Origin of the sequence: Sphingomonas aliaeris, from assembly GCF_016743815.1 — a bacterium.
Classification (GTDB): Bacteria; Pseudomonadota; Alphaproteobacteria; order Sphingomonadales; family Sphingomonadaceae; genus Sphingomonas; species Sphingomonas aliaeris.
Genome location: NZ_CP061035.1, coordinates 2986262 through 3098573, shown reverse-complemented (window position 1 = coordinate 3098573; position 112312 = coordinate 2986262). Strand labels below are relative to the sequence as shown.

Sequence of the window (112312 nt, the reverse complement as noted above, 5' to 3'; positions counted from 1 at the left end):
GAATGGAACGATCCCGCACTCGTCGCACGGATCGGCCGATTGCGGTCCGGCGGCGCGCGGTTTAGGTTGCTGTTCCACGACACGCATCACCGCGCGGTCAGCGATCCGGCGGCGATCCGGGCGTTCGACCTGTCCGGCTATGACGGCATATTGGCGTTCGGCGAGGCGCTGTCCGAGGTATATCGCCGCTGGGGCTGGCGCCACCGGGTCTGGACCTGGCACGAGGCGGCGGACACGCGGCTGTTCCATCCGCCTGCCGATGAATCGTCGCGCGACGGGCTGGTCTGGATCGGCAATTGGGGCGATGACGAGCGGGTCGCCGAGCTGGAGGATTTCCTGCTCGCCCCCGCCGCCGCGTGCGGCATACCCCTCGACATATACGGCGTACGTTATCCGCCGGGCGCGCGGGCGCTGCTGGATCGATTTGGCGCGCGGTATCACGGCTGGGCGCCGAATGCCGACGCGCCGGCGATCTTCGCACGGCATATGGCGACGGTGCATGTGCCGCGGCGATATTATGCGACGATCCTGCCGGGCATACCGACGATCCGCGTGTTCGAGGCGCTTGCCTGCGGCATTCCGCTCGTCTCGGCACCGTGGTCGGACAGCGAAGGCCTGTTCCGGCCGGGGCAGGATTATCTGGTCGCGCGAACCGGCGAAGAGATGGCGAGTGTGCTGCGCACGATCCGGGACGATCCCGATCTGCGAGCCGCTCTCGTCGCGTCGGGGTTGGAGACGATCCGCGCGCGCCACACCTGTGCGCACCGCGTGGACGAACTGCTCGACATCGTCGCCATGCTGGACGCCACGCCGCGAAGGAGTGCCGCATGAAGATCGCTTTCTACGGGTCGAGCCTGGTATCGTCCTACTGGAACGGGGCGGCGACCTATTATCGGGGAATCCTGCGCGATCTTGCGGCGCGGGGCTATGACATCACCTTCTACGAACCCGATGCGTTCGGGCGTCAGCAGCACCGGGATATCGACCCGCCCGATTATGCGCGATCGGTGGTCTATCCCGCGACCGAGGCGGCGATGCGCGGCGTGCTGGCCGAGGCGGCGGGGGCGGACATCGTCGTCAAGGCGAACGGCGTCGGCGTGTTCGATGCGGAACTGATCGCGGGGATCGTCGCGCGCGCCGCGCCGCATGCGATCACCGTGTTCTGGGACGTGGATGCGGCAGCAACGCTGGACGAGATGCGCGGCGATCCGTCGCACCCGGTGCTGCGCGCATTGCCCGATATCGACATGGTGCTGACCTATGGTGGCGGCGCGCCCGTGGTCGATGCCTATCGCGGATTCGGCGCGGCGCAGTGCGTGCCGATCTACAATGCGCTTGACCCCATGACGCATTTCCCGGTGCCGCCCGATCCGCGGTTCGAGTCCGATCTCGCATTCCTGGGGAACCGGCTGCCCGACCGCGAGGCGCGGGTGGAGGACTTCTTCCTGCGCCCCGCCGCCGCGCTGCCCGAACGGTCGTTCCTGATCGGCGGCAACGGGTGGGAGGACAAGGCGATGCCCGCCAATGTCCGGCACCGCGGACACGTCTATACGGCCGAACATAATGCGTTCAATTGCACGCCGAAAGCGGTGCTGAACGTCGCGCGGGATCTCGATGGCGCATATCGGCTTCTCACCCGCGACGCGCGTGTTCGAAGCCGCAGGGGCGGCGGCCTGCCTGATCACCGATGCATGGGAGGGGATCGAGCTGTTCCTGAAACCGGACGAGGAAGTGCTCGTCGCGCGGGACGGGCAGGACGTCGCCGATTACCTCGCGGCACTGACGCCGGAGCGGGCGCGGACGATCGGCCAGGCGGCGCTGCGGCGCGTGCTGGCGGATCACACCTATGCGCTGCGCGGGGCGCAGGTGGATGCTTTGTTCAAACGACAGGCGGCGCGTCGGCGGGTGGCGGCGTGAAGCTCGTCGTGCTGGGGCTCAGCCTGTCCTCATCCTGGGGCAACGGCCATGCGACGACCTATCGCGCACTGTTGCAGGCGTTTGCGGCGCGCGGGCATGACGTGCTGTTCCTCGAACGCGACGTGCCCTGGTATGCCGATCAGCGCGACCTGACCGATCCGGACTGGTGCACGCTGGAATTCTATCGCGAGATCGGGGACCTGGAGCGATACGGGGCGGCGATCACCAATGCCGATGCGGTGATCGTCGGGTCCTACGTGCCGGACGGCGTGGCGATCGGGACGTTCGTGCAGGAACGCGCGCGCGGCGTGGTCGGCTTCTACGACATCGACACGCCCGTAACGCTGGCGAAGCTGGCGCGCGGGGATTTCGAATATATCTCGCCGCGGTGCATTCCGGGATATGACGTCTATCTGTCCTTCACCGGTGGGCCGACGCTGGAGTATATCGAGGATCGCTACGGATGCCCCGCCGCGCGACCATTATATTGTTCGGTGGATCCGTCGCGGTATCGGCCGACCGGGGCAGCCGCGCGGTGGGACCTGTCGTATCTGGGGACGTATAGCGACGACCGTCAGCCGACGCTGGAGGCGCTGTTGCTGGAGCCTGCGCGCGCCTTGCCCAACCACCGTTTCGTGGTCGCGGGGCCGCTTTATCCCGACGGCATTGCGTGGCCGGACAATGTCGAACGCATCGCGCATCTGCCGCCGTCCGAGCATGCCGAGTTCTATTCCGCGTCGCGCTCCACGCTGAACGTGACGCGGGCGGACATGATCGCGGCCGGCTGGGCGCCGTCGGTGCGGTTGTTCGAGGCGGCGGCCTGTGCGACGCCGATCATCTCGGACGTGTGGCGCGGACTGGACGAGATATTCGCGGCGGATCGCGAGATCGTCATGGCGCGCACGACGGAACAGGTAATCGCGGCGTTGCAGCGCGACGATCTGGGGGCAATCGGCGCGGCCGGGCGCCGCCGCGTGCTCGGCGAACATACCGCCGAACACCGTGCCGCCGAACTGGAAGCCCATCTGGTCGAGGCCAACGGGGGCAACGCCCGGCGGAACGCGCGCGCAGGCTAGCCGGGGTCGGTCTCCGCCTGGTCCAGCGCGGCCTGGATCATGCGCAGCCACACCGCGACGTCGCCGACCCGTTCCATCTCCACATCGGGTTCGCGCAACGTCTTCAGGATCGCGATGGCGTCGTCGCGATAGCTCCGCCATGCCGCATCGACCGCATCGGCGGCGTGCGGATTGTCGCCATCCGCATTGTCGCTGAGCCGCCGCCCGGCGAGCACGCGTGCGATCCGTTCGATCGCGCCGGTCGTCGCTATGTCCATTGCCCGGTCCTTCCGATCACGCCGCGACAGGTTCGCGGACCGGGAATGTCTTTCCCGTCGTCCGGTCCAGCCCGCGCGCGACGATGACGTCCAGCACCGCTGCCCCGACGACGAAGGCGAGTGCCCCCCACACGGCCTTGTTGCGGGGCGCGGAGGCGGCCGCCGCGGACAAGGCGGTCAGGTCCATCGCGTCGCCGGCGACCCGGTTCCAAACCCCGCTGGCATTGGCGGGCGCGCCGAGCAGTCCGATCCCGGCGACGATCTCGCGCGCCCCGAAACCCCTGACCAACCCCTCATGTCCGTCCGCATCGAGCGCTCTGGTGATCCGTTTGGCGGCAAGGAGTTCAGTCACCCCGAGCGCGATCGAGAAGACGCCAAGCCCCAGTCCGAGTTTCTTGTAGATCATCGATTGCTCCTTCGACACGATCAGCTTTTCCCCGAACCCGGTTCGGAAAGCCCGCGGTGGATCTGCGCGGCGACGGCATCGGGCAGCAGGTCGGCGACCGCCCCCATCGCCTTGTTCTTCAGCGACGGGATCACCTTGTCCTTGTCGGCCATCATCGCGGCAAATGCGGCGCGGGCGACATCGGCGGGATCGTCCTTATTCTCCATCGTACCGGCGCGGGTGTCGTCCATGTCGGCGCGGTGGAAGAAGTTCGTGTCGGTGACGCTCGGCATCAGCACGGTGACGCCGACACCGGTATCCTTCAGTTCGTTGCGCAGCGCCTCGGCGAACCAGCGCAGGAAGACCTTGGTCGCGCCGTAAACCGCCTCGAACGGATCAGGCATCGTCGCTGCGATCGAGGAGGTGAACAGCATCCGGCCGCTGTCGCGCGCGACCATGTCCCGGCCGACGAGCTTGGCCAGCTGTACCGCGCCGCGCACGTTCAGGTCGATCATCCGCAATTCCGCCTGCAGATCGGTTTGCATGAACGCCCCGCCCAGCCCGACGCCGGCATTGATCGCCAGTACGTCGACCGGTCGATCGCCGATCGCGCGGTACAGGTTGTCGACGCCGTCTTCCCGGGAGAGGTCGGCGGCGTGCGTCAGCACCTGTACGGCGCTGTCCCCGGGCAAAGAGCGCGCCGCGTCCGCCAGGTGCGCTTCATCCTCCGCCGCGATCAGGACATCATAGCCGTGATCCAGAAGTTCACGCGCAAGCGCATAGCCTATTCCGTTCGATCCGCCCGTGACGACGGCAAAAAGCGGGGTATCGGTGTCAGGCACAACGCAACTCCATCAGGAGTCGATCAACGCCGGTTCTGTGACCGTGTTCCCGGACTTAAGGTAGTTAAAACAGAGGCTTAACGCAGGTTATCGAAAGAGTTCGAACGGCGATCGAACTCAGTCGCCCGACGACCCCGGTCCGTCTTACGAGATGCCGGTTATGACGACCGCATCCCTGAAAACCAACTGTTCCAGATAGCGCCCATCCGCGTCCGCGATCGCGATATAGGTGGACAGGCTGAGCCTGCCATGTTCGATATCGTGGGCCATGATCCCGCGCGCCGCCTGCAGGGCGGACGCTCGTGCGGCGGCGAGGTCCGGCAGATCGATGCCTTCGAAATCCTCGACGATCGATCCGTTTTCGTCGAGATGAAAGTAGAACCGGGCCATGCGCCTACCCCCTGCCGCAAGCGGCGGCAGGGGCGATGCCGGTTACAGCGCGGTGCCCGACCGGCACGTCAGAATGCGTTCGCAGACTGGGGCTCGTGCGCCAAACCGTGAAGATAGGCAGCGTCGAAGTCCGCCACCGCCTTCAACATCGGCCAGTCCGAAATCACCAACTCGCGACCTTCGTGCCGGAAGGCGCCTTCTTCGGACAGCAGCCGCAACATGCGATTGACGTGGACCGCCGTCAGCCCGGTCGCATCGCCGATCTGTTCCTGCGTCATTGGGAGCCGCATCGCCTCGACCGGGGAGATGCCCATCGCCTCGCGCCGCGCGACGAATTCGCACAGCATGTGCGCCACGCGCGTCTTCGCATCGCGGCCGCCGACGTTCAGCACCCATTCGCGGAAGATCGATGCGTCGATCAGCGCGTCCTTGGCGAATGCCTCGGCAATCCGGGGAAAGTCCCGGCAGACCGCCTTCATCGCCTTGATCGGAACCGTTCCGACCGTGCCGTCCGTTATCATCTGCAGATTGTGGTCCGCGCGCGACAGCAGCGCGTGTTGCAGATCCATCATGTCGCCGGCCATATGGAACGCCACGATCTGACGCTTGCCCGTCCGCGCCATCTTGTGGCGGCAGGCAAAGCCCCTGACGAGCAGCGAGCAATGCGTCACCTGACTGCCTTCGCGGATCAGCATGCGGTGCGCCGGCACGTTTTCGAGTTCGAACGGCAGGCCGGCGATCGCCGCCTGTTCCTGATCATCGAGCCGTTCGAGCAGCGCCAGCTTGCGCAACAAGAGATCTATGTGATGTGTCCGGTCCCGCATCCTACCTTCAACCGCCTTCGCCTGGGAGAGGGCGCGACCCGAACATCAGTCCGATCCGGTTGTGTCGGTCGATGATCGTCGTGCAGGCACCTGCTTCACGATCACACCACGACGAACCTCCGTCGTTCGAACAGATTCAAGTCGTACCCATAGCTCCGAACTGAAATAGCCCAGCCGCGGCACGACCTCGGAAGCGGCGGCATGCGACTGTTTTTGCTGTCATAATCGGCAGGAAAGCGGTGTCTATACCTAACTTATGTCCTCTAACATACATTAGCATTTGATAGTGAATAATGCGATTTTCGGGGTTTTGTGGACCGACTTCTCTGATTTTCGGGCGCCGAACCTGGCGGCGAAGGTGCAAGTCACTGCTTTTCGCAAGGCATATGCGGCGTCGACGCCCGCCGCCGCGCCGCGCGGGCTGGCACAGGGGTACGGGTCTTCGCGGCCGGACAGAAGAGGTCAGTGTCCGTCGAGACCGACCCGGGCTGTGACGGACAGGCCGGGACGAAGGCGGTCCACGTCCGGCTGGTTCGGATCGAAGCGGATGCGCACGCCGACGCGCTGCACGATCTTGGTGAAGTTGCCGGTGCCCGGTTCGAACGGCAATAAAGAGAAACTGGATCCCGAACCGGGGGGCCAGGCTGTCGACGACGCCCTTAAGTTCGCGGCCCGGCAAGGCGTCCGCATCGATCGAGACGGGCTGGCCCGGCCGCATCCGTGCGGTTTGCGTCTCCTTGAAGTTCGCGGTCACATACAGCGCGTGCAGCGGGACCAGCGTCAGCAGGCGCGTGCCGGGCTGCACATAGTCGCCGACGCGGACCTGCCGGTTGCCTATCGTGCCGGCGACGGGCGCCAGGATCACGGTATGGCGCCGATCCTGCACCGCCAGATCGTGCGCGGCCCGCGCCTGCGCGACCTTCGCCTGGGCGGTCTGCACCGCGGCAAGCAGCCCGGCCCGCTTCGCGCGCGTGACCCCCGCCGTCTCGCCCGAGACCGCGAGCAACGCCCGTGCGCGCGCCGCATCCTGTTCGGCGGTGACGGCCGCGGCGGCATAGGTATCGGCATCGCGGCGGGCAACCGCACCCCCTGCGACCAGTGCATCGAAGCGACGGCGATCGGCGACGGCGCGGACGGACTGCGCATCGGCCGATCGTATCGCGGTGCGGGCGGCGGCGGTCTGCGCCGTGGCGAGCCGTTGCTCCGCATCCAGGCTGACGAGAGCGGCACGCGCGGCGGCGACGCCAGCCTCGGCATCGGCGATCGCCGCTTCGGATTGCTGGACGCGCGCGTCGAATTCCTCGGGGTCGATCCGTGCGATCTTCTGTCCCGCCTTCACGAGCTGATTGTCCCGGACGAACACTTCGGCGACGAGCCCGCGGATTTTCGGGGCGACCGATGTGGCATCGGCCGCGACATAGGCATCGTCGGTCGTCTCGCTGCTTGGGGCGGCAGTGAACCACAGTGCGCCGCCGACCGCGACGAGGATCGCGACGCCGGACGCAGCCAGCGTGCGCGGCGACGCGAGGCGCGATGGGCGCGCACCGGCCGGCATTTCCGTCGTCACAGCATCCATATCCGGCCCCTTGCGCATTTCATATGATGACCGTAATATTATGATCGTAATCCTGCAAGGGCAAGTATGATCAGCACCGCCGCGCACATGCCGCCCAACCCGTTGGCCTTGCCACTGTCGCGCAAGTATCTGATCTTCGGCGTGCTCGCGTTCGGCCAGTTCATGGCATTGATCGATATCCAGATCGTCGCCGCATCGCTGAACGACGTGCAGGCGGGTCTGTCCGCCGGGCCGGACGAGATCAGCTGGGTGCAGACCGCCTATCTGATGGCCGAACTGGTGATGATCCCGTTCTCGGCATTCCTTGCGCAGGCGATGTCGACGCGGTGGCTGTTCGCCGCGTCCGCCGCCTTGTTCACGGTATCGAGCATCGCCTGTGGTCTCGCCTGGAACATCGAATCGATGATCGCCTTTCGCGCGATACAAGGCTTCGTCGGCGGCGCGATGGTGCCCAGCGTCTTCGCAGTCGGCTTCACTATCTTCGAGGGAAAACAGCGCGCCCTGATCCCCGCGATCCTCGGCATGGTCTCGGTGCTCGCGCCGACTTTGGGGCCCACTGTCGGCGGGATCATCACCGATACGATCGGCTGGCGCTGGATATTCTTCATCAACGTCGCGCCGGGCATCGCCGTCACCGTGCTGACGATCATGGTGGTGGATATCGACCGCGGCGATCGCAGCATGTTCGCGCGGATCGACTGGTCGCATCTCGTCGCGATGGCGGTCGCGCTGGGCGGGCTGCAATATGTGCTGGAGGAGGGGCCGAGGAAGGACTGGTTCGGCGACCCGCACATCGTGATGGTGGCGTGGATCGCGCTGGTGGCGTTCGGGCTGTTCCTCGAACGCTCCTTCTATTCGCGGAATCCGATCGTGCGATTGTCACCGTTCCGCAACCGCACCTTCGCCTTTGCCTGCCTGTTCAACCTGGTGATCGGGTTCGGCATCTATGCATCGACCTATCTGGTGCCCGTCTTCCTCGGCCGGGTGCGCGGGTTCGACAGCCTGGAGATCGGCACGACGGTGTTCGTGGTGGGCGCGGGGCAGCTGGTCAGCACCGTCATCGCCGCCTGGGCGTCGAACCGGATCGACCGGCGGATCGTCATCGCGGTCGGCCTGGTCGGGTTCGCATTCAGCCTGTGGCTGACGTCGTTCCTGGGATCGAACTGGGGGTTCGACGAACTGTTGGTGCCGCAACTGGTGCGCGGGCTGTTCGTGATGTTGTGCATCGTGCCCGCGGTGAACATGGCGCTGTCCGCTTTTCAGGGGCCGGAACTGCGATCGGCATCCGGATTGTTCAACCTGATGCGCAATTTGGGCGGCGCGATCGGCATCGCGACGGTCAATACGTGGCTCGGCGACAATGCGCGGATCCAGGCGGCGCGCTTCGGCGAGGCACTGGGTTCGGGCGGGCGTGGCGCGCAGGATGCGATCGCCGCGCTGGCGCAGCGTTTCGGCGCGATCACGCCCGATCCCGATCACGCGCTGTTGCTCGCACAGGCCGGCATCGCCCGAATCGTCGGGCGCGAGGCGCTGACGATCGCGTTCGACGACGTGTTCCGGTTGATGGCGTGGATGTTCGTCGCGGCGCTCGTGATGGTCCCGTTCTGCAAGGCGCTGCCCAACGAAGCGCCGGTTTCCCCCGCCGATGCCCATTGAAGGAAGCGCCATGCGCCTCACGTTACTCATCGCCACCACTGCACTCGCCGGATGTACGGTCGGGCCGGATCATGTCCGCCCGTCGCTGCCGCTGACCCCGGCGTTCATCGGTGCGTCGGCGATCGATGCCGCGGCGATCGATGCGGACTGGTGGGCCGGCTTCGGCGATCCCGTGCTGATGTCGCTGGTGCAACGGGCGCGGGTGTCGAATACCGATCTGGCACAGGCGCGCGCGCGGATCGACCGGTCGCGGGCGCTGGCGCGCGGGGCGGGGGCGGACCTGCTGCCGGTGCTGGACGGATCGGGCGGGGTCCAGACGGTCAGCCAGTCGCGCGAGACGCCGGTCGGTCGCGTGACCACGGCACTGGGCGTGCCTCGCGGCTATACGCAATATGATGTCGGGGCGCGTGCATCGTGGGAGATCGACCTGTTCGGCGGCGCGCGGCGCGTGCGCGAGGCGGCGCGTGCCGATCTCGCCGCGAGCGAGGCGGACGCCGGCGCGATCGGCGTCGCGGTCGCGGCGGAAACCGCGGATGCGTATCTGATGCTGCGGGCGTTGCAGGCGCGGTTGGCGGTGGCAGAAGGGCAGACGCGCAAGCAGGAGCAACTGGTCGATCTGGTCCGGCAGCGTTTCGATGCGGGGATCGCCGCCGAACTGGAACTGAACCGCGCGCGCGCCACGCTTGAGGGGGTACGTGGGGGCGCCGCGCCGCTGCGGGCGGGGATCGCGGCGCAACTCAACCGGATCGACGTGCTGGTTGGCGAACAACCCGGCGCCAATCGCGCGCTGCTGACCGGCACCGCGCCAATCCCCGCGGCGCCGGTCCCGGCGGGCAGCACCGCGCCGGGGGACCTGCTGCGTCGTCGCCCGGACATCGTCGCGGCGGAGCGGCGGGTGGCGGCGAACACGGCACGGATCGGGCAGGCGGTGGCGGACTATTATCCGCATCTTTCGCTGTCCGGACTGCTCGGCGTCGCGAGCCTGGGAACCAGCCGGCTGTTCACCGGTGGTGCGGTGGAGGCGTCGGGCGGGGCAGGGCTGCGCTGGCGCTTGTTCGATTTCGGCCGCGTCGACGCCGAAGTCGCCGCGGCGAGGGGGACGCAGGCGGAGTCGCTGGCGGCCTGGCGCGGTACCGTGCTGCGGGCGGCCGAGGATGTGGAGACCGCGCTGTCGCGACTGGCCGAGGCTTATGCCGAACGGGTCGCGCTGGAGCGGCAGGTGGCGGCGCTCACGCTGTCGCGCACGCAGGCGCAGCGGGCCTATGTCGGCGGCGTGACCGGACTGATCGACGTGACGGACGCGGACCGCGAACTGCTCGGCGCATCCGATCGGCTGGCTGCCGTCCGCGGAGACGAAGCGCGCGCAGCGGTCGCCGCCTATCGCGCGCTGGGCGGGGGATGGCGTGCGGAGGCGTCTTCCGCCTTGGCAACCGCATCCGGGGGCACATGTAACGGCGATGCGATATGGCAGCGAACACAAGGCGGAAACGCGCGAGCGGGTGTTGCGGGAAGCGGCAAAGGCGATCCGCCGCGACGGGGTCGAGCGGATCGGCGTCGCGCAGGTCATGGGCGCGGCGGGCCTCACCCACGGCGGATTCTACGCGCATTTCAGGTCGAAGGACGATCTCGTCGCGCAGGCGGTGAGCTATATGTTCGAGGATCGCTACACCGCGTTCTTCGAAGGATTGTCGGACACCGAACCGCACGTCGCACTCGCGCGGTTCGTCGATCACTATGTGTCCATGGGGCACCGTGCGGCCCTGCACACCGGATGCCCGATCCCCGCGCTCGCCGGGCAGGTGCCGCGCTTGCCCGATGCCGCGCGCGAGCGGTTCGTGCTGGCGGTCGACCGGCTGACGGGCGCCGTCGCGTCGTTGCTCCAGCGCATGGGCCGGGACGATGCGGAAAGCATGGCCGACGCGGCGATCGCCGAGATGGTCGGCGCGGTCGTCCTGTCGCGCATCCAGCCGGACGATGCGAAGGCGGAGGCGATGCTCGCAACGGTCCGGAATGCCGTAAAGGCCAAGCTGGGCGTCTGAAGCAATGCGGGACCTGAAAGCCCTATTCCGCGGCGATCGCCAGCAGCCCCGCCGCGTCGCGAACGCGGATTTCCCTGTATCCGAGCGCGATCAGCCCCGCCTGTTCGAACAGTCGGAGGTGGCGATTGACCGATTGCCGCGACACGCCGACCAAAGCTGCGAGTTCGTCCTGCCGCACCTGCAGATATCCGTCTGCACCGATCGTCGAATGCGCGAGCGAACTCGCAAGGCGGACGCGAACCGATTGGGACACGCTCTGCCCGAGGAAATCAAGCGCGCTGCGCTGATGCGCGCAGACGAGCAGCCCGAGATCGCGGTACAGCATCGGCTGGAGATCGACCGCGCGCCCGAATGCCGGCATGGCGATGTGAAGCAATCGTGTGTCGCCGAATGCCAGCGCGTCGTGCGGGCGCGGCCCACCGTCCAGCGTCGACAATTCGCCGAACCACTTGCCCGGGCGCAGCACGAGGACGAGCATCTCGACCCCGTTCGCCGAATAGCCTTTCAACCGCACCTGCCCCTCGAGCACGCACCATAAGCCGTTCGGTGGATCGCCGATGCCGTAGACGGATCCGCCCGTGGTCACGGCGCGGACGCGCCCCTCCGCAAGCAAGGCGGTCCGCCGCTCCGGCGGGATCGCCCCGAACCAGGGATCGCGGTCGAGCATCTTTGCGTCGATCTGCATCATGTCGGGAGTGTCGATTTATCGACCGAATTGTCAAGCATGCGACAAAGTCGGCTTCGAACCGGCCTATCCTTCGCCCAAAGCAGGAGAGATGACATGGCGACGGCATTGAAGATGGCGGACACGATCCGGGATCAAGTATCGGCCGCGGAGTGGGCGCTGCGCGTCGATCTCGCCGCCGCGTACCGGTTGGTCGCGCTGTACGGCTGGGACGATCTGATCTTCACCCATCTGTCCGCGCGGGTGCCGGGGCCGGAGCATCACTTCCTGATCAACCCGTACACGCAGATGTTCGAGGAGATCACCGCGTCGAGCCTCGTCAAGATCGACGTCGATGGTAACAAGGTAATGGATACGCCCGCGCCGGTGAACCGCGCCGGGTTCGTGATCCATTCCGCGATCCACAATGCGCGCGAGGATGCGGTGGCCGTGCTTCACCTGCACACGCCTTACGGGCAGGCGGTGTCGGCGATGGCGGAAGGACTGATGCCGCACACGCAGACCGCGATGATCGCGCATCACGACATCGCCTATCACGACTTCGAAGGTATCGCGACGGATCTGGAGGAACGCGAACGGCTGGTCGAGGATCTGGGTACGAAGAACGCGATGATCCTGCGGAACCACGGCACGCTGACCGTCGGCGCGACGGTGGCGGAGGCGTTCCTGCGAATGTATTTTCTGGAACGCGCGTGCGAGGCGCAGGTATTGATGCTGAGCGCAGGCCGGGATGGACTGAACAACCCGCCGCAGGGCGTGGCGGAAAAGGTCAAGAGCCAGTCGGGCCAGGGTGTCGGAATGCTTGCGAACGGGCTCGCCTGGCCGGCGCTGTTGCGAAAGCTCGACCGGATCGATCCTTCCTTCCGCGACTGAAGGCGGCGGCGGCGCGGTCCGGCCGGAATAAAGCCGGCGGCGTCTTTCGCTGGGGGCCTTTCGTCCTAAATACCGCGTCTTGGCTTTTCGAGGAGCGGACCGGGTGAAGACCAGCGGCAATACCATCCTGATCACGGGCGGCGGTTCGGGCATCGGCGAAGCGCTGGCGCACCGGTTCCACGATGCGGGCAACACCGTGATCGTGGCCGGCCGTCGCCGCGACGCGCTAGATCACGCGATCGCTGGCCGCGAGAACATGCATGCGATAGAACTTGACGTCGAAAGCGCCGCCGGTGTCGAGGATTTCGCCCGGCGCTTGCTGGCGGAGCATCCGGCGGTCAACATCCTGATCAACAATGCCGGCATCATGCGGTTCGAACGTCTGGACGCGCGCCGCGACCTGAACGATGCCGAGGCGACGATCACCACCAACCTGCTCGGCCCGATCCGGTTGACCAATGCGCTGATCGAGCACCTCGCGACGCAGCCCAACGCGGCGATCGTCAACGTGACGTCCGGTCTCGCCTTCGTGCCGATGACTGCCACGCCGACCTATAACGCGACCAAGGCGGCGATCCATTCTTACACGATCTCGTTGCGCGAAGTGTTGAAGGACCGGGTCGAGGTGATCGAGCTTGCCCCGCCGGCGGTCCAGACCGGCCTGACGCCGGGGCAGGAAAGCCGCCCCGGATATCAGCCGCTGGACGACTTCGCCGATGAAGTGATGGCCTTGTTCTCGCAGACGCCGACCCCGGCCGAAATCCTGGTCGAACGCGTCGGCTTCCTGCGTCGCGCAGAGGCGGAAGGGCGGTTCGACGAGACGCTGAAGCAGTTGAACGAATTCGCGACGAAGGCGCGTGGAGACTGATCGCGGGGCCGATTAATCTTGGCGGCGTGCTGCTCAAGCGGCGCGCTGACGATCGCGTATCTCCCCCATGGCGCCGGCGAAGCAGGCGATCGCGTGGTCAAGCGAGGGCAATAGCGCGCCTCGACGGCTGACGAGCGTTGCATCGACGGGGCGGCGGGCGGTCCAGCAGAGTTCGTCGCCGGGCACTGGGACGATCAATGCCGTATCCAGCGCACAGGCTGCCGCGATGCGCGTCGCGAAATCGCTCCAGCTGATCCCCGTATTGTTGGTCAGGTGCCACATGCCACGTTCTCCATCGATCGCGAGGTCGAGCACGGCGTCAGCCAGATGCGGGACGTAGGTCGGGGAAACGAAATGATCCGACGCCGCGTGGAATGGCTCGCCGCGCCGGAGCGTGTCCGCCACCGCCCAGGCGAAATTGTGCGGGTCGAACGGCGAGAAGAACGCTGCGGTGCGAACGATCAGGTGGCGACCGGGCAAGGCCGTGATGTCACGCTCCGCAGCGGCCTTGCTGCGGCCATAGGCGCTGAGCGGGTTCGGTGCGGACGCCTCGTCATACGCATCCGGATCGGTGCCGTCGAACACCAGATCGGTGGAAAAGTTCACGCTGGGAATACCAGCCGCATCGCAGGCGCGTGCGAAGTTCGTCGCTCCAACGGCATTGGCCGCGAAGCATGCATCCTCGGCAGTTTCTGCGTCGTCCACGCGAACCCACCCCGCCGCATTGATCGCCAGCCACGGCCGGTGCGCGTCCAGCGCCCGGCGGATGCTCGCGGGATCGTCCAGCGACAGCCCGGTGCGATCGGTCAGCACGCAATCGAGGCCGCGGTGACGGCAGGCCCTTTCCAGCGCCTGCCCCAACGTGCCCGTTGCACCGGCGATGAGGATCGGTGCGGCCGCCGGCGTCGGCACGGGCCGATGCGCGCGCGCGGAGGCGGGCCGGGCGACGGGCGCGTGAAGCAGGCGGATCGGCCGTTCCCACCAGCCGGGTTGGGCGGCCACCGGATGTGGTTCGCGCCCGGTGGACAGATCGCGCAGCACACCCGCCAGCGCGGTAGGACGAACGTCCCTCCCGCGGACGTCGAATGCGCCGGGCTCGTACACGCCCGGCGCAGTCAGCAGCGTGTTCCAACCGTCATTGCCGAACAGCGCCCAACTGGTCACCGCGCGGACGTCCACGTCGTCCCGTTCCAACCGCCGGGCGATCGACCAAGCGCGCGCCATCCAGCGTATCTGTTCGTCGCGCGTGCAGCCATTATGCACCTCCGTCACCGCGATCGGGATATGGTAGCGGTCCCACGCCTCGCGCAGGGCGCCCTCGAGGCCCTGGGGCGCGGGCTGCAACACCCGGATCGCCTCCACGTCCACGTAGCGCATCTGGCCATTTCCGCCCGGCTCGATCGCGGGATACAGTTCGGTGCGATGATCCAGGAAACGATCGCTGGTCAGATAGTGGTTCACGGCGATGATGTCCGGCGGACACGGATCGTCGGCGATCGCCCGCAGTCGATCCGAGAGCCCGAATGCGGCGATGCGATCGAACAAGGGATGGTGCGGCGTGACCTGTCCGCACAACAGGTCCCAGCCGGCCCAGCGCCGCATATTGTCGAACCCGGCCTGTTGCCGCAGCGGCGCGGTGGCGTAGCTGCGCCCGAGATCGTCGGTCTGGATAAGCCGCGCGTGGGGATTGATCCGGCGGACCTGCCGCATCGCCAGCCGGGTGGCGTCGATCTGGTTGAGCAACGCCGCCCAGAATGCTGCTTCTTCGCGGGCGTGCGGATACCATAGGCCATAGAGCGCGGAGAAGCGTGCGGTGGTGACGGGTTCGTTGACGGGGGTCCATTCCTCGATCCAGTCGAACCGCTCGGCCACGGCGCGTGCGTGGTCCGCAAGTCCGATGGGGAAGCCAGGATCGAGCAGGTCGGTATAGTGCGGCCCGCTGCCATGATGCACCAGCCCGGCGATGACGCGGCATCCGCTCGTCCTCAGCCGGTCCAGCCGCGGATCGACCCAGGACCAGTCGCGACGGTCGGAATGCTCCGGCGCGACGTCCTCCCACAGGATGGGATAGCGCAGCGCGGTCAGACCCAGCGACAGGATGGCATCCAGATCGGACATCCGGGTGCGATGCCCGGTCAAGGCCAGTTGATCGTTCCATCGGTTGCCGACGCGATTGACGGTGCATTCGATCCCGCCCCACAATTCCATCGCGCAGTCTCCGTCCCACGGGCACGAGTCCGGCCCCGCCCGAAGAACCGGCAGCGCGTCGGCAGGTTGCAGGAAAACTGTACAATCTAGTTTAAGATCAATGGTTTAGCCAGGAACCGCCGGGCCGGGGGCAGGTTGATTGATGATCCATCACCAAGGCTGGACCCCATGCAGCACACCCCGACCGGCGCTTCCTTCATCTCGATCAATTCGCCCGACGGCGGCGCGGTCATCTGTTTCAGCTATCTGCGATGGGCGTCCGGCGCCGATCGGCCGCAACAGATGATGCGTCGGTCGGCGGGGGCCCTGCCGGTCTATTTCTGGGAGGAGCCGCGCATCGTGGCGGGGCTGGACGCGGCGCGGCTGGACATCGCGACGGATGCCGAAAGCGGGGTACACATCGTCGTCCCGCAACTGCGCGAGGAAGACGATCTTGCCGGCGACGCGCAGACGCTTGCCCGCCTGCTGGATCGGCTGACGAGCGAGATCGCCGGTCCGGTCATCCACTGGTATTGCGATCCGGCGATGCTCGCTTTTTCGGATCACGTCCGGCCAGCCTGCATCGTCTATGATCGGCTGGACGATCCCGCCGATCGACCGCATCTGGAAGCCGTCGAGGCGCGGGTATCGACGCGTGCGGACCAGATCCTCACCGACGGCGAGGCCGGGAAAACCGCGCCTGCATCGGAAGCTGGTTGGGATACAGCATATGGGCTGATCGCGGCCCGGATTGAGGAATTCCTCCGCGAAAAGCGACGCGTGCAACCGATCGTCTCGCCGACGCGCGGTCCGTCCGAACCCCCCGCGCGCTACGACGTGATGGTCGTGGGCGCGGGCATCGCGGGCGCGGTGATGGCGGAGCGGCTGGCGTCGCAATCCGGCAAGTCGGTGCTTGTGGTCGATCGCCGCCCGCACGTCGCGGACAATGCTGACAACTTGCTCGACCATCCCGGAATCGATCTTCTGCTGGGCGTCGAGTATAAGGATGCGCGGTCGGCCTATCCGCACGATCACCTCGTCTTCACCGGGCCGATCGACGACTATTTCGATCATTGTCACGGGCGGCTGCAGGACCAGTCCTCTCGTGCCATCGACAGTCCGCCCGCCGGGGAGCTGGCCTTGTTCAAGCGATACGAAGCACTCGCGCTGGCAGAATCCGGCGTGACGTTCGTCGGTCGGCCCGCCGCGGATCTTCACCACGATAGGGATCGGGTCGTCGGTCAGGCACTCGCGACATACCGGCGGCTGGCGGCCAGTTGGGCACTGCCGGCCCCGGCGGAGTTCGAGGCGGCTCTGGCCTGAACGCTGCCGGACCTGCGGCGAACGCTGGCGGCCAGTGCAAACCATGCCACTGTACCAGGCGACGATATTTCCCGACAATCCGGCCGCACCGCTCGCCACGTTCCTGTTCTTGGCCGCGTCCGACCGGGAAGCGGCGGCGCGCATGCCGCGGATCGATCCGGGCGCGGCGGTCGAGATATGGCAGGACGATCGGCTCGCCGTAATCATCCGGGACGGGGTGACGACGGTCGCAGACGCGGATCTGGCCGATCTGGTCCGCGGCAAGCTCAAATGACGGGGGGCCGGTATGCGATCAGCCGGCCTGTCCCTCTTCATTCTTGGCATTGTCCTGCGGGTTCTTCTTTGCGCCGCGTGCCGTTGTGCCTCCGCCGCTGGTGCCGCCGCCGCGCCCGGTGCCGGTGCTGCCTTTCGCGTCGTCGCCGCCCTTTTTGGTGATCGCTCCGGGATTGCCGCCTGCGCCCTTGATTGCCATGACTACCTCCATTTCACGGCGATCAACCCGCCCGACGGCGACCCGTTCCGCGGCTTAACGCGTTGTTTGCAAAGCAAATAACCTCGATCAATGAATATCGCCCGGAACAGGCTGGGCGGTCGTGCGCTCTGTCCTCGACTATGCGGGAACCTTGATGATCGATCGACCGGACCAAATCGAACGCGGTGTACTCATCCAATGCGGCAGGCAGCGTTGATGGCGTCGCCGCGCTGGCCCGCCACGCTCTGGATCGTCCGCCACGGCGAGAGCACCGGCAATATCGCGCGGGACGAAGCGCATGCGCGCGGGGCGCAGCGGATCGAACTGACGATGCGCGATGTCGATGTCCCGCTTTCCCCGCTGGGCGAAACGCAGGCGCGGACGATGGGGCGGTGGTTCGCCGATCGCCCGGCGGAACAGCGCCCGGACGTGATCCTCGCCTCGCCCTATCTGCGCGCGCAACGCACGGCGCAGCTGTTCCTGGACTGCGGAGGCGGATCGCTGGACGGGCCGGTCGCGGTCGACGAGCGCCTGCGCGAGAAGGAATTCGGCATATTGGACGGGCTGACGACGGGTGGGATCGCGTCCGTCTTTCCCGATCAGGCGGAATTCCGCCGCATCCTCGGCAAATTCTATCACCGCCCGCCGGGTGGCGAGAGCTGGTGCGATGTCATCTTCCGGCTCCGGTCGCTGATGGACACGATCGCGCTGCATTATGCCGAACGCAGGGTCATGATCGTCGCGCATCAGGTCGTCGTGCTGTGCCTGCGCTACATTATCGAGAATATGGACGAGGCCACGATTCTGGCGATCGACCGGGAGGCGGAGGTCGGCAATTGCGCGGTCACCGAATATCGCTTCGATCCCGCGATGGGCACGGAAGGCGGTCTGGCGCTGGTCCACTACAACGATGTCTCGCATCTCGAGGAACGCAGTCCGTCGATCGTCACCGCGACGCCGGATGCCACGGGGGCGGTGCGCGGATGAGCTACGGCGCGACCCCAGTCGACAGCGCGTGGATCGCCGCCAATCCATTGCCCGTTCATGGCGGCGGCACGACGAAGAACAGCCGGGGTCGGGTGCTGGCGATCGGCGGATCCGGCCGCGTGCCGGGCGCCATCCGCTTGACCGGTGAGGCGGCGTTGCGGGTCGGCGCGGGAAAGCTCCAGATGGCGACGATCGCGTCGGCGGCGACCATGCTCGGCCTGTTCGTGCCCGAAGCCGCCGCGATCGCGCTGCCGGAAGACGATGATCGCGAGATTGGGGAGGGGGCGGGGCCGATCGTGGAGCAGGCGATGGCCCGATGCGATACGGTCGTGCTTGGCCCCGGCATCGCCCGTCCGGAGGTGGCCGCCCGGTTGCTCGGTCAGGTGATCTCGGCCGATCCGGGCGAGATGATCCTCGTCGTCGATGCGATGCCGATCGGGGCGTTGCGCGATCTCGAGTCCCAGGCAGCAGCGCTGAGCGGAAGACTAATCCTTACCCCGCATTATGGCGAGATGGCGGTTCTGGCCGGATGCGAGGAGGATGCGGTCGCCGATAATCCCGAACGGTTCGCGTGCGATGCCGCGGCGCGGTTCGGCGCGATCGTCGTGCTGAAGGGAAGCAGCACGGTGATCGCCGGCCCCGATGGCGCGATGTTGCACTATGGCGGGGGTGGAACGGGGCTGGCGACCGGCGGATCGGGCGATGTGCTGGCGGGTGCGATCGCCGGGCTGGTAGCGCGCGGCGCCTCGCCACGGGTCGCCGCGGGATGGGGCGTGTGGCTCCACGGCCAAAGCGGCCGGCGCGTCGCGACGATGAGCGGGCCGATCGGATTTCTCGCGCGCGAATTGCCGGTCGAATTCCCCCGCCTGCTGCCGCAGTAAGGCACGATGACCGTCACCGACATCGCCACGCGCACGTACAACCACAATTTCCGGCTCGATCCGATCGTCCGCAGTCTGCTGGATACCGATTTCTACAAGCTGCTGATGTTGCAGATGATCCGGCATCTGTACCCGCAGGTTCAGGCGACGTTCGGGCTGATCAACCGCAGCACGCACATCCGGCTGGCCGATACGATCGACGAGGATGAGTTGCGGGCGCAACTGGATCACGCGCGGACGGTGCGTTTTACCAAGAAGGAATTGATCTGGCTCGCGGGCAACAGCTTTGCCGGGCAGGAGCGGATGTTCGCGCCGGACTTCCTCGAATGGCTCGCGGATTTCCAGCTGCCCGAATATGAGTTGCGCCGGGTCGACGGGCAGTTCGACCTGCGCTTCGCCGGACCCTGGATGATGACCACGATGTGGGAAATCCCGGCGCTGAGCGTGATCAACGAGCTTCGTTCGCGCGCTGCGATGCGGGATATGGGCCGCTTCACGCTCGACATTCTATACGCGCGGGCGAAGTCGAAATTATGGGACAAGGTCGAACGGCTTCGCGCCTTGCCCGATCTCGCTCTGTCGGATTTCGGCACTCGGCGACGGCACGGCTTCCTGTGGCAGCGCTGGTGCGTCGAGGCGTTGAAGGAAGGGCTGGGCGACCGGTTCATCGGGACGTCCAATGTGCTGCTCGCGATGGACAGCGATCTGGAAGCGATCGGCACCAATGCGCACGAACTTCCGATGGTGCTGGCGGCGCTCGCCGATACGGACGAGGCGTTGCGCGCTGCGCCGTACCGCGTGCTGGAGGACTGGCGCCGGCACTATGCGGGCAATCTGCTGATCGCGCTGCCCGACGCATTCGGGACGAAGGCTTTTCTCGCCGGAGCGCCGGACTGGCTCGCGGACTGGACCGGCTTTAGGCCAGACAGCGCGCCACCAATCGAGGCGGGGGAGCAGATCATCCGCTGGTGGCAGCAACGGGGCCGCGACCCGCAGGGCAAGCTGCTGATCTTTTCCGATGGTATGGACGTGGAGTCGATCGAGGCGACCTACCGCCACTTTCACGGGCGGGTGCGCATGAGCTTCGGTTGGGGGACGAACCTGACCAACGATTTCGAAGGATGCGCACCCGGTGGTACGACCGGGCTCGATCCCATGTCCCTCGTCGTCAAGGTGATCGAGGCGAACGGCCGCCCGGCGGTCAAGCTGTCCGACAATCCCGCCAAAGCCACCGGCGATGCCGCCGAGATCGCGCGTTATCGCCGCGTGTTCGGGCAGGCGGGCGGGCGCGGCGCGAGCTAGCGGGAATATCCAACCGGCACATTCAACCGTTCGTCCTGAGCTTGTCGAAGGGCGGGCCACATGGGCAGGTGCTTCGACAGGCTCAGCACGAACGGGGCGTATTGAAGTCGTTGGTCTAGGACCCGCTGGCGTCCGTGCCGATCTTGTCCTGCGTCTTCGTGTCGAAGTCGCTGGCGTCGTGGCGTTCGTGCAATTGGCTTGCCGGATCGCCCATCACCCGATTGACCATCCGCCCGCGCTTTACCGCAGGACGTTCGGCGATCTGGTCGGTCCAGCGCTGCAGGTGCGTGTAATCCTCGACCTGCAGGAACGTGCCCGCATCGTAGACCAGACCCTTGGCGAGCGCACCGTACCACGGCCACACCGCCATATCGGCGATCGTATAGTCGCTGCCGCCCAGATACTCGCTTTCCGCCAATCGCCGGTCGAGCACATCAAGCTGCCGCTTCGTTTCCATCGCGAACCGGTCGATCGCATATTCGATCTTGGTGGGGGCATAGGCATAGAAGTGGCCGAAGCCACCGCCCAGATAGGGGCCGCTGCCCATCTGCCAGAACAGCCAGGACAGGCATTCGGCGCGGGCGGCGGGATCGGTCGGCACGAACGCCCCGAACTTCTCCGCGAGGTACAATAGGATCGAGCCGGATTCGAACACGCGCACCGGCGTCGTCCCGCTGTGGTCGAGCAATGCCGGGATCTTCGAATTGGGATTGATATCGACGAAACCGCTGGAGAACTGGTCACCTTCGTTGATGCGGATCAGCCACGCGTCATATTCCGCACCGTCATGTCCCGCGGCGAGCAGTTCCTCGAGCATGACCGTCACCTTCACGCCGTTCGGCGTGGCGAGCGAATAGAGCTGGAGCGGGTGCCGCCCGACGGGCAGGTCCTTGTCGTGCGTGGGGCCGGCGATCGGCCGGTTGATGTTGGCGAAGCGTCCGCCATTGTCCTTGTTCCAGACCCAGCGTTCGGGGGCGTATACGTCGCGTCGGTCATGACTTTTCTCTCCGGTTTTACCGTATGATACACCGTGGGTCTGGCATGCCCAACCGTTCGATCCGCTGACCGTCGTGCGACGTGCTTGCGCGCGTCGGATGCGGCGGGCACAGATAGGGTAACAAGACAGAGGAGAGCCTGAATGCCCATCAAAGTCATTGCGTTCGTCACCGTGAAGCCCGGACAGGCGGACGCATTCGAGGCTGCCGCGGCGCAGGCGGTTGCCGGATCGCGGGCCGAAACCGGCGTGCTGCACTATGACCTGTGGCGCGAGACTGACGGCGAGCGCCGGTACGTGTTCAACGAGCTGTACACGGACGAAGCCGCGATCGAGGCGCATCGCGGGTCGGATCATTACAAGGCGTTCGGGATGGCGGCACGCGATCTCGCGGCGGGTCGGCCGGAGATCCATGTCCTGAGCGCGATCGACGTCGCGGACTGACGCTTCCGGGATCAGCGGTTCGCGTCGTGATCCCCGTTCTCCGCGTCGATCGCCGCCTCGGCGCTGGCGACACCCGATGTTTCCTCGACTGCGATCCTGCGACCGTTGACGTCTTCGATCCGTTCGTCGCCGGAACCGCCGCCCGCGCGCGCCGCGCGTTCACCGCGCATGCCTTCGTTGGCAGGGGGCGTTGAGTCGCCGGGGTCGGAGGTTCCGTACAGGCGGATACCGAACAATTTCATCGCATGATCTCCTTCCGGGGTTAGCGGATGTTGCCCATCTGGGCGTTTCCACCCGCTTCCATCGCATTCTGCACGGCGCCGGCCGGATCGCTGCTGTTACCCGGCGCCGTGCCGGATGCGCGGATCGCATCGGCGCGATTTTCCAGTTCGGTCGCGGCGGCGGGATCGCTCTGGTCGGCGGCACGCTCCAGTTGGTCGGCCGCGTTCTCTGCCGGGCTGGGGCTTCCGCATCCAGCCAGCAGCAGCAGGATCGCGGTCGGAAGGCAGGCTTTGGTCATGACTGGTCCTTGCTTTTGTGGAGGGTCGCCGCGGTCATCGTGCAATGCCCCGCCCGCCGCGACCGGCGTCGTTTGCCAGATCGCCGACATCGCGCAGTTCGTCGTCGAGTTGGCGAGTGACGATCCGGCCCTCTGCGATCACGATCGCCGCGGCGAGGATGACCAACAGGAACCCGACGATCGACGCCGCCGTGCCCGCCGCCATGATGACCGGTGTCCGTGGTATCAGCACGTCCAGCGCGCCGAACACCAGAGCGGCGATCAACAGGATCGCGGCGACCAGACCGACCAAAGTCGCCCGGCCCATCAACTTGCAGCGGCTGCGATAGGTCAGGATCTGGTCCTTCAGATTCCCGGCGCGGTCGTCGTCGTGATCGTTCGCGCGAAAGTCGCCCACTGCCGAGCGGTAGCGGTCGATCGCGCTGTCATAGCGCTGTTGCAGGAAACCCATGAAGATCCACGCCGCGAAGACGATCGACGCATTCGGTCCGATCGCTTTGAGTACGTCTCCGAGTTCAGGCATCGCTCGCGTCTCCGGCTGTTCACCTTCCGGTCGATATGATCCAGAGAATGACGTGAAAGGGGGACGGTTCCGAAGATTCAACAGGCACTTATCTGCATCAGCCAGTTTGCCGCCAAGCTGGGACACGGGAACCCGCACGCCGCCGGCCAGTTTACTTCCGACCTCAAAAAAATGGCGTGAATACATGAACTTAACATCTATCATTGATTCATCGAAGGTGCGGACGTCGAAAGGATCGGGGCATGGCGAAGAGGGTCGCCAGACCGAACGAAGGACGGCGTTGAAGCAGTTGCTCGCGACGCTGCGAGCCGACGACTATCGCTTCGTCACCGCGACCCCGGCGACGCATCGGCGCGTCGTCGCGCGCGCCGATCGGACCCGCGCGAAGAATCTTCGCGATGTGCTTGGGTGGAGCCTCCCCTTCACGTCTGATGTGGTCCAGCCGGCGGTCCTCGAGCTGCTGCAGCGTGCGGGCGCGGTCGAGCAGCGGGACGACGGGCTGTTGGCGGCGACGATCCGCGTGTCCAGCGTGCGGGGCGCGCTGTTCCTCCATTCCGCCTACCCGACGTTGGCGGAGGATTCCGTCTTTCTCGGCCCGGACAGTTACCGTTTCGCCGACCTGATCGTCGCGCGGATGGGACGATTGCCGGAAGGCGCGCAGATTCTGGACTATGGCGCGGGCGCGGGTGTCGGCGGGATCACCGCCGCGCGCGGTCGGCCGGGATCGGTCCTGACGCTGGCGGACATAAACCCCAAGGCCCTGTTCCTCGCCTCGATCAACGCCGAATTCACCGGGGTGGACCACCGCACAGTCGAAGCGGGGCGTCCGGCCGACCTGACCGCGGAGTTCGACCTGATCGTAACGCATCCACCGTTCATGATGGACGATGGCGCGCGCGCATATCGCGACGGCGGTGACCTTTATGGCGGCCGATTGTCGCTCGACTGGGTATGCGACGGCATGCGGTTGTTGCGACCGGGCGGCAAGATCATCCTGCACACCGGCGTATCGATCGTCGACGGACGCGACGTCCTGCTCGACGCGCTGCGAGAGCGGATCCCGTCGGCCGGCTGGCGCTTCGATTATCACGAGCTGGACCCGGACATCTTCGGCGACGAACTCGACCAGCCCGCTTATGCCGAGGTCGAGCGGATCGCGGCGGTCGGGCTGGTGCTCACCCGCACGGATGGCGACGGCTGACGATCAGGCCGCGAGGCTTTCGTCAGCCGCCTCGCATCCCGACCGGCCCCGCTCCGCCATGACCGGCCGAACCAGCAGCTCCACGAAGTTCCGGATCTCGGTCCGTCGCAGGTCGACGTCGGACACCTGACGATCGAGACCGAGCCGCCATGCCAGATCGGCGCGTTCGGGCTCGCGATCGAAGTCGTCGATCGACGCCGCGATGCTATCGATATCCGCGAAACAGCGCGCCAACCCCTGCTCGATCAGGTCGTCAGACTGGCGGCGAAGCGCCGCGGCGATCTCGGCCAGCGACAGTTCGGGGTGATATTGCACGCCCCAGAATATGCTCTGGTCGTACCGGATCTCGGCCGCCTGGATCGCGGTAACCGTGTTCCCGGCCAGCAGGGTCGCGCCGGGCGGCAGTTCGGCAACCTCGTCGCCGTGGATCGCCGGCGCGTCGAATGCCGCCGGGCGTCCGCGGAGCAGCGGATGGTCGCGGCCGGCATCGGTCAGCGTGATGCGCCGCGCGAAGCCCGCCTCCTGCCGCTTCTCCATTTCCCGGACCTTTCCACCGGCCGCCGCCGCCGCGACCTGCAACCCGGCGCACGATCCAAACGACGGCGTTCCCGAGGCGAAGACCCGGCGCATGAAGTCGATCTCGCGCTCTGCCTCCGGTGTGGAATCGTAGATGTGCAGCGGCGATCCGGTCAGGAAGACGGCATCGTATCCGGCGATCGCCTCCACCGTCATCGGATCGGTATCTTCGTCGGCGGGCTTGGCGCGATCGCACGTTGCGCCGGGCGCAAGATCGTTGAGCATCTCGATATAGGTTTCGCCCGAACTCTTGCCGACACTGTTTCTCCGAGCCTCCCGGGCTTCCGGTGGCTCGCTTTCCGCAATCAAAAATCTCATTCAATCTCTCGAACCGTAACGTGTTGATTACGTAACGCCTGCGCCGCCTTTTCGGGTTCGAAACCTGGAAGATTGGTGGGGCCCGGCGCACAAAAGCCGGGGGCCAGGCGGTGCAGACCTATGAAGAGCATGGATCGGGCGCACGGCAACACCAGCGACATTCGCGCGCCCGGCATGCGCCGCGTCGTTTCGCGAGCACTAATCCGCGTGGTCGACGCTCCGTCCTGCCAGCCGCGCGACGGCGAGGTCGGCGGTGACGTTGCCCAGCGTGCGGAAGATATCGGGGATCGTCTCGACGGCGAGCAACAGCGGCAACAACGCGATCGGAACGCCCATCGCAAGGCAAACGGGCCCGATGATCGCGAAGAAGGACACCTGCGCAGGCAAGCCGACCGCGCCGACGCTGACCAGCGCAGCGACGGCGCAACCGATCAGCAGCGTGCCGATGCCGATATCGATGCCGTACAGGCGTGCCAGATAGACGGCGACCGTCACGTTCGCCGCCGCGCTCGCGGCCCGGAACACGGACACGGCGAGCGGCAATACGATCCCGGCTGCCTCCGCGCGAACATCCAGTCGCGGCGCCGCATCGATCATTGTCGGCAAGGATGCCAGCGACGACTGGGTGCTGACCGCCACCGCCTGTGCGGGCAGTGCGGCACGCGCGAAAGCGGCGGGGGATATCCGCCCGAACACCGCGACGACGGGATAGGCGAGCGCGGTGACCAGCAGGCACGTCGCGACGACCGCGGCGATATAATGGACGAGCAACCCCGCCGCCCCGGTCCCCGCCTGCATGCCGACCGCGAATGCCAGTGCGAACACGCCGACAGGCGCGACGAGCAGGACCCAGTGGACGATTCCCAGCATCGTCTCGACGATCGCCTTGAACAGCGTGCGGACACTGTTGCGCAGGTCCGGCGCGATGCGGCTGGCGGAGAAGCCGAAGAACAGCGCGAAGACCACGATCGGGACGATCGCTGTGTCCGCTGCCGCGCGGATGGGATTGGCGGGAATGATCGTGCCGATCCAGTCCGCTGCGCCGGCGACCGCCGGGGCGGGTGCCTCCCGCGCGAGCAAGGCCGCGGCCTCGCGCGGGACGGGCCAGAGATCGAGCGCGATGCTCGCAAAGCCGGCGGCGGCGGCGCAGGCGCAAAGCAGTAAACCGGCGAACCACGCCAGCGCCCGCGTCGCGGCGCGACCGCCACCGGCGCTTTCCGCCGTGCTCATGATCCCGTCGACGAGGAGAGAGAAGATCAGCGGCACGACCGTCATGGTCAGCGCATCCAGCCACAACCGGCCGATCGGGCGCGTCACCGGCAACAGCGAGTCTCCTACCGCCGTACCGGATAACGCCGCGCCCGATGCGAGTCCGAGGATCAGGCCCGCCAGGATGCGGGTCGATCGGCCGATCATCCGAACCGACCTGCGGCCCCGCGACCGGCTACCGGGCAAGCGTCAGGACGAACGATCGTGCGCCTGCCCGCCGATCTGGTCGATATCCTCGTTGCTGCCGAGGTCGGACTCCTTGTTCGATCCACCCCCGGCGCGTTCGGCGATTTCCTTCACCTTCTCCGCGTCTTTCTCGGTGGAACCGGCTTGTTCACCGTTCTTCCCGTCGGTTGCGTCCGTCATGGTTGCGCTCCTTGGCTTCGCTCGGGTCCGATCCGCACTGCTGTGCATTCGGCCAACCCATTTCAACTTCAGGCTATTTTCGGTGGCGGCGGAATTCAATCAGGCAGATCAATAGACTGGATCAAGGTTCGCCCCTTTGCCCTTTGTCAGATGCGACATGCGCGGCGAAACGAGTCATCGTTCCCGGTCGATATCACCGTGCTGGGAAGCTTCCCGGCGCATCGCGCGTTGATAGCCACGAAGGAGATGGACGATGGAAAACGAACCGATGGCGCCGGGGGATCAGGCCCCGGCCGGCACTCCGGGTACCGGGGAAAACGTCTGCCCGCAGTGCGAAGGGAGCGGCGAGGTGGACGGCAAGACGTGCCCGACCTGCGAAGGAAGCGGCACGGTGATCGAAGGTATCGGTGGCGGCTGAGCCCGGCATCGCGCCCGGCGCTTAAAATAAGTCAAATATCCGGTGCCCTTACGCGGTCACCATGCGTTGACCCCGCGATGGACGACCTACGTCCGATGAAGCGGGATCATTCTACATGGCAGACAAAGCGACGACCGCATCCGGCGGCGAGACCCATCAGCGTGCCGACGATGGCGGCGCAGTGTTGACGACGAACCACGGCGTTCCGATCAGCGACAACCAGAACAGCCTCAAAAGCGGCGCGCGCGGCCCGACCCTGCTGGAGGATTTCGTCCTTCGCGAAAAGATCTTCCACTTCGACCACGAGCGTATCCCGGAGCGTATCGTCCATGCCCGCGGCAGTGGCGCGCACGGCGTGTTCGAGGCGACCGACGACATCAGCGACCTGTCGCGCGCCGCGGTGTTCGCGAAAGGCGAAAAGACCGAGGTTTTCGTGCGCTTCTCGACCGTCGCGGGCGGGGCCGGTTCGGTCGATACGCCGCGCGACGTGCGCGGTTTCGCGGTGAAGTTCTATACCAAGGAGGGCAATTGGGATCTGGTCGGCAATAACATCCCGGTCTTCTTCATCCAGGATGCGATCAAGTTCCCCGATCTCGTCCACGCGGTGAAGATGGAGGCGGATCGCGGCTATCCGCAGGCCGGCAGCGCGCACGACACGTTCTGGGACTGGGCGTCGCTGATGCCCGAGACGACACACATGCTGATGTGGGCGATGTCGGATCGCACGTTGCCGCGATCGTTCCGCATGATGGAAGGCTTCGGCGTCCATACGTTCAAGCTGGTCAACGATGCGGGCAAGGTCAGCTTCGTCAAGTTTCACTGGAAGCCGAGGCTCGGGCTTCAGTCGACGATCTGGGACGAGGCGCTGAAGTTGCAGGCGGCGGACAATGACTATCAGCGCCGCGACCTGTTCGAGGCGATCGATAGCGGCGACTTCCCGCAATGGGATCTGGGCATCCAGGTGTTCGACGAGGATTTCGCCAACGCACAGCCGTACGACGTGCTCGACGCGACGAAGCTTATTCCGGAAGAGGACGTGCCGGTTCGTCTGATCGGCACGCTAACGCTGAACCGCAACGTCGATAACTTCTTCGCCGAGACGGAGCAGGTTGCGTTCCTGCCGACCAACATCGTGCCGGGGATCGATTTTTCGAACGATCCGCTGCTTCAGGGGCGACTGTTCAGCTATCTCGACACGCAGAAGTCGCGGCTGGGGACGACGAACTTCCACCAGATCCCGATCAACACCCCGCGCTGCCCGTTCGGCAATTTCCAGCGTGACGGAATGATGCAGACTATGGTGCCGAAGGGCCGCGCGAATTACGAGCCCAACAGCCTTTCCGCACATGGCGAGGAAGGCGGCCCGCGCGAAAGCGTCGATCGTGGCTTCGCGACGGTCAACGCCGCAACCGGGCCGGACGAGACGGGCGACAAGCTGCGCGTTCGGGCGGATACGTTCGCGGATCATTACAGCCAGGCGCGGCTGTTCTACCGGTCGCAGGACGCGCATGAGCAGGCGCATATCGCCTCCTCCTTCGTATTCGAACTGTCGAAGGTCGGCCTGCTGGAGCAGGTACCGCCGCGGATGGTCGCCAACCTGCGCAACGTGGACGAGGACCTGGCGCAGCGTGTCGCCGACGGCCTCGGCATCGCCTTGCCCGACAAGGCGAAGGCGGCGAAGGAGCCGGTCGACATGGCCCCGTCCGACGCGCTGTCGATCCACAAGAACATGAAGGCTACTTTGGAGGGCCGCGCGGTCGGTATCCTGATCGCGGACGGCACCGATGCCGGCGAACTAGACGCGGTGATCGACGCGGTGACCAAGGCCAAGGGCAAGGCGGTCATCGTCGCGCCCAAGGTCGGCGGGGCGAAGCTTTCCGACGGGTCGGTCAGGAAGGCGGACGGCCAGCTTGCCGGATCGCCGAGCCAGATCTTCGACGCGGTCGCGATCATTCTGTCCGACGCGGGCTGCAAGACGTTGCTGACCGAAGGCGCGGCGGTCGAGTTCGCGATGAATGCGTTCGCGCATCTGAAGGCGATCGGGGCGAGCGACGCGGCCAAGCCCTTGCTCGACAAGGCAGGAGTCGAAGCGGACGAGGGCGTAACCAAACTGGATGCTTCGTTCGTGAAGGCGGCATCGCGCCGCTTCTACGACCGGGAACCGAAAGTCCGCACGCTCGCTTGACGTTCGAGGCAAGGAAAGAGGTCGTATGCTGGAATATGTTCCCGCGTGGCTCGGTAAGGCGCTGAGCGGTCAACGCGCCGGGCACGGTAATCTGGTCGCCGCCGACCCGGCGGTCGGGTCCGATACGGGGCGTATCGACCTCGCCAGTCCGGCCTTTGCCGACGGCGCGCGCCTCCCCGTCCGCTTCACGGCGGACGGGGAGGGCGTGTCGCCACCTCTGGTCTGGACCGGCATTCCCGACGGCACGAAGAGTCTCGCGTTGATCGTCGAGGATCCCGACGCGCCCACGCCAAGCCCCTTGGTCCACGCGATCGTCTGGGGGCTGGAGGCGGATGACGGCCGACTGGCAGAAGGTGCGATCATGCCGGACGGAGATGGCGGCGCGAACGGAGACGTCGGCCGCAACAGCTATTTCCGCGAGGGCTGGCTTCCGCCCGATCCGCCCACCGGACATGGCGAGCACGATTACGTGTTCCAGCTGTTCGCCTTGTCCGGCGCGACGGCACCGGGCGCAACCCCCGGCCGCGGGGCGTTCGTCGAGGCGATTGCGGGGCATGTGCTGGCGGTCGGGATCCTACGCGGGACCTATTCGCGCGGCGAGCCGTCGGGAACGTCGTCCTTCGATCCCGGCACCGGGCCAGTCGCCGGCCTCGCCTGACGCAGCCTCTACCTTTGACCCGGCAGACCTACCTATGAACCCTTTGCGGATCGCGGTGATCGGACATCTGCGCCACCCGGTGGCTGCGCCGTTCATGGGCGGGATGGAATCGCATTGCCATCTGCTTGTCCGCGCGCTCGTGGCGCGGGGGCATGACGTGACCCTGTTCGCCAGCGGCGACAGCGATCCCGCGCTCCCGCTGCACGGGGTGACCGATCGGCATTACGAGGCGGTGCTGCCCTGGGCGCTGTGGCGCGACACGGACGAGTTGACCGAATTCCAGCAGGCGGCGTTCGGCCGCGCGTGGTCGGTCATCGCGGGCGGCGGTTTCGACGTCGTCCACAACAATGCGATGCACCCCGCCTTGCACGATTGGGCGCGACGCGACGGCCAGCCGATGGTGACGTCGCTGCACGTGCCGCCGTTCGGTGGCCTGGCCGATGCGGTCGCCCGGAACGCCGTGCCCTGGCTGCGACAGACGGCGACGTCGGAGAGCCATCTGGACAGTTGGTGGGCGGACGCGCCGGACACGGCCTCCGTCGTCTATAACGGGATCGATACGGACCGCTGGCATTTCCGAACGCAGGGCAATGGCCGCGCGGCGTGGTGCGGGCGCATCACGCCGAACAAGGGTACCGCGATCGCGATCCTCGCCGCACGCCGGGCCGGGGTCGCCATCGACCTGTACGGCCCGATCGATTGCATGGATTATTACGGGGAGAAGGTCGCGCCCTTGCTGGGCGACGACTGTATCCATCACGGGCATCTCGGCGGCGACGCGCTGATCGCCGCGATGGGCGAGGCGTCGGTGCTGCTATCGACACCGATGTGGGACGAACCGTTCGGCCTCGTCGCAGCGGAAGCGATGGCGTGCGGCGTTCCGGTGGCAGCCGTCGATCGCGGCGCGATGCGCGAAGTGGTGGGGGAAGCGGGTGCGCTGGCACCAGCCGATCCCGATATGCTGGCGGACGCCGTCCGCGCGGCGATGCTGGTGCCCCGCGCATCGTGCCGCGCGCGCGTCGAACGGCTGTTTTCGGTCGATGCGATGATCGCCGGCTATGAGGCTGCCTATGCCTCCGCCATCCGCGCCTCTAGCAAAGCGAGCACGGTCGCCGAACTGGCATAAGGCTGGTCCGACTGCTGCCGCGTCAGCGCGAGATCGTCCTCGCTCACCTCGCGCAGGCGAACATATTCGCCGTCCGTCAATCGCACCAGTCCCATCAGCGTGAACGCACGCAGCCAGTGCTCCATCGTGAAATGGCCCCATTTGTCGCGGAACCGCGCGGCATTGGCGATCACGCTGTCGACGTGATGGACGGGCGGCATGTGATGCGGATGATGCTGGTGGAAGACGCGCGCACCGCGGCACCACAGGATCGGGGTGCCGCCTTCCATCACGACGCGGCCAAAGTCCGTATCCTCGCCGCCATAGCCGACGAAGCGTTCGTCGAACCCGCCGGTGGCAAGGAAAGTCACCCGGCGCATCGCGAAGTTGAGCGACCAGAAACAGCGATAGTCGGTGCAATCGCCGATCCGGTCGACCGGCGGCCCGGCCCGCTCGCTATGCTTCACCGCGATCCGCTCAAACGCCGCGATATCGATCCCGTCGGCCGTCGCGCCGGACGGCAGATACAGCACCTCGCCCATGAACAAAGCATCGTGTTCGGCAAGCAGCGGCACATAGTCGGCGATGAAATCGGGATAGGGTATGCAATCCACGTCGAGGAAGACGAGCATGTCGCCCGATGCCGCGCGGGCGGCGGCGTTGCGCGCGGCGGCGAGCGGGATACCGCCCGCGCCGACCATCAATTGCCGCACCGGAAAATCGAGCGAGGGCAGGGCATAGGGTTCGGCCTGCATCACCGCGATCACCACTTCGCCCGGCAAAATGCTTTGCGCGTTCAGGCCGAGCAGCACGTTGGTCAGATGTTCGGCGCGCCCGGCGGCGAGCGTGCAGATGGTGACGGTCATGCCATCACCCGCGGCGTGCGTGCGACGATCTCGATCAACGGGTCTGCCCAGGCCGCCTCGGCCTGCGCCTCCAGCCACCCGGCCGTGTCGCGCGCAGCGTCCGGATCGACCAGCGCGCGTTGCAGGTTCAGGTCCAGCCCTGCGGCATCGTCCCACGCCTTCAGCCATGCACCCGCATGCGCCGGCCAGTGATCCAGCATCACCGCGACCCCGGCACAGGCGAGCGATCGTGCCTTCATCACCTGTTCGTCGAAATATCGCCATTCGGGCACGACGATCCACGGGCGTCCCGCCGCTGCGATCATGTGGACGGTGGTGTTCCCGGCGGAGGACACGATCCGGTCCGCCGCGGCGATGTAAATCTCGGGATCATCGACCCACCCGATATGCCGCAGGTTGCCGGGCGTGGTCGCATGCCATTCCTGTTTGACCGCCCCAATCGTGAGCCAGACGGACTCCGGTTCCGCCCGCGCGCCGATCGTCAGCGGCGTGCCGGGCGTGCCGGTTCCGCCACCGCCTGCCACGACGACGACGATATCCGCATCCTCCGGCAAGCCCAGCCTGCGCCGCGCCTCGGCTCGGTCGATCGGTGCGGGATCGATACCGACGCCCGGCGCATAATGCGTCTTCGCCGTCATCCAGTCGGGTCGACCGGATTGCTCCAGCGTCGCGGCATAGGGCGCGAGGATACCGATCGCGGATTCATAGGCCGCCATATGCCCGGCATCGTCGCGCTGCCCGTGCTGCAGCACGGTGACGCACGGTATCGAAGCGATCCGTGCGAGTTGCGCCAGTTCGGCCGAAACATCGGTCACGAAAAGCGCGGGCCGGGCCTGATCGAACCACTGCGTGATCGTCGCCACCGCCTTGGTGATGCTCGCCCAGCCAAGCGGGGCGCAGTGCAAGGTCGCCGGGGTTCGCGCGTTGGCGAGGGCCGGGGCGGCGTCGTCCGGCATTTCGAACAACGACGGTATTTTGACGATCGAGACGTTCGGGTTGAGTGCTGGAAAGATGTCGTCGCGCGCACTGAACAGCGTGACCGGCCGTGCGGCGGGCAATGCGTTGACGATCGACGCCGCGCGTTCCGCATGGCCGCGACCCTGATGATGGACGAAATAGCCGATCGGACGGTTCATGCGGCCTCTTTCATCGCAAAGGCGCGCATCCCCTCGACCACGCCCGCGGCATGCGGGCGGCGCGCGAGATAGATTGACGGGCGACCCAGCAGGGAATTTAGTTCGGCGCTGTGATTGGCGACGACGATGCCGTTGCGCACCGCGGCGAGCATGTCGAGATCGTTGCCGCTGTCGCCCGCGGCATAGACATGCTGTTCCGCAATGCCCAGCCGGTCGGCCACCCAGCGCATCGCTGCGCCCTTTCCGGCACGTTCGGGCAGGATGTCGAGGAGACGGCCGTGGCTGTGGATCACGCGCACCGGCAGCCCGGCGCACAACTGGCGGATACGCGCGATCGCGGCATGGTCCGATACGAAATAGCTCCGTTTGTGGCGGCGCTGCTCGACCGGCGGCTGCCGCTCCACATTCGGAACGGCGGAGACGAGCGTGTCGAAATCACCGGGCGCCCAGCCGGCATCGATCCACGCCGCAAAATCCCGGTCGGCAACGAGCCGCGCGCCGGATCGCCAATAGATCTCGCTGCCAACCGACGTGATCAGGACGCGCGGATCGGGCTGGCGCCATTCGCGCAGCAACCGCTCCGCTTCCTGCAACGACCGGCCGGTCGCGACGCCGAAGGCCAGGTCGGACTGGCTCGACAGGAACTGGACCATATTCTCCGCCCCGACGGTGCAGCCGGTCAGCGTGTTGTCGATATCGCACAGCAGCAGCCTGCGCGGGGCGTGTACCGCGGCGGGCTTGGGCCGAAGCGTCGCGACGATCCGCAGGAAGCGATCGGCATAGCCCGACCAATCGAGTTGCTTGCTCCTGATGCTGCCCTCGACCGATGCCCGCGCCCATTCCACGCGATTGTCGAGCAACCCGCGGATCGCGCCGGCAAAGCCCGCCGGATCGAACGGATCGGCGATCCGGCCGTGTCGCAGGGTCGCGACGATATCGGGCGGTCCGCCGTGGCATGTCGCCACCACGGGCAGGCCGTGAACCGCGGCTTCCGTCAGCGTCAGGCCGTAGGGTTCGGTCAGCGCGGGATTGACGAACACGCCGCTCGTCGCCTTCGCAAGCTGATACATCGATGCGACATCGGCGGCGCAATGGCGCTTCGGCAACGCGACGTGTCCATACAGGTCGTGCGCGTCGATCCGCGACAGCAACGATTGTATCACCTGCCGCTGCTCGGTCTCGCCGGACTCCGGCCCGTCACGTAGGCCTGCCAGTATCACCAGGTTCGCCTGCGCACGCAGGTCGGCATCGGACCCGAAAAGGTCGATCAGACCGGCCAGATTTTTCTTCGCCACCGGTCGTGCGATCGCAAGAACGATCGGCTTGTCGGTATCGCGCAGGAACGGCGCGATCAGCGCGCGGGCCGGCACCGGATCGGCACAAATATCCGCTTCGTTCATCCCGGCACCGGGCGGCAGGCAATGGATGCGCGTCGGGCACGCCGACGGGTACAGCATCAACTGGCGCTCGGCCTCGTCGCGCGAGGACGCGATGATCAGGTCGGCCGCCGCGATCGCGCGATCCTCTTCGGCCAGCCGCTCCCCGATATCGGCATCGGCCACACCGCTCGCCGCCTTGTCGATGCCGAGCGAGTGGGCGGTATAGACGAAGGGGATGCCGAACCGGTCGCGAACCGCCGCCGCAACCTCGGCGGCGTCGGCGAAATGCGCGTGGACGATGTCGGGCCGGCGGGGCATGTCCTCCAGCAGCGCGATCAGCGCCGAGGTGAAAGCCGCCCGGTCGCGAATGGCATCGCGCTTCGACAGATAGGCGCGGTTGTCGGTCGCGACGCGGCGTATCGCAAGTTTCGCATCGACGCGCTCGAACGGCGCGGCATAGGCCGGGCCGAGCCGCTCGTCCTCGATCAGGCGCGTGACGATCTCTACCCGGTCGACATCGTTCCGCTTTGCCAGCGCCATCGCCGCACCCAGAACGTATGTGATATGTCCACCGGTGTCTTCGGTCAGTCCGAATTCGACCGGCGGCCCCTTCAGGCAGCCGCCCAGCGCTATCGACAGGATATACAGAGAGCAATTCCCCTTACAGATCAAAAACCTATGATTGTTTTGCCAAGGGAACGTCCGCCGGGCGGCCGAAGTTTCGCGCGTCCTTGCGAAATATGATTGACCTGGATCAGTCGGCGCTTTCGCCAGTCCGCGAAATTCCGCCGACCTGATGAGCCGGAGGCTTCGTTCACGTCAGCAGCAACTGGTCTACTGTCTGCGGATATTGCGATAGCGCCGATAATCGACCTACATCCGGCTACGCATTCTTATACGGCCGCGGTGCGATCAAAGGACCTGCGACAGTCGGAACTTGGCGGAGCGGGAGGGATTCGAACCCTCGATACGCTTTTGGCGTATACTCACTTTCCAGGCGAGCGCCTTCGACCACTCGGCCACCGCTCCGCATGTCCTGGACGGAAGCGGCTGCCTAGTGGGAGTTCGGCCTGTGCGCAAGCGTGCGGTTGCGATTGCGTGATTATGACGGGTCGTGCACACTCTGCGCCATGCTGATCTCGCTCCTCGCGCTGGCAATCGCCGCGCAAGCCCCGCCCGTCATGCCGCCCGCGCCGGTGCTGCCCTCCGATGCGGCGGAGGGCGATTGGCGCGCGATTCCGGACGACGAGCTGCTGGTGATGACGCTGGCGACCGGCAAGACCGTCGTCATCCGTCTTGCCGCCCGGTTTGCGCCCGAGCATGTCGCCAACGTCCGCACGCTCGCCCGGGCGGGGTGGTGGAACGGGGAAAGCGTCTACCGCGTGCAGGAAAACTGGGTCGCGCAATGGGGTGATCCGTCCGAGAAGAAGGCGATGGCGCCGGGCGTCAAGGCGGTGCCTGCGGCCGAGTTCGAGATTGCCGCCTTCGACGCGGCGCAAATCCTGTCGCGCCCCGACAGCTATTCCGCGAGGTCCGGGATCACCGCCGATGGCTGGCCGATCGCCGGTGACGGCAAGGCCGCGTGGCTTACCCATTGCTACGGCATGGTCGGGGTCGCGCGCGATGCCTTGCCGTCGACCGGCTCGGGATCCGAGCTGTTCACCCCGATCGGCCAGTCCGCGCGCCGGCTGGATCGCAATTATACGGTGGTCGGGCGGATCATTGAGGGCATGCAATATCTGTCCGCCCTGCCGCGCAGCGATGCGACGATGGGGTTCTACGCGACGCCGGGCGAGCGGACGGGTATCGCCTCCGTGCGATTGGCGAGCGACATCCCCGCTGCGGAACGCCCGAAATTCCAGTATCGCAGCACGGACAATCCGCGCTTTGCCGCCTATCTCCGGTTGCGCGAGGTCGCCGCCCCGCCGACCGTTCCGACGGGTGCCAGCGTCTGCGACGTGCCGCTGGCGGTTCGGCGGGTCGCTGGGTAGCGGATTTCAACGCCAGCGGGTGAAGGTTCCCGCGGATGCCGGGGATGCCCAGCATAGGAACGACTGGATGTGTTGCGCATCGTTTTGGGCGGCTCCCATCACTCCGTTCGCTTCGAGCGAAGTCGAGAAGCCGAATGGCGCGCGCATCGTGATCTGTTTCTCGACTTCGCTCGAAACGAACGGGTGGAGGGTGGATGCGATGACCGAGTGAGGCTGTGACGGAGCAGAGTTGCAATCCGATGGTCGGGTGACTGGCTTACCGACCGGCAAAGCGAGGGAATAAGACTGCTCGCGCCCAAGCGAGCGTCTTGACGACCACCTTGTCCGCCGAATCCACTACCACTCGCCAAGTTTACCGCTGTTCGGCTATCATCCTGCGCACCGACTCCGGCCAATCCCCGGCCCCGTCAACCCAGCCGCGTGACATGCCCCATCTTCCGGCCTGGCCGTATGTCCTTCCCGTACAGATGCAGATGCGCACCCGGCTCGGCCAAGATCTCCGCCCAGCGCTCCGCATCCTCGCCGATCAAATTCTCCATCGCCACCCCCGGGGCGGTCAGCGCCGTGTCGCCCAGCGGCAGGCCACAGATGGCGCGGATGTGGTTCTCGAATTGCGAGGTCGTCGCACCCTCGATCGTCCAATGGCCTGAATTGTGCACCCGCGGTGCCATCTCGTTGAACACCGGTCCGTCCGCGCTCACGAAGAATTCGCACGCCAGCACGCCGACATAGTCCAGTGCTTCGGCGATACGCACGGTAAGCGCGGTCGCCTCCTCCGCCTGCGCCAGGATTTCAGCCGGGGCGGGGAGGGTGGACGTGCGCAGGACCGCATTCTCATGCACGTTGTGCGGCACCGGATAGCGCGCCACCAGTCCATCCTCGCGCCGGGCGATCAGCACGGAGAATTCGTGGCTGAAATCGATAAAGGCCTCCAGCACCGCCGGCCCGCCGATCGAGTCCCACGCGGCATCCGCATCGGCGGGCGTGCGGATCACCGCCTGGCCCTTGCCGTCATACCCGAAGCGCGCGGTCTTCAGCACCGCTGGGGTGCCGGTATGCAGGAGCCCGGCGTCGAGATCGGCGCGGCTGTTCACCGCCGCCCAGCGTGCCGGGCGTCCGCCCAGCCCCTCGACGAAGCTTTTCTCCGCGACCCGCTCCTGCGATACGCGCAGCGCCTGCGGGCCGGGATGGACCGGGACATGCTCGGCCAGCCATTCGACCGGCGCGACGTCGATATTCTCGAATTCGTACGTCACCACGTCGCACGCGGCGGCGAAGTCCTTCAGCACGATGCGGTTGTGGTAATCGGCCCGCGTCAGGCTGGACGAGGTCTGCGCGGCGACGCTTTCCCGGTCCGGCGCGAGCACATGCGTGCGATAGCCGAGTTCGGCGGCCGCACTGGCCAGCATCCGCCCCAGCTGGCCGCCGCCGAGGATGCCGATCGTGGAACCGGGCGGTAACGTCTTCATGCCGCTTCCCTCCTATCGCGGGTCGGTCGCCACGCCGTCGGTCTGCGCCGCGCGCCACGCTTTCAGCCGCTTGGCAAGCAGCGCGTCCGACGTGGCGAGGATCGCGGCGGCAAGCAGCCCGGCATTCTTCGCACCCGCATGGCCGATCGCCAGCGTACCCACGGGAATTCCGCCAGGCATCTGGACGATCGACAACAGGCTATCCATCCCGCTCAACGCCTTGGATTCGACCGGTACGCCAAGCACGGGCAGATGCGTCATCGCGGCGACCATTCCGGGAAGATGCGCCGCCCCGCCTGCGCCCGCGACGATCACCTTCAGCCCGCGCGCGTCCGCCTGTTCGGCATAGTCGACCAGCCGGTGCGGCGTGCGATGCGCCGACACGACCCGCGTTTCATAGACGACGCCCAGCGCATCCAGCGCGTCCGCGGCATGCTGCATCGTCGCCCAGTCGGACGTGCTGCCCATGATGATGCCGACCAGAGGGTGCGTCATGCCGGGATCACCGCTCGCTCAGGTAATAGCGATCGGTCGCGGTCAGGTCCGCGTCGAGTTCGTACACGATCGGCTGCCCGGTCGGAATTTCCAGCGACGTGATCTCGTCGTCCGGAATGTTCGACAGATGCTTCACCAGCGCACGCAGCGAGTTGCCGTGGGCGGAGATCAGCACGCGCTGGCCGTCCCGCAATGCGGGGGCGATGCGCCCGTCCCAATAGGGCAGGACGCGGGCGATCGTGTCCTTCAGGCTTTCGGTCTGCGGGATCGCGATCCCGGCATAGCGGCGATCCTGCGACAGATCATATTCGCTGCCCGCCTCCAGCACGGGCGGCGGGATATCGAAGCTGCGACGCCAGATATGCACCTGCTCGTCGCCATGTTTCGCCGCCGTCTCGGCCTTGTCCAGCCCGGTCAGCCCGCCATAATGCCGCTCGTTCAGGCGCCAGTCCTTTTCGACCGGCAGCCACAGCCGCCCCATTTCCTCCAGCGCAAGGTTGAGCGTCTTGATCGCGCGCGATTGCAGCGAGGTGAAGGTCTGGTCGAAATCCAGCCCCTTCGCCTTCATCAACTGCCCCGCGGCGCGCGCTTCGCCGACACCCTTTTCCGTCACGTCGACATCCCACCATCCGGTGAAACGGTTTTCGAGGTTCCAGGCCGACTGGCCGTGGCGGATCAGGACGAGTGTTGGCATCGGGACTCCCGGAGGCGGAGGGTGAGAAACTGGTTGTGCAGACTGGGGCGATAGTCGGCAAACGCGCCCGTGTCGATGAAGCCCGCGCTGCGATACAAGGCGACGGCGGGGGCATGCAGATCGGCCGTCCCGGTTTCGAGGCTCAGCCGGTCGTATCCGCGTGTCCTTGCCTCCGCGACGACGTGGTTCAGCAACGCGCGCCCGACGCCGGTGCCCCTGGCCTCCGGCGCGGCGCGCATCGACTTCACTTCGCCGTGACGGGGATCGAGTTGCTTCAGCGCCACGAACCCGACCAGACCGTCGTCGCGCCACGCGGTCCAGAACGTCACCCCCGGCGCGGACAATCCGGTCGCATCCAACGCGAACGCGAATTCCGCCATATGCCCGCGCAACTCCGTCAGATGATGCGCAAGTAGACCGGCGACATAAGGCGCGGCGGGGTCGTCGCGGCGGATCTCCATCAGATCTGGTCGATCACCTCGGCCAGCACTTCCAGGCACGAATGCGCCAGCGCCTTCGACCGCTCCGCGCCCCAGCCGAATTCGAGATCGGGATTGGCGTCGTGATCCTTGAACGGCATTTCCAGCGTGAACGAAACGGCGCCGAAGCGGTTGGCGACCTGATTGGTCGACATGCTCAGATTGGCCTTGCCCGGTGCGGACTTGCCATAGCCCATCTGCGTCTGGAAATCGGGCGTGTGCGCGGCGAGCCTGCGACCGAAATCGTAGAATTGCTCGCCCTTCGCATCCGACCAATTGGGGATGCCCTCGAATCCGGCGAAGAAATTGGCCGGGATCGCCTCGTCGCCATGCACGTCCATCGCGAAGGCGACGCCGGTCTCGTCCATCGCTTCGCGCACGCACAGGACTTCCGGGCTGCGTTCGGGCGAGGGTTCATGCCATTCGCGGTTCAAATTCACGCCCGCGGCATTGGTCCGCAGATTGCCGCGTCGCGTGCCATCCGGGTTCATGTTCGGCACGACATGGAACGTGGCTTTCTGCAACAGCGCCTGCGTCACCGGGTCGGACGTGTCGGTCAGGCGCTCCAGCGCGCCTTCCATCCACCATTCCGCCATCGATTCACCGGGATGCTGCCGCGCATAGAGCCAGACCGGCTTCGGTCCGCTGCCGATCGTCAGGCAATCGATCGCCTGCCCGTCCAGCGAGACGCCGAGTTCGCGGTGCGTGACGCCGGGCTGCCCGGCAATCCGTGCGATCAGCGCCTCGTGCTGCTCCATAGTATAGGGCGCGAAATAGGCGAACCAGGCCAGGTCGCCTTCGCCCGACCAGTCCCATTCCAGAATGCCGTCCGCATACCCCGTATCGGTCATCCGCCAGTTCACTCGGTCGGTCGATGCGCGCGTCTTGTAGTTCGGCCAGCCGTCCGGATACGCCGATTCTGCCCGCATTCAGGATTCGGAACTTCAACGGCGTCCCTGCCGCGCGATCGGACAGGCCGGCGACGCGGAAGTAGAACCACTGGAAGAATTCCGATCCCTTGTCCCGGCGGATCGTCAGGTTGACGGTATCGCCTTCGATCGAGACGAGTTCGATATTGCCGCCATCGAAGGCGGCGTTGACTGTGATGCTCATTTCACCGTGATAGTGCGGCCGGATTCGCCCGGAAAGCCCCGGAACAGCGCACTTGCGAGTTTCGATGCCGAATTTGCGGCAACCGCGGCGGGAGCCCGCACGTCGGCGACGGTCTGTGCGCGACCTTCCCAGATCACCGTGCCGTCGCTGCGCCGGCGGATCTGCACGCCCAGTTCGGTCGCGATCAGCTCGCGCGTTTTCGGCCGGCCGATCGGGAAGGAAATTCCGCCGCCAACGCCGACGCCGCCCCCGCGATACCCGCCGCCGCCGACTCCGCCGCCAAGGCCGATCGATACCGGCGACCGCTCAGGGCCGATGTCGCGCGACGTCCGCGTAAAGCTCACTACAGCAAGATATTGCGCCGGCGCGCCGATCGCCGGGGCCGTATAGCCGACCGACAGCAATTGCGTATCGACCGCCGCGGCATAGGTCTGGAATTCGATGCTGGCGGAGGCGCCGCCGGGCAAGGGTTCAACCTTGACGCTACCGCGCTCCAGCGGGGCGCCGAGATGGAAGCGCGTGACATCGACGGGGCCGTTCACCATCGGCGTCGTGCAACCGCTGAGCGCCGCACCGACGATCACCAATCCAAATGCTGCCTTGATCACGCTTCCGTCTCCGAACCATATTGTTGCGTATGGGTAACGCTGGACCACGAACGATGATCCGTGGCGGTTCCACGATGGCGTGCGCGGGTTGACTTGGGAAGCCCCCGAAGATAGGCGCAGCCCTCATTTTCCGAACACCAGAATCAAGAAGCGATTTTCGAACATGAAGATTCGTAACAGCCTCAAGTCCCTCAAGGACCGTCATCGCGACAACCGCGTGATCCGTCGTCGCGGCCGCACGTACGTGATCAACAAGACCAATCGTCGCTTCAAGGCACGCCAGGGCTGATTTTGCCCCGGCCGTCTGCCGTCGTTTTTGACGTCGGCAACGTCCTCTACGCGTGGAACCCCAGGGTTCTGTACGAGCGCCTGATCCCCGAGGATCGGGCGCTTGATGCTTTCCTGCGCGACATCGTCAGCCTCGACTGGCATTTCCAGCATGACGCCGGACGACCGTTCGCGGAAACCTCCGCCGAGCTGATCGCGGCACACCCCCATCACGCGGACAATATCCTGCGCTGGGGATCGCATTTCAGCGACAGCATCACCGGCATGATGCCAGGCATGTCGGCCCTGGTTGACGATCTGGATGCGGCCGGCGTGCCGCTCTACGCGATCACCAATTTTTCCGGCGAATTCTGGGCGCCGTTCCGCGAGCGAGAGGCGAAGATGTTCGACCGCTTCCGCGGCATCGTCGTTTCCGGTGACGAGAAGCTGCTGAAGCCGGAACCCGAAATCTACCGCCTCGCGCTTAGCCGGTTCGGTCTGGAAGCCGCCAATGCCGTGTTCGTCGACGACCGCGCCGATAACGTCGCCGGTGCGGAGGCTGTCGGCATGAAGGGACTGCTGTTCACCGATGCCGACACGTTGCGCGGCGACTTGAGGGAAATCGGCATCCTTGCCTGACCCGGCACCTGCGTGTACACCGCGTACACACAGGAGCCGCCATCATGGAAATGTCCGTCCGAGAAGCCCGCGCCAATTTCGCCCACGCCCTCGAAGCCGCGGAGCGAGGCGAGCGCGTTACGATCACGAAGAACGGCAAGCCCGTCGCTGAACTCGGGCCACCCAAAGTTTCAACGCTCCCCGACACGCCCGGTGGTCTGGATTGGGAGCGAATGGCGCGCGTGCGCAAGGAGTTGGGGCTGGACAAAGTCGAACTGGAGGACGGTTGGCAGGAACGCTTTGACGATCCCGCTTTCAGTCGCGCAGTGATGGGGCTGGACGACGATTGGGACCCAAATCGCTCGTGAAGATCCTGCTGGACACGCATTTCCTCGTTTGGTTGGCGACGCTGCCCGACAAGATTACCAAGCGCGAATTCCTTGCGCTGGAACGCCGGACCGAGCCGTTGATCGTCTCCGCCATCAGCATCTGGGAATTGCGGGTGAAGTGGCACGCCTACGACCCGAAGCGGCGCGAAAAGGAGAGTATCGATCCCGATACCGCATTGAGTTTTGCGATGGCGAACGACTTCGCGATGGCGCCGCTCGAACCGTCAGACTGCATCCTGCGCGTCGATCCGCCGATTCCGCACAAGGACCCGTTCGACGAGATGCTGCTCGTCCATGCGTATCGTCTCGGCGCACGATTGATGACCAGGGATCGTAAGCTCCTCGGCCACCCGCTGACGGTTCAGGTATAATCCTTCAATTCGTCGCCCAGCAGGCGGACGACGTGCAGCACGTTGGTCGATCCCGGCGTGCGGAACGGGACGCCGGCGATCACGATGATGCTGTCGCCCGCCTCGGCCAGCCGGTGACGCAGTGCCATGCGCTTGGCCTTGGCGACCATTTCCTCGAACGATTCCACGTCCTTCGTGTGCACCGCATGCGTGCCCCACAACAGCCCCAGCCGCCGCGCCGTCTCGATCTTCGGCGTCAGCACCATCAGCGGCACGCCGGGCCGTTCGCGCGCGACGCGCCGCGCGGTCGAACCGGACGTGGTGAAACACACGATCGCCTTCGCCCCGATCGTCGCCGCGATCGTCTTCGCGGCTTCGGCCAGCGCGTCGGACGTCGTCGGGTCGGCGCGCGTGATCGTGAAGTGCACGCGGTCGCCGTGCGTCGGATCGCTCTCCACCGCATTGCCGATCGAATTCATCATCGCGACCGATTCGATCGGCCACGCACCCGCGGCACTTTCCGCCGACAGCATGATCGCATCCGCCCCGTCATAGATCGCCGTCGCCACGTCGGACACTTCGGCGCGCGTGGGGGAGGGGGACGTGATCATCGATTCCAGCATCTGCGTCGCCACCACCACCGGGCGGCCCAGCCGGCGCGACACCTCGACGATCCGCTTCTGCAACGGCGGCACCGTCTGCGGCGGCAGTTCCACGCCCAGATCGCCACGCGCGACCATCACGCCGTCGCACTGCTCGATGATCTCCTCCAGCCGGTCGATCGCGGACGGCTTCTCGATCTTGGCGAGCAACGCCGCCTTGCCGCGGATCAGCGTCCGTGCCTCGGCCAGATCCTCCGGCCGCTGCACGAACGACAGCGCGATCCAGTCCACCCCCTGGTCGATCGCAAAGGCCAGGTCGCTACGGTCCTTCGTCGTCAGCGCCGCCATTGGCACGACCACGTCGGGCACGTTCAGCCCCTTGTTGTTGCTCAGCATCCCGCCGACCTCGATCCGCGCGACGATATGATCCGGCCCGTGATCCTCGACGCGCAGCACCAGCTTGCCGTCATCCAGCAACAGCCGCGCACCGATCTCGATCGCCTGGAAGATCTCGCGGTGCGGCAGCTCGACGCGCGTCGCATCGCCCGGGGCGGGATCGCGGTCCAGCCGGAACAGCGCCCCGGTGACCAGTTCGACCCGGCCGTCGGCAAACCGCCCGACGCGCAGCTTCGGCCCCTGCAGATCCGCCAGGATCGTGGTCGGCCGCCCGTATTTCTTTTCCAGCGACCGGATCGCCTGGATCACCGCGACTTTCGATTCCTGATCGCCGTGGCTCATGTTGACGCGGAACGCATCCGCCCCGGCTTCGAACAGCTTGCCGATCATCTCGACCGAATTGCTGGCGGGGCCGAGCGTGGCGAGAACGCGCACCTTGCGCGATCGCGGGCTGATGGCCTTGGTCATGTCGAAGTCCTTTGCCTTGCAGCCCCGGCTCTAAAGGCTATCTCCGATCGATCAACCGGGAGAATATACAAATGTCGCAGTTAGAAGCCCTTGACGACGCGGTCGCGGCCGCTGCCTTCCGTCGTCTGGTCCTGCACCTGCGCCACCGCGACGATGCGCAGAATATCGACCTTATGGGGCTCGCCGGTTTCTGCCGCAATTGCCTGTCCGACTGGACGCAGGAAGCGAGCGGCGGCGCGCTCACCAAGGACGAGGCGCGCGAGACGATCTACGGCATGCCCTATGCCCAGTGGAAGGCCCAGCATCAGGATGAGGCGACTCCCGAACAGCTCGCCCGCATGGCCGAAAGTATGAAAAAGAACCCCGCTTGACCCTCTTCCCCGTCCGCGCGACACCATCCTGCAACAGGGGAGAGATATCATGACGTTACGCTGGGTCGCACCGGTCGCCTTGCTCGCTGGCAGCGCGGCTTTCGCCCAAACGCCGCCCGCGCCTGCACGTACGGCGCAGCCGGTCGCGACCAAGGTAACGTACATCCACGCGGGCACCCTGCTCGACAAACCCGGCCAGAAACCGCGCGGCAACAGCACGATCATCGTCCGCGACGGCACGATCGCCGAGATTCGCGACGGCTTCGCACCCCCGAATCCGGCGCGGCCCTGGTCGATCTGTCTCGGCAGTTCGTCCTGCCGGGCCTGATCGATATGCACGTGCATCTGTGGGGCATCGGTGGAGACCCGATGCGCAGCCGGCTGGAGGCGCTGACCCGCGACCGGTTCGACGATATGATGACCGCGGCCGTCAATGCGAAGGTCACGTTGCAGGCCGGCTTCACCTCGGTGCGCGATCTCGGCGGTGACCCGCGCGGCATCCGTGCGCTGCGCGACGCGATCGACCGTGGTGAGCTGGAGGGGCCGTCGATCACCAATGCCGGCCGCATGATGTCGGTCACCGGCGGTCACGGCGATTCCGCCAACGGCTTGGCCGAGGAATTCGCGGACGCGGTGCACAAGGCGGACATCAACCTGTGCGATGGTCCCGACGATTGCCGCCGCGCGGTGCGCGCGCAGGTCGGGCTGGGGGCGAAGGTGATCAAGTTCGCCGCGACGGGCGGCGTGCTGTCGAACGTCGCGGGTGGCCTCGGCCGCGCGATGACGCCGGAGGAGATGAAGGCGATCGTCGATACCGCGCACGCATTGGGCCGCAAGGCCGCCGCGCACAGTCATGCGGCAGAAGGAACCAAGGCGGCATTGAATGCCGGGGTCGATTCTGATCGAGCACGGCACGTTCCTCGACGACGAGACGATCGCTTTGTTCAAGGCCAGGGGCGCATATCTCGTGCCGACCGAAATGGCCCCCGTCGCTGCTTTGGCGCAGGCGCGCGGCGGCGCGCTGCCACCAGCCACGATTCCGAAGGCGGAAGCCGCGGCGGCGGCGATGCGCGCCAGCCACCAGCGGGCGATCGCGGCGGGGGTCAAGGTCGCGTTCGGCACCGACACGGGCGTGTCGCGGCACGGCGATAACGCGCAGGAATTCGCCCTGCTCGTCGCGTCGGGGATGACGCCGATGCAGGCGATCCGCACCGCGACGGTCGCTGCCGCCGACCTGCTCGGCCGCAGCGACGTCGGCACGATCGAGATCGGCAAGACCGCCGACATCATCGCGGTCGCCGCCTCGCCGCTCGACGATGTCCGCGCGCTGGAGCGAATGGATTTCGTGATGCACCGCGGCGTCATCGCGGTCGCCGGACCGAGATAGCAATTGATCGAAGCGCGCGGCTTCCATAGACGCGCACCAGCTTGCCGCCTGCCGCATCGTGCGACGCGGGCGCCGATCAGCTGGGGATTTGATACATGAGTGAAGAGCGTGGGGAAGGCATGGGCGGCGGTCGCGTCGCTGCCGACGAATTGCGGCTGTTGATCGAACGGGCCGAGCGTCTGGAAGAAGAGAAAAAGGGCATCAGCGACGACATCAAGGACGTGATGGCCGAGGCGAAGAGCCGTGGCTACGACACCAAGGCGATCCGCAAGATCCTGGCGATCCGCAAGAAAAAGAAGGACGAGTATCAGGAAGAAGAGATGATCCTGGAGACGTACCTGCAAGCGCTGGGTATGATCTAAGGGGCGGGTCGGCCCCTGACACTATCCTCGTCATTCCCGCGCAGGCGGGAATCTATACGCACCGTGGCCAGTAAGTTGATTACGAATTGCGGCGACTATGGATCCCCGCCTGCGCGGGGATGACGAAATGCACAGCAAGCCCGATGATCGCAGGTGACTAACCGCGTGCAGAACACGCCGTACAAGGATCACCGGATATCCAATCTCGCCCAACGGCTGCACGACAAGCTCGACGCGGAAGTGATCGATCGGCTGTCCCGGCTGGAGGCGAAGATCGACCGCTTGGCATCCGCGCCCGTCAAGCGCTAGAAGCGCGCCGCGACGACAGCGACATAGTAGCCGAAGAGAGTTTCATGGCAGGCCATTCCAAGTTCAAGAACATCATGCACCGCAAGGGTGCGCAGGATAAGAAGCGCTCGTCGCTCTTCTCCAAGCTCAGCCGCGAAATCACCGTCGCGGCCAAGATGGGCCTGCCCGATCCGGACATGAACCCACGCCTGCGCATGGCGGTCAACGCCGCCAAGGCCGCCTCGCTGCCGAAGGACAATATCCAGCGCTCGATCGACAAGGCGAGCCGCGGCGATGCGGAAACGTACGAGGAAATCCGCTACGAAGGCTTCGGCCCCGGCGGCGTGTCGCTGATCATCGAGGCGCTGACCGACAATCGCAACCGCACCGCGACCAACGTCCGCACCGCGGTCGCCAAGAATGGCGGCAATCTGGGCGCGGGCGGCTCCGTCAGCCACGCCTTCGATCGTCTCGGCCTGATCAACTATCCGGCCAGCGTCGGCGATGCCGACACGGTGTTCGAGGCGGCACTTGAGGCCGGCGCAGAGGACGTGACGTCCAGCGAGGACGGTCACGAAATCTGGACCTCGAACGAAAGCCTGCACGAAGTCGTCAAGGCGCTGACCCCGGTGCTCGGCGAACCCGATGGCGCGAAGCTCGCCTGGCGCCCGCAGATCATGGTCGACGTATCCGAAGGCGACGCGGCGACCCTGTTCAAGCTGCTCGATTCGTTGGACGACGACGACGACGTCCAGACCGTCTGGGGCAATTACGAAATCTCCGACGAGGTGATGGAGAAGCTCGGTTGATCGACCCGATCCTCCCCGAAACGGGGAGGGGGACCATTCGCCACGTTCGGCAAATGGTAGAGGGGGCGGGCCGGCAAGTAACACTTCGCGGCGCGACGTCAGATCGCTGGTCGAGAAATGGCTCGTCCGGAGCGGCAAACACTCAAGACAGAAAAGAAGGTCGGTTCACGCGAAGGCGCGAAGACGCGAAGAGTGTCGCGCCGCCGGCTGCTGATCTTCTGCGTCAGCAGCTTGTTTATTCCGGTCGGCCGCGGGGCGAACGAGATGCCGCGGCGCCGAGACGTCGCCACGGGCTAAACCGCCTTCGCGGCTTCGCGCCTTCGCGTGAACGATCTTCTTCCTCCCCCGCGTCTCCGCGCCTCCGCGCGAACAAACCTTCTTCTGCCTCGACCCTCGCGAAACCATGCTGATTCTCGGCCTCGACCCCGGCCTCGCCACCACCGGCTGGGGCATCATCCGTGCCGAGGGCAACCGCCTGTCGCACGTCGCCAACGGCCATCTGAAAACCGACAACAAGGAGGCGCTTGCCCGCCGCCTATCGCATCTCGACAGCATGATCTCGGCGCTGGTCGCGGATCATTCCCCCGGTACCGCGGCGGTCGAGGAAGTGTTCGTCAACACCAACCCGCAATCGACGCTCAAGCTCGCGCATGCCCGCGGCGTCGCGATGGCGGCGATCGCGCGCGGCGGTATCGATGTCGGCGAATATGCCGCGCGGCTCGTCAAGAAGGCGATCGTCGGGACAGGCGCAGCCGAGAAGGCGCAGGTCCACGCGATGGTCACGCGCCTGCTGCCCGGCGTTAAGATCGCCGGCGCGGACGCCGCGGATGCGCTGGCGGTGGCGATCTGTCACGCGCACCATGTCGCGAGCGCGCGCCGGATACCCTGAAGCCGGCCCGCCGGAATTCGCTTTCCCACGACCTTGCGTTCCTGTTATGTGCCCTTCGTGAGCATCGTACCCCCTCCGGAAATGCACTGTCATTCGTCGCACGCCAGCCTCGCCTGGTCGACGTCCCGCGTGATTTCGCGGGGATTTCGTTACCTTTGAAACGGGACGTTCGCCGATGATCGCGCATCTCAAGGGCGTCCTCAGCGCGACCGATATCGATCATGCGGTGATCGACGTCGGCGGCGTCGGCTATCTGGTCGGCGCATCGTCGCGGACGCTCTCCGCCATCGGTCCGGTGGGCGAGGCGTGCATGGTGCACACCGAAATGCTCGTTGCCGAGGACTTCATCCGGCTCGTCGGGTTCGCCACTGCCGCCGAACGCGACTGGTTCCGTCTGCTCACCGGGGTGCAGGGCGTCGGTGCCCGCGTTGCGCTCGCCATCCTGTCCGCGCTCGACGCCGCCGATCTCAGCCGCGCGATCGCCAGCCAGGACAAGGCGATGGTCGCGCGCGCCAACGGCGTGGGGCCCAAGCTCGCCGAACGCATCGTGCGCGAATTGAAGGACAAGATCGGCGCAGTCGCGATCGGCGGCAGCAGCGTCGCTGCCCCGACGGGCGCCGGCGCGGACGCCGTTTCGGCCATGCTCAACCTCGGCTTCCGCCCCGCCGAAGCCAATGCCGCCGTCGCCAGCGCGGAAGAGGAACTGGGCGCAGCCGCCACGCTGGATGCGCTCGTCCGCCTCGCCCTGCGCAAGGCGGCGAAGTGATGTGCCGGACGGCTTTCCAAACATTGGCGCGAGTGCCTGACTGGAATATACACAGATGATGTCAGAATTTTCCGTCACGATGCCGCCCGCCTTGCAAACCTGGGTCGATGCCCGACTGGCGGAGGGCAACTATGCCGATGCCGCCGAGTATCTTCGCGATCTGGTTCGCCGTGACCGCGCGGAATCTTCGGTCGATCGTCAATGGTTGAAGGCGATGATCGACGAGGGACTGGCCTCTGGTGTTATCGATCGTGATGCCCGTGATGTGCTCGACGAGATTATCGACGAGGATCCCGATCTGCGTGCCTAGGGTGCGGCTCGTACCGGCGGCACGCGACGATCTGCGCGACATCCGGATTTACAGCAAAGCCGCCTTCGGTGCAGTAGCCGCACGCGCATACCTGAACGGGTTGCGGACGGTTTTCGACCTGCTCGTCGATCATCCATCGGTCGGGATAGCGGAGCGCGATCTTGGGGAAGATATCCGCAGTCATGGTTTCCGCTCACACCGCGTTTATTACATCGCCGGCCCCTATGGTGTGCGGGTCATTCGTATTCTGCATCACACGCGCGACGTGATGCTTGCTATTGGCGGCGGGGCATGACCGAAGACCGCATCCTGACCCCCGCCCGCACGCCCGAGGATGTGGATGCGGCGTTGCGCCCCAAGAACCTCGACGATTTCGTCGGGCAGAAGGCGGCGCGCGAAAACCTGCGCGTGTTCATCGCGGCGGCGAAATCGCGCGGCGACGCCCTCGATCACGTCCTGTTCTTCGGTCCGCCGGGCCTAGGCAAGACGACGCTGGCGCAGATCGTCGCGCGAGAGATGGGGGTCGGCTTCCGCGCCACGTCTGGCCCGGTGATCGCCAAATCGGGTGATCTTGCAGCATTGCTGACCAATCTCGAGGATGGCGACGTGCTGTTCATCGACGAGATCCACCGCCTCGCACCCGCCGTCGAGGAAGTGCTGTATCCGGCGATGGAGGATCGCGCGCTCGACCTGATGATCGGGGAGGGCCCCAGCGCGCGCAGCGTCAGGATCGATCTGCCGCGTTTTACCCTGGTCGGCGCTACGACCCGGCAGGGTCTGCTGACGACCCCGCTGCGTGATCGGTTCGGCATTCCGGTGCGGCTGCATTTCTACACAGTCGACGAACTCGAACGCGTCGTGTCGCGGGCTGCCAGCCTGCTCGCGCTCGGCATCACTTCCGACGGCGCGCATGAAATCGCCCGCCGCTCGCGCGGGACGCCGCGTATCGCGGGACGCTTGCTTCGGCGCGTCCGCGACTTCGCGCACGCCGCCGGACACGATACGGTCGATGCCCGTGCGGCGGATGCGGCGCTCAACCGGCTGGAGGTCGATTCGCTCGGGCTGGACGCGATGGATCGGCGCTATCTTACGATGATCGCGGATATTTATCGCGGCGGGCCGGTCGGTGTCGAAACGCTGGCGGCGGGCCTCAGCGAACCGCGCGACACGATCGAGGAAGTGATCGAACCCTATCTGATCCAGCTCGGCCTGGTCGCCCGGACCGCGCGGGGCCGCTGCCTCAACGCGCTCGGCTGGAAGCATCTCGGGCTCAATCCGCCCGCCGGTGCGCAGGACGGATTGTTCGACTGATCGGGCGTCGGCCCCCGCGGCCTCGCGCGGGGAGGCTCCCTTTGCGTGGAAACAGATATGCTTGTGGCTCGGGGTTATGGCCCCGCCGCCGTCAACCTGCTAGCCCGTCAAAATGCCATCTGCTGTCGCCTCCGCCCGCGAAATCCTCGTCCGCCTGCACGACGTGATGGCATCGCGTGCCGCCGCGCAGGCAAAGCTCAACGCCGTCGTCGGCATTGTCGGCGAAGGAATGCACAGCGAGGTCTGTTCGATCTACCTGCTGCGCGACGGTGTCCTCGAACTCTACGCCACCCGCGGCCTCGCGCAGGAGGCGGTCCACGTCACCAAGCTCGCTTTGGGCGAGGGGCTGGTCGGGACGATCGCCGAGGATGTCGAGGTGCTCAACCTGGACGAAGCGACGAGCCACCCGAACTTCGTCTACAACCCGGAAACGGGCGAGGAACGCTTCCACAGCTTCGCCGGTGTGCCGATCATCCGCCGGGAACGCGCGGTCGGGGTTCTGGCGATCCAGCATGTCGATCAGCGCCGCTACGATGATGTCGAGATCGAGGCGTTGCAGACCGTCGCGATGGTGCTGTCCGAACTGATCGCCAATGCCGATCTGATCGACGCCGGCGCAGCCTCCTCCGCCCGCCCGCAATCCACCGCTGCCGTCCGCATTCCGGGCTTGAAACTGGTCGAGGGCATGGCGAGCGGCTACGCCGTCTACCACCAGCCACGCGTCACGATCGAACACACCGTCGCCGAGGATACCGAGGCGGAGCGCCACCGCGTCTATGCGGCGTTCGACAAGATGCGCGAGCAGATCGAACGCATTGCCAGCCAGGCCGAATTCGGCGTCGGCGGCGAACATGACGAGGTTCTGCAGACCTACAAGATGTTCGCCTATGACGAAGGCTGGAGCCGTCGCATCAACGAGGCGATCGATTCCGGCCTGACTGCCGAAGCCGCGATCGAGCGCGTGCAGCAACGCACCCGCGCCCGCATGCGGCAGATCGACGATCCGCTGCTGGCGGACCGCATGCACGATCTGGAGGACCTGTCGAACCGCCTGCTCCGGATCGTGTCGGGGCAGATGGGCACCGCGGCGCAGGGCGGGCTGAAGCAGGACACGATCCTGATCGCGCGCAATCTCGGTCCTGCCGAATTGCTGGAGTACGACCGCCGCCGGCTGAAAGGCGTGGTGCTGGAGGAAGGATCGCTGACCGCGCACGTCACGATCGTCGCGCGGGCGATGGGCGTGCCCGTGCTCGGTCGCGTCAAGGGCGTGCGTCGTGCAGTTGCGGAGGGCGACATGCTGTTGCTCGACGTCACGGGGGAAGCGAACGTCTTCGCGCGTCCGTCGATCGCGATCGAGGAAGCGTTCGAGACCAAGCTGCAATTGCGCCAGAAACGTCGCGCAGTCTTCGCGGCGCTGAAGGGCGAGGCGCCGATCACCAAGGACGGCTTCCGCGTGACCGTGATGGTCAATGCGGGCCTGCGTGACGACGTCGCGGCATTGGACGTCACCGGCGCGGACGGGATCGGCCTGTTCCGCACCGAATTCCAGTTCCTCGTCTCCGCCACGCTTCCGGCCAAGACGCAGCAGCAACGCCTGTACCGCGACGTGCTGGATGCGGCGGGCGACCGGCCGGTCATTTTCCGTACCGTCGATATCGGCGGCGACAAGGCGCTGCCTTATCTAGTCAAGGACGATGCGGAGGAGGAGGAGAACCCCGCAATGGGCTGGCGCGCGTTGCGCCTCGCGCTCGACCGCGACGGTCTGATGAAGGTACAGGCGCGCGCGCTGATCGAGGCGGCGGCGGGGCGGACGCTGAACGTGATGTTCCCGATGGTGTCGGAACCGTGGGAATATGACGAGGCGCGCGACTTGTTCGAGGCGCAGCGCGAATGGATGCGCGGCCGTGGAAAGAAGATGCCGGTGGATATCCGGTACGGCGCGATGCTGGAGGTACCCGCATTGGCCGAAATGCTCGACGTCCTGTTGCCGCGGCTGGATTTCCTGTCGATCGGGACCAACGATCTCACCCAGTTCCTGTTCGCGGCCGATCGCGCCAATCCAAAGCTTGCCGAACGCTATGACTGGCTGAGCCCGGCGATCCTGCGGTTCCTGGCGCGGGTTCAGGCGCCGGTCGCGGCGGCGGGCAAGCCACTGGCCGTGTGCGGGGAAATGGGCGGACGTCCGATGGAGGCGATGGCATTGATCGGCCTCGGCATCGACCGGTTGTCGATCACCCCGGCCGCCGTCGGTCCGATCAAGGCGATGGTGCGCTCGCTCGATCGGGCGGCGCTGATGGCGAAGATGCAGGCGCTATTGCTCGATCCGCCGCGCGACATGCGGGGGCGCTCGCCGGCTGGGCGGCGGAAAACGGCGTCGAACTGGCGTGATCCGGCGGGTTGCCGTTGCGCGGGGCGTTGACACTTGACTGCCCCTTTGTGAGACACGGGTTCAACACGCAGGAAAATAATGGGGCCGCACCTTCATCCTGCCGGAGACTGTAATGACCGACGTAACCCCGGCAGAGGACGCCAAGTTGTTTCCCAAGACGGCAGGGGAACGGCTGCGCGAGGCGCGTGAGGCGCAGGGACTGTCGCTGGCCGAGGTCGCCGCGCGGACGCGTGTGCCGGTGCGTCACCTGGAAGCGATCGAAACCGACAGCTTCGCGACGATGCCGTCGGTCACCTATGCGGTCGGCTTCGCCAAGGCCTATGCCCGTGCGGTCGGGCTGAACGAGGTCGAGATCGCACGCGAAGTCCGCGGCCAAGACAAGATCGGCGTTCGCCGTACCGAATATGAGCAATATGAGATCGACGAACCGTCGCGTACGCCATCTCTCGGCCTGGCGGTCGTCGCGGGTATCGTCGTCGCCGCGCTGCTGATCGCGGTCGGTTTGTGGTACGGAACCAACCTGTTCAACGGCGAGAGTTCGCCGCCGGCCGCAGCGATCGACAATGCCGAGATCATGCCAGCGCCGACCCCGTCCAGCGCGGCGCCTGCCACCACCGCCGCCGTTCCGACGAGCGGGCAGGTCGTGCTGACCGCGACGGACGAAGTGTGGATGCGCGTGTACGATGCGGCGAACAAGACGCTGTTCCTCGGCACGTTGAAGCCGGGTGAAAAGTTTGACGTGCCGTCCGATGCAAACGGCCCGATGATCAACGTGGGTCGCCCGGACAAGCTTCAGGTGACGCTGAACGGTTCCGTCCTGCCGCCGCTCGGCACCGGCCGTGTCGCGATCAAGGACGTTCCGATCGGCGCGGCGGCGCTGGGGGCGCGTGCAAACGGCGCGCCGGCGGCTGCGGCGACTGCACCGGCTGCAACCGCGCCTGCGAATAGCACGACCAACGCGCCGCCGGCGTTCCGCGATACGTCCACGACCGATCGTAGCACGCGCTCGGCTCCGCGGCAGCCGACGCCCCAGCCGACCAGGCCGTCGCAGGCAGCACCTGCGCCGGCCGCCCCGGCGCCTGCCGCGACCAGCGCACCCGATACAACGCCATGAGGCTCGCGATCTGATGACCGTCTCTACCATGTCGCCACCGCAATTTACCCGGGGTACGTCCATGTCTGTCCGTTTTTCGATCCTTCTCGCGTTGCTCGGGGGCGTCGCGGCGCCGGCCTATGCGCAGTCGAGGGATACGACGATAGACGTTCGGGTGGATCGGCTGGAGGGGCAGATGCGTGCGGTGCAGCGCAAGGTGTTCCCGACCGCCAACGGCAAGTTCGCGCAACCCGAAATCACGGGTGCGGAGACGGTGACCGCTCCGATCGGAACGCCTGCGGATACGCCGGTCACCGATCTCACGGCGCGCGTGAATGCCCTGGAATCGCAACTGAGCACGATGACCGGTCAGATCGAGCAGAACCAGTTCCGGCTGCGTCAGTTCGAAGATGGTTTCGCGGCATACAAGACCGCGACGGATGCGCGTCTTCGCGCACTCGAGGGCGGCGCGTCGACCGCCCCGCCCACCGGTACGTCCGCCGGCACGCCGACGACGATGGACGAGCAGGTCCGCGCCACGAACACCAACAGGCCGCTGCCGACCGCCCGGCCGACGACGCCGACCAGATCCGATGCCGGAAAGACCGGCGCCGTGCCCGCAACGAAGGATAATGCGCGCGCCGACCGGATCGCGGCGGTCGAGAAGCCCTCAACCGCCGATGCGGGCGAGGATATGTACAATTACGGATATCGTCTGTGGGAGGCTAAACTGTATCCGGAGGCCGAAGCGCAGTTCAAGCAACTCGTAAAGGATTACCCACAGCATCGCCGCGTTAGCCGCGCGCAGAACATGCTCGGTCGCGCGCTGCTCGACGATGGCAAGCCGAACCTCGCGGTGCTCGCCTTTTACGACAATTACCGCACTCAGCCCAAGGGTGATCGCGCGCACGAAAGCCTGTATTATCTCGCTCAGGCGCTGACGATCCTGAAGAAGCCGTCGACCGAGATCTGCAAGGTCTATGACGAACTGACCGACGTCTATCCCGACAAGTTGAGCGACGCGATGAAGGCCGGGGTCGCCAAGGGGCGGACGGCGCAAAAGTGCGGGAAATAATCCGCGGCAACCGGTGACCGAGCAACACGCCGCGGTCATCCGCTTCCGCGAGGACATTCCAGCGGCTTTGGGGCGGCCGCTACGATCGGACGATATCCTCGCCATTGCCGTTTCCGGCGGCCCGGACAGCATGGCCCTGCTAGCTCTGGCGTCCGCGGCGTTGCCCGGCCGCGTGATTGCGGCGACCGTCGACCACGGATTGCGCCCCGATGCCGCGACCGAGGCTGCGATGGTGGCGCATTATTGTGGCGATCCGGGCATCGGGGCTCCGCCGATCCCGCATGCCGTTCTGTCGCCCGCCGAACCGATCGGGACAGCCAACCTTCAGGCAAGCGCCCGGACGGCCCGCTATGGCTTGCTCATCGATTGGGCTCGCGGAAAGGGCGCCACGATCCTCGCCACCGGGCATCATGCCGACGATCAGGCGGAAACCTTCCTGATGCGGGCTGCGCGGGGGGCGGGGCTGGCCGGGCTGGCGGCTATCCGCCGGTCGCGACGGGTCGCCGACGACTTGATCCTGCTTCGCCCGTTATTGACCTGGCGTCGACGCGAGCTGCGTACGCTGGCGGAGGCATGGGGCCTGCCCTTCGTCGATGATCCCAGCAACGCGAGCGATCGATACGACCGCACCCGTTTTCGCGGCCTGCTGCTGCAGAACGAATGGCTCGACGTGGCACAGATCGCCCGGGCCGCGTCGCACCTCGCCGATGCCGACCGCGATCTTCATCAGCTGGATCGCTGGCTGATCGAGACATACGGAGTGGCGGCGGCACCGGGCGAGCGGCGGATCACCGCCAAGGGGTTGCCACGGGAAGTACGTCGCCGGCTCGTCCGCGCTCTGGTGACGTCGCTCCGCGCTGAACTGTCGATCGAGAATCCGCCGTGGAGTCAGGCCAGCAACGTCGAATCGCTTCTCGATGCGCTGGAAGTCGGAAAGTCCGCCACGCAGGCGGGGATCATGGGATCCGAAACCGGCGGAATTTGGCATTTTCGTGCGGCGCCACCGCGTAGAGCGATCTGATCGGCGTATTCTGGGCGCTGTTGCATTGCCATTAACTTCAGTGCGCTTATCTTGGGACCAAGAAAGGTGCGTAAAACCCCATGAACGATAACGACAAGCAGCCCGGTCAGGACGGAAACGGCCCAAATCCGTGGATGAAGAGCCTTTTGATCTGGGTCGGCATCCTGCTCGCGCTCGCGGTCTTCGTGACGATGTTCGATTCGCCGAACCGTCAGCCAGCGGGTACGGCGATCGCTTACTCGTCTTTCCTCGACAAGGTTCAGGAAGGCAGCGTCAAGGACGTGAATGTCGCTGGCGAGGTGATATCGGGCACGTTGACGAACGACACCAAGTTCAAGACTTATGCGCTGCCCGATCCTCAGCTGATTGATCGCCTGCGTGCGAAGAACGTCGCGATCACTGCGAAACCGGAAGAAGGCCCGGCAATCTGGCAGGTCATCCTGGTCCAGTCGCTGCCGTTCCTGCTGTTCCTCGGTATCGCCTTCTTCGTGTTGCGCCAGATGCAGAAGAATTCCGGCTCCGGTGCGATGGGCTTCGGCAAGTCGCGCGCCAAGATGCTGACGCAGAAGGAAGGTCGCGTGACCTTCGCCGACGTCGCCGGCATCGATGAAGCGCGTGAGGAACTGGAAGAGATCGTCGAATTCCTCAAGGATCCGACCAAGTTCGCCCGTCTGGGTGGCAAGATTCCAAAGGGCGCGCTGCTCGTCGGCTCGCCGGGTACCGGCAAGACCCTGCTGGCCCGCGCGATCGCGGGTGAGGCAGGCGTTCCGTTCTTCACGATTTCCGGTTCGGACTTTGTCGAGATGTTCGTCGGCGTCGGTGCAAGCCGCGTCCGCGACATGTTCGAACAGGCGAAGAAGTCGGCACCATGCATCGTCTTCATCGACGAAATCGATGCCGTCGGTCGTCATCGCGGTGCCGGCCTCGGCAACGGAAATGACGAACGCGAGCAGACGCTGAATCAGCTTCTGGTCGAGATGGACGGTTTCGAGGCTTCGGAAGGCATCATCATCGTTGCCGCGACGAACCGTCCCGACGTGCTCGATCCTGCGCTATTGCGTCCGGGTCGTTTCGATCGCCGCGTCACGGTCCCGCTGCCGGATATCGAAGGTCGCGTGAAGATCCTCGAAGTGCACATGAAGAAGGTGCCGCTTGCGCCCGACGTCGATGCCCGCACGCTCGCGCGCGGCACGCCGGGAATGGCGGGTGCCGATCTGGCGAATCTCGTCAACGAAGCGGCGCTGATGGCGGCGCGTCTCGGCAAGCGGCTAGTTGCGATGGCACAGTTCGAACTTGCCAAGGATCGTGTCATCATGGGCACCGAGTGGAAGTCGCTCGTCATGACCGACGACGAGAAGCGGATGACTGCCTATCACGAGGCCGGACACGCTTTGGTTCGCGTGCATGAAAAGGCGTCCGATCCGATCCACAAGGCGACAATCATTCCGCGCGGTGGTGCGCTGGGAATGGTCGTGTCGATGCCGGAACGCGACAATTACTCGTACCATCGCGACAAGATGTATGCCGATCTGGCGTCCGTCATGGGCGGTCGTGTCGCCGAGGAGGTCATCTTCGGTCACGACAAGGTTTCGAGCGGCGCATCGTCGGACATCAAGCAGGCGACCAAGCTCGCCCGTGCGATGGTGACGCAATGGGGTATGTCGGACTCGATCGGCCCGCTGCAATATGAAGAGCAGCAGGGCGAGACGTTCCTCGGCTATTCGCAGACCCAGCGGCACAACATGTCGAACGAGACCGCACTTGCGATCGATGGGGAAATCCGTCGCCTCGTCGAGGACGGCCACAAGCGCGCGACCGAACTGATCACGCGTCACGTCGATCAGCTGCACGAGATTGCGGGTGCCCTGCTCGAATTCGAGACGATCACCGGCGATGAGATCAAGGCACTGATCGCGGGCACGCCGATCAGCCGCGATGGTGGTCCCAAGGCGCCCGTCCTTGCCGCGGCCGGTACGTCGATCCCGAAGACCAAGCGGCCCAAGGGACCGTTCGGAAATCCGACCCCGCTCGGGGCCTGACACTTCGATTTAATCCACGGTTCATGACCGTCTACCTAACCCTCCCGCAAGCATGCTTGCGGGAGGGTTTTGGTATGAAGACGATGGGTTCGGTGCTTGGGCTCCTATCGGTGATGGTGCTGGCGCCGGCACAGGCGGCCACGCCGCCCGCCGGTACGATGACGGTCCGCACGTTCCTCGCCAAAGTCGCTAATCTGAAGGGGCTGGGTCCGCTGGCGCTGGCGTCGGGAGATCTGGGCGAGGTCAAGGAAGAGGCGCGGATTGCGGGCATGGCGCTCAAGCAGGAGGCCGATGCGCGTCAGGCGGCCGGCAAGCCACCGCTGGCTTGTCCGCCAAAGGGCACGAAGATGGGAGGAGGCGAGTTCCTGACCGCGCTCCAGTCGATCCCGGAAGCGGGGCGCGATATCCCGCTCAAACAGGGTTTCGCGTTGGTCCTCGCGAAACGCTATCCCTGCACGAAGAAGAGCTGAGCCGTCGGAACGGTCAGCCGGTCAGCCCCATGACGAGCATCAGGGTGCCGAAGGCCAGCAGCGCGACGAACGCGAATACGAGCAACGCGACCGTTCGCCACAATGCCGATCGCTTGCGCAGGCCATATGCACCCCGCAATTGCGCGAACATATGGATGGGCGGAATGAACGGTATCGCGGTCGAGAACACCCAGTTCGGTGCTCCGACATTATTCAGCAGCGTCAGCAGGATGACCAATCCCATCATGAAGGTGAGGGAATAGGTCACGAAGATCGCGTGATCGTACAGCCGATACCGGCGGCGCCAAAGGAACAACAACGCAACGAACGGCGTCGAAATCGGGATCAGCGCCCAGCTGTATTTATATGCGCTCGATTGCAGCTTGTAGAGGACGAGTCCGGGGTTCGCATTGGCCTTGGATATGCCGCGATCGAGCGCGGGCCACCCAGTCTTCATGTCGGTGAAGCGAAAATCCTTATCGCCGGGCTGCAGCGATCGCATCGACGTCCGGGCGGCCTGCAGGCCCTTTATCGTCAGGGCGAGTTCGGTCCGGTCCTCGGGCGTCATGTCGCCAGGCGAGCGCTGTTTGGCCAGTGCCTCGCCCAGTTGATCGTCGATCATCCTGGTCGCACGGGCACGCTGGACCTCGTTGAGGTTAGGCCCGTCGAATTCGCCCGCGAAACTGTGGATCGTCGCGAAGAGCAGGAACACAATGAACAGGAACAAAGCGAGTGGCGAGACGAACCGGGCGCGTTCGCCGGCGACATAGCGCCGCGTCAGCGCGCCGGGATGCAGGACGAGCATCGGGATCGTCCGCCAAATCTTACCCTCGAAATGGAACACGCCGTGCAGCAGGTCGTGCCCGATCGAGCCCAATGTGCGGTGGACATGCTCGGTCTGACCGCAGGCGTGGCAGAAGTCCCCGATCAGCGCGGTGCCGCAGTTCAGGCACAGGCCGTGTCCTGTGCCGCGCGCCTTGCCATGCATTTCGCCCGCGCGCGGCTCCACCGCACGACCAAGCAACGCGCCCGTGACGATGTCGCCCACTGCTCCGATTTCCCCCGTCATCGTCGGGCAGCCTATCACCCGTAAGTGCAAAAGCGATAGGGCTTTGGCAGCGCCGGGCAGCATGTTAGCGAAAGCTCATGAGCGAAACGACCGACCTCTCCCGCGCGCCCGAAGCGATGATCGCAGATATGGGACGACGCGCGCGTTCCGCCGCCGGTCGCGTGGCCGCGCTGCCGCCGGGTGCGAAACCGAAGGCGCTCGTCGCGGCGGCGCGTGCCTTGCGCGATGCGGCGCCCGAGATTTTGGCCGCGAACGAGGAGGATATGGCGCAGGCGCGGACGGCGGGCCTGTCCGCGGCCCTGCTCGATCGGTTGATGCTGGACGAGGAGCGCGTCGCCAATATGGCGGCGGGGGTGGATGCGATCGCGGCGCTCCCCGATCCGGCGGGGACGTTGATCGAGGAAACTGAACGCCCGAACGGCCTGAAACTGTCGCGGGTCCGCGTGCCGATCGGCGTGATCGGGATCATTTACGAAAGCCGGCCGAACGTGACCGCGGATGCCGCCGCCTTGTGCGTGATGGCGGGCAATGCGGTCATCCTTCGTGGGGGATCCGAAGCCGCGCGCAGCAACCGCGCGATCCATGCCGCATTCGTGCGCGGGCTGGAGGAAGCAGGCGTTCCGACCGATCTGGTGCAACTCGTCCAGACCACCGACCGGGCGGCGGTCGGGGCCATGCTGACGGCTGATGGCGCGATTGACCTGATCGTTCCGCGTGGCGGGAAGAGTCTGGTCGCGCGCGTCCAGAACGAGGCGAAGGTCCCGATCCTCGCGCATCTCGACGGGATCAACCACGTCTATGTGCACGCCTCGGCAGACCCGAAGATGGCGGCGGCGATCGTCGTCAACGCCAAGCTGCGGCGGACCGGCGTGTGCGGCGCGATGGAGACCCTGCTGATCGACTGCGATTATCCGGCCAGCGCCGAACTGCTCCGCGCGTTGACGGACGGAGGATGCGAAGTGCGCGGTGACGCCGCGGCCCGCGCGATCGATCCTGCGATCGCCACCGCGGATGCCGCCGACTGGGATACGGAATATCTGGAGGCGATCGCCTCGGTCGCGATCGTGGATGGGGTGGATGCGGCAATCGCGCACATCGCTGCCCACGGGTCGCATCACACCGACGCCATCGTTGCCGAGGATGAGGCGGTCGCGAACCGTTTTCTCGCGACGGTCGATAGCGCGATCGTGCTGTGGAACGCCTCCACCCAGTTCGCGGACGGGGGCGAGTTCGGGCTTGGCGGCGAAATCGGCATCGCGACCGGGCGCCTGCACGCCCGCGGCCCGGTCGCGCTGGAGGGGCTTACGACCTACAAATGGGTCGGGCGAGGCACCGGACAGGTGCGGCCTTGATGATTGCGTGGTCCCGGCCTAATCTTTTCACATGAACCATCCGGCTCCCATTTCGTCGAGTATTACAGCAGAGGTCGATGCGCAGACACTTGCCCTGATCGAACGACTTGCGGAAAAGCGCGGCGTTACAAATGCCGAATTCGCAGCCGACGCGATTCGTCGCGTGGTGGAAAGCGAAGCCGATTTCGATGCCTTCGTTCAAGTCGGCATCGACGCCGCCGATCGCGGCGACGTGGTACCGCATAAGCAGGTCATGGCGGCATTGGATGGCATGATCGCCAAACACCGCGCTCGATGTTCGAAATAGAATGGACGACCCCGGCGTTCGAAGACATCCGCCGGATCGACGCTTGGTTGGATCGCAACGGCAGCGCGGATTATGCGGTACGCCTTTTGGCGACCATCAGGTATCGGGCCAGGTGGCTGGCGGACTTCCCACGCGGCGGTAGGCCGCTTCGCGATGGGACGCGCATCCTGCGAGTCTATGAAACACCATATGTCATCAGGTATCGCGTGCTCGAAGATGTGGGCAAGGTTCAGGTGTTACGCGTCCCCCACGAACGGCAGGATTGGTCCGTGGAATTTTGAAACGCATCGGCTTGCTCGGCGGATCGTTCAATCCGGCGCATTCGGGGCATCGGGCAATCAGCCTGGCCGCGATGCGGGCGCTGGATCTGGACGAGGTATGGTGGCTGGTGTCGCCCGGCAATCCGTTGAAGGCGGGGGCGACCGACATGGCGCCGCTGGCCGCGCGGTTGCGGTCCGCGCGCGCGATGGCGCGGCGGGCGCCGATCCGGGCGACCGATATCGAGGCGCGGCTGGGCACGCGCTATACGATCGACACTTTGCGCGGTCTCGTCCGGCTTTACCCCCGAAATCGCTTCATCTGGTTGATGGGCGGGGATAATCTCGCGCAATTCGACCGGTGGCGAGATTGGCGCGGAATAGCGCGCACGATGCCGATTGCGGTAATCGCGCGTCCGGGTTATGAGCATGCTGCCCATGCGGGTCCCGCAATGGGTTGGTTGCGACGCTGGCAGCGGCCCGCATACCAGGCAAAAAGCTGGACGATGTGGAGACTGCCGGCACTCGTGCTGTTGCGATTCCGCCCCGACCCGACCTCCGCGACTGCCGCGCGCATGGCCGATCCCGCTTGGATGCGGCACTTCACCCGATCAACATAGGAACTGTCTTGGCCTCTACTTCCCCCGTCATCCGCGCGACCGATCCCGAGGAAGTGGCCGCGCTCCACGCGCTGATCATGGCGAGCCTCGACGACGATCAGGCCGTCGAGACGGTATCGATCCCGCTGGCCGGCAAATCGAGCATCGCCGACTTCATGATCATCGCCAGCGGTCGTTCGACCCGGCAGGTCGCCAGCATGGCGCAGAAACTGCAGGAAAAGATCAAGGGCGAACTCGGCCGCCAGACGCGGATCGAAGGTTTGCCCACGGCCGATTGGGTGCTGATCGATGCGGGGGATGTGATCGTGCATCTGTTCCGCCCGGAAGTGCGCAGCTTCTACAATCTGGAGCGGATGTGGGCGTTCGGCGACGCGCCGGAACCGGCAGCCAAGCCTGCGCTGCATCCCGACTTCGCCGAGTTCGACACGTCCGACGACTCGGACGACTGACCCGGCCGGTGCGAAATAATCTGGCGCACCGGATCTAGCCGGGTGCTGCTGCATATCGTCGCGCGGGGGCGGATCGGGCGGAGCCCGGAGGCTGATCTGGTCGCGCGCTATCTGAAGCGCGTGACCTGGCCGACGAAGATCACCGAGCTGCCGGACACGGGCGGTAAGGTGCCGCCGGTCGATCCGCAGACCCGGATCGTCATGCTCGACGAACTGGGCGAGGTGATGCCGTCCAGGGCGTTTGCCGATAAACTCGGCCGCTGGCGCGACGACGGCGTGCGCGAGACGCGGTTCATGATCGGGGCGGCCGACGGATTCGACGACGCGGACCGCGCGGGCGCGGACCTGTTGCTGTCGTTCGGACGCGCGACCTGGCCGCACATGCTCGCCCGCGCGATGCTTGCCGAGCAATTGTGGCGCGCCGCCAGCATCCTTGCCAATCATCCTTATCATCGCGAAGGTTAGCGCATGAACGCGCGAATGGTCTGGATCGCGGTACTCATGTTCGCGGGTGCCGGTATCGCGGTGTCGGCGCCGGCACAGGACCAGCGTAAGCGGCTGGCCGATGCGAAGGCGCAGTCCGCCGCCGCCGCCGCGCGATCCGCCGCGCTCGACAGGAAGGCGTCGGGCGAACTGGATCAGGCGGCGAAGGCGCGCCAGCAGGAAGCTGCGGTCGCGGCGCGCATCCAGCAGGCCGAGGCCGATATCGCGGCGGGACAAGCGCGTATCGACATCATCGCGCGGATGATGCGCCGACAACGCGCGCGGCTGGATGAGCAGCAGGGGCCGATCGTGCGTCTGGTCGCCGCGTTGCAGGCGCTGGCGCGACGGCCGGCGATGCTGAGCGTCGTCCGCCCCGGATCGCTTCAGGATATCGTTCATGTTCGTGCGGTCCTCGCCAGCACGCTGCCCGTGATCCGCGATCGCACGCGCGGTGTCCGCGCTGATCTGGCCCGTACGCGGCAGTTGCAGGCCGACGCCGCCACCGCCACGCGCGCACTCGGCGAGGCACGCCAGCGGATGGAGACGCAACGGCTCGCGCTCACCAGACTGGAGGCGGAGCATCGCTTGCGATCGCAATCGCTTGGCCGGACCGCATTGTTCAGATCGGACCGCGCGATCGCACTGGGGGAGCGCGCGCGCGATATCGTCGATCTGATGGACCGGATGGGCGATCAGGCGGGCATACGCGACAGTCTGGCGTCCTTGCCCGGCCCGCTGCCGCGTCCGTTACGGCCCGGCGAGGTCGCGTCGCCGGTCGACACGACATCCTGGTCACACGCTGCGCCGCCATACCGCTTGCCGGCGATGGGAAGGGTGGTGGTCGGCCTAGGCGAAGTGTCGGAGGCCGGCGTTCGCTCGCGCGGGGTGACGATCGCAACGGCACGCGGCTCTACCGTCGTCGCGCCTGCCGCCGGCCGGGTCGCCTATGCCGCGCCCTTCCGGGGCTATGGCACGATCGTCATCCTCCATCACGGGGACGGTTGGACGTCGCTAATATCCGGTTTGGGGCTGATATCGGCGCGGGTCGGGCAGCGCATCGAGCAGGGGCAGCCGATCGGACGCGCGGTGGATAGCGACGATGCACGCATCACGGTCGAATTGCGCCGCCGCGGACGCGCGATCGACATGACCCCATTGGTCGGCTGACCTCTCTTCTCCCCTCCCTGAAAGGGAGGGGCCGGGGGTGGGTTGCTATCGATGGAGGGCTATAGCAGCCGAATGCCGACTTATCTCGACCACTCCCGTCCAGAAACGAGGACAAGAATGTCGCCGCTCACCTCCCGTTCAGTCGGAAGCCGCTTTGATCCGCACCGAATAACCCGCTAGGGTCACGGCACACCTGTTTCCCCTGTTCGAAGAGACACTCGTTTCTATGGCTCGTCCGTTTCTCCAGGCCAGCGCGATCGCCCTCGCGCTTGCGGTCGTCCCCGCCGGTACCGCTGCGATGGCGGCGGTCGATTCCAACGCCTATAACGAACTCGACCAGTTCATGGACGTGTTCGCCCGGGTGAAGGCGACCTATGTCGACAAGGTCGAGGACAAGGTCCTTATCAAGGGCGCGATCGACGGCATGCTCGCCGCGCTCGACCCGCACAGCGCGTATGAAAGCGGGCTGGATTACGACAACCTCAAAATCCAGACGATGGGCAGCTATGGCGGGCTCGGCCTGACCGTCACGGCGGAGGACGGCGCGGTCAAGATCATCTCCCCGCAGGAAGATACGCCGGGTTATCGCGCGGGGCTGAAATCCGGCGACTACATCACGCATATCGACGGCAAGCTGATCTACGGCCTGACGTTGGACGAAGCGATCTCGCAGATGCGCGGGCCGCCGGGCACGAAGGTCGCGCTGACGATCATCCGTCCGGGTCGCGACAAGCCGATGGACGTGGCGCTGGTGCGCGAACGGATCGTGCAGCGACCAGTGAAGTGGGAAGTGAAGAACGGGATCGGCATCCTGAACATCAACACATTCTCGCAGGATACGGGCGCCGCGGTGCGGGCAGGCATGGCTGGCGTGCAGAAGCAGTTGGGCCATGCACCGATCGGCTGGATCGTCGATCTGCGCGACAATGGCGGCGGGCTTCGCGACGAGGCGATCGACGTCGCCGATTCCTTCTTGAACTTCGGCGAGATCGTGTCCGAACGTGGCCGCGAGAAGAACGATATCGAGCGTTTCTACGCCAAGCCCGGCGATCCGTCGCGCGGGCTGCCGACGATCGTGCTGGTAAATTCCGGTTCGGCTTCCGCTTCGGAAATCGTCGCGGGCGCGTTGCAGGATCAGCACCGCGCGCTGGTGATGGGCGTGCGGTCGTTCGGCAAGGGTTCCGTGCAGACCGTGCTGGATCTGGGCGGCAACACCGCGCTGCGCCTGACGACGTCGCGCTATTACACGCCGTCCGGCCGATCCGTGCAGGAAGGCGGGATCGAGCCCGATATCAAGGTGCCGCAGATCAGCGACCCCGACTACAAGACGCGGCCCGTGTTCCGCGAGGACGATCTGCGCCGTCACCTGATCAACGAGGTCAAGGCGGACGACAAGGCGCTGATGGAGGATACCAAGGACGATCCGCGCTTCACCGCGACGCCCGATCAGCTGAAGGCCAAGGGGATCGAGGACTTCCAACTCGATTATGCGCTGCGGACGCTCGCGCGGCTCGGGACCGGGCCGGCTGCGGCGTCGAAGGGCAAGGCGCGCTCGTGAATCGCGACCGCTTCGGGACCGCGCGTGCGATCGCGTTGCTGCTGCCGGCTGCGTTGCTGGCGGGCGCTTGGGGGTCGCAATTGATCGGCCATCTGGTGCCGTGCGAGATGTGCCACTGGCAGCGCTGGCCGCATTATGCCGCGCTGATGCTGGCCGCGCTCGCTTTCGTCGTGCCGGGCATGAACGCGAAGCGTGCGCTGGTGCTGCTTGCCGCGATCGCCATCGCGGTCAGCGGGGTGATCGGCGTGATGCATGCCGGTGTGGAATATCACTGGTGGGAAGGTTTCACCGCCTGCACATCGAACGTCGGGGGCAGCGGCGGGACGCCCGAGGAAATGCTCGCGCGGATCATGAACGCGCCGATCGTACGGTGTGACGTGCCGCAATGGTCGTTCATGGGCATATCGCTGGCGGGGTTCAACGCGATCCTGTCGCTCGGCGGAGCGGTGGCGATCCTGTATTTTCTGAAGGGACGCCGGGTATGAACCGTTGGAAACCGGGCGATGCGAAACGCGATACCGATGCGATGATCCGCGTCGATCAGGCGGGCGAATTCGGTGCGACCCGCATCTATGCAGGGCAATTGGCGGTGCTGGGCGACCGTAGCCCTGCCGCGCGGCAGATTGCGGGCATGGCGATCCAGGAGGAGCGCCACCGCGCGTTCTTCGATGCGATGATCGCGCGGCGCGGCGTCCGCCCGACGATCCTGCAGCCGATCTGGGACGTGGCGGGTTTCGCGCTGGGTGCGGCGACCGCGGCGATCAGCCCGGCGGCGGCAATGGCCTGCACCGTCGCAGTCGAGACCGAAATCGACAAGCATTACGAAGACCAGTTGACCGAATTGAAGGACGGCGACCCCGAACTGAGCGCCGCGATCCTCGATTTCCAGGCGGAAGAGGTCGAGCATCGCGAGACGGCGCTCGCCGCGGGTGCCGAACAGGCGGTCGGCTATCCGGTGCTCAGCGCGGTGATCCGAATGGGCTGCCGGTTCGCAATTGCGACGGCGAAGCGTATATGAAGACGATCATCGCCGGATGGGCCGCCGGCACGCGAACAGGAGCAGATGCCATGAAGTTGACCCTTATCGCCGGTATCGCCACCGCCGCGTCTGCCGCCTTGGTCATGCCCGCCGCAGCGCAAAATGCTCCGCAAAATGGCGTGCTGGTCATCTACGGCAACCAGAAATGCCCGACCACGCAGGCAGGCGACGAGATCGTCGTCTGTGTCCGTCGCAGCGCCAACGAACAGTTCCGCATCCCCAAGGAGTTGCGCGAACTGGAAGTGACTCCGGAAAACGAAGCCTGGGCCGTGAAGGCCAAGTCGAACGACACCGTCGGTGCGGTCGGGATCGGAAGCTGTTCTACAGTCGGGCCGGGCGGCGCAAGCGGCTGCTTCATCCAGAATGCGAACCGCGCGCGTTCCGAGAACAAGAAGAAGGCGGCGGATCAGAAGCAGATGGAGGATTCGCTGCCCTGATCGCGTGGCGATCCGACGCAAGTCGGATGGAAACAAGCCACTGGCTCCAAACCCGATCGTTCGTATAGACGGGCCGTTGGGGGGACATCATGGCCAGTATCGCGGATCTATCGAAACCGAAGCCTGTCCAGTCGCTCGCGCCCGATATGACGGAGCGCGTGCTGGCGATCGGATCGGGATTGCTTCTATTGGCGGTCGTCGTCGCGCTAGCCCGTGGCCATGCCGAATGGGCGATCGTGCCGGCGCCAGTCTGGGCGCATCTTGTCACGATCATCGTCGCGTTGGCGTTGACACCGACGATGCTGTTGCGCCGTCGGGGCGATCGGCCGCACCGCGTGCTGGGAACGATCTGGGTCGTCGCTCTGATCGCCACTGCCCTGATTTCCTTCGCGATCCGGCTGACCAATCCCGGCGGGTTCAGCGTCATCCACATCATCTCCGCCTGGACGCTGATCCAGGTGCCGATCATCTGGTGGAGCGCGCGCACGCACAACATCCCGCGCCACCGGAAATCGGTCCGCGGCATGGTGATCGGCGCACTGCTGGTCGCCGGCTTCTTCACCTTCCCGTTCCACCGGATGCTCGGCCAATGGCTGCTCGGTTGATCCGATGATGCAGCCGCAACAGGCGCGCGGGCCGCATGGCGTGGCGATCGGATTGTTCCTTCTCGTCTGGTTCTCCTGCATCTGGTTCGGATCGTATGAAGGCAATCCGAACAGCGCGACGCGCCTGTTCGCGGCCATATCGCTCGTCGAACGCGGCGATGCGACGATCGACGAATTCGAGACGCTGACGATCGATAAGGCCGAGTTCAACGGCCATATCTACACCGACAAGATGCCCGGGATGACGCTGCTCGCGATGCCCTCCGTCTGGCTGGCCGATCCAGTGACTGGGCAGAGGTCGGACGGCTTCCGATACGGCCTGCGCGATCCGGCGTTCGGCGATTACCTCCGCCTGCGCCAGTTGCTGACGATCGCGACGACGAGCGCGATCCTGATCGCACTGGCCGCCGTCCTGCTGCTCGACATGGCGACCGGGATCACCGGCAGCGCGAAGGCCGGGCTCGTCGCGGCCCTCACCTATGCGATGGCGACACCGGCCTGGGGATGGTCGACGACATTGTTCGGCCATGCGCCGGTCGGGGCCTTGCTGATGATCGCGACCTGGGCGGTGTGGCGCGGCACGTCCGGCGCACGGGAAACGGCCCGCCTGCGCTATCCGGTCATGGTCGGCGCGACGCTTGGCCTGGCGCTGCTGATCGAACTGACCGCGATATTCCCCGCCAGCGTGATCGGACTATGGGCGATATGGCGGACACGCACGCTGGCCGCGCCGGAAAGGTTGCGGCTCGCGGGGATCACGGTCCTCGCCGGTCTCGTGCTGCTCAGCCCGATGCTGGTCTATAACCAGATCGCGTTCGGGCAGTGGTTGCGGATCGGATATCAGGGCGTGGTCGGCTTCGACGGGATGAACCAGGGGCTGTTCGGCCTGACCTATCCCCGGCTCGACATCCTGTTCCAGTTGATCGCGGGTCCGCAGCGCGGGCTGATCTTCGTAGCGCCGATCCTGATCCTCGCGCCCTTCGGCCTTGCGCGGATGATCCGCACGCCCGACACCCGCGACCTCGGCATCATGGCGTTGGCGCTGGCGATCGTCATGCTGCTGTACAACGCCTCGTATTTCTACTGGAACGGCGGCTACTCTACCGGCCCCCGCCACGCCATGCCGGCAATGGCATTCCTCGCGCTCGGGCTGGGGCCATTATGGGCCGTCAGCGGTCGGACCGCGCGGCGGTGGATTGGCGCGCTGCTGGCGGTCAGCGCCTTCATCAATCTCGCGATCGCCGCCGCGGAAATCACCGCACCGGACTATATCGCCTTTCCCCTGTGGGATCCGATCCTGAAACACTTTCTGGAACTGGATATCCGCACCGTGCCGAGCGACTGGTGGGGATGGAAGACCGGGTTCGGCCTGGCCTTATATCTCGTCGTCGCGCTGCCGCTCGCCTGGTTGACATGGCGCGGCGCCGACTTGTCGGACGACGCGCGGCGCGATAGTCTGGCGGCGGTCGCGTAACTGGCGAGACGTGGGACACCACAGGGGAGCGCAGACCGAAGAGACGCCGTTCGCCTGGGCACCCATGTCGCCATCGATTGGAGCGCCCCCATGACCGAGCTTTCCCCGATCCGCATCGCGTTCCTGCTGTTCCCGGACGTCACGCAACTCGATTTGACCGGCCCGGCACAAGTGCTGTCGCGGCTGGGCAATGCGACCGTCGATCTCGTCGCCAAGACGGCCGATCCGGTGATGACCGACGCCGGTTTCGCCCTGCTGCCGACCGCGACGTTCGCCGATGCGGTCCAGCCCGATATCCTGTGCATCCCCGGCGGGTTCGGGGTGAACGACGCGATCGAGGACGATGCGACGATGGCCTGGGTCGCCCGCGTGGCACCGGGGGCGCAGTGGATCACCAGCGTCTGTACCGGATCGATCCTGCTTGGCGCGGCCGGACTGCTGACGGGGTATCGCGCGACGTCGCACTGGGCGCAGCATCACCTGTTGTCGGAATTCGGGGCCATCCCCGTCAAGGAACGCGTGGTGATCGATCGCAATCGCGCGACCGGCGGCGGCGTGACGGCGGGGATCGATTTCGCCTTCACGCTGATGGCCGCGATCCGGGGAGAGGCGCATGCTCGGCTGGTGCAGCTCAGTCTGGAATACGACCCCGCACCGCCCTTCGACAGCGGATCGCCGGCCCGTGCCGATGCGGCGACCCTCGCGCGGTACGAGGCGATGGCGGCCAGGGCAGCGCCCGGTCGGGAAGCGCGTACGCGGGCGGCGGCGGCAAGGCTTCGGGCGGGCTAGGCCGCGAAGGGCGAACCACCGGCCGCCTCGCTATCAGCGGCGCTTCAAGCCCCGTACGCGGTGCCAGATGTAGAAACCCACGGCTGCGACCAGCACGACGGCGATGATCGCGTCGGCGCTGTGGAAGGCCGCTTTCACGCGCGGATCGCTGTTCCATTTGTCGCCCAGCTTCATGCCCACCCAGGCGAGGCCGAAGCACCACGGCCAAGACCCGACGAACGTATAAATGTGGAACGGCAGCAGCTTCATCTTCGCCACCCCGGCGGGGAAGGCGATGAACGACCGGATCACCGGCAGCAACCGGCCGATCAGGATCGCCGAATTTCCGAACCGCGCGAAGAAACGGTCTGCCATGTCGAGTTCGCCCGGGCCGATCAGCACGTAGCGGCCCCAGCGTTCGATCATCGGGCGACCGCCACGCTTGCCGAGCTCATAGGCCGGGATCGACCCCAGGTTGCAACCCAGCGCCCCCGCCGTCGCGGCCAGATACAGATCGAAGTGACCGGTCGAGACGAGATAGCCGGCAAACGGCATGATGATTTCGGATGGCAGCGGGATACAGGCGGATTCGATCGCCATCAGGATCGCGATCCCGAGATACCCTCCGCTGGAGATGACCCAGATGGTGAAGCCGGCAAGGATGCCCAGGATGTGCTCGATCATGGGGCCGTGCGATGCGCGATGCGCGCCGCGAAGGGAAGCCCCAATTGCCAGCGCGCGTTCATGCGCGTCCCGATAGGGGCTGATCCGTGGGCCAGCCTGATGCATCCTACGGCGCGGGCCGCGACCCGCGGGACCGTCTTCTCGCCGGTGTGGCGGTGGCGACCCTGCACGTCGTCATCGGTTATGCGCTGGTCGTGGGGTTCGCGCCCGATCTCATCCGGCAGGTCAGCGATCCGCTCACGATCTTCGACCTGGCGCCGCCGGAACCTCCGCCGCCCTCCGCACCGGCCAAAAGGAAAGCGGCTCGCGATCCCCGCAAGACCGGCGCCGCCGCCCCCGCAAATCGCGAGGCCAAACCGAGCGAAATCGTCGCGCCGCCCGTCGCACCGCCGCCGATTCCGCCGCCGATCCTTGCCGCACCGGTCGCCGGTATCGGCGCTCAGGCCGCGTCCGGCGCCGCGCCGGTGGAGGGCCCCGGCACGGGCGGCGGCGGACAAGGCGAAGGCACGGGGAGCGGCGGCTTCGGAAACGGGCAGGGCAGCCGTGGACAAGGGACGTTCGCCGAACAGATATCCGGCCGCATCTACGACCGAGACTATCCCAAGGCGGCGGCGCGGGCCGGTATCGGTGGAACGGTATGGGTGCGCTACACCGTGACGCCGAAGGGCCGCGCGCAGGACTGTCGCGTTACGCGGTCGAGCGGCACTGCCGAGATCGACGCCGTGACCTGCGCGCTGATCGAAAAGCGGTTTCGCTATCGCCCCGGCACTGATGCGGCGGGGCGGAAGGTCTCGTCCGTGGTGGAGGAAGATCACCACTGGGAAGTGACGCGCGATTTCGGCGGAGAAGGGGACCAGCCGCCCGAGCGGTGAAAGGCGTTCCGATCAGGCGGGAACACGCGCGGCGGCGGTGCGCAAATCCTCCACGAACCGCGCATATTCCTCCGCTTTTGCAACCTCGTCCGGTAACCGCAGCAAAAAGCTGGGGTGCACGGTGATCCACGCTTCCCCGCCGCCATCGGGCAGTTCCAGCGCTCGCCCACGCTCCTTGCCGATCGTCACGACCCGCCCAAGCAGGCTCCGCGCCGCGGTCGCGCCGAGTGCCACGGTGACCTGCGGCTTGATCAGCGCGCGTTCCTGATCGATCCACCAGCGGCACGCGGTGATCTCCCCCGCGCCGGGCTTCGAATGGATGCGTCTTTTACCGCGCTGTTCGAACTTGAAATGCTTGACCGCATTGGTGACGTAGACCCGCGCCCGATCGATTCCGGCCTCGGCGATCGCGCGGTCGAACACCTGTCCCGCGGGGCCGACGAACGGGCGTCCGGCAAGATCCTCCTGATCGCCCGGCTGCTCGCCGACGAACATCATGCGGGCATCGACGGGGCCTTCGCCGAACACCGTCTGCGTCGCATCCTGATACAGCGGGCAGCGCGTGCAGCCGGCCGCCTCGTCGCGAAGCGCCGCCAAGGCCGCCTCGATATTTCCGCCGACCTGCGATCGTGCGACGTCGATCATTCCGCTCTCCCGCGCGCGCGCGCCTGCGATCAGTTCGGATACCAACGCCGTTTCCGGCATGTTTTTCCAATATTTACGCGGCATCTCCTTCAACATCGCGCCGACTTTCAGCCGGGCTGGATTGAAGATGGAGGCGTAATAGGTCTTCCACACATCCTCGATCGGATCGCCGCCGGGGGCGTCGCTCTTGACCGCACCCGGCCCCTGTTCCAGCCGCGCACCATCCCAGTGGATCGACAGATCCGGCGTCAGGATCGACCAGTGCATCGATGCGAGATCGATCGATGAAGAACGCTGCATTGGCGCGGACGATATGGTGATCGGGCTCGAACCATGCGACGAAACGGGGCGTGCCCTCCTCATCCACTTCCCGGAACCGGACGAACGCGCGCATCTTGTGGATATCGCGCCGCACCTCCTGCGCCAGACCCTCCAGCCGACGGACGAGTGGATCGGCGGCGTCGTCCATCAGGCGAGGTTGCGTGCGAAGCCGGGTGAGCGCCGTGTAGAGCAACGAAAAGCGTTCCGGCGTGCGATGCAGGACGGCCTTGCGCGCGAGGGTCACAAAGGCGCGGGGAACGGAAAGGCGATCGGCGGGCGGGGCGGGAAGCGTCTGCCCGGAACCTGCGAACAGGTCTTCGGCCGCGTCGCCGACCTGCCAGATCACGTCGCCCGGCGGTACGTCGTCCACCGCCAGCGCGCGTGCCGCATCGCGCCAGCCGTCAAAATCGTCCGGCTCCGCGAGACGGACGGTCTTCACCCGAACAGTTCCATCTGCTTCGGCTTGGGTTTCGCCATGACGACGCTGGTCAGGTCGGCCCGGTCGCTGAGCGCTACGGGACGCCAGTCCTCCGCGATCAGGAACGGGCGAACCTTGGTGATCGACGCGGTAAGACGGGCGACATCCGCCAGATGCAGCTTGCGCCAGCGACGCGCCGTCAAAATGTTGTCGACCGCCTTCACGCCAAGCCCCGGCACGCGCAACAGCATCTCGCGCGGTGCGCGGTTCACATCGACCGGGAACGATCCGCGGAACTTCAGCGCCCAGGCGAGCTTCGGATCGATATCGAGAGGGAGCATGCCGGTCGCATCGTCCGCCGCCGCGACGACATCGGCGGTCGAATAATCGTAGAAGCGGATCAGCCAGTCCGACTGGTACAATCGATGTTCGCGCATCAGCGGCGGGCGCTGCAACGGCAGGATCGCGCTGGCATCGGGGATCGGCGAAAACGCGGAATAATAGACGCGCCGCATCCCGAACCGGTCGTACAGCGTCGACGCCTTGCGCACGATATCGCCGTCCGTCGCGGCATCGGCGCCGACGATCATCTGGGTCGACTGGCCCGCGGGTGCGAACTTGGGCGCGGATTTGTAGCGCTTGCTGGCGTCCGCGGTATCGACGATCGCGGTCTTCATCTCGCCCATCGCGCTCGCAATCCGGACATCCGACTTTTCGGGCGCAAGCCGCTTCAGTCCGGATGCGGTCGGCAGTTCGACGTTGATCGACACGCGGTCGGCATACAGCCCCGCCTGATGCACCAGTTCGGGATCGGCGTCGGGAATGGTCTTCAGATGGATGTACCCGCGAAAATGGTGATCCTCGCGCAGGCTTCGCGCGACCTCGACGATCTGCTCCATCGTATAGTTGGACGAACGGATGATGCCGGACGATAGGAACAGGCCCTCGATATAATTGCGCTTGTAGAAGGATAGGGTCAGCCGCACGACCTCCTCGGCCGTGAAGCGCGCGCGCCGGACATTGCTCGATTTCCGGTTGATGCAATAGTGACAGTCGAAAATGCAGCTGTTGGTCAGCAGAATCTTCAACAGCGAGATACATCGGCCGTCGGGCGCATAAGCGTGACAGATGCCCATCCCGCCATCCGTCGATCCCACGCCCTTGCCGTCACGGGAATTTCGTTTCGACGTGCCCGATGACGAACATGACGCGTCATATTTCGCGGCGTCCGCCAAAATCTCCAGTTTCTGCTGAACGTCGAGTTGCGCCATCGGTTCGCTATATGTTCTTATTTGTGAAGAGTCGACCGATGATGTTCGATTCCTTGGTTTTTTCCGGCGCTCATCACGACTTTATGTCGGTGGGGCTGAGCCATCGGGCGCCCTCCCACCCGCTAAAAACTCGTTTGGTTACCCGCCCTTAAGCATTCCGTGCGCATCTGGCCTTCGCAGAATATCGCTGGTTGGAAGATCGTAAATGACCGACATGGACACGCAGGCCGTAGAGGCCGTCCCTCGTAGGATATGGGTGACACCCGCCGTCATCACGGCATCGATCGTCAAGCACTCGAAGGGACCAATGTCGGTCGGCCTGGGCGAAGAAACCACCGACGATATCGGCAGCTGAGACGGGGTTTCGAACCACATCCGCGACATCACGCCGAATTGCGGCCGCTGAACCACCGCCGATAATCGGCAATCATCAGCACGATCAGTGCCGCACTCTTTTTCTCTCCCCAATCCCGGTCCGATCGAAGCGCTTCGGCGATGGCGTCGCGATCGACCATCTCGTCCGGCAGGTTCCTTGCGCGCGCGACAAGCTGGGACGCGGCGGCGGAACTCGCCTCCGCGATTTCGGGCACGCGCAGGTCGTTGTGGAAGCCCCGGTCCTGGAATTCGGGGGATAGACGTCGGCCAGTGCCGTTCTCGCAAGATAGCGGTTCCGCCCATCCTTGAAATACAGCGCTTCCGGAACCGCCAGCGCCAGTTCGACAACCCTTTTGTCGTGGAACGGCCGGGTCATCGCGAGCCCCTCGACCCACGCCGCCATATTGATCGCCGAATCGGGGATCCGTGCGCTCACCCGCGCGATGGTATTGGCGAGCAGTTTCTGTCTTTCGACCGCCAGCCCGGCGTCCATGCCGATATCGCCCTCCACAAGGACGTTCCGGTCGATCGCGTCGTCAAGCGCATCGGCGCGCACGAACCGGTCCAGCCGAAGCCGCCTGGTTCGCCGCCCCGTCAACGCCTTGATCCGCTGAACCACAGGTTGGACCGCGAGCCGGACATGCGAGACGATCGCGCGGGGCAGCGTCGTTCCGTACCGCCTCCGCTCCGCGCGAAGCTCCCGCACATAAGCGCGAAGGTCGCCGCGTTGAAGCAGACGGGCAAGCGCGCCGGGGTCCCGCGGGTTCAGCGTATAGTCGCCGCCGTGTCCGTCCATCAGCAGCCGGACACCCTCGGCCGCCGCGATGCGTGCCGCCTCCTGATAGACGTAATGGATCGTGGATGGCGGCCCATCCAGCAGCGGGATCGCCTGATCCAGCCCGCCGAACGGCTCGATCCCCTCGCGCGTCAGGAACCGGACGTCCAGATGCGGCATATGGCGTGCGCAATGTTCCACCATCGTTCGGGCATCGTGCTTGAATTCCCCGCGCCGCGCCTCCGGCATGACCGATGCGATGCCCAGGATCGTGCGCCCATGTTCCGTCAGTACTGGCCCCGCGAGACCGGCGATCGCGCTGCTGTCGAAGCCGCCGCTCATGTGCAGCGCCGGACGCCGGTCGAGCCGCCGGACCCGGCACGCGACCGCTTCGCTAAGCACGCGGCGATAGGCGGATACGTAATATGCCTCGTCACGCCCGACATGGTCCGACAACGCCTCGGGCACCCAGTAGCGGGTCCGATTCACCTGCCCGTCCAGAGCGACGGTCATCCGCTCGCCACCGGCCAGACCATCGATCTCCTTGAACAGCGTCGGCGCCGCATCCGCATCGCGGATCACCAGCATGCGCCGCAGAACGGCATCGTCGTCCATCTCGCGCGGCACCTCGGGGATGGCCCACAAGGCCTTGATCTCGGAAGCGAAAGCCAGGAAATCCGCGCCGCGATGGAAGAAAAGGTGACGCTGGCCCATATGGTCGCGCGCCAGCACCAGTCGGCGTGCGCGCCGGTCCCACACCGCGAAAGCGAAATCGCCAAGCAGATGACCGGCACATTCCTCGCCCCAGCGTCGATAGGCGGCAAGGACGAGCGCGCTGTCCGGCATGTCGCGGAGCATCGCCGGCGCGATCTCCAGCGCCTCCGCCAGATCCTCGCGATTGTCGAGACGGCCCTCCACGACCAAAGTCACGTCGCCACGATCGTCGCTCAGCGGCTGTGCATCGAACATGTCCTCGCGGTGAACGCGCATCTTGCCATAGCCGATACAGACGGGGCCGAGCGGAGCGATGTCGGTACCGTCCGGCGTCCGGTGCCGCATCGTCGCCGCCATGCGCGCCACGATCCTGGCGTCGGCTTCCCTGCCGTCAAACCTGATGATGCCGAAAATCGCGCTCATTGCCGATGCTTATAGCCCCGCATCACTCCGCCGCCAGCAAGCTCTCCGCGCCGCCCAGATCGACCGAGACGAGCCGGCTGACCCCCTGTTCGATCATCGTGACGCCGAACAGCCGATGCATGCGGCTCATCGTCACCGCATTGTGCGTGACGATCAGATAGCGTGTCTTCGTCTCGCGCGTCATCGCGTCCAGCAATCCGCAGAACCGTTCGATATTCGCATCGTCCAGCGGCGCATCGACCTCGTCCAGCACGCAGATCGGCGCGGGGTTGGTCAGGAACAGGCCGAAGATCAGTGCGACCGCGGTCAGCGCCTGTTCCCCGCCCGACAACAGGGTAAGCGATTGCAGCCGCTTGCCCGGCGGTTGCGCCATGATCTCCAGCCCCGCTTCCAGCGGATCGTCCGAATCGATCAGCTCCAGATGCGCCTGGCCGCCGTTGAACAGCGTCGTGAACAGCCGCCGGAAATGGTCGTTGACCGCCTCGAACGCCGCCAGCAACCGCTGCCGCCCCTCACGATTGAGCGTACCGATCGATCCGCGCAGCCGGTTCACCGCAAGCCCCAGTTCCTCGCGCTCGGCGGCATTGCCGCTGCTCGCGCCCAGCAATTCCGCCAATTCGCTTTCCGCGACCAGATTGACCGGGCCGATCCGTTCGCGATCGACCGACAGGCGTTCGTGCGCCGCGGATTCGTCCTGTGGGCTGCGCACGCTCTGCGCATCGAACCCGACGCGTTCCGGCAGGACGGGGGCGGGGCACTCGAACCGTTCGCCGGACAGCCGCCCCATTTCGATGCGGCGCAATTCCTGATTCTCCGTCCGGGCGACCGCGCCGGCGCGGATCTCGCGCGCTTCCGACAGCGCTTCCGCCGCCAGCCGGGCAACGCCCTCGGTTTCGCGGAGAACGCGCTCGGCCTCACGCTCTGCGCCCTGCGCCGCTTCCGCTTCGGCACGCGCCGCCTGATGCGCGGTATCCAGCGTCGCGATCTCGCCAGCGATCGCGGCGGGCGTGTCCGCCAGCGTCGCGGTCTCGCGAGCGAGGTCCGCCGCGCGCTTGTCCATGTCCGCGATCCGTCGTGCGGCTTCACCCGCCCGCGCGCGCCAGCCCTTGGCCTCGCCGGTCCCGCTCGCCAGCCGATCGCGATCCTGCGCCAGCGCGCGGTCCAGCGTGGCGCGATCGGCGCGCGCGATGGCGACGGCAGCGCGGCGCGCTTCGGCCTCGGCGGTCAGGCGCGCGACACGGTCCCGCGTCGCGCTGCCATCGGGCAAAGCAGCGCGTGCCGCGGCGGCGATCTCCGCATCGGCCTCAGCCTCTCGCAGGTCCCCGACGACGCGATCTCGCCGCGTGTCGATGTCCGCGCGCTGCGTCGCGATCCGTTCCAGTGCCGCACCGGCGCGATCTTCGGCGCGGGTCGCGTCGCGGGCACGGTTCTCTGCCTGTTGCAGCGCGGTGCGCGCCTCGAACGCGCCGGTCCGCGCCTCCGCGATCGTTCGGTCGATCCCGGCCAGTGCGGCGTCGGCGGTCTCCACCGCGGCGGCGGCGGCCGGTCGCGCCGCCTCCAGGGTGCGCAGGCGATTAAGGCGGACGAGCCGCTCCGCCGCCGCCGCGCCACCCGATTTCGCGACATACCCGTCCCAGCGCCGCAACAGCCCGGCCTTGGTCACCAGCCGCTGGCCGACCGCGAGCGGCTGGCCCTCGTCCGCCTCTGCCACCAGCACCTGCGCCAGACGCCGTCCAAGCGCGGGCGGCGCGGCGACATGATCGGCCAACCGCTCGGTGCCCGGCGGCGGCACGGGGTCGCCGGACGACGGATCGGCGCCACCCCAGAACCGCTCCGCCGCAGGATCCAGCCCCGCCTCCAGATCATCGCCCAGCGCCGCCGCCAGCGCGCGCTCATAGCCCGGTTCGGGGTGCAAAGCGTCCAGAACGCGCCCGCGTCCGGACACCTGCGTCGCCTTGGCCAGCGCCGCCGCCTCGCTGTTCAACGCAGCCAGTTCGGCATGCGCGGCGGACCGGGCGGATTGCGCCGCGTCGCGATTTCCTCGCGCCGTCCGTTCCTCTGCTTCGGCCTCGGCCAGAGCGGTCCGCGCCTCCGCGGCATCGGTCAGCGCCCGTTCGCGGACCTCCGCCGCCCTCGCGCGTTCCGCTTCCAGCGGTTCGGCCGTCCCGATCGCGTTGGCTTCCGCAGTAACGCGCGTCAGATCGCGCTCGGCCCGCTCGATCCGCACGCGGGCAGCGGCCAGTGCGGCGTCGGCCACCCGCGCCTCCGCCGCTTCGCTCGCCTGCTCGGCCAGCGCCTGTGCCAGCGCGACGTCGGCGTCGCGACCGGCGCGTTCCGCCTCGGCCAGCGCCGCGTCCATCCCCGGCATCCGTGCCGCCGCCGCCGCGATCCGCGCATCCAGCGCCTTGGCGTCCTCCGCCAACCGAGCGAGTGCTTCCGCAGCATCGTGCGCCAGCGCGCCTTCGCGGTCGCGGTCATCGGCAAGGCGTTTCGCGCTCTCCGCCAGTTCGTGCAGCCGGCGCTCGGCCCCGGCCAGTTCGGTCCGCAGCGCGGCCAGTCGATGCCCCGCATCGCTCGCCGCGTCCCGCGCGGCCAGCGCGGTTGCACGCGCGGAGGCAAGGCGATCGGTCGCCTGTTGCTGATAGGCGGCGGCGGCGCGCTGCCGTTCCGCCGCTTCCGCCACGCGCCGCTCGGCTTCTGCCGCTTCCGCCTTGGCCAGGTCGGCCGCCGCCGCCGCATCCCGCCAGCGCGCGAAGATCATCCGCGCCTCTGCGATGCGGATCTGGTCCGACAGCGCACGATAGCGTTCGGCCTGGCGCGCCTGCCGTTTCAGCGCGGCGGCACGCGCGTCCTGATCGGCGATAACCTCGTCGAGCCGCAGCAGATTGGCTTCGGTCGCGCGCAATTTCTGCTCGGCATCCTTGCGCCGGACATGCAGCCCCGCAATCCCGGCCGCTTCCTCCAGCATCGCGCGGCGTTCGGCCGGCTTGGCGGCGATGACCGCGCTAATCCGTCCCTGACTGACCAAAGCGGGGGAATGCGCGCCGGTCGCGGCATCCGCGAACAGCAGGGCGACGTCCTTCGCCCGCACGTCGCGCCCGTCGATCCGGTAGGCAGAACCTGCACCGCGTTCGATCCGCCGGACGATTTCGGTTTCCTCGACCGACCCGTCGTCCGCGGGCGCGCGCTCGATCAGCATCGAGACTTCGGCGAATTCGCGCGCGGGGCGGGTGGCGGTGCCCGCGAAGATCACGTCTTCCATCCCCGCGCCGCGCAACGAACGCGCGGACGTCTCACCCATCGTCCAGCGCAGCGCCTCCAGCAGATTGGATTTGCCGCATCCGTTGGGCCCGACGATCCCCGTCAGGCCCGGTTCGATGCGCAGGTCCGCTGCGTCGACGAAACTCTTGAAGCCCGACAGACGGAGCCGCTTGATCTGCACGGACTGGCGGCTCCCCCGGATCAGCCGGGGATCAGGCCCCGGCGGCCTTCAGGCGCTGCTCGACCTGTTCCCAACTGACGGCACCCTGCAACGGTTCGTCGTTCAGGAAGAAGCTCGGCGTGCCGCTGACGCCCTTCTGCGTGCCGACGTCCATGAACTTCACCATCTTGTCGATCTCCGCCTTGTCGCTCAGGCACGCGCGCGCCTTGGCTTCGGGCAGGCCGCGCTGCTTGACGAAATCGATATAGCCGAGCTTCTCGGCCCAGGCGGTGGCGAACACTTCGGGCGGCTTGCCCTGCAACGTCGCCTGGAATGCCTGCGCATCCTCCATCTTGGGCAGGATGGTCGATTGCGCCGTCATCATCGCCTCCAGCACGGGGAAGAAGGCGGCGGTGCCGACGCAGCGGCCGAGCAGGGCGGGGGCGAAATCGGGCGCGCCGTGGACCAGATATTCGCGGAATTCGTAGCTCACCTTGCCGCTCTTCACATACGTATCGGTCAGCGGCTTCATCCCCGCAGCGGCGAATGCGCCGCAGGTCGGGCACAGACGCGATCCGTATTCGACCAGCTTCAGCGGTGCGTTAGGATTGCCCATGACGAACCCGCCCTGGTCGGTTTGCGCGACGGTCTGCGTCCAGTCCTGCCCGGCGGGGGCGGGGGCTGCCGCGACCGATGCGGCGGCGGTGGTCGAATTGCCCGGACCGCCGGCATCACCGCAGGCGGCGAGGGCGATCAGGGGCAGGGCGGCGGTAAGGATACGGAACTTCATCGACTTCACACTCCTGGAGGATTTCATTTCGCGCCGGCCGCGCGGAGCACTTTTTCGAGCCCCACCCAGTTGAGCGAGGGATGGAACTTGCCGTTGACCGCAAAGGTCGGCGTGCCCGCCATGCCGGGGGCGACGCGGCGGAAATCGCTTTCCACGATCCGTCGCTCATCACCGCCAATTGCATCAGGCTCTTCGTATCGTTGAAGCACGCGGTGATCGCACCGTCGCTCAGCCCGTGGGCGCGGCCGATATCCGTCAGGCCCGATCCGTCGGCCAGCGCACGCAGCTTGGCGTTGGTCGGGTACAGGCCGATCCGCGACCCGTTGGTCTGTCGGAACGACATGCCGCGCGACAGCCACGCATCCTGTTTGGCGAAGATATCCTCCGTCGTCGATGCGAAGCCCACCGGGCCGGTGCACCGCGCGATCACCGTCGCGGCGAGATCCAGGTCGTCGCGCGTCGCATGCCGCATCTCGACCCGGGTCGACCCGGACCGAATGAATTTGTCGCGCAGCGTCGGCGTGGCCTGTTCCGAATATTCGGCGCAGTGCGAGCAGCTATAGCTCAGATATTCGGTCAGTTTCACGCGCGCGGCGGGGTTGCCGACGACATAGGCGCCGTCCGCGGTACGTGTGACCGTCTTCGTCCAGTCGCGCGGGGCCGGCGCGGCGCTGACGACAGCGGAGGCCAGAACGGGGACCAGCACGGCGGCGAAAATGGATCGTTTCATTCTTCGGGGGTTCCAATGATGGGTGCGCCGCGCGTGGCGGCGACACCGGCGGCCAGCGCCTCCAGCACGGCCTTCAATTCGGGATCGGCGATCGTCCTCAGGCTCGCGCCGAGATCGAGCGGGACGGGTTTCAGCGACGGCGGCGCGGCGCGCGGGCGTGGCGCGGGCACGTCGCCCTGCCGCATCTGTACCTTGCAGATCGCTTCATATCCGAAGAAGCGGTTGACCCGTTCGATGATCTCCGGCGCGATATGCTGCATCATCGTGCCGTGCGCGCCGCGCACGACGAGGTTCAGCGTGCCCTCGGATCGTTTCCCTTGCGGGAATCGGATCGATTCGGGGGCCGACACGCCTGCATACCTTGGCCCGACGATCTCCGCCCAGCGGCTGACGACCGCGCTCTGGACGAAGCCGAATTGGCGAAACGCGGCACGACCGACATCGGGCAGCAGTTCGGCCACGCTTCGCGCGCGGCCGCCGCGTTGCGGCTCCGGTTTCGGGACCGGTGCTTTGGATGTCGGGACGACGCGCTTGCTCATCCCGCCCCCCATGCCATAGCGGCGGCGTGCCCGCAAAGCCCCGATCCATTTCGCCCCCGCCAGCACGGGACATCGCCGGGCCGCTGCTCCACTGGTACGACGCGCATGCCCGCACGCTGCCGTGGCGCGCTCCGCCCGGCAACCCGGCGCCCGATCCGTACCGCGTATGGCTGTCGGAGATCATGCTCCAGCAGACGACGGTCGCGGCGGTACGGCCGAAATTCGACCTGTTCACCACCCTCTGGCCCGATTTCGCCGCGCTCGCGGTGGCGGACGAGGCGGAGGTGATGACCGCCTGGGCCGGGCTTGGCTATTACGCTCGCGCACGCAACCTGATCGCCTGTGCGAAGGTAGTCGTCGCAAAGCATGACGGGCGATTTCCGGCGACCGAGGCGCAGTTGCGCGCCTTGCCCGGCATCGGGGACTATACCGCCGCCGCGATCGCCAGCATCGCGTTCGGCCAGCGCGCCGTCGTGGTCGATGCCAATGTCGAACGCGTCGTGGCACGGCTCTACGCCATTGCCACACCGCTTCCCGCTGCGCGGACCGCGATCCGTGCCGCCGCGGACGCGATCACCCCGGACGCGCGATCTGGCGACTTCGCACAGGCGATGATGGATCTGGGGTCGGGCATCTGCACGTTCCGCGCCCCGAAATGCCTCGCCTGCCCGCTGCACGATCGCTGCGACGGTTTCGCATCGGGCGCGCCGGAGCAATATCCGGTCAAACCCGCCAAACTGGCCAAGCCGCAGCGCTACGGCACCATCTTCTGGGCCGAGCGAGGCGGTAGCGTGCTGCTCGTTCGCCGCCCGCCCAAAGGCTTGCTCGGCGGCATGCGGTCCTTGCCGACCGGTCCGTGGGCCGACACTCCGCCGGGACTGGCCGATGCACCGCTCGACATCGCGTGGCGCACGCTCGATCGCACCGTGGCCCATGTCTTCACGCACTTCGGTCTCGAACTGTCGCTTGCGGTCGGCGATGTGGAGGGGCATTCGGCGATCGGTGCAAACATCGGGGAATGGTGGCCGATAGCCGACATCGAGTCGGCGGGGCTGCCCACGGTATTCGCCAAGGCGGCGGCAGAGATCAGGAGAGTTCAGTGAGGAACATCAAGCACATCGCATCGGCCACGACATTGGCGCTGCTGCTCGCCGGGGCCGGCATGGCGCAACGCCAGGCGCCCGCGCCCCAGACCGCCGCGCCAACGCCCGCCCAGCCCGCAACCGCGCCCGCCCTTGCCGCCGTCCCCTCCGCGCTACCCGCGACGCAGGCGGTGCTCGACGGCTATGTCCGCGACAACAAAATGCCCGGCATCGTCGGCGCGTTCGGCCTTGGCGACGGTCCCACCATGTTCGTCAGCGCGGGCAAGATCGCGGACGGCGCGACCGCACAGAAGGCCGGCCCGGACTCCCTGTGGCGCGTCTATTCGATGACCAAGCCGATCACCGGCATGGCCGCGATGATCCTGGTCGAAGACGGCAAGATCAAGCTGGACGATCCGGTCAGCAAGTTCATTCCCGCGTTCAAGAACATCACCGTCCTGAACGGTCCGGACAGCCTCGCTAGCCACCCCGCCGTGCGCCCCGTCACGATCCGCATGCTGCTGACGCACAGCGCGGGCCTCGGCTACAGCATCGTGACGAAGGGGCCGTTGCTCGCCGAATACCGGCGGCTCGGCATCGATCCGGCACAGGTGAACAACGACCTGGAGGCGCAATCGCGCAAGCTGCGCCCCGCCACGCTGGAGGAATTCGCCAACCGCGTCGCCAGCGTGCCGCTGATGTACGAACCCGGTTCGCGCTGGAGCTATTCGATCGGGCTGGACGTCATGGGCCGCGTGATCGAGGTCGCCAGCGGCATGTCGTTCGACGGCTTCGTGCAGAAACGCATCTTCGACCCGCTCAAGATGGCGTCCAGCTTCTGGACCGTACCGCAGAGCGAGGTTCCGCGTTTCTCGACCAACTACATCTTCACCCGCGCGGCGATGGCGCAGATGAACCCCACGCTCGACACGTCGAAGATCGATGCCAAGGCGCGCTTGCCGCTGGATGCCGCCGCGACCTCCGTCTGGCTTAAGCCGCCAAGCTTCCCCTATGGCGGCGCGGGGCTCGTAATGTCGGCACGCGATTACGACCGCTTCCTGCACATGCTGCAAAACTATGGCGAACTGGACGGCGTACGCATCATGAAGGCGGAAACGGCGAAGCTCGGCATGTCCAACCTGCTGCCTGTCGGCGTGACCTTCGCCGGCACCGTCGCCAGCACCGGCGGCAATACCGGCGGGCCCAAGATGGGCTTCGGCGCGGGCGGTTCGGTCTATCTGGAGGATTATCCGGGCGGCGCGGGCAAGGGAACGTACGGCTGGGGCGGTGCCGCCGGAACGGTCGCCTTCGTCGATCCCGGCCGGCATGCGCGCGGCACGGTGATGGTCAATTACTTCCCAGGCGAGACTTATCCGATCCGCACCGAAGTGCTGCCTGCCTTCCTCGCCGACGCGAAACGTTACCGCGCGCAATGACGTTGGGTTCCGTCTCTGCGATGATCCCGCCGGGCTTTACCGGCGGGTTGCTCGACCGCGCCGACAACCTGCGCCACGATGCCGATGGCCTCGCCGCGGCGATGGGCGACTGGCGCGCGCGGTTGCTGAAGCTGGATAATCTCCAGCCCGAGGTGACCGACGACGGACGCCTCGGCTGGACGAGCCTCGCCGATGCGCCGGACGACGCCGAACTGCTGCTGCTGGGCTTGGGCGAGGGGCGACCGCACTTCGCCGCGTTCGTCCCCGGCACGCGCGTGTCCAACGCCCCCGCGATGCGCAGCCCGGCGCTGATGGCCGCATTGCACAGCCTCGCCCCCGGCGAAGCGGCGACCTATGCCGCGGCACGCAGCCTGATCGACTGGCACGCGCGGCACGGCTTCTGCGCCAATTGCGGCACCGCGACCGCGATCTTCCGCGCCGGCTGGGGCCGCAAATGCCCGACTTGCGCGGCCGAGCATTTCCCGCGCGTCGATCCCGTCGTCATCATGATCGCCGAACATGACGGCCGCGCCTTGCTCGGCCGCGGCAAGGGCTGGCCACCGGGCCGCTATTCCGCACTCGCCGGGTTCCTGGAGCCCGGCGAATCGATCGAGGAAGCCGTCGCGCGCGAGATCCACGAGGAAGCGGGCGTGAAGGTCAGCGGCGTCCGCTACGTCGCCAGCCAGCCCTGGCCCTTCCCCTCGCAACTGATGATGGCCTGCGTCGCGACCGCCGCGGACGACGCGATCACGCTGGACGTCACCGAACTGGAAGACGCGATCTGGGTCGCCCGGGACGAGGTCCGCGCGATCCTGGCAGGCGAAAAGGGCGCCTTCATCGCCCCCCCGCCCTACGCAATCGCCTTCACGCTGCTGACGGAGTGGGCGAAGGGGTAGGGAGCTTCGGCGCCTCCACACGGGATCACCATCCCCCCCCGTTCGTTTCGGGCGAAGTCGAGAAACCGGCCTCAACAACCCCCGTTCGTTTCGAGCAAAGTCGAGAAGTCGGCGCATCGACACCGGATCACCATCCCCCGTTCGTGCTGAGCTTGTCGAAGCACCTGCCCGGGATACGGACCCCGGTACCGGTGGCCCGCCCTTCGACAAGCTTGTCTGTCTGGAATGGTGTAATCGGCAAGGTGCCTGAGCCGGGTGGCCACCCGGCTCAGGCGGCGGATGTGAGGCCGTTCGACAAGCCGGTCGACAAAGACCGTTCCTGAGCAGGGCCACATCCGTCTTCCCAAACCCCGGACAGTTGCCTGGGGCCGTGCTTACGGACCCCGCATGACAAGCTTGGGAGACCGGATCATGTCACACTCCGACCTCTTTGTCGGCATCGATGTTGCCAAGGACGAACTCGTTATCCACGCTCATCCGGCAGGAATGCTCTGGCGGGTACCCAATACCAAGACCGGCATTGCCGCACTCGGCCGCAAGCTTGTCCGGCTTGCCGGTACGGCGTGCCTGCGGATCGGCTTCGAGGCATCGGGCGGTTACGAGCGCAAGCTCGCCATCCTGCTCGATCGGATGGACGTTACAGCCTATCTCCTCGATCCGGCACGCGTGCGCAGTTTCGCCCGTGCCGAGCGACAACTCGCGAAAACCGACCCACTCGATGCGGCCGTCATCGCGCGGTGTCTGGCAGCACTGCATCCCGAACTGACGCCCTATGTCCATGATCCCGAGGCCGTGAGGCTGGCCGAGCATGTCCGCATGCGCGATCTTGCCGTCGCCCAGGCGGTCCAGTTCGGCAATCAGTTGGAGAGCATCGCCGATCCCGCCATGCGCCGCCTCGTCGTCGCGCAGGTCGCACGGCTCAAGGCCCTGGTTCTGCGCATCGAAAAAGCCATTGCCAGCGTCATCGCCGCCTCGCCCGATCTGGCCGCTCGCGAAGCCCTGCTCCGCACAGCACCCGGCGTCGGGCCGGTCGTTGCCGCATGCCTGCTGGCACGCATGCCAGAACTCGGACGCCTCTCCAGTCGACAGGTCGCAGCGCTTGCTGGCCTCGCCCCCTTCGATCGCCAAAGCGGCAAGACCAGCCGGCCGGGGCGATGCTCGGGCGGCAGGCCCAGCATCAGGCGTTGTCTCTATCTGGCCGCGCTCAGCATCGCGCGCTCGGGCAAGGGGCAACTCGCCGCTACCACCAACCGCCTGCGAGAGGCCGGCAAACCCTTCAAGCTTGCCATCGTCGCCACAATGCGAAAACTGCTCGTAACCCTCAACGCGATGGTCAAAAACAATACCGAATATCGCACCGGGTGAACACAGTTGCTCAGGACGAACGGGGGGCGGGGGGGCGGGCGCAGCGCATCCACCCCCCCGGTTCGTCATCCATCCCCCGTTCATTTCGAGCGAAGTGGAGAAACCGGCCCGCGTACCTGGGGTACTGTTTCTCGACTTCGCTCGAAACGAACGGATCGGGGTATGTAACGGACCGGACCCCCCCTCAAACCGACCAGGCCGCCAGATCGTCCTCCTGCCCGATCAACGCCAGCCCATGCGCGATCGACGTAAGTTCGTTGCCGCTCGCGATCGCATCCTCGCCGAAACGCCGCACGAACATCGCCCGAACCGCCGGGGTAAGCGACGTACCGCCCGTCAGGAACACTCGGTCGATCCCCTCCGCACCCGTCCCGCTGGCGGCAAGCGCACGGTCCACCGTCTGTTCGATCCGCGCAATATCGTCCGCGATCCACGTCTCGAAATCGGCGCGTGTCACGTCCGCCTCGATCGCCAGCCCGGCGCCCTCGAAATGGAAATGCGCCTGCGTGTCGGCGGACAAGGCGCGCTTCAACTGCCCGACCGCATCGTACAGCGGATAGCCCAGTTCCTGCTCGATCACCGCGATCATCCGGCCGATCGCCGCCTGGTCGACCGCGCTCTTCTTCAACCGATCCAGTTCGGCCAGCGTCTTGCGGTTGCGCATCAACGCCAGTTTCGACCAATCGGCAAAGTCGCTGAAATAGCCGCGCGGTATCTCCAGTATCTTGTCGAACGACCGGTAATCGCCGCCCTTGCCCAGCATCGGCAGCACCAGCCGGTCGACGATCCGGTAATCGAACCGGTCTCCGGCGATCCCGATCCCCGCATGCCCCAGCGGCACGCAACGCCGCGCCGCGCCCGGCTCGGCGACGCGCACGACGGAGAAATCGCTCGTCCCGCCGCCGAAATCCGCCACCAGCACCGTCGCCGGTTCGGTCAGCCGCGCGGCGAAGCTGTAGGCCGCGCCGACCGGTTCGTAGACATAGTGGATCTCGGCCCCCAGATGCGCGAACATCGCATCGTAGCGGGTCCGCGCCAGCGCCTCGTCCGGGCGCGCGCCGGCATACTCCACCGGTCGCCCGACGACGATACGCGACTGTGCATCGCCCAGTTTCCCTTCCGCCCGCGCCGCCAGCTTTTCCAGGAACAACCGGCCGAGTTCCTCGAACCGGAACCGCCGTTCGAAGATCGTCGCATGCTCGAACACCGCGCTCGCCGCGACCGACTTGAACGACTGCACGAAGCGGCTGGCATCGGGATAGTCCAGATATTCCGCGATCGCCCACGGCCCGGCCTCGACCGCCAGCCCGCCGCGGACATCCTCGTCCTGCCAGAAGCACAAAGCCGACCGAAACACCGAATCCTTGCCGTTCGGGGTATCGAACGCGACCATTTCGGGCGGCGCACCCGCATTCGACAGCGCCGCGACGCTGTTGGTGGTACCGAAATCGAAGCCCAGGACGGCGTTGGTCTGCATCGCACGGCTTTGCGGCGCGGGTCGGACGAGGGCAAGAGTGGATCGACCGGCGCGCACGCCTATATGGGTCGGGTGACGATGCCGATCCTCTACAGCTTCCGCCGCTGCCCCTATGCGATGCGCGCCCGTCTGGCGGTGCGGATCAGCGGGCTCGCAGTTGACCGCGTCGAGGTGAAGCTGCGCGACAAGCCGCCCGCGATGCTTGCCGCGTCGCCCAAGGGTACGGTGCCGGTGCTTGTCCTGCCGAATGGCCGGGTGATCGACGAAAGCCTCGACATCATGCGCCACGCGCTCGCCCAAGCCGATCCGGAAGACTGGCTGGCGCGCGAGGATGCGGCGGTCATCGCGGCCAATGACGGCGCATTCAAGCATCACCTCGACCGGTACAAATATCCCGATAGGCATGACGGCGATCCGATCCAGCACCGCGCGGCGGGGCTGGAATGGCTCCGCACGCTCGACTATCGACTGGCCGGCCGGGCCAATCTCGGCGGGGAGGCGCGCGGGCTGACCGACATGGCCGTCATGCCGTTCGTGCGGCAATTCGCGGCGGTCGATCGCAACTGGTTCGACGCGCAGGACATCCCGCGTCTAAAGCGCTGGCTCGAAACGCATATGGCCTCCGCCCTGTTCGTCGCGATAATGGAACGCACTCCGGAAATGCAGGCGGCATGACGATGCAGGATGACGACAAGCGCCTCGCCGCGACCACTGCCGCCGCGGAGATCCAGCCCGGCATGCTTGTCGGTCTCGGCACCGGATCGACCGCCGCTTTCCTGATCGACCATCTCGCGCGCCGGATACGGGACGGATTGTCCGTCACCGCCGTCGCGACCTCCGACGCCACCGAACGCGCCGCGCGGGCGGCAGGCATCATTGTCCTGCCGTTCGACGATATCGACCGTATCGACCTCGCGATCGACGGCGTGGACGAGATCGACGGATCGTGCCGCGCGATCAAGGGCGCGGGCGGGGCGATGCTGCGCGAAAAGATCGTCGCCGCCTCCGCCGGGCGGATGATCGCGATCTGCGACGGGTCGAAGTCCGTCGCATCGCTCGGCGCTGTTCCGGTTCCGGTCGAGGTGTTGCCGCTCGCCCGCACGTTCGTCGCGGATCTCCTCTGCCGGATCGGTGCGACTCCGACGCTTCGGCAGGCATCGGGAGTCGGCGCGTATCGCACCGATCAGGACAATCTCGTCATCGACTGCAAATTTCCAGACCTGCCCGATCCGGCCGCAATCGCGGCGCAACTGTCTGCAATCCCCGGCATTCTTGGTCACGGCCTGTTTCTCGAAGAGATCGATACGGCCTATATCGCGCATGACGGACTCGTGCGGCGGGTTGACCGCGCGAGATAAGACCGCAGAAGCCGCAACCTCGAACGCCCCATCGCGTTGGGGCAGCGTCAAGAAGGATCGACGACCCATGAGCGATACCGCCACCGCCGGCACCTCGAATGATCTGATGGAAGACGGTTCGCTGTCGCGGCTGACGATCGATACGATCCGCACGCTGTCGATGGATGCGGTGCAGAAGGCGAATTCCGGCCATCCCGGCACGCCCATGTCGATGGCGCCGGTCGGCTACACCTTGTGGTCGCAATTCCTGCGCTACGACCCGGCGACGCCCGACTGGCCCAATCGCGACCGTTTCGTCCTATCGGTCGGCCATGCCTCGATGCTGCTGTACAGCCTGCTGCACCTCGCCAAGGTCGAGGAAATCGATGCCAAGGGCCAGAAATCGGGCCACGAGGCGGTCAGCCTGGAAGACATCGAGAATTTCCGCCAGATCGGGTCGAAGACGCCGGGTCATCCCGAATATCGCCACACGACGGGGGTCGAGACGACCACCGGTCCGCTGGGTCAGGGTTGCGGCAACTCGGTCGGCATGGCGATCGCGGAGCGTTGGCTGGCCGCGCGCTACAACAAGCCGGATCACCAACTGTTCGACTATGACGTCTATGCGCTCGCTGGTGACGGCGACATCATGGAAGGCGTCAGCCAGGAAGCGGCGAGCCTTGCCGGGCATCTGCGCCTGTCCAACCTGTGCTGGATCTACGACAGCAACCACATCACGATCGAGGGCAAGACCAGCCTGACGTTCGACGAGGATGTGGGCAAGCGCTTCGAAGGCTATGGCTGGAACGTCATCCATGTCGACGACGCGAACGATTGCGCCGCGCTAAGCGACGCGTTCGCCGCATTCCGCGCCACCGACGACAAGCCGACGTTGATCATCGTCCATTCGGTGATCGGCTACGGCAGCCCGATCGCCGGCACGTCCAAGGCGCATAGCGATGCGATGGGCGAAGAGGTCATCCGCGAGACCAAGCGCGCATATGGCTGGCCCGAGGACAAGTCGTTCTACGTTCCCGAAGGCGTGATCGAGCATTTCAACGGCGCGATCGCCGATCGCGGCCGCCCCGCGCGCGAGGCCTGGGACAAGGCGCGCGACTCCTATCGCACCGCCTATCCCGATTTGGCGAAGGAACTGGACGCGATGCTGTCCGACAGCCTGCCGGATGGCTGGGACGCCGACATTCCCGTGTTCGAACCCGATGCGAAGGGCATCGCCAGCCGCGATGCCTCCGGCAAGGTGTTGAACGCCATCGTGCCGAAAGTGCCGTGGCTGCTCGGCGGATCGGCCGATCTCGCGCCCTCCACCAAGACCGATATCAAGGGCGCACCGTCGTTCGAACCGGGCAATTACGGCGGCGCGAACTTCCACTTCGGCGTGCGCGAACACGGCATGGGCGCGGTCGTCAACGGCATGACTCTGTCGCACCTGCGCGGCTATGGCTCCACCTTCTTCGTGTTCCTCGATTACATGCGTCCGCCCGTCCGCCTGTCGGCCCTGATGGAAATCGGCGCGGTCTGGGTGTTCACGCACGACTCGATCGGCGTCGGCGAAGACGGCCCGACGCACCAGCCGATCGAACAACTGGTGATGCTGCGCGCGACGCCGGGCATGGACACGATCCGTCCGGGCGACGCCAATGAAACCGCCGCCGCGTGGAAGGCCATCGTCAAGGATGCCTCGCATCCGACCGCGCTCGTCCTGTCGCGTCAGGCGCTGCCGACGATCGACCGCACCAAATACGCCAGTGCCGACGGGCTGGAAAAGGGCGCCTATGTTCTTGCCGACAGCGAGGATCCGCAGGTCATCCTGATCGCGACCGGCTCCGAAGTCTCGCTGGCGATCGGCGCTTACGAGCAGTTGAGGAGCGAAGGGATTGCGGCGCGCGTCGTCTCGATGCCCAGCTGGTTCCGCTACGAGCTTCAGTCCGATGACTATAAGGAAAGCGTCCTGCCCAAGGCGATCAAGGCGCGCGTCTCGATCGAGATGGGCAGCGAGATCGGCTGGGACCGCTATATCGGTTTCGAAGGCAAGGCGATCAGCATGGCGACGTTCGGAGCCTCCGCCCCGATCGCCAAGCTGCAGGACAAATTCGGCTTCACGCTGGCCAAGGTCGTGGACGCCGCCAAATCCGTGATGGAGACGAAATAATGGGTCTGCTCAACGATCTCGCCGCGCGCGGGCAAGCCGTCTGGCTCGATTTCGTGGACAAGAAGTTCCTTGCCGAGGGCGGACTTCAGAAGCTGGTCGACGAAGATGGCCTGACCGGCGTCACGTCCAACCCGTCCATCTTCGAAAAGGCGATGGGCCACGGCGACGCCTATGACGAGGAACTTGCGGCATACGACAAGGCGAACCCGGGTGCGGCGACGATCGATCGCTACGAACATCTCGCGATCCTCGACATCCAGGCCGCGGCCGACATCCTGCGCCCCGTTTATGACCGGCTGGACAGCAAGGACGGCTATGTCAGCCTCGAAGTCTCGCCCTATCTCGCGAACGACACCGACGCGACGATCGCCGAGGCGCAGAAGCTGTGGGCGGCGGTCGATCGCCCGAACCTGATGATCAAGATCCCCGGCACGCCCGCCGGCGTCCCCGCCATCGCCGCGACGATCGATGCCGGGATCAACGTCAACGTGACGTTGCTCTTCTCGGTCGAGGCGTATCAGTCGGTCGCTTTGGCCTATGTCGAGGGCCTGGAAAAGCGCGCCGCGCGCGGCGAACCGATCGACCGGATCGCCAGCGTCGCCAGCTTCTTCGTCAGCCGGATCGATTCGAAGATCGACGACAAGATCGACGCCGGTGTCGGCGGCGATGCGGCCAAGGCGTTGAAGGGCAAGGTCGCCATCGCCAATGCCAAGCTCGCTTATGCCTGGTATCAGGACTTCATCGCGTCCGACCGCTGGCAGGCGCTCGCCGCCAAGGGCGCGCAGGTCCAGCGCCTGCTCTGGGCCTCCACCGGCACCAAGAACCCGGATTACCGCGACACGCTGTATCTCGACACACTGATCGGCAAGGATACGGTCAACACCGTGCCCCCCAAGACGATGGACGCGTTCCGGATCCGCGGCACGGTCGGCGATACGCTGACGGAGAATGTCGAGGACGCTCGCAAGGTGATCGCCGATCAGGAAGCGCTCGGCCTCGATCTGAAGGGCGTCGCCGATACGCTGGTCGAGGAAGGCGTGGCCAGCTTCTCCGCGGCGTTCGACGACCTGCTCGGCGCGATTGCGGCGAAGCACCCCGCGAGCGTCTGACGCCGGCCTGCATTCCCTGTTGCCTATCGGAGATCAAGCATGAAGATCGGTATCATCGGCCTCGGCCGTATGGGCGGCAACATCGCCCGCCGCCTGATGCGCGCCGGCCATGAGGCCGTCGTGTTCGATCGCGAGCAGAAGGCGATCGACGCGCTGGTGGCGGATGGCGCCATCGCCGCATCGGGGATCGAGGATATGAAGGGGAAGCTCGATTCCCCCGCGATCTTCTGGTCGATGCTGCCCGCCGGGGACATCACCGAACAGACCGTCACCGCGATCGCCGAGGTCTGCGGCGAAGGCGACATCGTGATCGACGGCGGCAACAGCTTCTACAAGGACGATGTCCGCCGCGCCAAGGCGCTCGCCGAGAAGGGCATCCGCTATATCGACGTCGGCACGTCGGGTGGCGTCTGGGGGTTGGAGCGCGGCTATTGCATGATGATCGGCGGCGACAAGGATGCGGTCGATCACGTCGATCCGATGTTCGCCGCGCTCGCCCCCGGCCTCGGCACGATTCCGCGGACGCCGGGCCGGCCCGAAGGCGACGATGCCCGTGCCGAACAGGGCTATATCCACGCCGGGCCGGCGGGCGCCGGTCACTTCGTCAAGATGGTCCATAACGGCATCGAATACGGCCTGATGCAGGCCTATGCCGAGGGCTTCGACATCCTGAAGGGCAAATCCTCCGACAAGCTGGTCGAGGAGGAACGCTTCGACCTCAACCTCACCGATATCGCCGAGGTCTGGCGCCGCGGCAGCGTGATCTCGTCGTGGCTACTCGACCTGTCGGCGAGCGCGCTGGCCAAGGACATGCAGCTCGAAGCGTTCAGCGGCAACGTCGCGGATTCGGGCGAGGGCCAGTGGACGATCGACGCCGCGATGGAGGAGAAGGTGCCGGCCAACGTCCTCACCGCCGCCTTGTTCGCGCGCTATCGCAGCCGCGTCGACCACACGTTCGGCGACAAATTGCTCTCGGCGATGCGCTACGGCTTTGGCGGCCATGTCGAAATCCCGCAATGAGTGAAACGGAGGCCATCCGGCTGGTCGTGTCGGATGTCGACGGCACGCTTGTCGACAAGCAAAAGCAACTGACTCCCGCCACGATCCGTGCTGTCCACGACCTGCGCGACGCGGGCGTCGGCTTCACGATCATCAGCGCCCGCCCGCGATCGGGCATGATGCCGATCGCGCAGGCGCTGGAGATCGACGCCCCGATGGGCGCGTTCAACGGCGGCACGATCTTCCACCGCGACGGCACCGTGGTGCGGCAGGAATTCGTGCCGCGTCGCGTCGTGGAGGGATGCTCGCGCTGGCGGACGGCGTGGATGCGGACATCTGGGTCTTCGCCGACGACATCTGGTATGCCAGCACCGCGTCCGGCGGGCATGTCGGCAGCGAACGGATCGCCTCGGATCAGGAGCCGGTGATCACCACCGATTTCACCGCGCTCTACGATCGGGTCGACAAGATCACCTTCGTCAGCGACGCGCCGCAGGTGCTGATCGATCTCCGCTCCAGTTTGAAAGCGTTCGAGGCTCAGGCGACGATCATGCAGTCGCAAACCTATTATCTCGATGTGACCGCATCGGTCGGCAACAAGGGCGACGGGATCACCTTGCTCGCCGACGCGATGGATACGCCATTATCGGCAACCTGTGCGATCGGCGATCAGGCGAACGACGTGCCGATGTTCGCGCGCGCCGCCGTCTCGATCGCGATGGGGCAGGGGCCGGAAGAGGTTCGCGCCAAGGCCGATCACGTGACCGGCGGCAACGACGCTGACGGCGTCGCTCAGGCGATCGCGGAGATCATCCTGAAGCGTTGACCGACCCGGCACCCGGTCGATCCGTTGCCCATGCGCGCAGAAACGTATCGATCGCCGCCTCGATATCGCGGCGGATCTTGTCTTCCCCGGCAAACCCTTCGATCGCGAGCAGGATCTCGTGGAAGCAGCCGGACTGGCATAGCGACGAGAACTGACGCGCCGCGACCATCGGATCGCCTTGTCGCAACCGCCCGTCGGCCATCGCGGCGGCGATATAGGCGCCAAGCCGTTCCTTCCCGCGCTTCGGTCCGCGTTGATAGAAGGTCGCGCCGAGTTCCGGGAAACGCTGCGCCTCGCCGGTCACCACGCGGTGCAGCGCGATCACCGGCGGCGACAGCACCGTCGCCATCATCGCGGTGGCGAACCGCCGCAACGTCGCCTCGACCGGCCCGTCCGGCGGCAGGTCCACCGTCAGCGCCTGGCTGAACTGCGTGACGATGTCATCCACGACGGCGGCGAACAATTCCTCTTTCGACGGGAAGTACGACCACAAGGTCGTCTTGGAGCCGCCGACCTTGGCAGCGATCGAGGACATCGTCGTCTCGCCATATCCGCGCGCGAAAAACGCGTCGCGCGCCGCGTCCACGAACGCCTGACGCCGCGCTGCGCGGACGCTGTCAGCCCCGCTCGCGGGGTCGGCAATACTTGCTGGTATCATTACAATTGACAACCGAAACGAATAGGATCACGGGGCCATGATACCAGACAGTATCAGGCCTGACCATGCGTCTTATCGTGTTTTCCCTTGCGGCATCCGCTGCCGCTTTGCTCGCCGGCTGCGCGCCGGATCTCGGCAAGGCGCCGGACATGCGCACCGCGTCGTCGCTCCCATCGACGCGGACGATCGCTGCCGTGCCGGGCACGAACCGTGACTGGCCGGCGACCGCATGGTGGACCGGCTTCCGCGATCCGCAACTGACGGCCCTGATCGACGAAGCGCTCAGGAACTCGCCCGACCTCGCCGCCGCGGTATCGCGGATCACCGCCGCCGATGCGCTCGCCCGGCAAAGCCGCGCCGCCTTGTCGCCGACCCTGTCGGCGGACGGCATCGTCGGTGGCAACAAACAGAGCCGCAACCTCGGCATCCCGCCGCAATTCGTGCCGGAGGGGATACAGGATACGGGTCGCCTGACCGGCACCGGCAGTTTCAGCCTCGATCTGTGGGGCAAGAACCGCGCCGCGCTGGCGGCGGCGACGTCCGAGGCGGAGGCGGCGCGCGTCGATGCCGATCAGGCGCGGCTGATGCTCGCGACCAACATCGCCACCGCTTATGCCGAACTCGCGCAATATCATGCCGAACGCGACGTCGCGCTGGAGGCGCTGCGTGTCCGCGGTGCCAGCGCGCAACTCACCACGCAGCGCGTCGATGTCGGCGTCGATGCGGTCGGCAGCCAGCGTCAGGCGGAATCGCGCGTTCCCGCCGCCCGCGCCGATATCGCCGCGCTGGACGAAGCGATCGCGCTGACCCGCAACCGGATCGCGGCTCTGGTCGGCGCCGGCCCCGATCGCGGCCTGTCGATCGCGCGCCCGACGATCGCGGCGGCATCGGTCGGCGTGCCGGATTCGGCCGGGATCGACCTGATCGGTCGGCGTCCCGACATCGTCGCGGCCCGGCTGCGCGCCGAAGCCGCGGCAAAACGGATCAAGGTCGCCCGCGCCGATTTCTATCCCAATATCAGCCTGTCCGCGATCGTCGGCCTGCAATCGCTCGGCCTCGGTCGCCTGATCGAGGGGGATTCCAGCTACGGCACGGCAGGCGCGGCGTTCAGCCTGCCGATCTTCGACGGCGGCAGGGTTCGGGGCCGTTACGTTCAGGCACGCGCGGATTACGACAATGCCGTCGCGACCTATGATCGCACGCTGATCGCCGCCCTGCGCGAAGTCGCCGATGCGGTCGCCAGCCGGCGCGCGCTGGATACGCGGCTGGCGGAACAGCGCGCCTCGCTCGCCTCCGCCGCCGACGCCAGCCGCATCGCCGCGCTGCGCTATCGCGGCGGACTTTCGACCCAGCTTACCGTCCTGACGGCGAATGATTACCAGCTGACCGCACGCCGTGCCGTGGCCGACCTCGAGGCGCGCCGTATCGCCCTCGATGTCGCGCTGATCCGCGCGCTTGGCGGCGGCTATACTGATATGGAGACTAAGTGATGGCCGACGCACCCACCGCGCAGCCGACCGCCGAAGCGACCGCCGAAACGACCGCCCAGACGAACGACGACACGCCCCCGTCGCCGCCCACCGCGGGCAAGCGCAAGAAACTGCTGACGATCCTCGCGGTCGTCGTGGTCGTCGGCGCGATCCTCTGGGCGATCTGGTATTTCGTGTTCGAGGCGGGCCGGGTGCATACCGACAACGCCTATGTCGGTGCGGATTCGGCGCAGGTCACCTCGCTCGTCTCGGGCGCGGTCACGGAGGTACGCGTCGGCGGCACGCAGCCGGTCAGAAAGGGCGACATCCTCGTCGTGATCGATCCCGCCGATGCCAGGATCGACGTCGCGACCGCCGAAGCCGCCTTGCTTGAGGCGCAGCAGAAATACGGCCAGACGGCGGCGCTCGCCGGATCGGCCCGCTCCAAGGTATCGTCGCGCAACGCCGATATCGCGCAGGCCCGCGCCCGGCTCGCCGATGCCAATGCCGTCGTCGCGCGCACGAAGATCGATCTCGATCGTCGTCAGCAGCTGATCGCCAGCGGCGCGGCTTCGGGTGAGGAACTGACCACCGCGCGCGCCGCCTATCAGAGCGCGCTCGCCGCCCGCCAGCTTGCACAGGCCGGCGTCGCCTCCGCGATCGCCACGGAGAATTCCGCCGGTGCCGATGCGGCGGCAAGCGAGGCGCTGGTCCGCGGCACGACGATCGATACCGCACCGGACGTCGCCTCGGCGCGCGCACGGCTGAACAAGGCGCGGCTCGATCTCGCGCGCACCGTCATCCGCGCGCCGGTCGACGGCGTCGTCACCAATCGCCAGGTACAGGTCGGCCAGCGGATCGCCGCCGGCGCCCCGATCATGACGGTGGTCCCGATCGCTTCCGCCTATGTCGACGCCAATTACAAGGAAAGCCAGTTGCGCGACGTGAAGATCGGCCAGCCGGTCGAACTCACGTCCGATTTCTACGGCGATGATGTCGTGTTCCACGGCCGGGTGACCGGTTTCGCCGGCGGCACCGGCGCCGCCTTCTCGCTGATCCCGGCGCAGAACGCGACCGGCAACTGGGTGAAGGTCGTACAGCGCCTGCCCGTGCGTATCGTCATCGATCCGAAGGACATGCGCGCGCATCCGCTGCGCGTCGGGCTGACGATGGATGCCGTCATCGATACGCGCGGCAAGTAAGGTGGCGGACGCGACCGCCCCCGCCGGTACTGGCGCCGCACCCGATACGGGGTCCACACCCGGTACGGATGCCGAGCCTACGCCGCTCAGCGGTGGCAAGCTGCTGCTCGCCGGGGTCGCGCTCGCGCTGGCGAACTTCGTCGTCGTGCTGGATACGACGATCGCCAACGTCTCGGTCCCGCACATCGCCGGTGGGCTGGCGATCTCGCCGACGCAGGGCACGTGGGTAATCACCTCCTATTCGGTCGCCGACGCGATCAGCGTGCCGCTCACCGGCTGGCTCGCCGCGCGCTTCGGCACCGTCCGCTGGTTCATCATGTCGCTGATCGGCTTCGGTTTCTTCTCGATGCTCTGCGGCCTGTCGAACAGCCTCGGCATGCTGGTCGTGTTCCGCATCCTGCAGGGCCTGTCCGGCGGGCCGCTCATGCCTTTGTCGCAAAGCCTGTTGCTGCGCATCTTTCCCAAACAGAAAGCGGGCGCGGCGATGGGCCTGTGGGCGATGACCACGGTCTGCGCACCGATCGCCGGGCCGATCCTGGGCGGGATGATCAGCGACAACTGGACCTGGCCGTGGATCTTCTTCATCAACCTGCCGGTCGTCGCCTTCTGCGTCTTCGCCGTCACCCGCCTCGTCACGCCGTTCGAAACGAAAAAGGCGAAGGTCGGGATCGATATCGTCGGCCTGATCCTGCTGGTCGTATGGGTCGGCGCGTTCCAGCTGATGCTCGACACCGGGCGCGAACATGACTGGTTCTCGTCGCCGTTCGTCGTCGCGATGGCGGTGATCGCCGCGATCGGCCTGCCCGCCTTCGTCATCTGGGAACTGGGTGAAAAGAACCCGATCGTCGATATCAAGGTCTTCCGTCACCGCGGCTTCACCGCCGGCACGGTGGCGGTCGCCTTGGGCTTCGGCGCGTTCTTCGCATCGGTCGTGCTGACGCCGCTCTGGCTGCAACAGGTCGTCGGCTACACCGCGACGGAGGCGGGGTTCACCACCGCGTTCGTCGGCGTCTTCGCCGTCATCATGTCCCCGATCGCCGCCCGGCTTGTGGGGAAGGTCGATCTGCGCATCACCGTGTGCCTGGGGATCCTTTGGCTCGGCGTTATGTCGCTGCTCCGCGCGCGGTGGAGCACCGAGGCCGATTTCTTCCAACTCGCGCTGCCGCAACTGTTGCAGGGGTTCGGCATGCCGTTCTTCTTTATCGGGCTGACGGCCTTGGCGCTGTCGTCGGTCAAGCCCAGCGAGACGACATCGGCGGCCGGTATCATGAGCTTCGTGCGGACCTTGTGCGGCGCGATCGGCACCGCGATGGCGACGACCGCGTGGGACAATGCCAGCCGCGTCAGCCGGTCCGACATGGTCCCGGCGCTTAACGGCGTGTCCACCACGATGGAGCAGTTGCAGGCCCGCGGCATGAGCGTCGAACAGTCGCGCGGCGTCATCGACCGCCTGGTCGAAGCGCAATCCGCCACCGTCGGCGCCACCCACGTCTTCACACTCGCCTTCGCTATCTTCCTCATAGCCGCCGCCTTCGTCTGGCTAGCCCCCAAACCAAAGGGCGCGCCGCAAATGGGGGCGGCGCATTAGGGGGCGGCGAAAGCGGCCGGTCCCGTCCTGATCGGATGCTTAATCCTGTTCGCGTTTGGTCTTCGGCCACACGCTCGTGAACGTGGTGCATAGTAATCCTGGCAAGGTCGTCCGTATGACGGTTAATCATGGTACGGGCTCTAAAGTCGCTGTGGCCCAGGTAGCGCCTACGATTTGATGCTCGTCTCGATCAGTCCTTCGGAACTTGGCGGATTCGTACCAATTCGACACACGTTGGTTTCGAAATCATGAATCGTGTTGCTATTACAACTGCTTCGTCTACGGCAGCCCCAACCGGGGAGCTGTTCCCCGGAATATTGATGATGATTCCTTTGGCCGTTCAGAAGCCGAAGTGGGTCGCTTGATACCGCTTATTATAATCGATCAGGGAGAGAGAACGTGAAAAGCCTTTATCTGGCGGCAGCCCTTGCGGCGACTGCACTTACCGCGACTTCGGCTTCGGCAGCGACGCCGCTGACGGTGACCTACAACGGCACGATCACCGGTTCTTCTGTCGGGCAAACGAATAACCTGAACGGTCCCGTCGTGTTCACCGGCCTGACCACGCTGGAAGATGCCAGCAATGGTGTATTCCAGTTCTCGAGCTTCACTGCCCTTTACCAAAATGCTCTCTTCACGTTCGCGGATGCCTCTGCGTCATTCGCTAACCCGGAAGGAACCGTCCTGAACCTGTTCACGGGCACCACGTTGATCACCTCGTTCAACTTCGCTCCAGGAACGAACTTCATGGTCGGTCAGGATTTCGCCACTACCCTCGGCGCTGGTGGTACGTTCACCGTCACTCCTTCGGCTGGCAACGTGAACTTCACGGGCGGCGTAGGCACTGTAACCTCGGCGGTTGCAGCAGCGGTGCCGGAGACCGCAACCTGGGGCATGATGATCGCCGGCTTCGGAATGATGGGTGCCGCACTGCGCGCACGTCGCCGCAGCACGAAGGTTTCGTTCGCCTAACAGTTTCTTCTTTCGAAGAAAGCGGAGCCGCTGGCCGAAAGGCTGGCGGCTTTTTGCTTTGGCTTAAGGCCCGAGGCACATCGTCTGCTTTCGCCGAGTTGCGGACATTCCGCATCGGTCCGTTATAGACCCTCAGCGCATCGAGTCAGGCTCTGCACGATGTCAGCGATTTCCGGGTCGGTGAACTCTGCGACTGGATCGTCGCTTTTATCGGGCTTGCGATGAAACTCGCCCGCGTCGAAGGCTTCGTAAACGCTCCAGAAAAGTTTTGGCCAGGACGGCTGCGGATCGTTGAACTGCTTTTCGATCATCGTGCCATAAAGATCGTTTACTACCCGGTCGCAGAAATCGAATGAATACCGCCGTTCGTGGTAGCCGCGCGCCAACTCGGCACCAATATCATCATAGAGCTGCGTCTCGTCGTCCCTCGCTCCTGCCGTCCACCGATGGATATCCGCCTGTGAAGGTGATCGACCATCCTCGCAATAGCCGCGTTCAAGCTCAGCAATAATGTCGGCAGGACGAAGCATCTGACAATCATGTCCGATTGAACGCCCGCTTTCCACCAATATCGGTCGCCGCTATGTCCTACACGCCGGCAGACCGCTACGATCACTGTCGCTCTTTGACATTCCTCCGACACCCCGACGCCATCTGGCGCAAATACCTCAATACCGCGTGACCTTGTGTGAACTTCGGCCGCTCTCGCCGTATTCGACCCCGACACAGTGTGACCCTAGTGTGACCTTAGACAGCGTCGGCTATCGCCACGGGCACAGCGGAGCCTTGATGCTCCGCCCCCGCTCGCCTAGTCGCATCGTATCCCGAGGAGACATGCCATGAAGACCCGCGCCGCTGTAGCGTTCGAAGCGAAGAAGCCGCTGGAGATCGTCGAACTCGATCTGGAAGGGCCGAAGGCGGGCGAAGTCCTAGTCGAGATCATGGCGACCGGCATCTGCCACACAGATGCCTATACGCTGGACGGGCTGGATAGCGAGGGGCTGTTCCCGAGCGTGCTGGGACATGAAGGCGCGGGGATCGTCCGCGAAGTCGGCGCGGGCGTCACCAGCGTCGCGGTTGGGGATCACGTCATCCCGCTGTACACGCCGGAATGCCGCCAGTGTAAGTCGTGCCTGTCGGGAAAGACCAATTTGTGCACCGCGATCCGCGCGACGCAGGGCAAGGGGCTGATGCCCGACGGAACGACGCGGTTCAGCTATAAGGGCCAGCCGATCTTCCACTACATGGGCTGTTCGACCTTCTCGAACTTCACCGTCCTGCCCGAGATCGCGGTGGCCAAGATCCGGGAGGACGCGCCGTTCAAGACGAGCTGCTATGTCGGTTGCGGTGTGACGACCGGCGTCGGCGCGGTGGTCAACACCGCCAAGGTGCAGGTCGGCGACAATATCGTCGTCTTCGGTCTCGGCGGCATCGGCCTCAACGTGCTGCAGGGCGCCCGGATGGCGGGGGCGAACAAGATCATCGGCGTCGACATCAATCGGACCCGCGAGGAATGGGGGCGCCGCTTCGGCATGACCGACTTTATCGACGCGCGCGGCAAATCGCGCGAGGATACGATCGCGGAGATCCTGGCGCTGACCGATGGCGGCGCGGACTTCACGTTCGACTGCACCGGCAATACCGAAGTGATGCGCACCGCGCTGGAGGCCTGCCATCGCGGCTGGGGCACCAGCATCATCATCGGCGTGGCGGAGGCGGGGAAGGAAATTGCCACGCGTCCGTTCCAGCTCGTCACCGGCCGCAACTGGCGGGGTACCGCATTCGGCGGGGCGAAGGGCCGTACGGACGTTCCGAAGATCGTCGACTGGTACATGAACGGCAAGATCGAGATCGACCCGATGATCACCCACGTCCTCTCGCTGGAGGAGATCAACAAGGGTTTCGACCTGATGCATTCGGGCGAGAGCATCCGTTCGGTGGTGGTGTACTGATCAGGCTTTCCGGGCGGGGGCGGCGGCGCACGGGGATTACGACCGCTCCGGCATAAAGCGACTGCCATCCGGCACATCACCGCCGGTAGCCTCGGTCGGCGTGTAGGCTATGCTCGCGACATGACCGATCCCCAAAATCCACCCGAAGTCGCGACCTCCGCCGGAACGGTGCGCGGTTCGACGGCGAACGGCATCCGCACATTCCTTGGAATTCCCTACGCCGCGCCACCGGTCGGCCCGAACCGCTTCGACCTGCCGAAGCCGGTCGTTCCGTGGGACGGGACACGCGATGCGACACAGCCGGGGCCATGCGCGCCGCACCGCATCTCCCCCTTCCCAGCGCTCGATGCGGAGCCGCTGGTCGGCGACGGCGGGACGCGCGGCGACGATTATCTGACGCTCAACGTCTGGACGCCCGAGGACGCCGCGGGGCGGCCGGTGATGGTCTTCATCCACGGCGGCGGCTTCGTCATCGGCAGCAAGGACGCGCCGGTCAGCGACGGTACCAACTTCGCCCGGGACGGCATCGTCTGCGTCGCGATCAATTACCGTCTGGGTATCGAGGGGTTCCTGCCGATCCCGGGCGTTCCCACCAATCTCGGCTTGCGGGACATGATCGCGGCGCTGGAATGGGTCCGCGCGAACATCGCCGCCTTCGGTGGCGATCCGGCGAACGTCACCGTGTTCGGGGAATCGGCGGGTGCGATGGCGGTGGCCGATCTGGTCGCCTCCCCGTTGGCGCAGGGCCTGTTCGGTCGTGCGATCGTGCAAAGCGGGCATGGCCGGATGGTGCGCGACATGGACGTTGCCCAACGTCTCGTCACGCGGCTGGCCAAGGTCTTGAAGGTCGCGCCGACACGCGACGGTTTCGCTTCTCGCAGCACCGACGCGCTGCTCGATGCAGTGCAGGCCGTCTCCGCGCCGAAGGGCAAGATCGACCTGCGCGATGCGGATGGCGTAGATCCGGTGTTCGGTATCAGTCGCTTCATACCGGTGTTCGGCGACGACGTTCTGCCGGAAAAACCGGTCGATCTGTTCGCTCGCGGCATGGGCAAGGACGTGCAGGTCCTGATCGGCAGCAATGCCGAGGAGATGAACCTGTATTTCGTGCCGACCGGCGTCCGCCCGAAACTTTTCGGCCTGCTTGCCCGCTGGATCATCGGCAAGTCGCAGCCGAACGCCAGGGCGGTGATGAAGGCCTATGCCCGGCCCGGTGCCTCGGCCGGGGATACCTTCACGCGGGCCGTGACCGATCTGGTGTTCCGCTGGCCCGCCCGGCTCTACGCGGCGGCGCATCGGGGGCGGACGCACCTCTACGAATTCGACTGGCGATCGCCCGCCTGCGACGGAGAACTTGGTGCCTGTCACGGGATCGAGCTGCCCTTCGTATTCGACACCCTGTCTACCACCACGGGCGAACGCGGGCTGGCCGGAACCAACCCACCTCAAGACCTAGCGACGCGCGTTCACCGCCTCTGGGTGGATTTCGCCACCGACGGATCGCTGCCGTGGAAGCCGTTCGACACGGAGACGCGTCAGGTGTTCCAGCTGTCCGCCGACAAACCGATCCAGGAGGCGGTGATGCCCGCCGCCGCCTTCATCCGCTGAATCGAGGCCGGGCCCATGTATCTCGACCGCTTCCGCCTCGACGGCCGCGTCGCCTTCGTCACAGGGGGTGCACAGGGAATCGGATATTGCGCCGCTGAGGCGCTGTCCGAAGCCGGTGCCATCGTCACGATCGGCGACCGTGACGCAGCGGCGATCGAAACGGCGCGTGTCGGGCTCGCGGCGAAAGGTTATCCCGTTTCCGGCGTCGAACTGGACGTCACCGATTCCGCCCGTGTCACGCAGGTCGCGGATGATTTTGCCGCCGCCGCTGGCCGGATCGACATCCTCGTCAACAATGCGGGCATCGCCCGCAGCGAGACGGCGGCGGAGGACGTCGAGGACGAGCATTGGCTAAACGTCCTCGACGTCAATCTCAATGGGACGTTCTGGTGCGCCCGCGCCTTCGGCCGGCATATGCTGGCGGCGGGGTCCGGGGCGATCGTCAATGTCGGGTCGATGTCCGGCCTGATCGTCAACCGGCCCCAACCGCAAAGCTATTACAATGCGTCGAAGGCCGCCGTGCATCAGCTGACGCGCAGCCTTGCCGCGGAATGGGCGTCGCGCGGCGTTCGCGTTAACGCAGTCGCGCCGACCTACATCGCCACGCCACTCAACGCCTTCGCCGACAAGCAGGGCGAAATGTACAAACGATGGATCGACGGCACCCCGATGGCCCGGCTGGGCGATCCGGAGGAAGTCGCATCCCTAATCCTGTTTCTCGCATCCGATGCGGCGAGTTTGATGACGGGCAGCATCGTGCTGGCCGACGGGGGGTATAGTTGCTGGTGACCGATGGCATGACGATCGATACCGGCGCGCCGGTCCTGCCGGCTGCGACCGCAACACCACGTCCCTTGTGGTCGCTGCTGGCACTGACGCTGGCGATGGCGATCGGCTTCACGATGATGGGGTCGTTCGCGACCGTGCAGGAAAGCGTAAAGGCCGAATTGCGGCTCAGCGACGCGATGCTCGGCATCATCCACGGGGCCAGCGCGGCGGTCGCCCTGGTCGTGTGTTCGATCCCGATCGGGATGCTGGTTGATCGCTTCAAACGTGTCCGCGTGCTGATCGCGCTTGCCGCTTTATGGACCCTCGGGACGATCCTGACCGCAGTGGCGGAGGGTACGACGATGCTGTTCGTCGCACGGATGCTGACCGCGATCGGCACCACCGGCGCGCTGACGGCGGCACTTTCGCTAACCGCGGACCTATGTGCGCCGGCGCAACGGGGGCGGGCGCTGCTGCTCGTCAATCTCGGCAAGACGCTCGGGGTCGCGGCGGCGTTCGGACTCGGCGGCTGGCTTTTTGGCCGGTTCGCTGGCGGCATGATGCCCGCGATATTCGGCGGGACCTCGGCTTGGCGATCCACGCATATCGTCTTGGCCATTCTCAGCACCGTCCTGATCCTGCCCCTGCTCCTTCTCCGCGAACCTGCCCGGCAGGAAGTCGCGGCCGGAACGCATGCGCCGTTCAAGGTCGTTGCAGCCGAACTCTGGTCGCGGCGGGCGTTCCTGATCCCGCTGTTCGTCGGTCAAGTATCCGTCGTGATGGCGGATAACGCCGCGATCGTCTGGGCCGCGCCGGTGTTGCAACGCCAATACGGCCTCCAACCCGGCGACTTCGCCGGCTGGATGGGTAGCTTGATCTTCGTGACGGGTGTGGGCGGCGCAGTTCTCGGCGGGTTCGCAGCAGACATCGGGCAACGCAGCGGCATGCGCGGCGGGCTGCTGCTCGGGGCCGTGATTGCGGCGGTGCTCGGCATCCCGGCCGCCCTGTTCCCGATCAGCCCCAACGTGCCCGGCTTTGCGGTTGCTCTGGGCCTGTTGACGTTAAGCGGTGCAGTTACGGGATTGATCACCTCCGTCGCGCTGACCGTGCTGATCCCGAACGAACTGCGCGGCCTATGTATCGGTGCCTTTATCGCGATCGCCGGGCTGATCGGCTTCGGTATCGCGCCTTCGCTGGTGACCTGGGTCAGCGCGGTTCTTGGCGGGGAGTCGCAGCTTGGGCCGGCCCTCGCGATCGTCGGGGTCGGTGTTTCAGTCGTGTCCGTCTTCGCCTTCTCGCTGGCGATGCGCCGCGCACCCGTAAGCGCGACAAGACCTATCGGATAGGTGTTGCAATAGCTTTCCGATAGGTGCATCACATCTCCCAAGGCCATCAGAGCCATTGGAGATATGGGATGCATGCAGCGGAATTGACCTTCGTTTCGCCCGAAATGTCGGCTTTGGTGGGGCAAGGGGCGACCGATCGCACAGCGATCCCATCGGATGCCGCGGTTCTGGTATACGCATTCGGAGGCGTCGGTACGGCGGCGACTGTGCGAGTCGTTGCCGACAGCATGAGTGAGATTGTCGGCGATCCCGAAGAGGGGCCGGAAAGCCTTTCGATCATCGTGCAACGCGCCGCGCTTGTTCGTCTGTTCGGCTGGTCGCCAAGGGCATCTGATGGCGCACGGTTCCACCTGACATCGGAATTGCGCGCAATCGCCGTCGCGCTGCGCGATTGCCCGATGGAAGGTGCTGCACGTCAGCCTTACCGTCTGGCGAAGAGCATCGAACTGCTTTGCGAAACAGCACGCCTGCTCGTTTCCGCGTCCCTGGTGCCAGTCGCGGCGGAGGGTGCCATGTCGCTCGCCGACAGCCGCCGGCTGGTCGATGCGCGCCGTATCATCGACGAACGATGGTCGGAAAAGCTGACGCTCGACGGGCTGGCGCGGGCGTGCGGCATCAATCGGGCGAAACTGACGCGCGGCTTTCGTGACCTGTATCACTGCTCGATCGCCGAAGCGCTGGCGGAACGGCGGCTGGGCGAGGCGAGCCGGCGGCTTCTGACCACCGACTTGCCGGTATCGAAGATCGGCTACGACAGCGGCTATCTCAACAATGCCAGCTTCGCCCGGGCGTTCGGCCGCCGCTTCGGCGTATCGCCAAGCGAATATCGCGGTCGCCGGCTCGCAGCCTGACGATACTTTACGGCTGTGGCGCAAGGCCATATCCGTGCACGATGCAATCTTGGGGAAAAGACGTGTCCGAAACCATGAGTGCGGGGGGATCGCTGGTCCGGCGCGCGATGGACGCGGTACATGCCCATATCGTCGATCACAAGTTGCGCGTCGGCGATGCGTTGCCGGGCGAAGCGCATTTCGCGACCGAATTAGGCGTCAGCCGCGCCGTGATGCGCGAAGCGTTCGGCGCGATGGCTGCGCTGAAGCTGATCGACGTTGCCAATGGCCGGCGCGCGCGGGTGGGCGCGATCGATGGGTCGGTCATGGCCGCGTCGATGAGTCATGCGATCAGCACGGACCAGGTCAGCGTGTCCGACATCTGGGACGTGCGTCGCACGCTGGAAGTCAGGACCGCCGCGCTGGCCGCGCTGAACCGTACGGAAAAGGAAGCGGCGCGCATCGCCGAACTGGCGGAATTGATGGCGGTCGAGACGGACGACATGCCCGCCATCACGCGGCACGACATTGAATTTCACGCCGCCATCGCCCGGGCCGGCCGCAACGCGTTGTTCGTACAGATCGTAGCATCGTTCGCACCGCTGATGCAGATCGCCGTGCCCGCCGCCTGGGCGACGCGGACGCGAGACGAGGATCGCAGCGAAACGATCGCGCGGCATCGTGCGATTGCGGTGGCGATCGTGGAAGGTGACGAAGATGCCGCACGGAGGGCTATGGAGGCGCATTTCGATGCGGCGATTGGCGTTAACTTGCGGGAATTGAGTCGGGGACGGCCTGAGGTTCGGGCCGCTTAGGCAGCAGTTACCGTTCCGCGATCGACGATTATCGTTCGATCGCACCGGGCGATGCTCTCCGCACGATGCGATATCATCAGAATCGTCGGTCGCGGGTCGAGCGATCTCAGGCGGTCCAGCAACGCCGCTTCCCCCTCCGCATCGATCGCGTTCGCCGCTTCGTCGAGGATGAGCAGCCGGGGCAGGCGGATCAGCGCGCGTGCCAGCCCGATCCGCTGACGCTCGCCCCCCGACAGCATCGCGCCGCGTTCGCCGATGACGGTGTCCAATCCATCCGGCAACTTCGCGATCAAGTCCTCCGCCCCCGCGAGCCGGATCGCGGCCGCGATCCGTGCGTCATCGACGCGGTCGTCGTGCCAGAGAAGGTTGCGCCGGACGGTGTCGTGAAACAGGAACCCGTCCTGCGGGACATAGGCGATGCCGTCGCGCCAGCCGCGCAGCATCGCGGCATCGACCAGCGTCCCACCGATCCGCATCTCGCCCGATTGCGGCGTCAACAGTCCAATGAGCAGGTCGATCAGTGTCGTCTTGCCCGCGCCGGACGGACCGCCGATCCCGATGAATTCGCCTGGCGAGATGGCCAGCGACGCGTGTTTGACGCCGCCGCCGCCGGGATGGAGGTAGCTGACGTCGCAAAGCTCGACCGGTCCGGGCGGAGGCGGGGAAGCGAGGGGGGCGGGGCCGTCCTGGACCGTCAGTTCCGCCTCCATCTGCCGTACGGCTTCGAAGCTCGGCAGGCTGAAGAAGAAGTTCTGCGTCATCATCTGCACCTGCTGCGCAGGCCCCGCCATGCGCACGAAGATCAGGATCAGCGCGATCAGAACCGGTGCGGACATGCCGTAGGCGACGCCGCCGAACACCACGGCAGCGCCGGCCACCGACGATGCCAGTGCGAAAACCGAGCGCGACCGCGACGATCGGCGGGCATAGACGAGTTGCCGATCCTTTAGCGCGGACTGGATCGCGGCGAATTCGGCGACGAACGACTGCTGTGCGTTCTGCGCGGCGGCGGTCTTCAACCCGCCGAGAAAGGTCGCCGCGCTGCCCATCATCGCCTGATTCTGACGGACGACATCGCCGCCCAGATCGCGTGTTCGCCCGGACGCACCGATCACCGCCAGCCCGCCGACCGTCAACGCGAAGATCGCCACGGCGGCGAAAGCGGGGGCGAGGCTGAAGGCCAAGGCCGCCTGTACGATCAGCATCACCAAAGCGACGCTGCCCTGGATGAGGAATTGCGCGCTGGCCCCGGCGCGCTGCATCTCCGTTCCGATAAGGTTGGTGATGCGGGCATGACGCAGCGAGACGATCCGGCTCCACGGGGCAGCCGCCAGCGTTGCAAGCAGATGGTTGCGCAACGTCTCGACGAAGCCACCCTGCAACCGCGCCAAGGCCAGATCGCGTGTGTAGAGGATCGCCCCCGCAACGCGGCAACGATCAGGAAAAGCGAAAGCAATACGCCCAGTTGCGCAATCGGCGTGACCGCCCCGAACCCTTCCAACGTGTTCCCCAGCCACGCCCGCAGCGGCGATGCGGTTCCGTCGGACAGGACGACGCCCAGGATCGGGATGAGCAGGACGATCGTCGCACCTTCCAGCAGCACACCCGCGCCGACCAGCGCGACCGCCGCGATCCCGCGCCACCCCGCATGGTCCGAGAACACCCATAGGAAAGCGCCGGCAGAGCGCACCGCAGACCCGCCGCCGCGCGCCTTCTTCGTATCCGTCCCAATATCTCCGCCGCCCATCGTCAAGCTATAGGCGCGGCGCGGCGCTTGGCAAAATGCGAGGCTGTGCGTTAGGCCGATGGCGAGCGATCCGTTCGCCTGCAGGAGCAATAATGACCGCCAGACCCCGCCGCAGCGCCCTGTTCATGCCCGCGTCCAATGCCCGCGCGATCGAGAAGGCCAAGGGCCTCGACTGCGATGTCGTGATCCTGGACCTGGAGGATGCGGTGGCGCCCGAGCTGAAGGCCGAGGCGCGCGCGGCGGCAGTCGCGGCGGTCGCGACCGGCGGTTTCGGCACACGCGAACTGGTCGTGCGAGTCAACGGGCTGGATACGGAATGGGGCGCGGACGATTGCGCCGCGATCGCACGGGCGGCGCCCGACGCCATCCTGCTTCCCAAGATATCGACCCCGGCGGATCTGGCCATCGCGCGCGCGGAAGTGGGCCGGACGGTGCCGTTATGGGCGATGATCGAGACCTGCACCGCCGTCATCCATATCGGTGCGCTGACCGGGGCGGCGGCGGAGTTCGGCCTGTCCTGCCTGATCGCCGGTACGAACGACCTCGCCAAGGAAATGCGGTGCCGCCCCGATGCGGCGCGGACGGCCCTGGTGCCGGCGCTGGCGACGATCGTGATGGCGGGACGGTCGAATGGCCTGGTCGTCCTGGACGGCGTCTGCAACATCCTGGACGACGGCCCCGTTCTGGCGGACGAATGCGGGCAGGGGGCGATGCTCGGCTTCGACGGCAAGACGTTGATCCACCCGGCACAGATCGCCGCGGCCAACCGGGCGTTCGGCGCGAGCGATGCGGAACGCGCTTGGGCCGAAGCGGTGATCGCCGCGTTCGCTCAACCCGAAAATGCCGATCGTGGCGCGATCCGCGTCAATGGCGAGATGGTCGAGCGGCTGCATCTCGCGCAGGCGGAGCGTATTTTGGGCTGAAGCAAGAGGAAGCGACGCCGATCCACCCAGACCGTTCGTGCCGAGCCTGTCGAAGCACCTGTCCCGGGCTGCCCGCCCTTCGACACGCTCAGGACAAACATTAGGCCGTAAACTCATAAGCTCGAATGTCGTGTTTTGGTGGTTAGCTGCCGTCCGCTGGCGACCGCACTGATGCGCCTCTTCGCGGTCGCAAACGGATCGCGCCCCAAGCCACACCCGCCGCGAGGAGCCAGTAGATGACGAGGTTCATGCCCAAGCCAGATAATAGGTAGGCTTGAACACTCATCGGCAAGGTGGTGCGACCGGAAGGATATCCATAGCATTCCGTCCACTCGCCTCGCCAGAACGACAGCACAAGACGGTCAGTGGAAGCCTTCTTGAACGACTGATCGCAATCGTCTGGGATTTTGGGTGATGATAATATCAGAAGGCCAGCATCGCCTGTATTTCACGAACCGCCGAGTTCGGTTGCAGGTAGCTTCCCATTCTTGTCGATGTAAGCTGCGGCGGCTTTGAACTGCTGGTAGTAAGCACGGTTTTTGGCGGCTTGCGAAGGAAGCATGAGTGGCATGGTTCCGCCGACGAACGCGCAGAACACCGCGACGAGGCCAAGCAGTAAGCAGAAAATTATTCGCATACATCGGCTCCTCCGCTTAGGGATGCCCTCTGCAGCGGATGTCTGCAACTGGGCGTTAGCGGAATGTCCGCTTTCGGGAGTGCGATCAACCACACGGAGCGTCCGATTGTGGTGGTTAGCGGTCAATAGGCGACGATGGAGACGATCATGAATACAAAAAGATTAAGATGACCGCGTAGGTTGCGGCCACGCCCCAAAACCATACTGGCGTGACAATGCGACTTTCCGATCCACCGCGAGCCGGTATCCGTCCCGTGAACAGACCAACAAACAGAAACCAACCAAACATCAGCTGCAACATCAGGAAGGCGGTTCCCCCAATGAACGCCCGCCATTCATGCGGAAGCCAACCGAGGACTACCCACGGGAACGCAGCCACCGCGAGCATTGCTGCTAAGAGCGCAAGCCTCTTTGAACCCGTCCAGTCCCACCAGATCATGGGCTTCAATAGGCCATCTTACCTAATGTCCGCAATTGAGCGCTGACGGCCTTTCCGCCTTCGGGATCACGATCGGTAAAG

At 66.0% G+C, this 112312-nt stretch carries 115 protein-coding genes, 1 tRNA gene, 5 pseudogenes and 1 riboswitch (1 of these 122 only partly in view); of the genes and pseudogenes, 79 read left to right on the top strand and 42 right to left on the bottom strand.

The features are described 5' to 3' along the window. Positions 1-831 carry the 3' portion of a CgeB family protein gene (locus tag H5J25_RS14650; RefSeq protein WP_202092201.1) on the top strand. Its footprint begins 279 nt before the window's first position, so only the last 831 of its 1110 coding nucleotides appear in the window; its start codon lies off the left edge, out of view; its stop codon occupies positions 829-831. Beyond that, positions 828-2993: a CgeB family protein gene (locus H5J25_RS21820; RefSeq protein ID WP_450097621.1), complete on the top strand. Its 2166-nt coding sequence runs from the start codon at positions 828-830 to the stop codon at positions 2991-2993. The genes H5J25_RS14650 and H5J25_RS21820 overlap by 4 nt, the downstream gene beginning before the upstream one ends. Here the strand turns inward: H5J25_RS21820 and H5J25_RS14635 are convergent. From H5J25_RS14635 to H5J25_RS14610, 6 genes are all read right to left on the bottom strand, one after another. Continuing rightward, positions 2990-3250, bottom strand: coding sequence for a hypothetical protein (locus tag H5J25_RS14635; RefSeq protein WP_202092197.1), 261 nt, complete (start codon positions 3248-3250; stop codon positions 2990-2992). The genes H5J25_RS21820 and H5J25_RS14635 overlap by 4 nt on opposite strands. Before the next feature lie 16 nt (positions 3251-3266). Continuing rightward, entirely contained in the window at positions 3267-3656 is a 390-nt protein-coding gene (locus tag H5J25_RS14630; protein ID WP_202092195.1) for a hypothetical protein, read from the bottom strand. 20 nt (positions 3657-3676) lie between these two features. Beyond that, the gene (locus H5J25_RS14625; protein ID WP_202092193.1) at positions 3677-4477 is read right to left on the bottom strand and encodes an SDR family NAD(P)-dependent oxidoreductase; all 801 of its coding nucleotides are present in this window, start codon (positions 4475-4477) and stop codon (positions 3677-3679) included. Positions 4478-4621: 144 nt separating this feature from the next. Beyond that, positions 4622-4867, bottom strand: a complete 246-nt coding sequence (locus H5J25_RS14620; protein ID WP_202092191.1) for a DUF6894 family protein — start codon at positions 4865-4867, stop codon at positions 4622-4624. Between the two features lie 68 nt (positions 4868-4935). After that, positions 4936-5691 (bottom strand): Crp/Fnr family transcriptional regulator, encoded by a 756-nt coding sequence (locus tag H5J25_RS14615; protein ID WP_202092190.1) that lies wholly within the window; start codon positions 5689-5691, stop codon positions 4936-4938. 136 nt (positions 5692-5827) lie between these two features. After that, positions 5828-7267, bottom strand: a complete 1440-nt coding sequence (locus tag H5J25_RS14610; RefSeq protein ID WP_225883141.1) for an HlyD family secretion protein — start codon at positions 7265-7267, stop codon at positions 5828-5830. A 66-nt stretch (positions 7268-7333) separates the two neighbouring features. On the opposite strand from H5J25_RS14610, the gene H5J25_RS14605 reads away from it, so the two are divergent. The 3 genes and pseudogenes from H5J25_RS14605 to H5J25_RS21705 all read left to right on the top strand — a co-directional run bounded on the left by H5J25_RS14605 (position 7334) and on the right by H5J25_RS21705 (position 10962). Next, on the top strand, positions 7334-8923 hold the full coding sequence (locus H5J25_RS14605; protein WP_202092188.1) for a DHA2 family efflux MFS transporter permease subunit: 1590 nt from the start codon (positions 7334-7336) through the stop codon (positions 8921-8923). After that, positions 8913-10310: pseudogene (locus H5J25_RS14600) on the top strand (efflux transporter outer membrane subunit); the annotation flags it as partial. The gene H5J25_RS14605 and the pseudogene H5J25_RS14600, both read left to right, overlap by 11 nt. 70 nt (positions 10311-10380) lie before the next feature. Then, positions 10381-10962 (top strand): TetR/AcrR family transcriptional regulator, encoded by a 582-nt coding sequence (locus H5J25_RS21705; RefSeq protein WP_202096396.1) that lies wholly within the window; start codon positions 10381-10383, stop codon positions 10960-10962. Between the two features lie 22 nt (positions 10963-10984). Here the strand turns inward: H5J25_RS21705 and H5J25_RS14590 are convergent, their stop codons facing one another. Continuing rightward, positions 10985-11647 (bottom strand): Crp/Fnr family transcriptional regulator, encoded by a 663-nt coding sequence (locus H5J25_RS14590; protein WP_202092182.1) that lies wholly within the window; start codon positions 11645-11647, stop codon positions 10985-10987. 96 nt (positions 11648-11743) lie between these two features. Between H5J25_RS14590 and H5J25_RS14585 the strand changes: the two genes are divergently transcribed. Both H5J25_RS14585 and H5J25_RS14580 read left to right on the top strand, forming a co-directional pair. Beyond that, a complete protein-coding gene (locus H5J25_RS14585; protein ID WP_202092180.1) occupies positions 11744-12520 on the top strand; it encodes a class II aldolase/adducin family protein in 777 nt (258 codons plus the stop codon). 103 nt (positions 12521-12623) lie between these two features. Further along, positions 12624-13388, top strand: a complete 765-nt coding sequence (locus H5J25_RS14580) for an SDR family oxidoreductase (protein WP_202092178.1) — start codon at positions 12624-12626, stop codon at positions 13386-13388. A 33-nt stretch (positions 13389-13421) separates the two neighbouring features. Here H5J25_RS14580 and H5J25_RS14575 read toward each other — a convergent pair whose 3' ends face one another. After that, positions 13422-15596 carry a sugar nucleotide-binding protein gene (locus H5J25_RS14575; protein ID WP_202092176.1) on the bottom strand — a complete coding sequence of 725 codons (2175 nt, stop codon included), beginning with the start codon at positions 15594-15596 and terminating at the stop codon, positions 13422-13424. Between the two features lie 168 nt (positions 15597-15764). Between H5J25_RS14575 and H5J25_RS14570 the strand changes: the two genes are divergently transcribed. Next, complete coding sequence (locus tag H5J25_RS14570; protein WP_202092170.1) at positions 15765-16898, top strand: UDP-galactopyranose mutase; 1134 nt, start codon at positions 15765-15767, stop codon at positions 16896-16898. A 43-nt stretch (positions 16899-16941) separates the two neighbouring features. Further along, positions 16942-17172 (top strand): hypothetical protein, encoded by a 231-nt coding sequence (locus H5J25_RS14565; protein ID WP_202092168.1) that lies wholly within the window; start codon positions 16942-16944, stop codon positions 17170-17172. A gap of 18 nt (positions 17173-17190) precedes the next feature. On the opposite strand, the gene H5J25_RS14560 is transcribed toward H5J25_RS14565, so the two are convergent. Next, on the bottom strand, positions 17191-17370 hold the full coding sequence (locus H5J25_RS14560; RefSeq protein WP_202092166.1) for a hypothetical protein: 180 nt from the start codon (positions 17368-17370) through the stop codon (positions 17191-17193). 198 nt (positions 17371-17568) lie between these two features. Between H5J25_RS14560 and H5J25_RS14555 the strand changes: the two genes are divergently transcribed. Genes H5J25_RS14555 through pncB form a run of 3 tightly spaced genes read left to right on the top strand, consistent with a single transcriptional unit; the run spans position 17569 to position 20540 of the window. Beyond that, a complete protein-coding gene (locus H5J25_RS14555; protein WP_202092165.1) occupies positions 17569-18357 on the top strand; it encodes a histidine phosphatase family protein in 789 nt (262 codons plus the stop codon). Further along, a complete protein-coding gene (locus H5J25_RS14550; protein WP_202092163.1) occupies positions 18354-19238 on the top strand; it encodes an NAD(P)H-hydrate dehydratase in 885 nt (294 codons plus the stop codon). Before H5J25_RS14555 ends, H5J25_RS14550 begins: the two co-directional genes overlap by 4 nt. 6 nt (positions 19239-19244) lie before the next feature. Then, complete coding sequence (pncB, locus tag H5J25_RS14545) at positions 19245-20540, top strand: nicotinate phosphoribosyltransferase (protein ID WP_202092161.1); 1296 nt, start codon at positions 19245-19247, stop codon at positions 20538-20540. 115 nt (positions 20541-20655) lie between these two features. On the opposite strand, the gene yghU is transcribed toward pncB, so the two are convergent. Beyond that, on the bottom strand, positions 20656-21465 hold the full coding sequence (yghU, locus tag H5J25_RS14540; protein ID WP_225883535.1) for a glutathione-dependent disulfide-bond oxidoreductase: 810 nt from the start codon (positions 21463-21465) through the stop codon (positions 20656-20658). A 213-nt stretch (positions 21466-21678) separates the two neighbouring features. Here yghU and H5J25_RS14535 point away from each other — a divergent pair, with 213 nt between their 5' ends. Then, the gene (locus H5J25_RS14535) at positions 21679-21978 is read left to right on the top strand and encodes a putative quinol monooxygenase (protein WP_225883140.1); all 300 of its coding nucleotides are present in this window, start codon (positions 21679-21681) and stop codon (positions 21976-21978) included. An 11-nt stretch (positions 21979-21989) separates the two neighbouring features. Here H5J25_RS14535 and H5J25_RS14530 read toward each other — a convergent pair whose 3' ends face one another. The 3 genes from H5J25_RS14530 to H5J25_RS14520 are packed head-to-tail and all read right to left on the bottom strand — an operon-like array spanning position 21990 to position 23021. Next, positions 21990-22220, bottom strand: coding sequence for a hypothetical protein (locus H5J25_RS14530; RefSeq protein ID WP_202092157.1), 231 nt, complete (start codon positions 22218-22220; stop codon positions 21990-21992). 20 nt (positions 22221-22240) lie between these two features. After that, entirely contained in the window at positions 22241-22498 is a 258-nt protein-coding gene (locus H5J25_RS14525) for a hypothetical protein (protein WP_202092155.1), read from the bottom strand. Positions 22499-22532: 34 nt separating this feature from the next. After that, complete coding sequence (locus tag H5J25_RS14520; RefSeq protein WP_202092153.1) at positions 22533-23021, bottom strand: DUF2721 domain-containing protein; 489 nt, start codon at positions 23019-23021, stop codon at positions 22533-22535. 217 nt (positions 23022-23238) lie between these two features. Between H5J25_RS14520 and H5J25_RS14515 the strand changes: the two genes are divergently transcribed. Beyond that, on the top strand, positions 23239-24222 hold the full coding sequence (locus H5J25_RS14515) for a methyltransferase (RefSeq protein ID WP_225883139.1): 984 nt from the start codon (positions 23239-23241) through the stop codon (positions 24220-24222). 3 nt (positions 24223-24225) lie between these two features. Here H5J25_RS14515 and H5J25_RS14510 read toward each other — a convergent pair whose 3' ends face one another. The 3 genes from H5J25_RS14510 to H5J25_RS14500 all read right to left on the bottom strand — a co-directional run bounded on the left by H5J25_RS14510 (position 24226) and on the right by H5J25_RS14500 (position 26751). Next, positions 24226-25116: a type 1 glutamine amidotransferase gene (locus tag H5J25_RS14510; RefSeq protein WP_202092149.1), complete on the bottom strand. Its 891-nt coding sequence runs from the start codon at positions 25114-25116 to the stop codon at positions 24226-24228. Between the two features lie 198 nt (positions 25117-25314). Then, complete coding sequence (locus tag H5J25_RS14505; RefSeq protein ID WP_225883138.1) at positions 25315-26532, bottom strand: dicarboxylate/amino acid:cation symporter; 1218 nt, start codon at positions 26530-26532, stop codon at positions 25315-25317. Between the two features lie 42 nt (positions 26533-26574). Further along, on the bottom strand, positions 26575-26751 hold the full coding sequence (locus tag H5J25_RS14500; protein WP_202092147.1) for a hypothetical protein: 177 nt from the start codon (positions 26749-26751) through the stop codon (positions 26575-26577). A gap of 253 nt (positions 26752-27004) precedes the next feature. Here H5J25_RS14500 and H5J25_RS14495 point away from each other — a divergent pair, with 253 nt between their 5' ends. The 4 genes from H5J25_RS14495 (at position 27005) to H5J25_RS14480 (ending at position 31138) form a co-directional block, all read left to right on the top strand. Continuing rightward, positions 27005-27169 carry a hypothetical protein gene (locus H5J25_RS14495; RefSeq protein WP_202092145.1) on the top strand — a complete coding sequence of 55 codons (165 nt, stop codon included), beginning with the start codon at positions 27005-27007 and terminating at the stop codon, positions 27167-27169. Between the two features lie 115 nt (positions 27170-27284). After that, positions 27285-29354: a catalase gene (locus H5J25_RS14490; RefSeq protein ID WP_202092144.1), complete on the top strand. Its 2070-nt coding sequence runs from the start codon at positions 27285-27287 to the stop codon at positions 29352-29354. 25 nt (positions 29355-29379) lie between these two features. Next, positions 29380-30012: a YbhB/YbcL family Raf kinase inhibitor-like protein gene (locus tag H5J25_RS14485; RefSeq protein WP_202092142.1), complete on the top strand. Its 633-nt coding sequence runs from the start codon at positions 29380-29382 to the stop codon at positions 30010-30012. A gap of 34 nt (positions 30013-30046) precedes the next feature. Next, positions 30047-31138, top strand: coding sequence for a glycosyltransferase (locus H5J25_RS14480; RefSeq protein ID WP_225883137.1), 1092 nt, complete (start codon positions 30047-30049; stop codon positions 31136-31138). Here H5J25_RS14480 and H5J25_RS14475 read toward each other — a convergent pair. The 4 genes from H5J25_RS14475 to H5J25_RS14460 all read right to left on the bottom strand — a co-directional run bounded on the left by H5J25_RS14475 (position 31081) and on the right by H5J25_RS14460 (position 35527). Further along, positions 31081-31983 (bottom strand): glycosyltransferase, encoded by a 903-nt coding sequence (locus H5J25_RS14475; protein WP_202092140.1) that lies wholly within the window; start codon positions 31981-31983, stop codon positions 31081-31083. The genes H5J25_RS14480 and H5J25_RS14475 overlap by 58 nt on opposite strands. Then, positions 31980-33119 carry a glycosyltransferase gene (locus H5J25_RS14470; protein ID WP_202092138.1) on the bottom strand — a complete coding sequence of 380 codons (1140 nt, stop codon included), beginning with the start codon at positions 33117-33119 and terminating at the stop codon, positions 31980-31982. Before H5J25_RS14470 ends, H5J25_RS14475 begins: the two co-directional genes overlap by 4 nt. Further along, the gene (locus tag H5J25_RS14465) at positions 33116-35170 is read right to left on the bottom strand and encodes an HAD-IIB family hydrolase (protein WP_202092136.1); all 2055 of its coding nucleotides are present in this window, start codon (positions 35168-35170) and stop codon (positions 33116-33118) included. The genes H5J25_RS14470 and H5J25_RS14465 overlap by 4 nt, the downstream gene beginning before the upstream one ends. Before the next feature lie 266 nt (positions 35171-35436). Beyond that, a tRNA-Ser gene (locus H5J25_RS14460) sits at positions 35437-35527 on the bottom strand. 101 nt (positions 35528-35628) lie between these two features. Between H5J25_RS14460 and H5J25_RS14455 the strand changes: the two genes are divergently transcribed. Next, complete coding sequence (locus tag H5J25_RS14455; protein ID WP_202092134.1) at positions 35629-36489, top strand: peptidylprolyl isomerase; 861 nt, start codon at positions 35629-35631, stop codon at positions 36487-36489. 407 nt (positions 36490-36896) lie between these two features. Here H5J25_RS14455 and H5J25_RS14450 read toward each other — a convergent pair whose 3' ends face one another. From H5J25_RS14450 to H5J25_RS14425, 6 genes and pseudogenes are all read right to left on the bottom strand, one after another. Next, a complete protein-coding gene (locus H5J25_RS14450; RefSeq protein WP_202092132.1) occupies positions 36897-37958 on the bottom strand; it encodes a 5-(carboxyamino)imidazole ribonucleotide synthase in 1062 nt (353 codons plus the stop codon). A 12-nt stretch (positions 37959-37970) separates the two neighbouring features. Then, entirely contained in the window at positions 37971-38453 is a 483-nt protein-coding gene (gene purE / locus H5J25_RS14445) for a 5-(carboxyamino)imidazole ribonucleotide mutase (protein WP_202092130.1), read from the bottom strand. A 7-nt stretch (positions 38454-38460) separates the two neighbouring features. Beyond that, positions 38461-39147, bottom strand: coding sequence for a 2,3-diphosphoglycerate-dependent phosphoglycerate mutase (gene gpmA / locus H5J25_RS14440; protein ID WP_202092129.1), 687 nt, complete (start codon positions 39145-39147; stop codon positions 38461-38463). After that, positions 39129-39608: a GNAT family N-acetyltransferase gene (locus H5J25_RS14435; RefSeq protein WP_202092127.1), complete on the bottom strand. Its 480-nt coding sequence runs from the start codon at positions 39606-39608 to the stop codon at positions 39129-39131. Before H5J25_RS14435 ends, gpmA begins: the two co-directional genes overlap by 19 nt. Beyond that, positions 39608-40739: pseudogene (locus H5J25_RS14430) on the bottom strand (M14 family metallopeptidase). The gene H5J25_RS14435 and the pseudogene H5J25_RS14430 overlap by 1 nt, the downstream one beginning before the upstream one ends. Further along, entirely contained in the window at positions 40736-41347 is a 612-nt protein-coding gene (locus H5J25_RS14425; RefSeq protein WP_318781318.1) for a DUF4136 domain-containing protein, read from the bottom strand. Before H5J25_RS14425 ends, H5J25_RS14430 begins: the two are co-directional and overlap by 4 nt. Positions 41348-41510: 163 nt before the next feature. On the opposite strand from H5J25_RS14425, the gene ykgO reads away from it, so the two are divergent. Genes ykgO through H5J25_RS14405 form a run of 4 tightly spaced genes read left to right on the top strand, consistent with a single transcriptional unit; the run spans position 41511 to position 42992 of the window. Then, positions 41511-41636: a type B 50S ribosomal protein L36 gene (ykgO, locus tag H5J25_RS14420; RefSeq protein ID WP_003046794.1), complete on the top strand. Its 126-nt coding sequence runs from the start codon at positions 41511-41513 to the stop codon at positions 41634-41636. 2 nt (positions 41637-41638) lie between these two features. Then, positions 41639-42253, top strand: a complete 615-nt coding sequence (locus H5J25_RS14415; protein WP_202092125.1) for an HAD family hydrolase — start codon at positions 41639-41641, stop codon at positions 42251-42253. A 44-nt stretch (positions 42254-42297) separates the two neighbouring features. After that, positions 42298-42600, top strand: a complete 303-nt coding sequence (locus H5J25_RS14410; protein WP_202092123.1) for a type II toxin-antitoxin system Phd/YefM family antitoxin — start codon at positions 42298-42300, stop codon at positions 42598-42600. Beyond that, positions 42597-42992: a type II toxin-antitoxin system VapC family toxin gene (locus H5J25_RS14405; RefSeq protein WP_202092121.1), complete on the top strand. Its 396-nt coding sequence runs from the start codon at positions 42597-42599 to the stop codon at positions 42990-42992. The genes H5J25_RS14410 and H5J25_RS14405 overlap by 4 nt, the downstream gene beginning before the upstream one ends. Here H5J25_RS14405 and pyk read toward each other — a convergent pair. Beyond that, complete coding sequence (pyk, locus tag H5J25_RS14400; RefSeq protein WP_202092119.1) at positions 42983-44437, bottom strand: pyruvate kinase; 1455 nt, start codon at positions 44435-44437, stop codon at positions 42983-42985. The two genes, H5J25_RS14405 and pyk, sit on opposite strands and share 10 nt — an antisense overlap. A gap of 71 nt (positions 44438-44508) precedes the next feature. Here pyk and H5J25_RS14395 point away from each other — a divergent pair, with 71 nt between their 5' ends. The 18 genes and pseudogenes from H5J25_RS14395 to H5J25_RS14320 all read left to right on the top strand — a co-directional run bounded on the left by H5J25_RS14395 (position 44509) and on the right by H5J25_RS14320 (position 59017). After that, the gene (locus H5J25_RS14395; protein ID WP_202092117.1) at positions 44509-44808 is read left to right on the top strand and encodes a DUF1244 domain-containing protein; all 300 of its coding nucleotides are present in this window, start codon (positions 44509-44511) and stop codon (positions 44806-44808) included. A 49-nt stretch (positions 44809-44857) separates the two neighbouring features. After that, positions 44858-45136: a hypothetical protein gene (locus H5J25_RS20800; protein ID WP_225883136.1), complete on the top strand. Its 279-nt coding sequence runs from the start codon at positions 44858-44860 to the stop codon at positions 45134-45136. 5 nt (positions 45137-45141) lie between these two features. Continuing rightward, positions 45142-45645 (top strand): annotated as a pseudogene (locus H5J25_RS21205) (amidohydrolase family protein); the annotation flags it as partial. A gap of 46 nt (positions 45646-45691) precedes the next feature. Beyond that, a complete protein-coding gene (locus H5J25_RS21200; RefSeq protein WP_263973935.1) occupies positions 45692-46195 on the top strand; it encodes an amidohydrolase family protein in 504 nt (167 codons plus the stop codon). 119 nt (positions 46196-46314) lie between these two features. Next, positions 46315-46557: a DUF2312 domain-containing protein gene (locus tag H5J25_RS14385; RefSeq protein WP_202096391.1), complete on the top strand. Its 243-nt coding sequence runs from the start codon at positions 46315-46317 to the stop codon at positions 46555-46557. Between the two features lie 165 nt (positions 46558-46722). After that, positions 46723-46866 carry a hypothetical protein gene (locus H5J25_RS14380; RefSeq protein ID WP_202092115.1) on the top strand — a complete coding sequence of 48 codons (144 nt, stop codon included), beginning with the start codon at positions 46723-46725 and terminating at the stop codon, positions 46864-46866. Positions 46867-46910: 44 nt separating this feature from the next. Next, a complete protein-coding gene (locus H5J25_RS14375; protein ID WP_202092113.1) occupies positions 46911-47654 on the top strand; it encodes a YebC/PmpR family DNA-binding transcriptional regulator in 744 nt (247 codons plus the stop codon). Between the two features lie 403 nt (positions 47655-48057). Then, complete coding sequence (gene ruvC / locus H5J25_RS14370) at positions 48058-48543, top strand: crossover junction endodeoxyribonuclease RuvC (RefSeq protein ID WP_202092111.1); 486 nt, start codon at positions 48058-48060, stop codon at positions 48541-48543. Positions 48544-48718: 175 nt separating this feature from the next. Then, on the top strand, positions 48719-49309 hold the full coding sequence (gene ruvA, locus H5J25_RS14365; protein ID WP_202092109.1) for a Holliday junction branch migration protein RuvA: 591 nt from the start codon (positions 48719-48721) through the stop codon (positions 49307-49309). 58 nt (positions 49310-49367) lie between these two features. Beyond that, positions 49368-49619, top strand: a complete 252-nt coding sequence (locus H5J25_RS14360) for a type II toxin-antitoxin system ParD family antitoxin (protein ID WP_202092107.1) — start codon at positions 49368-49370, stop codon at positions 49617-49619. Position 49620: 1 nt separating this feature from the next. Beyond that, positions 49621-49914, top strand: coding sequence for a type II toxin-antitoxin system RelE/ParE family toxin (locus H5J25_RS14355; protein WP_202092105.1), 294 nt, complete (start codon positions 49621-49623; stop codon positions 49912-49914). Beyond that, entirely contained in the window at positions 49911-50930 is a 1020-nt protein-coding gene (ruvB, locus tag H5J25_RS14350) for a Holliday junction branch migration DNA helicase RuvB (RefSeq protein ID WP_202092103.1), read from the top strand. Before H5J25_RS14355 ends, ruvB begins: the two co-directional genes overlap by 4 nt. A 112-nt stretch (positions 50931-51042) precedes the next feature. Beyond that, positions 51043-53318, top strand: a pseudogene (gene ptsP / locus H5J25_RS14345) (phosphoenolpyruvate--protein phosphotransferase). Between the two features lie 113 nt (positions 53319-53431). Beyond that, positions 53432-54433 carry a helix-turn-helix domain-containing protein gene (locus H5J25_RS14340; RefSeq protein WP_202092097.1) on the top strand — a complete coding sequence of 334 codons (1002 nt, stop codon included), beginning with the start codon at positions 53432-53434 and terminating at the stop codon, positions 54431-54433. Between the two features lie 61 nt (positions 54434-54494). Next, positions 54495-55487, top strand: coding sequence for a tol-pal system YbgF family protein (locus H5J25_RS14335; RefSeq protein ID WP_202092095.1), 993 nt, complete (start codon positions 54495-54497; stop codon positions 55485-55487). 13 nt (positions 55488-55500) lie between these two features. Beyond that, the gene (tilS, locus tag H5J25_RS14330) at positions 55501-56508 is read left to right on the top strand and encodes a tRNA lysidine(34) synthetase TilS (RefSeq protein ID WP_225883134.1); all 1008 of its coding nucleotides are present in this window, start codon (positions 55501-55503) and stop codon (positions 56506-56508) included. An 80-nt stretch (positions 56509-56588) separates the two neighbouring features. Further along, positions 56589-58547, top strand: coding sequence for an ATP-dependent zinc metalloprotease FtsH (ftsH, locus tag H5J25_RS14325; RefSeq protein WP_202092093.1), 1959 nt, complete (start codon positions 56589-56591; stop codon positions 58545-58547). Between the two features lie 74 nt (positions 58548-58621). Continuing rightward, complete coding sequence (locus H5J25_RS14320; protein WP_202092089.1) at positions 58622-59017, top strand: hypothetical protein; 396 nt, start codon at positions 58622-58624, stop codon at positions 59015-59017. Between the two features lie 13 nt (positions 59018-59030). Here H5J25_RS14320 and H5J25_RS14315 read toward each other — a convergent pair whose 3' ends face one another. Then, a complete protein-coding gene (locus tag H5J25_RS14315) occupies positions 59031-60086 on the bottom strand; it encodes a DUF3667 domain-containing protein (protein ID WP_202092087.1) in 1056 nt (351 codons plus the stop codon). A 77-nt stretch (positions 60087-60163) separates the two neighbouring features. Between H5J25_RS14315 and H5J25_RS14310 the strand changes: the two genes are divergently transcribed. The 14 genes from H5J25_RS14310 to H5J25_RS14245 all read left to right on the top strand — a co-directional run bounded on the left by H5J25_RS14310 (position 60164) and on the right by H5J25_RS14245 (position 70623). Further along, the gene (locus tag H5J25_RS14310) at positions 60164-61438 is read left to right on the top strand and encodes a glutamate-5-semialdehyde dehydrogenase (RefSeq protein WP_202092085.1); all 1275 of its coding nucleotides are present in this window, start codon (positions 60164-60166) and stop codon (positions 61436-61438) included. A 31-nt stretch (positions 61439-61469) separates the two neighbouring features. Beyond that, a complete protein-coding gene (locus tag H5J25_RS14305; protein WP_202092083.1) occupies positions 61470-61745 on the top strand; it encodes a CopG family ribbon-helix-helix protein in 276 nt (91 codons plus the stop codon). Continuing rightward, positions 61733-62026: a type II toxin-antitoxin system RelE/ParE family toxin gene (locus H5J25_RS21700; RefSeq protein WP_202092077.1), complete on the top strand. Its 294-nt coding sequence runs from the start codon at positions 61733-61735 to the stop codon at positions 62024-62026. Before H5J25_RS14305 ends, H5J25_RS21700 begins: the two co-directional genes overlap by 13 nt. Next, entirely contained in the window at positions 62023-62622 is a 600-nt protein-coding gene (locus H5J25_RS14295) for a nicotinate-nucleotide adenylyltransferase (protein WP_202092071.1), read from the top strand. The genes H5J25_RS21700 and H5J25_RS14295 overlap by 4 nt, the downstream gene beginning before the upstream one ends. Positions 62623-62699: 77 nt before the next feature. Continuing rightward, positions 62700-63071 (top strand): ribosome silencing factor, encoded by a 372-nt coding sequence (rsfS, locus tag H5J25_RS14290; protein ID WP_202096389.1) that lies wholly within the window; start codon positions 62700-62702, stop codon positions 63069-63071. A 42-nt stretch (positions 63072-63113) separates the two neighbouring features. Then, the gene (locus H5J25_RS14285; protein WP_202092069.1) at positions 63114-63536 is read left to right on the top strand and encodes a 23S rRNA (pseudouridine(1915)-N(3))-methyltransferase RlmH; all 423 of its coding nucleotides are present in this window, start codon (positions 63114-63116) and stop codon (positions 63534-63536) included. A 3-nt stretch (positions 63537-63539) separates the two neighbouring features. Further along, entirely contained in the window at positions 63540-64721 is a 1182-nt protein-coding gene (locus tag H5J25_RS14280; RefSeq protein ID WP_202092068.1) for a murein hydrolase activator EnvC family protein, read from the top strand. A 226-nt stretch (positions 64722-64947) separates the two neighbouring features. Then, entirely contained in the window at positions 64948-66279 is a 1332-nt protein-coding gene (locus H5J25_RS14275; protein ID WP_202092066.1) for a S41 family peptidase, read from the top strand. Next, the gene (locus tag H5J25_RS14270; RefSeq protein WP_202092065.1) at positions 66276-66764 is read left to right on the top strand and encodes a disulfide bond formation protein B; all 489 of its coding nucleotides are present in this window, start codon (positions 66276-66278) and stop codon (positions 66762-66764) included. The genes H5J25_RS14275 and H5J25_RS14270 overlap by 4 nt, the downstream gene beginning before the upstream one ends. Further along, positions 66761-67297 (top strand): demethoxyubiquinone hydroxylase family protein, encoded by a 537-nt coding sequence (locus tag H5J25_RS14265; protein WP_202092063.1) that lies wholly within the window; start codon positions 66761-66763, stop codon positions 67295-67297. The genes H5J25_RS14270 and H5J25_RS14265 overlap by 4 nt, the downstream gene beginning before the upstream one ends. Positions 67298-67347: 50 nt before the next feature. After that, on the top strand, positions 67348-67755 hold the full coding sequence (locus H5J25_RS14260; protein WP_202092061.1) for a hypothetical protein: 408 nt from the start codon (positions 67348-67350) through the stop codon (positions 67753-67755). A gap of 89 nt (positions 67756-67844) precedes the next feature. Then, on the top strand, positions 67845-68360 hold the full coding sequence (locus H5J25_RS14255; protein ID WP_202092059.1) for a DUF2306 domain-containing protein: 516 nt from the start codon (positions 67845-67847) through the stop codon (positions 68358-68360). Between the two features lie 7 nt (positions 68361-68367). Continuing rightward, a complete protein-coding gene (locus H5J25_RS14250) occupies positions 68368-69834 on the top strand; it encodes a hypothetical protein (protein WP_225883133.1) in 1467 nt (488 codons plus the stop codon). Further along, a riboswitch (ZMP/ZTP riboswitch) is annotated at positions 69821-69901 on the top strand. (Overlaps the previous gene by 14 nt.) 23 nt (positions 69902-69924) lie before the next feature. Then, a complete protein-coding gene (locus tag H5J25_RS14245; protein ID WP_202092055.1) occupies positions 69925-70623 on the top strand; it encodes a DJ-1/PfpI family protein in 699 nt (232 codons plus the stop codon). Positions 70624-70656: 33 nt separating this feature from the next. Here H5J25_RS14245 and H5J25_RS14240 read toward each other — a convergent pair whose 3' ends face one another. After that, on the bottom strand, positions 70657-71286 hold the full coding sequence (locus tag H5J25_RS14240) for a DedA family protein (RefSeq protein WP_202092053.1): 630 nt from the start codon (positions 71284-71286) through the stop codon (positions 70657-70659). Between the two features lie 86 nt (positions 71287-71372). Here H5J25_RS14240 and H5J25_RS14235 point away from each other — a divergent pair, with 86 nt between their 5' ends. Continuing rightward, positions 71373-72158 (top strand): energy transducer TonB, encoded by a 786-nt coding sequence (locus tag H5J25_RS14235; RefSeq protein ID WP_225883132.1) that lies wholly within the window; start codon positions 71373-71375, stop codon positions 72156-72158. Positions 72159-72170: 12 nt separating this feature from the next. Here the strand turns inward: H5J25_RS14235 and H5J25_RS14230 are convergent. Both H5J25_RS14230 and H5J25_RS14225 read right to left on the bottom strand, forming a co-directional pair. Then, positions 72171-73563: pseudogene (locus H5J25_RS14230) on the bottom strand (UdgX family uracil-DNA binding protein). After that, the gene (locus H5J25_RS14225) at positions 73560-74813 is read right to left on the bottom strand and encodes a putative DNA modification/repair radical SAM protein (protein WP_202092051.1); all 1254 of its coding nucleotides are present in this window, start codon (positions 74811-74813) and stop codon (positions 73560-73562) included. Before H5J25_RS14225 ends, H5J25_RS14230 begins: the two are co-directional and overlap by 4 nt. Positions 74814-75018: 205 nt before the next feature. On the opposite strand from H5J25_RS14225, the gene H5J25_RS14220 reads away from it, so the two are divergent. Beyond that, positions 75019-75168, top strand: coding sequence for a hypothetical protein (locus H5J25_RS14220; protein WP_202092049.1), 150 nt, complete (start codon positions 75019-75021; stop codon positions 75166-75168). A gap of 84 nt (positions 75169-75252) precedes the next feature. On the opposite strand, the gene H5J25_RS14215 is transcribed toward H5J25_RS14220, so the two are convergent. From H5J25_RS14215 to H5J25_RS14195, 5 genes are read right to left on the bottom strand one after another with little or no spacing between them, the layout of a single operon-like run. Next, positions 75253-77100: an asparagine synthase-related protein gene (locus H5J25_RS14215; RefSeq protein WP_202092047.1), complete on the bottom strand. Its 1848-nt coding sequence runs from the start codon at positions 77098-77100 to the stop codon at positions 75253-75255. 22 nt (positions 77101-77122) lie between these two features. After that, complete coding sequence (locus tag H5J25_RS14210) at positions 77123-80542, bottom strand: chromosome segregation SMC family protein (protein WP_202092045.1); 3420 nt, start codon at positions 80540-80542, stop codon at positions 77123-77125. 31 nt (positions 80543-80573) lie between these two features. Further along, on the bottom strand, positions 80574-81311 hold the full coding sequence (locus H5J25_RS14205; protein ID WP_202092043.1) for a DsbA family protein: 738 nt from the start codon (positions 81309-81311) through the stop codon (positions 80574-80576). Beyond that, the gene (locus H5J25_RS14200) at positions 81253-82041 is read right to left on the bottom strand and encodes a thioredoxin domain-containing protein (protein ID WP_202092041.1); all 789 of its coding nucleotides are present in this window, start codon (positions 82039-82041) and stop codon (positions 81253-81255) included. The genes H5J25_RS14205 and H5J25_RS14200 overlap by 59 nt, the downstream gene beginning before the upstream one ends. Further along, positions 82038-82592 (bottom strand): DUF721 domain-containing protein, encoded by a 555-nt coding sequence (locus tag H5J25_RS14195; RefSeq protein ID WP_202092039.1) that lies wholly within the window; start codon positions 82590-82592, stop codon positions 82038-82040. Before H5J25_RS14195 ends, H5J25_RS14200 begins: the two co-directional genes overlap by 4 nt. Before the next feature lie 71 nt (positions 82593-82663). Here H5J25_RS14195 and H5J25_RS14190 point away from each other — a divergent pair, with 71 nt between their 5' ends. The 4 genes from H5J25_RS14190 to H5J25_RS14175 all read left to right on the top strand — a co-directional run bounded on the left by H5J25_RS14190 (position 82664) and on the right by H5J25_RS14175 (position 87359). Continuing rightward, positions 82664-83683, top strand: coding sequence for an A/G-specific adenine glycosylase (locus H5J25_RS14190; protein WP_225883532.1), 1020 nt, complete (start codon positions 82664-82666; stop codon positions 83681-83683). Further along, positions 83680-85098 carry a serine hydrolase domain-containing protein gene (locus H5J25_RS14185; protein WP_404829539.1) on the top strand — a complete coding sequence of 473 codons (1419 nt, stop codon included), beginning with the start codon at positions 83680-83682 and terminating at the stop codon, positions 85096-85098. Before H5J25_RS14190 ends, H5J25_RS14185 begins: the two co-directional genes overlap by 4 nt. 20 nt (positions 85099-85118) lie before the next feature. After that, positions 85119-85994 carry an NAD(+) diphosphatase gene (nudC, locus tag H5J25_RS14180; RefSeq protein WP_202096386.1) on the top strand — a complete coding sequence of 292 codons (876 nt, stop codon included), beginning with the start codon at positions 85119-85121 and terminating at the stop codon, positions 85992-85994. Positions 85995-86405: 411 nt separating this feature from the next. Next, positions 86406-87359 carry an IS110 family RNA-guided transposase gene (locus H5J25_RS14175; RefSeq protein ID WP_202092036.1) on the top strand — a complete coding sequence of 318 codons (954 nt, stop codon included), beginning with the start codon at positions 86406-86408 and terminating at the stop codon, positions 87357-87359. Between the two features lie 184 nt (positions 87360-87543). On the opposite strand, the gene H5J25_RS14170 is transcribed toward H5J25_RS14175, so the two are convergent. Beyond that, positions 87544-88836 carry an Hsp70 family protein gene (locus H5J25_RS14170; RefSeq protein ID WP_202092034.1) on the bottom strand — a complete coding sequence of 431 codons (1293 nt, stop codon included), beginning with the start codon at positions 88834-88836 and terminating at the stop codon, positions 87544-87546. A gap of 78 nt (positions 88837-88914) precedes the next feature. Between H5J25_RS14170 and H5J25_RS14165 the strand changes: the two genes are divergently transcribed. The 7 genes from H5J25_RS14165 to H5J25_RS21190 all read left to right on the top strand — a co-directional run bounded on the left by H5J25_RS14165 (position 88915) and on the right by H5J25_RS21190 (position 95277). Beyond that, positions 88915-89511 carry a glutathione S-transferase gene (locus H5J25_RS14165; RefSeq protein WP_202096385.1) on the top strand — a complete coding sequence of 199 codons (597 nt, stop codon included), beginning with the start codon at positions 88915-88917 and terminating at the stop codon, positions 89509-89511. A gap of 2 nt (positions 89512-89513) precedes the next feature. Beyond that, the gene (gene rpiA / locus H5J25_RS14160; RefSeq protein WP_202096384.1) at positions 89514-90194 is read left to right on the top strand and encodes a ribose-5-phosphate isomerase RpiA; all 681 of its coding nucleotides are present in this window, start codon (positions 89514-89516) and stop codon (positions 90192-90194) included. Between the two features lie 67 nt (positions 90195-90261). Beyond that, positions 90262-92343 carry a transketolase gene (gene tkt, locus H5J25_RS14155; protein ID WP_202092032.1) on the top strand — a complete coding sequence of 694 codons (2082 nt, stop codon included), beginning with the start codon at positions 90262-90264 and terminating at the stop codon, positions 92341-92343. Next, complete coding sequence (gene tal, locus H5J25_RS14150) at positions 92343-93452, top strand: transaldolase (protein WP_202092030.1); 1110 nt, start codon at positions 92343-92345, stop codon at positions 93450-93452. The genes tkt and tal overlap by 1 nt, the downstream gene beginning before the upstream one ends. A 39-nt stretch (positions 93453-93491) precedes the next feature. After that, a complete protein-coding gene (gene gnd, locus H5J25_RS14145) occupies positions 93492-94472 on the top strand; it encodes a phosphogluconate dehydrogenase (NAD(+)-dependent, decarboxylating) (protein ID WP_202092028.1) in 981 nt (326 codons plus the stop codon). After that, positions 94469-94879: an HAD family hydrolase gene (locus tag H5J25_RS21195; protein ID WP_263973934.1), complete on the top strand. Its 411-nt coding sequence runs from the start codon at positions 94469-94471 to the stop codon at positions 94877-94879. Before gnd ends, H5J25_RS21195 begins: the two co-directional genes overlap by 4 nt. Next, positions 94774-95277 carry an HAD hydrolase family protein gene (locus H5J25_RS21190; RefSeq protein ID WP_263973933.1) on the top strand — a complete coding sequence of 168 codons (504 nt, stop codon included), beginning with the start codon at positions 94774-94776 and terminating at the stop codon, positions 95275-95277. Before H5J25_RS21195 ends, H5J25_RS21190 begins: the two co-directional genes overlap by 106 nt. Here H5J25_RS21190 and H5J25_RS14135 read toward each other — a convergent pair. Further along, the gene (locus tag H5J25_RS14135) at positions 95261-95935 is read right to left on the bottom strand and encodes a TetR/AcrR family transcriptional regulator (RefSeq protein ID WP_202092022.1); all 675 of its coding nucleotides are present in this window, start codon (positions 95933-95935) and stop codon (positions 95261-95263) included. The two genes, H5J25_RS21190 and H5J25_RS14135, sit on opposite strands and share 17 nt — an antisense overlap. A 65-nt stretch (positions 95936-96000) precedes the next feature. On the opposite strand from H5J25_RS14135, the gene H5J25_RS14130 reads away from it, so the two are divergent. From H5J25_RS14130 to H5J25_RS14115, 4 genes are all read left to right on the top strand, one after another. Beyond that, positions 96001-97425 (top strand): efflux transporter outer membrane subunit, encoded by a 1425-nt coding sequence (locus H5J25_RS14130; RefSeq protein WP_202092020.1) that lies wholly within the window; start codon positions 96001-96003, stop codon positions 97423-97425. Beyond that, on the top strand, positions 97425-98606 hold the full coding sequence (locus tag H5J25_RS14125) for an HlyD family secretion protein (RefSeq protein WP_202092018.1): 1182 nt from the start codon (positions 97425-97427) through the stop codon (positions 98604-98606). The genes H5J25_RS14130 and H5J25_RS14125 overlap by 1 nt, the downstream gene beginning before the upstream one ends. Before the next feature lies 1 nt (position 98607). Beyond that, on the top strand, positions 98608-100194 hold the full coding sequence (locus H5J25_RS14120; protein WP_404829538.1) for a DHA2 family efflux MFS transporter permease subunit: 1587 nt from the start codon (positions 98608-98610) through the stop codon (positions 100192-100194). Between the two features lie 399 nt (positions 100195-100593). Further along, positions 100594-101166, top strand: a complete 573-nt coding sequence (locus H5J25_RS14115) for a PEPxxWA-CTERM sorting domain-containing protein (RefSeq protein WP_202092011.1) — start codon at positions 100594-100596, stop codon at positions 101164-101166. A 122-nt stretch (positions 101167-101288) separates the two neighbouring features. On the opposite strand, the gene H5J25_RS14110 is transcribed toward H5J25_RS14115, so the two are convergent. Beyond that, a complete protein-coding gene (locus H5J25_RS14110; RefSeq protein WP_202092009.1) occupies positions 101289-101696 on the bottom strand; it encodes a hypothetical protein in 408 nt (135 codons plus the stop codon). 309 nt (positions 101697-102005) lie between these two features. On the opposite strand from H5J25_RS14110, the gene H5J25_RS14105 reads away from it, so the two are divergent. The 6 genes from H5J25_RS14105 (at position 102006) to H5J25_RS14080 (ending at position 108485) form a co-directional block, all read left to right on the top strand. After that, the gene (locus H5J25_RS14105) at positions 102006-103118 is read left to right on the top strand and encodes an S-(hydroxymethyl)glutathione dehydrogenase/class III alcohol dehydrogenase (protein ID WP_202092007.1); all 1113 of its coding nucleotides are present in this window, start codon (positions 102006-102008) and stop codon (positions 103116-103118) included. Between the two features lie 120 nt (positions 103119-103238). Then, positions 103239-104726 (top strand): carboxylesterase/lipase family protein, encoded by a 1488-nt coding sequence (locus H5J25_RS14100; RefSeq protein ID WP_202092000.1) that lies wholly within the window; start codon positions 103239-103241, stop codon positions 104724-104726. Between the two features lie 15 nt (positions 104727-104741). Next, complete coding sequence (locus tag H5J25_RS14095) at positions 104742-105515, top strand: SDR family NAD(P)-dependent oxidoreductase (protein ID WP_202091998.1); 774 nt, start codon at positions 104742-104744, stop codon at positions 105513-105515. Continuing rightward, positions 105512-106840 carry an MFS transporter gene (locus H5J25_RS14090; protein WP_225883530.1) on the top strand — a complete coding sequence of 443 codons (1329 nt, stop codon included), beginning with the start codon at positions 105512-105514 and terminating at the stop codon, positions 106838-106840. Before H5J25_RS14095 ends, H5J25_RS14090 begins: the two co-directional genes overlap by 4 nt. A 227-nt stretch (positions 106841-107067) precedes the next feature. Further along, the gene (locus tag H5J25_RS14085; protein WP_202091996.1) at positions 107068-107691 is read left to right on the top strand and encodes a helix-turn-helix transcriptional regulator; all 624 of its coding nucleotides are present in this window, start codon (positions 107068-107070) and stop codon (positions 107689-107691) included. 62 nt (positions 107692-107753) lie between these two features. Beyond that, positions 107754-108485 (top strand): FadR/GntR family transcriptional regulator, encoded by a 732-nt coding sequence (locus H5J25_RS14080; RefSeq protein WP_225883130.1) that lies wholly within the window; start codon positions 107754-107756, stop codon positions 108483-108485. Here H5J25_RS14080 and H5J25_RS14075 read toward each other — a convergent pair. Then, entirely contained in the window at positions 108482-109876 is a 1395-nt protein-coding gene (locus H5J25_RS14075) for an ATP-binding cassette domain-containing protein (protein WP_202091994.1), read from the bottom strand. The two genes, H5J25_RS14080 and H5J25_RS14075, sit on opposite strands and share 4 nt — an antisense overlap. Before the next feature lie 448 nt (positions 109877-110324). Here H5J25_RS14075 and H5J25_RS14070 point away from each other — a divergent pair, with 448 nt between their 5' ends. Continuing rightward, positions 110325-111155, top strand: coding sequence for an HpcH/HpaI aldolase/citrate lyase family protein (locus H5J25_RS14070; RefSeq protein WP_202091993.1), 831 nt, complete (start codon positions 110325-110327; stop codon positions 111153-111155). 448 nt (positions 111156-111603) lie between these two features. On the opposite strand, the gene H5J25_RS14065 is transcribed toward H5J25_RS14070, so the two are convergent. Both H5J25_RS14065 and H5J25_RS14060 read right to left on the bottom strand, forming a co-directional pair. Continuing rightward, complete coding sequence (locus tag H5J25_RS14065; RefSeq protein WP_202091992.1) at positions 111604-111792, bottom strand: hypothetical protein; 189 nt, start codon at positions 111790-111792, stop codon at positions 111604-111606. Positions 111793-111937: 145 nt separating this feature from the next. Further along, positions 111938-112231: a hypothetical protein gene (locus H5J25_RS14060; protein WP_202091991.1), complete on the bottom strand. Its 294-nt coding sequence runs from the start codon at positions 112229-112231 to the stop codon at positions 111938-111940. Between the last annotated feature and the right edge of the window lie 81 nt (positions 112232-112312).

Coding starts and splice junctions, on each gene's coding strand:
- H5J25_RS14530 (WP_202092157.1), bottom strand. CDS start 22,220: ATGAAATTGTTCGGTATCCGCCTGTACGGAACCTCCGACCCCGGCGAC.
- pncB (WP_202092161.1), top strand. CDS start 19,245: ATGACCGTCACCGACATCGCCACGCGCACGTACAACCACAATTTCCGG.
- H5J25_RS21700 (WP_202092077.1), top strand. CDS start 61,733: ATGTTCGAAATAGAATGGACGACCCCGGCGTTCGAAGACATCCGCCGG.
- H5J25_RS14360 (WP_202092107.1), top strand. CDS start 49,368: ATGTCAGAATTTTCCGTCACGATGCCGCCCGCCTTGCAAACCTGGGTC.
- purE (WP_202092130.1), bottom strand. CDS start 38,453: ATGACGCACCCTCTGGTCGGCATCATCATGGGCAGCACGTCCGACTGG.
- ruvC (WP_202092111.1), top strand. CDS start 48,058: ATGCTGATTCTCGGCCTCGACCCCGGCCTCGCCACCACCGGCTGGGGC.
- H5J25_RS14525 (WP_202092155.1), bottom strand. CDS start 22,498: ATGACCAAAGCCTGCCTTCCGACCGCGATCCTGCTGCTGCTGGCTGGA.
- H5J25_RS21195 (WP_263973934.1), top strand. CDS start 94,469: ATGAGTGAAACGGAGGCCATCCGGCTGGTCGTGTCGGATGTCGACGGC.
- H5J25_RS14110 (WP_202092009.1), bottom strand. CDS start 101,696: ATGCTTCGTCCTGCCGACATTATTGCTGAGCTTGAACGCGGCTATTGC.
- H5J25_RS21820 (WP_450097621.1), top strand. CDS start 828: ATGAAGATCGCTTTCTACGGGTCGAGCCTGGTATCGTCCTACTGGAAC.
- H5J25_RS14135 (WP_202092022.1), bottom strand. CDS start 95,935: ATGATACCAGCAAGTATTGCCGACCCCGCGAGCGGGGCTGACAGCGTC.
- tal (WP_202092030.1), top strand. CDS start 92,343: ATGGGTCTGCTCAACGATCTCGCCGCGCGCGGGCAAGCCGTCTGGCTC.
- H5J25_RS14395 (WP_202092117.1), top strand. CDS start 44,509: ATGTCGCAGTTAGAAGCCCTTGACGACGCGGTCGCGGCCGCTGCCTTC.
- H5J25_RS14620 (WP_202092191.1), bottom strand. CDS start 4,867: ATGGCCCGGTTCTACTTTCATCTCGACGAAAACGGATCGATCGTCGAG.
- H5J25_RS14085 (WP_202091996.1), top strand. CDS start 107,068: ATGAGTGAGATTGTCGGCGATCCCGAAGAGGGGCCGGAAAGCCTTTCG.
- H5J25_RS14280 (WP_202092068.1), top strand. CDS start 63,540: ATGAACGCGCGAATGGTCTGGATCGCGGTACTCATGTTCGCGGGTGCC.
- H5J25_RS14200 (WP_202092041.1), bottom strand. CDS start 82,041: ATGAAACGATCCATTTTCGCCGCCGTGCTGGTCCCCGTTCTGGCCTCC.
- H5J25_RS14095 (WP_202091998.1), top strand. CDS start 104,742: ATGTATCTCGACCGCTTCCGCCTCGACGGCCGCGTCGCCTTCGTCACA.
- rpiA (WP_202096384.1), top strand. CDS start 89,514: ATGCAGGATGACGACAAGCGCCTCGCCGCGACCACTGCCGCCGCGGAG.
- H5J25_RS14490 (WP_202092144.1), top strand. CDS start 27,285: ATGGCAGACAAAGCGACGACCGCATCCGGCGGCGAGACCCATCAGCGT.
- H5J25_RS14165 (WP_202096385.1), top strand. CDS start 88,915: ATGCCGATCCTCTACAGCTTCCGCCGCTGCCCCTATGCGATGCGCGCC.
- H5J25_RS14385 (WP_202096391.1), top strand. CDS start 46,315: ATGGGCGGCGGTCGCGTCGCTGCCGACGAATTGCGGCTGTTGATCGAA.
- H5J25_RS14575 (WP_202092176.1), bottom strand. CDS start 15,596: ATGGAATTGTGGGGCGGGATCGAATGCACCGTCAATCGCGTCGGCAAC.
- H5J25_RS14510 (WP_202092149.1), bottom strand. CDS start 25,116: ATGAGATTTTTGATTGCGGAAAGCGAGCCACCGGAAGCCCGGGAGGCT.
- H5J25_RS14220 (WP_202092049.1), top strand. CDS start 75,019: ATGACCGACATGGACACGCAGGCCGTAGAGGCCGTCCCTCGTAGGATA.
- H5J25_RS14215 (WP_202092047.1), bottom strand. CDS start 77,100: ATGAGCGCGATTTTCGGCATCATCAGGTTTGACGGCAGGGAAGCCGAC.
- H5J25_RS14520 (WP_202092153.1), bottom strand. CDS start 23,021: ATGCCTGAACTCGGAGACGTACTCAAAGCGATCGGACCGAATGCGTCG.
- H5J25_RS14470 (WP_202092138.1), bottom strand. CDS start 33,119: ATGAACCGTCCGATCGGCTATTTCGTCCATCATCAGGGTCGCGGCCAT.
- gnd (WP_202092028.1), top strand. CDS start 93,492: ATGAAGATCGGTATCATCGGCCTCGGCCGTATGGGCGGCAACATCGCC.
- H5J25_RS14615 (WP_202092190.1), bottom strand. CDS start 5,691: ATGCGGGACCGGACACATCACATAGATCTCTTGTTGCGCAAGCTGGCG.
- H5J25_RS14225 (WP_202092051.1), bottom strand. CDS start 74,813: ATGGCGCAACTCGACGTTCAGCAGAAACTGGAGATTTTGGCGGACGCC.
- ykgO (WP_003046794.1), top strand. CDS start 41,511: ATGAAGATTCGTAACAGCCTCAAGTCCCTCAAGGACCGTCATCGCGAC.
- ftsH (WP_202092093.1), top strand. CDS start 56,589: ATGAACGATAACGACAAGCAGCCCGGTCAGGACGGAAACGGCCCAAAT.
- H5J25_RS14275 (WP_202092066.1), top strand. CDS start 64,948: ATGGCTCGTCCGTTTCTCCAGGCCAGCGCGATCGCCCTCGCGCTTGCG.
- H5J25_RS14410 (WP_202092123.1), top strand. CDS start 42,298: ATGGAAATGTCCGTCCGAGAAGCCCGCGCCAATTTCGCCCACGCCCTC.
- H5J25_RS14060 (WP_202091991.1), bottom strand. CDS start 112,231: ATGATCTGGTGGGACTGGACGGGTTCAAAGAGGCTTGCGCTCTTAGCA.
- H5J25_RS14175 (WP_202092036.1), top strand. CDS start 86,406: ATGTCACACTCCGACCTCTTTGTCGGCATCGATGTTGCCAAGGACGAA.
- ruvB (WP_202092103.1), top strand. CDS start 49,911: ATGACCGAAGACCGCATCCTGACCCCCGCCCGCACGCCCGAGGATGTG.
- H5J25_RS14340 (WP_202092097.1), top strand. CDS start 53,432: ATGACCGACGTAACCCCGGCAGAGGACGCCAAGTTGTTTCCCAAGACG.
- H5J25_RS14505 (WP_225883138.1), bottom strand. CDS start 26,532: ATGATCGGCCGATCGACCCGCATCCTGGCGGGCCTGATCCTCGGACTC.
- H5J25_RS14480 (WP_225883137.1), top strand. CDS start 30,047: ATGAACCCTTTGCGGATCGCGGTGATCGGACATCTGCGCCACCCGGTG.
- H5J25_RS14195 (WP_202092039.1), bottom strand. CDS start 82,592: ATGGGGGGCGGGATGAGCAAGCGCGTCGTCCCGACATCCAAAGCACCG.
- nudC (WP_202096386.1), top strand. CDS start 85,119: ATGATCCCGCCGGGCTTTACCGGCGGGTTGCTCGACCGCGCCGACAAC.
- H5J25_RS14565 (WP_202092168.1), top strand. CDS start 16,942: ATGCCACTGTACCAGGCGACGATATTTCCCGACAATCCGGCCGCACCG.
- H5J25_RS14305 (WP_202092083.1), top strand. CDS start 61,470: ATGAACCATCCGGCTCCCATTTCGTCGAGTATTACAGCAGAGGTCGAT.
- H5J25_RS14105 (WP_202092007.1), top strand. CDS start 102,006: ATGAAGACCCGCGCCGCTGTAGCGTTCGAAGCGAAGAAGCCGCTGGAG.
- H5J25_RS14535 (WP_225883140.1), top strand. CDS start 21,679: ATGCCCATCAAAGTCATTGCGTTCGTCACCGTGAAGCCCGGACAGGCG.
- H5J25_RS14070 (WP_202091993.1), top strand. CDS start 110,325: ATGACCGCCAGACCCCGCCGCAGCGCCCTGTTCATGCCCGCGTCCAAT.
- H5J25_RS14570 (WP_202092170.1), top strand. CDS start 15,765: ATGCAGCACACCCCGACCGGCGCTTCCTTCATCTCGATCAATTCGCCC.
- H5J25_RS14260 (WP_202092061.1), top strand. CDS start 67,348: ATGAAGTTGACCCTTATCGCCGGTATCGCCACCGCCGCGTCTGCCGCC.
- H5J25_RS14495 (WP_202092145.1), top strand. CDS start 27,005: ATGGAAAACGAACCGATGGCGCCGGGGGATCAGGCCCCGGCCGGCACT.
- H5J25_RS14435 (WP_202092127.1), bottom strand. CDS start 39,608: ATGGAGATCCGCCGCGACGACCCCGCCGCGCCTTATGTCGCCGGTCTA.
- H5J25_RS21200 (WP_263973935.1), top strand. CDS start 45,692: ATGCCGGGGTCGATTCTGATCGAGCACGGCACGTTCCTCGACGACGAG.
- H5J25_RS14240 (WP_202092053.1), bottom strand. CDS start 71,286: ATGATCGAGCACATCCTGGGCATCCTTGCCGGCTTCACCATCTGGGTC.
- H5J25_RS14605 (WP_202092188.1), top strand. CDS start 7,334: ATGATCAGCACCGCCGCGCACATGCCGCCCAACCCGTTGGCCTTGCCA.
- H5J25_RS14265 (WP_202092063.1), top strand. CDS start 66,761: ATGAACCGTTGGAAACCGGGCGATGCGAAACGCGATACCGATGCGATG.
- H5J25_RS14245 (WP_202092055.1), top strand. CDS start 69,925: ATGACCGAGCTTTCCCCGATCCGCATCGCGTTCCTGCTGTTCCCGGAC.
- pyk (WP_202092119.1), bottom strand. CDS start 44,437: ATGACCAAGGCCATCAGCCCGCGATCGCGCAAGGTGCGCGTTCTCGCC.
- H5J25_RS14315 (WP_202092087.1), bottom strand. CDS start 60,086: ATGACGGGGGAAATCGGAGCAGTGGGCGACATCGTCACGGGCGCGTTG.
- H5J25_RS14485 (WP_202092142.1), top strand. CDS start 29,380: ATGCTGGAATATGTTCCCGCGTGGCTCGGTAAGGCGCTGAGCGGTCAA.
- H5J25_RS14630 (WP_202092195.1), bottom strand. CDS start 3,656: ATGATCTACAAGAAACTCGGACTGGGGCTTGGCGTCTTCTCGATCGCG.
- gpmA (WP_202092129.1), bottom strand. CDS start 39,147: ATGCCAACACTCGTCCTGATCCGCCACGGCCAGTCGGCCTGGAACCTC.
- H5J25_RS14450 (WP_202092132.1), bottom strand. CDS start 37,958: ATGAAGACGTTACCGCCCGGTTCCACGATCGGCATCCTCGGCGGCGGC.
- H5J25_RS14130 (WP_202092020.1), top strand. CDS start 96,001: ATGCGTCTTATCGTGTTTTCCCTTGCGGCATCCGCTGCCGCTTTGCTC.
- H5J25_RS14100 (WP_202092000.1), top strand. CDS start 103,239: ATGACCGATCCCCAAAATCCACCCGAAGTCGCGACCTCCGCCGGAACG.
- H5J25_RS14560 (WP_202092166.1), bottom strand. CDS start 17,370: ATGGCAATCAAGGGCGCAGGCGGCAATCCCGGAGCGATCACCAAAAAG.
- H5J25_RS14555 (WP_202092165.1), top strand. CDS start 17,569: ATGCGGCAGGCAGCGTTGATGGCGTCGCCGCGCTGGCCCGCCACGCTC.
- H5J25_RS14585 (WP_202092180.1), top strand. CDS start 11,744: ATGGCGACGGCATTGAAGATGGCGGACACGATCCGGGATCAAGTATCG.
- ruvA (WP_202092109.1), top strand. CDS start 48,719: ATGATCGCGCATCTCAAGGGCGTCCTCAGCGCGACCGATATCGATCAT.
- H5J25_RS14375 (WP_202092113.1), top strand. CDS start 46,911: ATGGCAGGCCATTCCAAGTTCAAGAACATCATGCACCGCAAGGGTGCG.
- H5J25_RS14065 (WP_202091992.1), bottom strand. CDS start 111,792: ATGCGAATAATTTTCTGCTTACTGCTTGGCCTCGTCGCGGTGTTCTGC.
- H5J25_RS14550 (WP_202092163.1), top strand. CDS start 18,354: ATGAGCTACGGCGCGACCCCAGTCGACAGCGCGTGGATCGCCGCCAAT.
- H5J25_RS14255 (WP_202092059.1), top strand. CDS start 67,845: ATGGCCAGTATCGCGGATCTATCGAAACCGAAGCCTGTCCAGTCGCTC.
- H5J25_RS14635 (WP_202092197.1), bottom strand. CDS start 3,250: ATGGACATAGCGACGACCGGCGCGATCGAACGGATCGCACGCGTGCTC.
- H5J25_RS14125 (WP_202092018.1), top strand. CDS start 97,425: ATGGCCGACGCACCCACCGCGCAGCCGACCGCCGAAGCGACCGCCGAA.
- rsfS (WP_202096389.1), top strand. CDS start 62,700: ATGGCGAGCCTCGACGACGATCAGGCCGTCGAGACGGTATCGATCCCG.
- H5J25_RS14335 (WP_202092095.1), top strand. CDS start 54,495: ATGTCTGTCCGTTTTTCGATCCTTCTCGCGTTGCTCGGGGGCGTCGCG.
- H5J25_RS14455 (WP_202092134.1), top strand. CDS start 35,629: ATGCTGATCTCGCTCCTCGCGCTGGCAATCGCCGCGCAAGCCCCGCCC.
- H5J25_RS14170 (WP_202092034.1), bottom strand. CDS start 88,836: ATGCAGACCAACGCCGTCCTGGGCTTCGATTTCGGTACCACCAACAGC.
- H5J25_RS21705 (WP_202096396.1), top strand. CDS start 10,381: ATGCGATATGGCAGCGAACACAAGGCGGAAACGCGCGAGCGGGTGTTG.
- tkt (WP_202092032.1), top strand. CDS start 90,262: ATGAGCGATACCGCCACCGCCGGCACCTCGAATGATCTGATGGAAGAC.
- H5J25_RS14320 (WP_202092089.1), top strand. CDS start 58,622: ATGAAGACGATGGGTTCGGTGCTTGGGCTCCTATCGGTGATGGTGCTG.
- H5J25_RS14205 (WP_202092043.1), bottom strand. CDS start 81,311: ATGAAGTTCCGTATCCTTACCGCCGCCCTGCCCCTGATCGCCCTCGCC.
- H5J25_RS14610 (WP_225883141.1), bottom strand. CDS start 7,267: ATGGATGCTGTGACGACGGAAATGCCGGCCGGTGCGCGCCCATCGCGC.
- H5J25_RS14250 (WP_225883133.1), top strand. CDS start 68,368: ATGCAGCCGCAACAGGCGCGCGGGCCGCATGGCGTGGCGATCGGATTG.
- H5J25_RS20800 (WP_225883136.1), top strand. CDS start 44,858: ATGACGTTACGCTGGGTCGCACCGGTCGCCTTGCTCGCTGGCAGCGCG.
- H5J25_RS14500 (WP_202092147.1), bottom strand. CDS start 26,751: ATGACGGACGCAACCGACGGGAAGAACGGTGAACAAGCCGGTTCCACC.
- H5J25_RS14475 (WP_202092140.1), bottom strand. CDS start 31,983: ATGACCGTCACCATCTGCACGCTCGCCGCCGGGCGCGCCGAACATCTG.
- H5J25_RS14310 (WP_202092085.1), top strand. CDS start 60,164: ATGAGCGAAACGACCGACCTCTCCCGCGCGCCCGAAGCGATGATCGCA.
- H5J25_RS14590 (WP_202092182.1), bottom strand. CDS start 11,647: ATGCAGATCGACGCAAAGATGCTCGACCGCGATCCCTGGTTCGGGGCG.